This window comes from Stieleria magnilauensis, from assembly GCA_007753675.1.
GTDB classification, from domain to species: Bacteria; Planctomycetota; Planctomycetia; order Pirellulales; family Pirellulaceae; genus Stieleria; species Stieleria magnilauensis.
Map to the genome: position 1 here is coordinate 8,366,205 of CP036432.1, position 115,343 is coordinate 8,481,547.

A 115,343-nucleotide genomic window follows, 5' to 3' on the forward strand; every position below is an offset into this window, starting at 1 on the left:
CTTGACCCCTGCCGATCGCGCGATCCATGCCAACTCTGACCGCAAATCCATGATGTTCCCTGCCTGGCCCCCCCAATGGCCCGAGATTACCGAGTCGATTCTACGGAGCGTCCGCCGCGGCGACTGGGGACGCTACCGGGGGGAAGCGACCGCCGCGCTGCAGGAACAGATCGCCCAACAGGTCGGCTGCCGCCATGTCCGCTTGGTCAGCAGCGGGTCGCTGGGCGTCGAGTTGGCCCTCCGTGCCGTCGGGGTCGCGCCCGGTCAGCAGGTCGCCCTGTGCGGCTACGATTATCCCGGAAATTTTCGGGCGATCGAGCTGCTGGGGGCCAGACCCGTCCTCGTCGACGCGGATCCGACCAGCCATTCGATCGATCCGCAGGCGCTGCAACGCCTTTGGCAAGATGCAGGCACGAAACACGCCGTGAAAGCCGTTGTGGTATCGCACCTTTACGGTGTTCCCGCCCCAATCCGCCGCCTCCGCGAACTTTGCGACCATGCGGACTGGGCGCTGATCGAAGACGCCTGCCAGACGCCCGGCATGCAAATCGATGGCCGCCCTGCCGGGGCCTGGGGCGACGTCGGTGTGTTCAGCTTCGGGGGCAGCAAACCGCTGACCGCCGGCAATGGAGGCGCGGTGCTGACCGATCGGGACCCGATTGCAAGCCGCTTGAACGCCTGGCTGGACCGACCCAGTGACTCGGCGCCGATGAGCGAATTGCAAGCCGCGGCGCTGCTGCCCCAGCTGGATCGTCTGGCCGAATGCAACCAAATTCGATCGGAGACCGTTTCGGCAATCACCGCAGGCGTCGACTGGATCCGACAGGCGACCGCGGATGGCCAGCCGACGCCTCCTGCGACGTTCTACAAGTTCGCGTTCTTATGCGAGCGACGTGATGCAATGCTGGAAACACTCCGCCGCGCCGGACTGCCAGTCGGTCCGGGCTATCGATCGATGCACCGCAGCAGCGACCGACGCTGCGACAAAGTCGGCCCGCTGGACCGCTGCCGACTGCTGGGCGAGCAACTCTGCCTGCTCGACCACTCCGCCTTGCTAGCAACCGGTCCCTTGCGGACGCAGTTGGTGCAACGATTGTCCGAGGCGTCGCCGTACTAGTGATTTTACCGGGCTAACGATCGAAAAGTGAACCCACGGATGGCAGGGCGAACCCACGGATGACAGGGTGCTAAAAATCCGTGGGTTCGCGCTGCCATCCGTGGGCCCCGTTTCCGTGACGACCATAACCCCGAAGAGTCAACTCTGGACGAAGCACTGAGTTGCGTCCTGTCGGGCCGTGAGTATCAAGCGACGACGAAACTCCCGCCGAACAACACGCCTACGACGCGACAAACTCCAGGATTCGAACCGCGTTGCCTTGGCTGGCACCGTTTTTCTTTTTCGAAACCCTCAGCTTCATCTGGTGTGGGCCGTCCTCCAGTCCCGACATCAGCACGACGGTTCTCGGATAGTGCAGTCCCTTGCTGAAGCGGTGGAACAGGTCAGCGGCGTGCCAGTCTCCGTCATCGATGGAGAATTCGACGACGCCGGCATCGGGGCCAGCCAAGACGAACAGTCCGATCGCGGTTCCGGTGAAGGTGACCTGCAGTTCCGCCTCCGGAACCGTGGCGACCGTCAGCGGCCGCCCGGCAAACCGCTCGCGAAACGAGCCCTCAATGTCTTTCCACTTCGGCTCGACAAACGACCATCCGCTGCCCATCGCAATCGCGTCGCGGGGGAGGAACCGGCCGCGCCAAAAGCTGGTCGGGTTGATCGGCGGCGGCAGCGGGTGGGGGGCGAACGTCTGGCGGTTGGCCGACTTCGCTTCGGCCAGCGAGAATCGGGTTTGGCGAAAAACGTCTTCGATCAGATTCGCCGCGATCCGATTGCCTGCCGGTTTCGGGTGGACACCGCCGTAGATCGCCCAGGTGGTTTTTCCTTCGGCGATCTGCTTGGCCAACTCCACCGCCACGTTGCAGGTCGAAACGTTGTAGTGCTTCGCGACCGCCTCGTGGGCGGCAATGCTTGTCGGTACCTCGCCGTTTTGGACCTTTTCCAACATGGATGGATTGACGAAGTAGGTGATGACGATGTCCACCTGGGGCAGACTGGACCGGGCCGAGCGAATCACGCCTTCCATGCCCCGTAGTGCGTCTTCATAGCTGTGGGCGGCATCTTGGTCGTCATTAACGGCGAACTCGACGAACAGCAAATCGGGCTTGTGGCTCAAGACATCCGACGGCAGCCGAAATGCCCCAGTGTGCGAGCAAGTGGATGACATTCCCGCATTGATGAAGTTGAACTCGGTGCCGGGGAAGCGAGCCACTAAGCTATCCATGACCATCGGTCGATAACCGTTCATCTCCGTGATCGATCCGCCGAGAAACGCGACACGTCCTTGCCCGGTCGTGGTGAAGACTTCGCGGCTGCGATGCAGGTCCCCGCGGACATGCACAGCGGTGGGGGGCAATGAACCCGCACGCTCCGCGCTCGAGGGCGGGTCATCGGCCCGGCAAGTCACCGCGGCGATGAAAACGGTCGCGAAACTGCAGGCGATCCGAACGGAGAGTGAAAGATTCATGATGTCCTTGCGGTATTGACGACTTCGGTACTGACGAACCGAGTGAGTTAAAGGAGAGTTAAAGGATTGTCCAGATCGTAATTTCTGAGAACATAGAGTGCCAAACCGGCTTTCTCCGTTTTCCTATTCATCCCCCGTTATGGCAGGTCGCATGGATTCACCATTGATCCTCGTTGACGACAAGCACGTCCCACTCTACCGCATTGTCTGGGTCGCCGACCTTCCCCACTGGTGTGGCGACAAAGATTGCGAGCGCGAGGGCGAATACGAAATTCGACTCGATGTGGAAGAATCGGTCTGGACCAGTCTGCGTGGACGCGACGATGTGCTCGCCAGTTTGAAAAAATGGTGCGGCGATCCCGAAGACGACAACGACCCTCTGTTTTAGCACCGTGGAGTAAGCATCCTGCTTGCTGACGTAGGGCATGCATCCTGCTTCGGTCGCAAGCTGGAAGCGTACGCCACTTTTATTTTCATCACACCAGCCTTCAACGTGTCTATGTCCTCAGCAGATCCCGTCCTTTTCGAATCCCACTCGCACACGCCGCTTTGCAAACACGCCGACGGTTTGCCGACGGAATACGCTGCGGTGGCCGAGTCGCGCGGGTTGTTGGGCATGCACGTCACCTGCCACAACCCGATGCCGAATGGATTTTCGTCCGGCGTCCGAATGGCGGAATCGGAATTCGACCAATACGTTGATTTGGTTGCCCAAGCGACCGACGACTGGAAAGGCCGTGTCGAGGTGCGATTGGGGCTGGAAGCCGATTACTTCGAAGGTCATGAAGCGTATTTGGAAAAGCAACTCGCCGGCGCAGACTTTCACTTCGTGCTCGGCTCGGTGCATCCCCAGATCGGCGAGTTTCGCGAAAGGTATTGGCAGGACGATTTGGTCGAAGTCCAACGGATCTATTTCAACCTGTTGGCCAAGTCGGCCGAAACGGGGTTGTTTGATTCACTGGCCCATCCGGATTTGATCAAGAATTTCACCACCGACGCTTGGGATCCCGATTCGATCTTGGACGTGATCCGCCCGGCGCTGGACCGGATCGCCAAGACCGGTGTGGCGATGGAACTGAACACCAGCGGCGTCAATAAACGCATTTCGGAAATGAACCCCTTTCCCGACATGCTGGCCGAAATGAAGTCCCGTGACATCCCTGTCACGCTCGGCGCCGACGCCCACACGCCCGAACGCGTCGGCGACGGTTATGAAACCGCCATGCGTCTGCTGCAAAGCGTCGGGTACACGCACGTCAATTTCTTTCTCGGCCGCAAACGACAATCGGTTGAAATTAAAACTGCACTGGCATCGATGATCCCGGTCGATGAACCAGCCGCCATCGAACGTTAGCAACGAGCGGGAAAGACGCGTCGCATTGTCGTGGATCGCTCCGCCGATCCACGACACTCATTAATCGACAGGCCGATCACTCGCCGGCGTCCGCCAGCGCCCGTTGCAACGGGCATTGTGCCGCGTCGATTTGTTTTCCGCTTCGGTAACCTTGCAGCAACCGTCGCGATTCGGCGGCCAGCATGCGGCGGACTTCGCGCCGCTTTCCCTTGACGCGTGGGATCGACAGGTTGTCATAGGCGGTCGTCTGGTGACGCATCCAAGCGATCACGGCAGACTCGGCGCGGCGTTCGACCGGGATGCGTTGCGTCCGTGCAACCGTGCCGCTGCCGACGGGCGTCGCATGCGTGGTGACGGCGACGGCCAATCGTTTGGCGATGCTGTCGTGGGACGCATGGAAATTTAGAAATGTGATCACCGCGTTTTCAAACTCGTCGACGTACTCGGCTTGCTTCTTTTCGCGCCGGGCCGCGTCGCTTTTTCGCTTCCGCGCATACGCGTCGGTTGATCGTTCGGCATCCAACTTTGCCTTGGCCGCGGCGATTTGAGCGGCGTCTGCCCAAACGCCCTTCGAAAACACCCGTCGCCCCCGGCGTTCCTTCACCGTCCACGTCGGACCGGCTGCTTTGACGCGACGGGTCAGCCCCGCATCCCCGGGCGGCAGCAATTCCCAGCCGGTCGGAATCGAAAGCTTCGTGCCGTCTTCGTCGACGACCTGTTGGGCGGAGGGGCCGGGAGCAACAACGCGAGTCTTTTCGGGCATCGGGGAGAAGCGGCACGGGGAAAGCGGTCGAGCACAACGCACTCCGTTTTAATCGGCGGGTTGCGCGGGGCATCTTGATACGACGAATCCGGTTTTGCATCAAGCGTTCAGGTCCCCCGTTTTTGAGCCGCTGCGAAAGGCGGGTAAGAAGATTTAGGAGGTAAGAAGACGTTGAGCTGCACCATCCATTCCATTTCACCAATTTTCCTACCTCCAAAATCTTCCTACCTTCCCACCCAGCCACCGTGACCTGTCAAGCCGATGAGAATCAGGGGAGCCATGGCGGAATGATTCGCGGCAGAGTCTCGGGAACACGGTCCGTACGGTCGCGGATGTCTATACTGACACCATGAACGACAACGTCGCGCCCCCATCCGCCACACACAATCCACCTCGCATCAGCCCTGGCAAGCGACTGCTCTTTTCGTTGGTGCTGTGTTTCACATTGTTCGGCATCGCGGAATTGCTGCTGGCTTGCTTTTGGGTTCCTCCGCCGCCGACCGACCCCTTCGTCGGCTTTTCTTCCAGTGTCCCGTTGCTGGTCGCCGATGAACGATCGGATTCAGACGGCGACGCGGCGGAATCTGGTTTGCGAATCAATCCGGCAAAGCTGGTGTGGTTCAACGACCAATCGTTTCCGGCATCCAAACCGGTGGGGACTTACCGGATCGTCTGTCTGGGCGGATCGACAACGTTCGGCCGTCCCTTTGATGACTCGACTTCGTTTTGTGGTTGGCTGAGAACGTTGTTGCCGATGGTCGACCCGGAGCGAAACTGGGAGGTGATCAACGCCGGCGGCGTCAGCTATGCCAGCTATCGCGTCGCGAGCGTGATGCAGGAATTCGCTCGGCACGACGTCGACCTGTTCATCTTGTACACCGGCCAGAACGAGTTTTTGGAATGGCGGACGTACGGCGATCTGATCGAATCGTCAGACACACCCGGTGTGCCGGCCGCCCGTGCACTCTCCACGCTTGCGACGAAAACGCGCGTCGGCCAATCGATTCAATCGTTGGTCGGTCGCCTCCGTTCAACCGGTCGACCGGACTCCAAGCAAATTCTTTCCGGCGAAGTCGACGAGATTTTGAACCACACGATTGGTCCGGCCAGTTACCAGCGGAATCCGTCCTGGTATCGCGGCGTCGAAGAACACTTTCGCATCAACCTGCGGCGGATGGAGCGGATTGCCCAGGGGGCCGGAGCGACGTTGGCGGTCGTCGTGCCCGCGTCCAACCTTCGCGACTGTTCGCCTTTTAAAGCCGACTTCGGCGACGGCATTGATGATGCGGCCCGGCAACGATTGACCCGAGATCTTGAAACCGCTCGCGAGCTGCTCGCCGACGACGCGGCGGCTCAGTCGTTGCAGGTCCTGGAGCTTGTTCTGGAAGAAGACCAGGCCAATGCCGACGTCCATTTCTTGCGCGGTCGCGCGCTGTTGGAAGTCGGTCTCGAAGACGACGCCGCGAAAAGCTTTCAGCGTGCGATCGATGAAGACATTTGTCCCTTGCGGGCGACCACGCCGATCAAGCAGATCCTACGCGAGTTCCTGGCGGAAAGCTCGGTCATTCCGGTCGACTTCGAATCCCATCTGGCGGCTCTGTCGCAGCGCGAACAGGGGCACGTCTGTTTCGGTGCCGAGTCGTTTTTGGATCATGTCCACCCGACGGTGGAGGTGCACGGCGAAATCGCGTTGGCGATCCTTCACTCGCTCGCCGACCAGGCGGTCGTGCCCACGAAGCCGACCGCTCAGCAAATCGTCGCAGCGACGGGAGTCGTGGAGAGCAACATTGATCTGCGGACCCAATCGGTCGCGTTTCGAAATTTGGCCAAACTGACCCATTGGGCGGGGAAATTTGAGGAGGCTCGGAGAAACGCCGACGACGCCCTGCGGCTGCTGCCGTTGGACTTGGAGAGTCGGTACATCGTGGCGGACTGTCTGGTCCACGAGGGACAAATCGACGCCGCGATCGAGCAGTACACGGAATTGTTCAAAATCGGAAACTTCGATCGAGCTTGTCGTCCGTTTGGTGAGCTTTTGGCCATGCAAGGCCACACCGAGGCGGCGAAGGGGTATTTGATGCAAGCCGTCTTCGTCAGTCAGGGGCTGCGGCAAGCGTCGGCCTACGAGTCACTGGGCCGCTTGCACGAGTCCCTCGGCGAGAATGAGCTGGCCGCAGAATGCTTTGAAAAAGCGGCTCAATTGCGTCAGTAGCGAGAGAGGTGGGGTCCGCTTCCAGCCCGTCGGTTTGGTGAGCCGACTGCGCTGCCCCATTGCCGCTTACTTGGACACCACATGGGGTGCTTTTTGTTAGCGGCAGGGCGCGAGCCCTCCGGTCTTTCAAGGTCAAACCCAACGGTTCGCGCCAGCCCGAGCGGCGGCACCACCGGACACTTGGACAGTGATCAAGGCCCCAATCTGGCCGATTTTCCGACGCATTTTCCCGGTAAATCAATGGCGTTTTGCGGCTCCTCGCGGGTCAGCCATTGTGTAGGGGTTGCCGCCACGTCACACTGGACGAGCCGGGACGACTGCGCTTGCAAACGGCTCGATCGCAATTTGCGATTTTGAGCAACGTACTCCCGCCAGCTGGGAAAGGCTCGCCCGCGGTAGCCGCCTTTCCCCGCTTAACTGTTTAACCACCGCCAAACGATTTGGACGACTGCGCCAGCGTGTTCGCTCGGCACAGTGACTCCGAAGCAACTTTTTCGGTTCGCGGATGCGTCCGCAGTCGGAGCGATCCAATCCGATCGCTCACCACCGATCACCCTTTTGTATAGATACAAACAGCCCATGACCGAAGCTTCCATCACCGCGACCCCGTTGCCCGACATCCAATCGACCGGCGACGGACGAAAGGTCGCGATCAATAAAGTCGGCGTGACCAACGTGCGGTACCCCATCTCCTTGCGGACGCCGGGCAAAGGAAAAGGCAACGAGTTCATTCACACCGTCGCGACGATCAACATGTTTGTTTCGCTGCCGCACGATGTGAAGGGAACCCACATGTCGCGGTTCCTGGAGGTGCTCAACGAATACCACGAAGAACTCAGCAGCGACGCGTTGCCGTTGGTGGCCAATCGGATGAAGGAGAAACTGGAATCCCAGGACGCCTACCTGGAACTCAGCTTTCCTTACTTCGTCGACAAAAAAGCCCCCGTCAGCGGCCAGTCCGGAAAGCTGGACTTTGACGTCGCCTTTGAATTGGCCAGCAACGGAACCGATGACTTCGTGATGACGTTGAAGATCCCGGCGACCAGCCTGTGCCCCTGTTCCAAGGAGATCTCAGACTACGGCGCCCACAACCAACGCTGTGACATGACGGTCAAAGTCCGAATGGCCGAAGGCGTCCACTTGTGGATCGAAGAACTGTTCGGGATCGTCGAACAATGTGCTTCGACACAGGTGTTCAGCGTGTTGAAACGACCCGACGAAAAATGGGTCACCGAACGAGCTTACGAGAACCCCAAGTTCGTCGAAGACATCGTGCGTGACTTGGCCGTTGCCCTCAACAACGACGACCGGATCGTCTGGTACCAGTGCAGCAGCGAAAACTACGAATCGATCCACAATCACAATGCGTACGCATTCATCGAATGCGATAAACGCGAAGAGTGATCGTTTCGCGACCCGCCATCGAACACTGCAATCGGCTTCCAGCCTGTCGGTCGCGGGTCGGTTAGAATGGTCGGCTGCTGTCCCTCGCCTCCCGCTCAGCCGACCATGTCCTCCAAACTGATCCTTAGCGAACGAGCGATCGTCGAAACGGTCGCGGCGCTGCACCAACGCATTTCCGATCGCTTTCCCCGCAGTGGACTGTCCGATCTGTGCACCCAGTTGCTTGAGGTCGCCGAAAAGTCAGCCGTTCGGGCACAGGGGATTGGCGAGTCGGTCTGGTGGATTCGTATTTGCGGCTATGTGCTGGCCATCATGGTGATGGTGCTGGTCGGTTCGATGATTTGGTTCGTCACCCACTCGGTCCGATTCAAAGATGAAGCGATCGGCTGGACCGATCTGATCGGAATGTTCGACGCGGGCGGAAACACGCTGATCGTGCTGGGCGCGACGCTCTACTTTCTGACAAGTCTGGAAATTCGCATCAAGCGTCGCCGCGCCTTGGTGGCCGTGCATGAATTGCGATCGATCGCACACGTCGTGGACATGCACCAGTTGACCAAAGATCCCGAACGGATGCTGGAACGTTATCGTCAAACCGACCATTCGCCAGCCGAAGCGATGAGCCCGTTGGAGCTGAACCGCTACCTGGACTACTGCACCGAAATGCTGTCCCTGATCGGCAAGATCGCAGCGCTCTATGTCCAGCGATTCAATGATTCCGCATCCGTCGCCGCAGTCAGCGAAGTCGAACAGCTGACGACGGGACTGTCGCGAAAGATCTGGCAGAAGATCGTGTTGCTGAGCGAAATCACCGAATTCCAGACGCGACACATTCGGATGGATCCGCCTGCAACCAAATCGGCGATTGTCGATCCGGAACCAGATCCGGACCAAGGCGACGACGATTCCCAACGACCGCCGGATGACGGCGGATCGAATCGGTGATTACCAACTGACGTCAGCCGGGTCACGCACGTTCGCGCCCCCCGATCTTTAGCCGTTGCGGAAAGCAGGTAAGAAGATTTCGGAGGTAAGAAAATGATGAAGGACTCCATCAACTCGATCGAGCCAATCTTCCTACCCCAGAAATCTTCCTACCCCAAAATCTTCCTACCCCTCCACCCAGCCACCGTGCCCTGCCGAATCGCACCCCACACCTGGCTGACTCATTCAACGAAATCACAAAAACGCGTCTGCAGGCCACAACCGGCTGCCCTCCAATTCCTCCGCATCCTCGAACACCCCGCGAAAAACAGACGTCCGGCAAACCGACTCGGGTATAATCGTCAGTCCAGCCCTCCCCGCCTGTCCCACCTGATACCGTCATGCTGCGACTGATTCGCTTCTGTTTCCCGATCATCCTCTTGGGTCTGACGATCCAGTGGGCGTCGACCGACACCGCCTTCGCCGACGAGCCGCTTCAGTTCAATCGCGACATCCGCCCGATCCTGTCGGAAAACTGTTACCACTGTCACGGTCCCGATGCTTCCGCTCGACAAGCCGAGTTGCGGTTGGACACCGAAGAAGGGGCGAAGGAATGGGCCGTCGTTGCAGGGGATGCCGAGTCCAGTGAGTTGGTGGCGAGGATCTTGAGCGACGATCCCGAGGCGTTGATGCCTCCGGCGGACAGCGAACGCGCGTTGACGGACAAACAAAAACAATTGATTCGCCGCTGGGTCAATGAAGGCGCCTCCTACCAGGCCCACTGGTCCTTTCAAACGCCGCTCGCCCGCCCCGTGCCCGTGGTGGCCAGCGACCGGGCCGTCAACCCGATCGATCACTTCGTTCATCACCGACTGCAACAACATTCGCTTCCACTCGCACCGGCCGCCGACAAAGAAACGTTGCTGCGCAGAATCACGTTCGACCTGATCGGGCTGCCGCCGACGATTGCCGAACTCGATGACTTCCTGGCCGACACCTCCACCGGAGCCATCGAAACAGTGATCGACCGGCTGTTGGCTGATCCTCGCTACGGCGAACGGATGGCCGCCGATTGGTTGGACGTGGCGCGGTACAGCGACACGTACGGCTACCAGGTCGATCGCGATCGCTTCGTGTGGCCCTACCGTGATTGGGTAGTCGATGCGTTCAATCGCAATCTTGGCTACGACCAATTCCTTCGCCAACAGCTCGCCGGTGATTTGTTGCCCGACGCGTCACGCGATCAGATCCTGGCGACGACCTTCAATCGCCTGCATCCGCAAAAGGTCGAAGGCGGCAGCGTTCCGGAAGAGTTTCGGATCGAGTACGTCGCTGACCGAGCCCAGACCGTCGGAACCGCGTTCCTGGGGTTGACGATGGAGTGCTGTCGATGCCACTCGCACAAGTACGATCCGATCACGCAAACCGAGTACTACCAGCTCTCCGCGTTCTTCGCCAACATCGACGAAGCCGGCTTGTACTCCTTTTTCACGCCGTCGATTCCGACGCCGACACTGCCTCTGCCCAGCGATGCCCAAGCGATTCGTTTGTCACAACTGGAACGGGAGATCGATTCACATCTGGCACGCTATCGCAAAGCCTGTAAAAAAGACATCGACATCCAGGCCTATCGCGATCTGCTGGAAACAAACGCTGCGCCGGCGGATGCGCCCGAAACGGCGGCGTCTGGCGAATCGAACAGCGAGGGCAACGTTGCAACCGATCCGGTCGATCGGCTGTATTCCACGTCCCTGTATGCCACGCCGATCGAATCGCTGGACTTTGAATCGCCACCGTCGGCGCCCAATCAATCGGCGCCCAATCAATCGGTGCCGGGAATCGCAGGCAACGCCGTTCGCTTGACCGGCGATGACGTCGTCAATCTCAAGACTGGGAATTTCCGTCGCGACCAACCGTTCTCGGTTTCGTTGTGGATCAAGACGCCAAATGTCAAAGACCGCGCCGTCATTTTCCATCGTTCCCGCGCTTGGACCGACGCCGCCAGCCGCGGCTATCAGTTGTTGATCGAAGACGGACACCTGAGTTGGTCCTTGATCCATTTCTGGCCCGGCAACGCGATTCGCATCCGCACTCCCGATCCCATTCCCGTCGATCAATGGGTTCACGTCGTCGTCACCAACGACGGCTCCAGTTCGGCGGACGGGTTGTCGATCGCCATCGACGGGCAACGTGTTCCGGCCGTGACGGTGCGTGACCATTTGACCAAACAGATCACCGGAGGCGGTGGCGACCACCTGGCGATCGGGCAACGCTTTCGCGATCGCGGATTCACGTCCGGCGAAGTCGATTCGTTTCACGTGTTCGATTGTGAATTGACCGACCTGGAGATCCAGCGTCTCGCCGAGCCCGACGAAACGTTGACTTGGGTCCACTCGGCATCTCAGGACTGGACGCCAGCGCAACGGCAAATTGTGTCCGACCATCTGCTGCGGCGACACGACACCGAACTGGCACAACACCGCGAGAAACTCGGGCAAGCCAGACGCGCATCTTGCCAGTTGCAGGATCAGATTCAAGAGATCATGGTGATGAAAGAGGCACCGGGGATCCGCACCACGTACCGATTGGAACGCGGAGCCTACGACGCGCCGGCCGAAGCGGTCACGCCCGGCACCCCCAAGGCGATCCTGGGCTTGGACGATTCCACGCGAAAGGACCGATTGGGGCTGGCGGATTGGATGCTGCGCCCCGACCATCCGCTGACCAGTCGCGTCGCCGTCAATCGATTTTGGCAGCTCTGTTTCGGTGTCGGTTTGGTTCGAACTCCCGAAGATTTTGGCAGCCAAGGCGAACCGCCCACGCACCCGGAATTGCTGGATTGGTTGGCGATCGATTTCGTCAACAGCGGGTGGGACATCAAACGCATGATCAAACAAATCATGATGTCGGCGACCTACCAGGCAGCCAGCGAGCACCCGGATCCGGCGGTTTGGAATCACGATCCCGAAAACCGATGGCTGTCCCGCCACAACGCCTACCGGCTTCCCGCCGAGATGTTGCGCGACCAAGCCCTGGCACTCTCGGGACAATTGGTTTCCAAACTCGGCGGCCCGCCTGTCAAACCCTATGAAGTCGAAGCGTCGTTCAAACCTTCCAAACGCGATTCGGGCGAAGGCCTTTATCGCCGCAGCATCTACACCTATTGGAAACGTACGGGACCGGCGCCGGCGATGATGACCCTGGACGCTGCCAAACGTGATGTCTGTCGCGTCCGGCGTGAACGAACCTCGTCGCCGCTGCAAGCGTTCGTGTTGCTCAACGGTCCCCAGTACGTCGAATCGGCACGCGTCTTGGCCTTTCGTTTGATCACCGAACAGGGTGACGATTCCGACGCCGTGCTGTTGGCTGCCTTTCGGACGTTGACCAGCCGTCATCCGACCGATGCGGAAACCCAGGTCGTCAACGAGCTGTACTCCGACCAGCTCGCCTATTTCCGCCGGCATCCCGACCGCGCCAACGAATACTTGTCGGTCGGGGAGATCAAGTTTGACAAACACGACAGCGTCCCGTCATCCGACCAAGCCGCGTTCGCCGCGACCGCTGTTGTCATCGGGACCCTCATGAACTACGACGAAAGCGTGATGAAACGATGAAAGAAAACTCACCCCTCCATCCGAGTCAAACGTCGATGTTGCGCCGCGAGTTCTTTGCCGCAGGCGGACTGGGAATGGGCAGTCTGGCGATGGCGGCGATGGCCAGTCGTGATGCGATTGCCGCTCCCGCGACCGACCCGTCGCATCGCGCGTTGGGGTTGCACCTGCCGCAACGCGCCAAACGGGTCATCTATCTGTTCCAATCGGGTGCGCCGAGCCAATTGGATTTGCTGGACCACAAACCGCTGCTCAACGAACGACATGGAACCGAATTGCCGGCCTCGGTGCGTGGCGGGCAACGATTGACCGGGATGAGCGGCAATCAATCCAGTTTGCCGCTGGTCGGTTCGCCGTGGAAATTTTCGCGTCACGGTCAGTCGGGCGCGCAACTCAGTGAACTGATGCCGCACCTGGCTGGCGTGGCGGACGAATTATGCATCGTGCGGTCGATGCACACCGAAGCGATCAACCATGGCCCTGGCGTCACGTTCGTGCAAACCGGCAGCATGTTCCCCGGGCGTCCCAGCATGGGGGCGTGGCTGGATTATGGACTCGGCCGCGAAAACGACGACCTGCCTTCGTTCGTCGTCATGGTCACCAAAAACAAGGGCGGCCAGCCACTGGTGTCGCGGCTTTGGGGCAGCGGCTTTTTGCCCAGTCGCCATCAAGGCGTCCGTTTTCGCAGCGGTAAAGATCCCGTGTTGTACTTGAACAATCCCGAGGGGATCGATCCAGACAGTCGACGCAGTGCCATCGGTGCCCTTTCCAAGTTGCACCAAATCAAACTGGACCAAACCCACGATCCGTTGGTCCAAGCCAGGATCTCGCAGTACGAACTCGCCTATCGCATGCAATCCAGTATTCCGGATGCGACCAACTTGAGCGACGAACCGGAAAGCACGTTCAAGCTGTACGGCGACGACGCAAAGAACCCCGGCACGTTCGCAGCCAACTGTGTCTTGGCTCGGCGGCTGGCCGAGCGCGGCGTACGGTTCATTCAACTGTATCACCCGGGTTGGGACCACCACGGCGGAATCCAAAACGGCTTGCCCCGGCAATGTCGCGAAACCGATCAACCCTCCGCGGCACTGCTGGCCGATTTGAAACAACGTGGCATGCTGGACGACACGCTGGTGATTTGGGGCGGTGAATTCGGCCGCACCAACTATTGCCAAGGCAAACTTTCGCCCAACAGCTTTGGGCGAGACCACCATCCACGGTGCTTCAGCGTTTGGATGGCCGGCGGAGGAATTCGGCCGGGCATGACCTACGGTGCGACCGACGAGTTCGGATACAACATCGCCGAGAACCCCGTCCATATCCATGACCTGCAGGCAACGATCCTGCATCAACTGGGCATCGACCACGAACGATTGACGTTCAAGTACCAGGGCCGAAACTTCCGCCTGACCGACGTCCACGGCAAGGTCCAACACGCCCTGATCGACCCGATCCCGACCGTGGGATAGGCAATCGTCACGCACAGCGTGACCAACTTCGCTACTTTGTTTCCATCGCTTCACGCAAGGCATCGGCCAACTCGCGCAATTCCGTTTCGGTAAACGCTTTTTTGCCAGCCAGTCGTGCCGCCCGCTTGGTCCATGCGACGTCGATGCCCGGCGGCAGGTCTTCCAGCGCGAACGCCAATGCCCCCGGCACACCTAAAAAATTAAACTCGTCGGCGTCGACATGAATCTGACGTGTTTCGTGTGTGTTCCACTTCGTCACACGGATCGGCTGATTGATGATCGCCATCGGATGCTCGTCGTCGCTCGGCGGGACGAGCAACCAGGTCACCAAGCCGCCTTCGCCGGTGGCTTGATCCAGGTACACCAAATGGCGTGTCAGGTACTTGCGGTGTTGTCCGTTGCGCAGCATCACCGATGGCGCATCGAACATCGCCAACGCCGGGCTGTGGGCGATCAACGACACGTCGGCGAGTTGTCGCTCATTGGTCTTCAGCACTTGGCGAGCGATAAAACCGAGCGGCACGTCCAAATCCGACGCGGTGTCCGAGGAGATGATGATTCGGCCGGCGGGACCTTCGACACTGTAGCCCACACCGATCTGCTTCAGTTCGTACTGACCCTGTGGCGTCGATTTCTCGACCCGCGCCATGATCGTCAGCGCGCACTTGGTTGCCGCGTCACGGATCGATCCGCTCAGCGAATCGATGTCGCCGCTGTTGATCTTCGGCGATGCGACCAAAATCTGCCGATTCCATGACACCGGCTCGGATTCATCCGTCACCCGCGTGCCGGGATCGACCACCGCAATCGGGGTCGGCTGAAACAGCGCGTCGTTCGCCGCCGCGGGACGATGAATTGAAATCAGAGATGATGTGAACCACACCCCGATCAAGGTCCATGTGAAACGCTGCGCCGGCGAGAGGGGGTGTGGGATCATTCGGCGTCGCGGCGCTGGGCCGTACTGCATCGATTCAACATCCGTTAGAGTGTGAGTTTGTTTCATGACCACGTCGATCACTTCCAGATGTCCCAGCACCGTTCCGAATCTCCATCCGCCCGCGTGGATGAAATTCCCTCTCCACAGTCGAATCCATCGGCTCCGGGATCAAGCGTTTCCGCACCAGTGCTGATCGAGGGGCGACAGGTTTGTCGCCATTATGACGAAGGAAAAGTCGATGCGCTCGCCGATGCGACTTTTTCCATCGGCAGGGGACACTATGTCGCCATCGTCGGCAAGAGCGGAAGCGGAAAAACGACGTTGCTCAACCTGATCGGTGGCCTCGATCGTCCCACCTCCGGTGAAATCGATTACGACGGACAGCGTCTCGACGCCCACAGCGACCTCGATCGCCATCGTTCACGCAACGTCGGCTTTGTGTTCCAAAGCTATTATTTATTGCCCAATCTGACGGCTGCTGAGAACATTCAAATCCCGATGTTCGAATCCGACTACGGTCCAGCCGAGCGTGCCGAACGGGCCAAACAATTGCTCGATCAAGTCGGCTTGTCGGGCCGCGAAAACCATCTGCCCTCCCAGCTCTCCGGCGGCGAATCACAGCGGGTGGCCATCGCCCGGGCGCTCGCCAATGCGCCCCAGTTGATTCTGGCCGACGAACCGACCGGCGCCCTCGACAGTGAAACGGGCGACTCGATCTTGCGGCTGCTCGAAGAACTCAATCGCAACGAATCGATCACCTTGATCGTCGTCACGCATGACGAAGCCGTGGCCGCCCGCGCCGATCACCAAATCCGCCTCTCCGACGGCCGTCTCGTCAGCCCCTAACGTCCACGCGCTGGTGTGCAGGCTTCAGCCGCCCGCTTCGCTGCTCCGCAGCGACCCAAGAATCGCCTCAAGGCTGGACACCAACGGCGCTGGTGTGCAGGCTTCAGCCGCCCCGCTTCGCTGCTCCGCAGCGACCCGCATCCCCTCAACGCTGCACGCCAGCACTCCTCACGCCACCTTCTTCCCACACGGCGCCCGCAAATCAAACAGACCGAAAATTTCTTCCCGACTCAGCCCCACGTTTCGCGTCGGCGTTTCGCTGGACGAGAACAGCGTGTCAAACATCTCACGCTTTTGATCCAGCACATCATTGATCCGCTGTTCGATCGTATTCATCGCCATCATCTTCGTCACCGTGACGGCCCCGGCGGCGCCCAATCGGTGGGCACGGTTGATCGCCTGATCTTCGATCGCCGGATTCCACCAGCGGTCGAACAGGAACACGTATTCACAGAACTGCAGATTCAAGCCCACGCTGCCGGCCCCGTAACTCATTAGGATCACGTGACTGTTGGGGTCCGACTTGAATCGGTCGATCACCGTGTTGCGTTTCTTTTGCGGGATCTTGCCGTGGTATTCCAGCGGACCGAAGGGCTCGAGCGCGTCGCGGATTTTATCGAGGCTCTTGACCCACTGGCTGAACACGATCGCTTTCTTACCGCTCGCTGCCACTTCTTCCACGTCGGCGACCAAGCGTTCCAGCTTGCAGCTGCTTCCGGTGACCGGATCGAAGTTGCAGATTTGCTTCAGCCGCAACACCAACTCGAAGACATGCTGAATCGTCAGCGACTGTTCCAGGTTTTCCAGATACAGCACGCCTTCCTTTTCCGCCGCTTCATAAGTCGACCACTGTTCCGGCGTCAGATCCAACTCCGCGTCGCGATACAGTTTCGGAGGCATGTCGTCGAGCACCATGTCTTTGGTGCGACGCAAGATATAGTCACCGGCCTGTTTCGCGATTTGATTCATCGGCATGCCCGGTTTCAGGTAGCCCGGTGAAAGGAACTCGAAAATGCCGACCAAGTCATCGGGGCAGTTTTCCACCGGAGTCCCCGTCAAGGCCCAGGACCGGGTTCGCGGAATGCTGCGGACGACCAGGCTGGTGGTGCTGCTGCGATTTTTGATCCGTTGTGCTTCGTCCAGCACGACCAGATCAAAATGCATCGAATCGTCCGTCAGGATCGATTGGTCGCGCATCAACAATTCATAGTTGGCGACTTTGACCGGAACCTGGGGCGAACGCCACTGGAATTCCCGTTTGGCCGAGTTGCCTTCGATCGCCGCGATCGGGATCTCCGGCGCCCAGACGCTGAATTCACGCAACCAGTTCGTCACCAGCGGTTTCGGACAGACCAACAGCACGCTGCGAACTTCGCCACTGCACAGCAACAATCGGATCGTGCTGATCGCCTGCATCGTTTTCCCCAGTCCCATTTCGTCCGCCAAGATGCCGGCATAACGGGGGAACAGAAACGCCATGCCGTCCAACTGGTACGGAAACGGATCGAAGGGAAAATTCAGTTGCCCGCTGCCGACCAACAGGTCCAACGGGGGTTGCAGCAAGTAGTACAGCCGGTCTTGCAGTTTGACGATGTCCGACGGCGGCTTGATCCGGTTGTGCTTTCGGTGGGCCTTCGACTTTTGTTTCGACTCGCCGGCTGCTGGTGGACGCGCTGATTTGTCCGGGGACGCCGTTTGGGGTGGAATCCAACGCGCCGAATCGGGGAATTGAAAACCCCGTGCCTGGGTCACCAATTTGGGCAGCCGGATCGGGATCGAGACCGGTTCAATCGTCGGCAGTTCCAGGCCACAGACTTCAGTTGGGAACATCGAATCGGCGACCCAGGAATGGACCGGATCGATGGCCGCAACCAATTCCGAAGCGTCGGTGGCCGTGTCGCGTCGTCGGGGAGAAAAGAAACTCATCAGGCCGCTTCCGAACCTTGCCGGGACAGTTGCGAGTGGGCTTCTTTGACCGCTTCGCGAATCCGTTCAAAGGGTTCGACCGCGTCGGGCAGGTCGATGTAGAAATTTGCGATGGCATCCAGTTCGGCGTGGCGTTCCATCGGAACCAGAAACGTCGATCCGGCCAGCTGAACCGCTTCGGAGCCTACGAAATCGTTCGCCACGACCGGCTGCCCGTCCACCGTCGTGGCTTCCAGAACGAGGGCGACCGGTGATTTAGTGAACGATTCCAGTTTCAACCCTTCCGGCAGATCGCAACAGATCAGTGAGAGCGGCGTTCGGCACTTGGAAATCAACAGCTTTCCGATCACCTGGGCGACCAGATGGGAACGCAGTGTGGGGCCGAACAAGATTTCGTGGGCGCGTGTGGGGCGGACCGGCAGGGTGCATTGGAACTCCAGCGGTCGGCCGGCTCGGTCCAAGACCAGCAGTCCGCCGGTCCAGCCGGTCCGCGGGTCATCCACGACGGTAAAATAACCGATCGTCGCGTCATTCTTCTTAGGCAAGTTGTCAGGCATTCGTTCCGAAACCGCGAACAGAAACTGGGAGGTTGGCGGTGTTTCGATCGCGAGAAGGCTCGCGGCCGAATCAGTGGTCACCGCACCGATAGACTTCGGCTTTCTGCTTGGGTTGACTTTAACGGTCACGACGCCGCGGCAGCGACTTGTTGGAAATGAAGAAAACCCGCTTCTGACGATTTTTCCTGGCGTGCGGGGGGAATTTTTCCGGGCTGTTTCCGATTAATCGACAAGCCCATTTTTGTCGGGTTATACTCGGGGCTTCATCGAGACACGCCGGCGGGAAGATTTTTTTTGGCTCCGCTAGCAAAAGCAATGTCGCAGCTCCCCAGGATTTATTTCACATGTCGTCATACGAGCACGAACCGCTTTCGCCCGTTTTCCGCATCGACGTGACCGCCGAGTCCGACAGCGAGCCTCGAAAATCCAAGGATCAGGTCGTGGTCGACTTATTGCGTCATTTGGTTGCCGGTCAGCAGCAACAGAATCAATTGCTGGAGCGATTGATTCAGCAGAACAACGCGATGAACGAGCAGCGTGCCAGTGAACTGCAGCAGTGGAAGGAAGCCAACCCGCGGCTGGCTCGATCGTGTCGCGCGGCGGCGGAGACGCTCAGCCGGGTGCAGACGCAATTTTTGGACAATTTGACCGAAGAGATTTGCGACAGCGAAGAGGGATTGGAGGAGAGCGAATTCATTCTCAACGAGTTTGTGGACCGTTTCGGCCCCCGCTTGGCCCATCTCAACGGCGTCCTGCAAGTCCTCGCGCAACTGGGCAACGGCGAACCCGCCCAAGTCAGCTAAGCCGTGGAAGCATCCTGCTTGCCGCTGCCAAGTCGGATAAGCATCCTGCTTGCCTCTGCAAAGTGGGGTAAGCATCCTGCTTGCCACTCCTGTTCGCTGGCGAACACCCCACCCCACGTCCCCCGCTCCAGGCCCGGACCAACATTTCGGGCGGGCAAGCACGCCCACAGCGGGAGGCGGGCGGAGGTGCAACGAACGTCCCATCGGCGGAGAAAGTCGATGGAAAGGAGTCGGGTGAAAAAAAGCGTCCCGACTGAACCTTTCGCCGGAGCGAGAACTCCGTTATCTTGCCGCCACAATCGCCATCATCGGGGCGTAGCTCAGCCTGGTAGAGCGTCTGGTTTGGGACCAGAAGGTCGCACGTTCGAATCGTGTCGCCCCGACTGTTAAAAAAGACTACTTTTTCTTATAGCCGAAACCGCGATTTTGGGTTCCGCTTGATGGTCAAGCGTGCGGCGTTTCCACCGGAGCCAAAACGGTACATACCGTTTTGGCATTCAGGAGACCAAACGTATGCCCAAGTTGACCACATCGCATCCCAAGTACCGCAAGCATCGAGCGAGCGGACAAGCCATCGTCACACTCGACGGACGTGACTTCTATCTCGGCCCCCACGGCAGCCGAGCCAGCAAGCTGGAGTTTGACCGGCTGATCTTGGAATACTTGGCGAACGACCGTTCGCTCCCGCGCGAAGACCAGGCGTCCCTCACCGTCGCGCAGGTCCTGAACAAATACCGCAAGTTCGCCGAGCGGTACTACAAGAAGAATGGCACTCCGACGAGCGAGGCGTACGCGATCAAAACGATCATCCGCCCGATCCGGCAACTCTACGGGACAAAGCCCGTCGCGGAATTTGGTCCCCTGGCGCTCAAAGCGATTCGGGAATCTTGGATCCAAGCCGGCCACGCGCGAGGAACGATCAACAAGAACGTCCAGCGGATCGTTCGCATGTTCCGCTGGGCAGCCTCCGAAGAACTGATCCCAGTCTCGATCCCGCAAGCGCTCGCAACCGTGGAGGGACTCAAACGGGGCCGCACGGAGGCTCGTGAGACCAGTCCGGTTCTGCCCATCGACCTATCAACGGTCGAAACGACGATGGAGCATCTTTGTGACGTCGTCCGCGACATGATTCGCGTTCAATTGCTGACCGGAATGCGCCCCGCGGAGGTTTGTTCGCTTCGGCCAATCGACATCGAGCGTTCGGGGGATGTCTGGGAGTACCGGCCGGTAGGACACAAGACGGAACACCATGGACGTGAACGCACCGTCTACATCGGCCCCGAAGGCCAAGCCATCCTGACGCCCTACCTTCGCCGATCCGAGGACGCCCACTGTTTCTCGCCACGCGAAGCGGTCAAGCAGCAGCAAGAGACCCAACACGCGGCGAGAGTGACGCCGCTTCACCACGGCAGCCGACCGGGTTTCTGCCACGCGGGTCTGGCCGGAAAAAAGGCGAAACGGCCGCCGGGAACACGTTACACAAGCGACAGTTACCGACGGGCAATTCATCGTGCCTGCGACGTCGCATTCCCTCCCGACACGCCGCTTGAAGGCGACGCACTGAAGATCTGGCAATCAGAACATCGATGGTCGCCGAATCGATTGCGGCACACCCGCGGGACGGAGGTCCGAAAGCAATTTGGCTTGGAGGCGGCTCAGGTCATTCTCGGTCATTCCGTCGCGAATGTGACCGAAATCTACGCGGAGCGTGACGCCGAAAAGGCCCGTGACGTTGCCCGCAAAACGGGATAGATTGAAGGTGTCAACGGCGACGGCTGTTGACGCACAAAACAATCGCCGCGCGACGGTGCGGCCGATTGGGTATCGCGTGCCGGCGGTGGTTTTCTCTTTGCACCGCCGCCGGCCGTGATGCCACTAAAGCAAAGGGACGAGAGAATGGACGAGGATTTTGCGGTTGCCGCGATCGGCATCTACCGCGCGATGGCAACGCTGGAACATTACCAATACGTTGTCGACACTCAGTGTGATGTCAGGCCCCAAGAAATGGGGCATCTGCTTCGGCAATTCGGCGAAATCAGTGAACATGTCGCTGAGCTCAATTATTGGCATCACGATACCAAGCGAATCCTCGAATTTGCCCGTGCGGCAAGACTAGTCGGTCTGCATCACCGATTGCCGACGTACGCAAGTTCAGCGACCTCTTATGCGCTCGAACTTGGCCAACAAACGCTCTCAACTGCTTCTTTCTGGTTTTTCCACAATGAACCAGAAAAGATGGCGCAGGTCTTGGCCTACCCGGTGAAGGGACTGCTCAAACGGACCTCTGAAAACGATCGCGACTGTGTGAGAAAGTATGAGGAGGCGCTCCAGACTGGCTGCAATCAATGGGAACCATTGGCTCAGCGTGCTGAATCCGATCAGCAGTTTGCCAAACAAGTGGAGTTCCACGCTCACTACGCGCTGCAATCCAGTTTGGAAACCAAATTCCCGTACCACGAGTTGGAATCCCACGTGTTGAGTGAATTCGCTGAATTTGCAGAGCAAAACAGGATCGGGGAGCAACGGTTTCGCAGGCTTGTCGATTTCACAGGCAGCGAGCAAGTCACGGCCAGCGAGCAAGTCACGGCCAGCGAGCAAGTCATGGCCAGCGAGCAAGTCATGGCCAGCGAGCGAGCCACGGCCAGCGAGCGAGCCACGGCCAGCGAGCGAGCCACGGCCAGCGAGCAAGTCACGGACAGCGAGCAAGTCACGGACAGCGAGTCAGTCAGGGCCAGCGAGCGCGTCACAGCCAGCGAGCGAGTCACGGACGTCGACCAAGTCACGGACAGCGAGCAATCCGAGTCGCGCTCGATCATCGACGAAGAGTTCAAAACCAGGCCAATGTCGAAGGTGGCAGCCGCACGCTACCTGGGACGCCATGAAGATGACTCAAGATGGATTAGCGCCTGCATCAAAGACGGAACCATCGTCTGCCAAAAGCTCTCCCGGCAAAAATTCGTCTTTGATATCAGGCAGTTTCCTAAGAGATCGCACCCATCCATCGCCCCTCGTCCAGGTGGCAAGCAAAGGAAAAGGTGATGGCGAGTCAAGATAATGGTGGTGGCGAGTCAAGAAAATGGTGGTGGTGAGTCAAGAAAAAGGTGGTGGTGATTCGGTCAACTCATACCAACTCATACCAACTCGAACATATTTTGAGCCAACTCATACCAACTCATGCATATTTTCAACAAAACTCAGGTCAACTCGGAATACCCTGCTGAATCTCTCTTAGCCTGAATCGCGTTGGCAATTCCGTCATCGCGATGAGACGCAAAGACTCGCGCGATGGCACCCACCATTACGCGAGTTTTGTTAGTTATGGAACGAAGAGAGAAGTCAGGCGAAGGTCTGGACGATCCGCTCCGAATGATCCGTGTCTCTGCGGCAGCCAAGGTCGTAGAAAAGATCACCGGGGAGCGACCGCACGTGGCAACCCTGCATCGATGGGCGTCGCGCGGACTCAAGGGCGTCAGGCTTCGCACGGCCTATGCCGGCGGGCACCGTCGGACAACTGAGAAATGGATCCGTGAATTCTTTGAAGCGGTCACCGCATCCGCAAACGGCGGGAGAAAGACAAAGCGTCTCGATCAGGACGCTGCGTCGCGTGCCAATGATGAATTGGCTGCGGCCGGCTACTGACTGCTGACGACGATCTGTGATCGCCCTCGGGCGATCAGTACTCCTTCCCAAAAAGAAAGCCCCGCGCCGCCCAGGATCGGTCGGCGGGGGCACTGGTCGAAAGTTTGGCGACTGGACCAGTATCAACGAGGTTCATTGATGATACAGAATCAGGATGCTGTGACAAGGCAAAACAGCCTTCGCACAGAACCGCGCGAAGTGCGCAAAGCAGCTCCCGGCCAGCCCGGAACACTCGGGGAAATGTTGGCTTGTATCGTTCTGTCGATCCAATACGGCGAACGAACCGAGACTTCCGCAGCACAGCAGTGGGAAAAGGCCAGAAGCGTCGTGTTAGGCAGAGCCGACGCCTGGAACGATGATTCGGGTCGAGGGGCAATCTCGGGGTAACCAATGAATGGATTCATCAAGTTGCATCGCAAGATTCTCCAAAGTGACGTTGCAGCCGACGAAGGAACGTTTCACACGTTTGTCATGATCATCATGACCTGCAATTGGAAACGCGCTCGCTTCAAAGGCAGGGAGATCCTGCCCGGCCAGATGGTGTTTGCCTGGCGCACCCTGCCGGAACGCCTGCAGGGTGCGATGCCGAGACCTGTCGCGATCGGCACGCTACGAAAACGCGTCGGCGAATTGGTCCAGATCGGTGCCGTCGAAGTCGAGTCGACTCCAAAGTACTCCATCCTGACCGTTGTGAACTGGGCAAAGTACCAAGGCAGCGTGTCAAGATTTGATACGCAGGACGCTTTCGGCGTGTCAGAAATTGACACGCAGAGTGACACGCTGGATGACACGCTGATTGACACAGATAGAAGAAGCAAATCTAAGAATGAAAAGAACGTCGACGATCCCATCGCCAACAAGGAGAAGACTCTCGACAAAGAACTTGCAACTTGGATGTTTCGCGAAGTTCAACGTGTCGTGCCCAAGGCGAAAGCACCGAACCTGGAGACGTGGATCAATGACATCCGCTTGATGCGAGAACGTGACGGTCACACTCGCCACGAAATCCGGACCGTCTTTCAGTGGGCCAACGCCGATTCGTTTTGGTCCAAGAACATCCTCTGTCCTGGCAAGCTTCGAAAACAATTTCCACAGCTGCACGCGAGGATGGGCGGTGGAAAAACGTTGCCAACGACACCGAGGAACGACCTCGCAGCCGAGGCCCGTCGCCGTCGAGCTGAGAAGGAAGCGAAGCACGGAACCCGGCGGGAGGCGGTCGCATGAGTCGAATCAAAAAACACTCCGCGGAAATCGAACGCTCGCTCTTTGCAGGCGTGCTGATCGATCCATCAATGCTGGACCGTGTTTGTGAGCTGACCACCGGTGCCCAATTCACCGATTCAGTTCTTGGACAGGCATTCGACCTCGTGGCTGACCGGTATGCGGCTCGCTTGCCGGTCAACGATATCACCGTTCTCGTTCCGGAATTCCGAAAAGCGGGAATCCTGGATGCGTTGGGCGGCAGTGCGGGGCTCGCCAAGTTGGCGGCGGAAGCGCCCACGGCGGCACACGTCATCTACCATGCCGGCGAGGTGAATCGTCTTTTCCGGCTCCGCAGAATTGCAGGACTCGTCAGTGAGATTGATTGCCAGCTCGATGACCCGGCGGCAGATCCCGACGAACTCATTTCCAAGATCGAAGCCAAATCGATCGACGTCACGGCCCAGGGCCGCGACGAGGTTGTCTCGCTATCTGAAATGATGATGCATCTTGCCGACAAGCTGGATGCGGATCGAGCCCAGGGCACGATCTCGGGTGTTCCCACGGGATTCGAGTCGGTGGACGAGACGACCGGGGGAATGTTTGCCGGTGATTCCATTGTCCTGGCGGCGCGAACGTCGATCGGAAAGACGGCGATGGGGATGCAGATTGCGATGAACGCGGCAACTTCGGGACAAGTCGTCTTGGTCTTGTCGCTCGAAATGAAGGAGTTGCAGCTTGCCCAGCGGATCGCCGCGGGCCAGGTGGGCGTTTCCTTGGTTGACCAACGCACCGGAAACCACACCTCGCAAGACAGCGATCGAATTCGTGATTTCGCTCACGTCCACCGCGAAACCCGACTCATGATCAAACCGGCTCGACGGGCCACGGTTGCGCAAATCGGCGGATACGCTCGATCGGTCAAGGCAACGATCGGGTTGGACCTCATCGTCATCGACTACCTGCAACTGATCGCACCACGCGATCGCAGGCCCAACCGGACGGAGCAGGTGACTGAGATCAGCAATGAGATCAAGACGCTGGCGACCGAGTTGGACATCCCGATCCTGTCGCTCGCACAGCTAAACCGGCAGGGCGAAGGCGAGGAGCCAAAGCTGTCCCACCTCCGCGAATCAGGAGCGATCGAACAAGACGCCGACGGTGTGTGGTTCCTTCACCGCCAACGTGATTCGGCCGAAACTCAATTCATCATCGAGAAGAATCGGCAGGGACCGCGCGGCGTCGTCCAAATGGTGTTTGACGCAAATCGGTGCGAATTCCATGAACCGGTTGTGACGGAACATCCCGGTTTCCACACCGAGTTTGAGTCATACGCATCAAGTTAAAAAGTAACCCTCCCGTGTGCGGGAGGGTCGAGCGCAGCGAGGAGCATACGCCACAAGGTAAAGAAGTAACCCTCCCGTGTGCGGGAGGGTCGAGCGCAGCGAGGGGAGGGTTCCCGCGATTGATCATCCATCGTTGCCAACAATGTTGGCATCGCACCAGCCCTCCTCGCTCCGAGCCCAAACACCTCCGCGACCACCCCAGAAGGTGAATCCAACTTCGATGGTGAACGCACAGCTTAACTTGATGCAAAAACTTTACTTGATGCGAAAGGGGGAGCGAGAATCAACACCCCTCTTTCCAGAGTGCCATTTCGTATCGCACGTTTAACGGATCGACGCACCGACACAAACGAAAAAAGTATGGAATGTTGACGTGAAGAAGCCCCGTGCGTTTGCCCGTATGCAATTTGCACCAACCGTCACGCGAAATCACTCGGTCTGAAATCCTGCTACACCGCACCCCTGATAGGGGGCGGATTTTCGGCCCGATTGCGCGCGGATCTTCCCCGCAAAATTCGCGGGAAAGTTTTTCAAGAATCCCGCAAATAGTGGGCGATGCCGGCGAATTGTCCACGTCGATGCGCAGCGGTAGCGCAAGACACGCGGCGGGGGCGATCGGTGCGCGTCGTGGTGGTGATCGGCCGCGGCGGTTTGGCGGTCCGCGCGTTGCTGCAGCTGCAGGCGGGGCGCGTACCGGTGGCGGTCCGCGCAGTGGGGGCAACGCTCGCGCAGAATCGCGAGAATCGGCCGCTAACGGCCGCGGCGATTGTGGGGGCGGATGCATGGGACGCGCATAGAAAAACGGGGGAGCGTAGCCGATACGCTCCCCCGTCAACGAAACGAGGGGGCGCATCGGCAACCGATCCAATCGGACCGGAAACCAACACGCCCCCAAGCGCTTGGGGTCTCCCCTATGGTTTGAAGCTAGCCGCGGCTAGCCGTTATTCCTCTTCGTCGTCACCCTCCCGGTAGTTACCGTTGATGGCATCGTCTACGTCGCGCTCCAGCTCTTCAGCTACTTCACGCGTTTCGGGCATCGTTTCGGGCGCGTCGATGATGTGGCGCAGGAACACCGAAACGCGTTGCAGTAGATCTTTCATTGCTCTCTCTTGATTGCGAAACCGTTGCGACGTGCACGCGACTTTGCCGCGTTGGTCCCTTTCAACCGCAGACCGATGACCACGCCGCGGCCGTCGATTGCTGGAATTCGGATGTCGTGCTTGTCCCCGTCGATCACCGGCCATTGTCGGCCATGAATGCGGACCGATTCGGGTAGGTTTCCGATCCGTCCGGATTGCGGATGATAGTCGATGTCGAACACTTGGGCGACATTCCCACCGCGGCGCAAGTAACTTGCGATGGTGGCGGGATGGTGCTTTTCATGCCGGCTAAACGTCAATGCGTAGTTCGCGGGGAGCTCCCCCGCCAAGTAATCGCGAAACCGGGAGCGTATCTTCGTGTAATCGTAGAATTGAACCGTCGGCCATCGCTCGATGAGGTCAAACCATTCTAGATCACTCGCGACGTTCAACCGGATCGCCGGCGTCACGCGTTTACGCTCCGCCAATCGCACAAGATTGACGATATCGCGGTTCAATTGGTCGATGAAAGATCGACGATGGCCGAACAACCATTGCGTGTCGCGCAGCGCCGCGTGGCGTGACGTCGACGAAACACGCAACCCGGCAAACCAGAGGACACACGACGCGGCGCAACCATTCGATGCGCCCGCGCATACGTTGTGCCCGGACAGATTGTGCGGCGCGAGTGTCAATCCGGCTGACAAGTAGGGCAAACCGTTTAGCTTTTCAAGCTTGGCATTGGTGCGTAATAACATTAGGCCGCCTCCCGAATGCTGGTTGCGCTGTCGGCACCGATCACGAGGTGATCTAGGACGTTGATGCCCAACGTTTTGCCGCATTCGGTCAATCGGTCCGTCACCGCGTGATCTTCGCGGCTAGGCGTGGTGTCGCCGGACGGGTGATTGTGAATCAGGATGATGGCCGAAGCGCTCGCAGCGATGGCCGCGCGGAACACTTCCCGCGGGTGCACGAGCGACGCGTCCAACGTCCCGCGGGTGATGCGTACCACGCCGGTCGGTCGGTGTTTCGTGTCTAACGTGACAATCGCGAATTCTTCGCAATCGCAACGGTCCGCGAAATAGTCGCGCAGCAATGCCGGCAGGGTATCGCATGCGATGCGGGTGGATGTGATCGGCGTTTCATAGCGGCCCGACCCCTCTTGAATCTTGGCCAGACGCGTTTCGAACACGGGGAGCGCGTTGGTTGTCTTGTTGCGCTGTCGACGTAGTTCGACGTTCAATAGCACGTTGCGTCGATCCCACGCGGCATAGCCGCGGATTCGGGACGCGTTGTTGGCCGGGGGCGCTTCGGTGATGGCGGGACGTTTGCCGCATGCGGCCGTGTAGGCTGCGATGAACGCGGCCGCGTCGCAATCCTCTTCAAGGTAGGCGACCGAATCGCGGACGTAGCTGCAATGGCTGATGTCATTTTCCAATCGCAGCGCCACGATATCGGCCATCGGGACGCGTAGCCACGCGTGGGACGGGTCGGACAAAAAACGGTAGCGGCGCTTCAAAAGACGCTTTCGGGTATCATCGTTCACGGTTTGCACTCCTAGTAAGTGCGAGCAAGTCACCCGGCTAGCGTTGGCGCGCTTCCGGGTGGCGTTCTTTACACGCCGCGCGGCGTGTTTCCGCGGGCATCATCGGCCGAATCCGGCCCCCGTCAACAACGCCCCACGCCGCGGCAGACGCGGCGAATCCCAAGCAATGCCGGCCATTCCCACCAAGCACCGGACGGGTCCTTCCGAGGGGGCGGGGGTGGCCATCGCGGGTTCCGCCTCGAACACCTCTCGCTGGCACGTGCAAAAAAGATCATCACCACCACCACCACCTTTTGAAATCCGTGACGGCCTGCCCACCTCATGCGATCAGGCACGTCCCCGGTGACGCGTCGGTGTACGCCACTCCAGCGACCAGGCGGACAGAGAAACTCGCCGCGGTTGCTCCAACCTCCGCAGTTTGTAGCTGATAGAGAAGAGCTTCTTTGCGTCGGCGTCCGTTCCCTTGTTCTGCCCCAATCGAGCGAAAACTGAGTCGCCGAGCCGTGCGTCGCCCGCGGGATGACTGGGCATGTATCTCGCTTCGGTTTGCCCTCCTGGACAGCACGAGGCAGGACCACCTCCGAATCGTGCCAGCTCCGAGCTGAATTCACGATGCTATTCAACGGCAGATCGGCCTGGCTGAGAGAATTCATCGTGATGACATGGGCAAAAATCCCAGGGGCGTTCCGGTGCCTCACGAATAGGAACGCAAATGCCCATCCGCCCCAGATGATTTTCTGTGGATGTGGCTGCTACAGGGCGAGTCACTCAGTCGTGCATCCTCTAAAAAAGGGGGCGACGCGATGCCGCCGCAACGACGGCCATCTGCGCCGGATATATCGAGTCGCCGCCAGGCCAACCGGTGCCACACGTCGAATCCCGCCGCACGAAATTCCGGGCGCAGCGGCCACTCACCTGTACCCGGCTCGTATGCCGGTCGAACGCCTGCAGGACATTCCTGGGCACAACTCGCTTGAGTTAACACAACTCAACATTTTGGAGGACGAAACCGCAATCAACGGATCTCACAGCCCATTCGACCCGCTCATGGGCTAGACTAAATATCCGGCGCTCGCGCCGGAGAATTACTAGTTCTGCCGCCCAAGACAACGAAAATGAGATTCTCACTTCGATCAGTGATGGTTGGCGTTGTTGTCGTGTCTTTAGCGATGGCTTGGGTGCGATACAAACTTCCGGTATGGCAAACTCAACGTAAGATCGATTCCGCGTACTATGCCCTGGACGTGAATAATGACGCCGCCATTCGCGCCGGTTCATCGATCATGCTCAATATATCACAGGCAACGTTCGAGTCGCTTGAGCAAACGAAGTTGGTGGGGGCCTGGGTGAACGAACCAAATCGCACGTTGCACCTTGCAGCGCTTTCCAACGACTTCGACGCATCCGAAATTGAGATTCGAACTTTGGGCGGCGACGTGGTTTTCCTGCCAATTCCCGCTGAGCAACTTGCCGAGAGCGAAAAGCGTGAAAGACACACAATCGATCACCGTGTTTCTGTTGCTTTACCCGAAGGCATGAATGCAACGGATTTGTACGACCGAGCAGCTGTTCGCTACCGTGAGTCAGGATACGTGGTTTCAGGTTGGTTTCCAGTGTTCGCAATCTTCACAGCGAATGGCAGAACCATGCGTTCCTGAAAGAGTTTAGGCCTTTCGATTGATTTTCCATGCTTTTTCAACTTGATCGTGAGTGCGGATTCACGATAGGGGCGACAGCACCATCTTGGTGCCTTCGTTGTGGTTCGACTGACAGATGTTGTTGACGCTTTGAACGTCGATGGTTGGATCTGATTTCGGGCAGTTGCGGGTCGTTCTTTTCAGAGCCCTCAGCGTTGAAGACCCAGCGACCGCACCCCATACATTCCTTCGTGGGTCCCATCAATGCGTTTGCAATGATGCCTTGGCACGATCGGCCAAGCACAGATTTTTCGATGCGATCCGCCCACCGCAATCCAAGGCTCCTAATCAGTGCAACGTTCGACTATCAGGCTGTGAAGTGAATCACAACGAGGTCGGATCTACACATGGTTCCGGGCGAATTGGATAGGGTGAGCAACTCGGGTCCACAAGACTTGTCACGGTTGTGTCAAGCAGCAGAGGCCGAGCCGATGCCATCTCTGTTTCAAAGCTTCATGAGGCAAATTCGTGAGGGTGATGTATGAGTTGGGTTGTGAATTAGATTTAAGCTGCACGCTTGTTTCTTGTCTTCAATTGACTTTTACGGCGAGCGATCATGGCGTCGCGGCATTCGGTGTAGGATTGTTTCTCAACGAGCATGTTCCGGATGATCACCGACATCCGTCGCATTACCGCGGTCCGTGCGATACGACTTCCACGACGTGCACGAATCGGCTTGTACCACTGCTTCATGACAGGGTCGCGACGCAACACGTGTTGCGTGACTTGAGCGAGCAACCAACGCGCCATCGTGCTCCCCGTCTTGGTGATATGTCCGCGTCGCCCTTTGGCGTCCCCGCTGTCGCGAACACCGGGAGTCAATCCCCAGTAGTTTGCAAGGCTCTTGCCACGTGGGAAGCGTTTTGCATCACCGATACGACTGGCCAATGCCAGCGCGGAGTAGTATCCACATCCGGGGATGGTGCGAAGCAATTCGACTTCTTCGATTCCCTGACCACGAGATACAATGGTTTCTTCGAGTGACTTCATTCGCGTCGTTAAGCGTTCGAATTCCCCGAGGTGATAGTCCATTTCAGTTCGATCCCACGAAGGTAGTTTGACCGTTTTTAGCCAGGCGATGGCCTTCAACGTCGGGAAGGTTTTGGTCGGCATAGACCACTGCAGGTTGTGACGTCTGAGGATGTGTTTGATTTGATTGGTCGCACGGGTTCGCTGCCTCCCGGCTTGTTGCCGCAGTAAAGTGATGCGTTGGTTCTCGGCATCAATTGGAGAGGCGGCAATGACCTGTCGAACACCTCGAATCGGAATCCGATTGGCGATGCGCTCGCGATTGATCCACAGCAGTTCGCTGAGTGCGTGAGCGTCGCGGCGGTCTGTTTTTACTTTGGGCTTCTTCTCTGGTTGGATCAGAATGACTTCGGTGCATCCGAAGTTTGGCAGGGCCAGGAGCAGCCAATCGTTGAATCCACAGACTTCGACAATCGCGAAATATCCATCTGCTTCGGCCCTGGATTTCAGTCCGTTAAAGAACTCCTCGAATCGTTTGGGCTCCGTGCTGACTTGGCGATTGAGGATGACGTTTCCGTCGGATCCACGAAGTGAAAGAGTGAGTTGCTTTGCGTGTTGATCGATTCCGAGGTACAACATGGGTTCGGTTCTCCGAGAGGGACTTTGTATCAATTTGGGCTCGTGGGCTTAGCTCCCGATCACCCGACTCCCAGCATCTCGGAGAGCCGTTTTTTTGAACACCCAACTCTTTCATCGAAATCGATGCACCGGAGATCGCGAGCGAGCGTTACTCGAACTTGTTGAGTCTTCTGCGCGATCCCGGTGATCGCTACCTTTCCCCCAATGAATGATGGACACTGAATGGTTTGCATCACGTCTAGCGTCGACTGACCGTCGATCGCAATGGTGGGCTGCCGTTCAACTGATGAACGCTGGGCCGGAAGCCACGACGATCGCACCAAAATTAGGCTGCAAACAGGAGTTTCTCGAGGAATTCGCTGTTCCAGCCAGCGATTTTTCGCTTCCGCCTGAGGCTCTTCTTCCGAGTGTCTCGCTTGAGAAGCGTCGTCACAAACCGACGAGCAAAGCTCATGTTCGATGTCGCGTTCTTGGTTCGGAGCCGACTGGAGTCCTCATGAAACACGACATCGAGGACCCAGTGCATGCTCTCTATACTCCAATGGCTACGAGCACAATTTGAGAATTCATGCACCCGCGCCGGTCGGCTCGAAATGTAGTAGCGAACATCGCTTGATTGCCGGTCACCACGAGTCGTGCAAGTATTCGCTTGGCAGATACTTTTTGCTCCTTTCCACTGGTCGGTCAGTTCGCGAAGTGCTTTTGGAATTGGGCAGGTCGCATAGAAGCGTTCCTCTTCACGCGCGGCCTGCTTTCCTGTGGTCGTCATTGCCCGAACACCGTGGGCTGTGAGCCCATCGTTATGGGCCATCTCAAAGTGATCGGCGATGGCAGCACAGAGCTTGGGATGGTTGTCTTTGACAGCGAACAGATAGTCGCCACCTCCCTCGACGATCTTTTCAGCAATCGACTTTTGGCATCCCATGGCATCGAGCGTCACGATCGAATTGCGTAAGTCGATTAGATCGAGCAATTCGGGAATTGCCGTGATTTCGTTGGACTTTGAGTCGACCTCGGTTTGCCCAAGCGTGACACCATTTGCGGTCGCCCAGGCACTGACGATATGAATCGCATCAGATTTCTCCGCATCGGTATAGGATCCGCGCACCGTCTTGCCATCGATCGCAACGTGAACGGGACGATTGTCGTCCTTGCTGGCGTGATCCCAATTAATCTCGCAGAGATGAGCGTGCCATTGAAGCAGCGCCTTCTGAAACTCGGCTGGTTTGATCAGGGACAACACTCGCGTGATGGTATCGTGAGACGGAATGCCGGCATCAAAGTCGGCGAATTTGGATAGCCAATCCAGTTTCTCACCACCGAAGCTTTCGATCTCATCAGGTCCGTCCGCGCCTGCGATGACCGCCGAGACAACCAAAAACAGAATCGAGTTAAGTGGATGGATTGTCCGGCCTGCGACTCGCGGGTCGCCGACCTGATCAAAACACTCGTGAAACACATCGATTTGGGAAGCCATTGCCATCTCCATAACAGGGCAGTGAAAAACCAGTCTGGCTGAATTTATTGGCAGAGGGGTTCACTGAGGCAAGGCTTCGACGAATACTGAAACCAGATTTTGGTGCGATCGTCGTGGGCCGGAAGCGAGCGTCCACCTTTTTCGCCTTCTAGATATCTGCGATGGAATCGACATCGATGCCGAAGTATCGGAACTTGAGCACTGGATCACGTTCTACGCCGCACGCGCATCTGGACGGATTGTCCAGGCGATAGGCTACGACGCTGGCAACCGCCTCCACAAACGTGTGTTCGAGTGGATTGAACGGCTTGCCTTGCACCGAAACCCTGAGCGTGCAATCGGAGGGATTTGGGGACTTGCTGACCTTGGCACGCCACCTCCCGCAACCATCGATCTCCTTGTCGACCTGATTTTAACCGACACACGACGCGACCCGACCGGCGAGCATTCTGCTCGTTCAGTCGCTTTTCGCATGCTTGCGAGAATCGACCGCACGGCTGCGGTACGCTATGCTGACACAGACGCGGGTCGTGAATTTGTCGCGGACGTGCGACGTTGGTCCGAGGCCAATGCAGAGCGTGCCACGGGACCAAACGGCATACTGACCGAAGCCGGTTGGTTGATTTCGGAAATTGGGGAACAATGACAATCGGGATAGGTGTCCGGATCGCTCCGGAACCCCTCCCACACCACCGGACATGCGGGTCCGCATCCGGCGGCCCGAGCACGAGTTTTAAATCTTCGCGTTGCCGCGAAGACTCGGGGCCATTGAATCACGACCAGCGCCGCAAGTGGTTGACCGCCATACGGCGATTTGTCTCCGAAGAGACAACAGCACGAGCTACCCACGATACGTACTTGCTCGTTCCCTTCGGGCCTTCGCGGGCCACAAGGGTCCGCTACGATGCCCTCTGCTGACTTCCAGTCGGCACCGAGTCACTTTCGAATGCACGGCCCTGGCTTTCGGGCAAGCCCTACTCCCAGGTACGCCAACTGGATCTCCCCAGATAAGAACGCAATCTGTCCCTGGCTAAGCTCCCCATTTACCTACGCCCAGAGTTTTTTTAAGGCATCCGCCGGGCTTCCGGTTCGGCTTCGCGGTCAGCAGCCCGCTGGAACGCTTTGGGTCGCGCTGCGACGGGCCTGGAGTCGTCGGCCTCGTATGAGGTTTCTGTTCGTAACAAACGCAGGTCTTGGCGAGAATGTGGTCAACGGCGTGGTTCAGGCTGACACTTACGCACACATTCCTAGGCTTCCTCTCCACGGTCTGTTGCCTCGCCGCAGTTGCCCTCGCCTCGTACTGTCTTTCGTTAGAATTTCATTTGGTATACTGACTCCAAGAAAGAAACCGGAACTAAGTACAGGGGACTTTCACCCCACAAGATCACGCCCATGCTGGGCGTACTGCAACGGAGCGGCGGAGTTGACCTTTTATGTGATGGCTGAATCGTTCGCCGCCGCCCGCTGAACCGTAACGACTATGAAGTCCGACATATGCAAGTGGCGGGTGCCACAATTTTTGGATTTTTAATTCGACATGGTCAGTGGTTCCTTGGGAGTGTCTTCGTTGGTGAGCGTTGAGGGAGTGGCCGCCTCGCGGTGATTCGTCGTGACGTTTCGACAAGGATGTTGATTAAACGACTATTCGAGGTGTGAACGCAATTGAACTTCTCGTAGATCCGCACTCGGCGGACTGCGTTCCCTCAGTGGTCCTTACACGGTTCAACCATCATTGATCGGTGGTGTGATTCCGCGCTGGATGCAGCTTGCCTGGAGGCTTCTTTGACTGGAGGCGTCATTGAGCAGCAAGCTACCTTCCGTCGGTGTGGCACATTCTTTAGGGCGACGTGTCTGAACCCTCTGCCGATTCGCTGCAGCGAATGGCTCCTATTGCGAAGGTCCAGTGTCAACTTGTCTCGGTACTCACACACTCGGGTAGGTCTTCTCCTTGATCGATCGTCTCGGCGAGTCTCGCGGGGGCTCCCCGTCGGCTCGTGATTGGTCTTTGTGGTTGTTGGTGGAACGGGACATGGTGGGTTTGAAAGCGAGGAGGTCCGATTCGTTACGCCGGCATCAAGTTGCCAGTCAGCCGGTACTGGTTGTCCTCGTCGCTCGGTGATTGATAAAGCGAGCAGGGCTGATTCGTTACGCCGATGTCAAACGCATCAGTCACGCGATACTAGCTTTCCTGCTCGCCGTGGCTTGGAACGCGACTTCGTCGCTGACTTGACGGGAGTGGACTTTTTCTTCGGTTTGGTCGCTTGTGGCGTCGCCTTTTCAGTTCGGCTTGAAGGGTTCGATGACGGACGCGTCTTCTTGTTCGTTGGCTTGGCCTTAGAGGTTTGTTTCGCATCTTTGGCTTGACGGGCCTCACGGCGCAGTCGGGCTTTACGTTGGTCGCTGTTCTCCTTGGGTTTCATGTTGAGCAGGGACTCCTTCAGCTTGTCTGGCATTTCGCCATACGACTCGGTGACCTCGACCATCCGTTTCGGTTCCCAGTCCTTTTCGTCACGCAGCATCGCCCAAGCGATCACGGCGATCTTGCGTGCCAGTGCGATTCCGGCCTTCTTTTTGCGGGTCTTTTGTTTGCCGCAGATTCGTTCGTAGATGCCTTTGGCCCATGGATTGTATCGCAGCGATGCCCACGCACACTCGACAAGGATGGTTCTTGCCAGCGGGTTGCCGCGTTTGGTGATCCGGCCGTTGCGATCGGTCTCGCCGGATTGATACTGACGTGGCACGAGCCCGAAGTAGGCGGACACTTGGCGTCCATTTTTGAATCGATGGGGGGCGTCGATACAGGCGACGAGGATCTCTGCGGTCCGCGGTCCGACCCCTGGAATCGTGCGCAGACGCTTGATGCGTTCATCGTTCTTGCCGAGTTCTTCGAGCCTCTTGACGATCGTGTCGAGTTGCTCGGTCAGTGAGTCGAGGATGGTCAACTCGATGTCGAGCTGGCCTTTCCAGAGTTCATCGGGAGTGCAGTCTTGGATCCCTTTGCGGAACGAATCGATGCGTTTTCGTCCGGTGTGCCAGGCCTTGTCTCCTTTGTCGATTTCGATCCCATGGTTGACGAACCACGCGCGAATGGTGTTCTTGGTTTTGTTGATTCGGCCGTCGAGCGTCTTTCGATACTTGACCAGTGATCGGAATTCTCGGTGCTCGGGCGAAGGCATGTGGACGGACTTGAGTTCCCCCATGGCAGCCATACGGGCCAGCTTCAAGGCGTCGTCCTTGTCGGTCTTTCGTTTGACGTTTGCCCAACGCCAGGCTTCTTCATTGGTCGAACAGACGAGTGTGTTTCGCTCGAAGGACTGCGCCAGATCGTTGATCCATCCGGAAGGCCCGCAAGATTCCATGACGACCAGATCGGCCAGCCGGCCTTCGTTTTGGAAGACACTCTGCAGGTGTTCGCGTTTGGTAGGCGTCGTGAGGAACGTTTTCTTTCGAGTTTTTGAATCGTAAACGCAACAAACAGAGTTGAATTTGCCGAGATCAAGGGCGAGAATTTTCATGGTTACTGTGTCCTTGGTTTTGGTGGGTGGAGCGAATGTGACTGGCAGTCGCAAGCTGCCAGAATCACGGGTCCGAGTCGCCAGTTTACAAACAAATGACTCCCGCCCACCAAGCCTCGGACTTACATGGATTCTTTCTGTCGCTAAGGAGACGTTTTCATCGACGGCAACACTATTCGGCAATTGATCGCCGATTGGAACACACATCGGGATGCGGCTGCGGCATTACTTGTGGACCAACTCAAACTTGAATGTCCACGAGACGTGTTGCGTCGGGAACATCGCGGACGACATGACCTCGCAGGAACGGGATGGTCGTACCGAACGCACGGCATAGGCGTTGACGTTACTCGAACAAACGGACATGGCGGGATCGATTTTGATTTCTCCACATTGGATGGACAACTATTCGCACCGCCTGACTTCTGGCGACTCATGCTGTTTGCAAAACGCTCGGTTCACGACCGGACGATTGATTCTGCAAAATACGAACCGATAATTGACGACGCGGAACGATATCGCGACCTGATTGAAGCCGAACTCAAACGGCAATTTACAACGTAACGAACGCGACAGAACAAAGCGGTGAACGGGAGCCGCCGATGACGTAGGTTTTGAAATCATAGTTTTTTGGCGGCGGCCCCGTTACCGCCGCCGTTCTGCCACGAACGATCTGTTGTGAACCAACAGCAGCGAATCCTACTCGTTATCGCGCTGTTCATGTTTTGTGCATGGCTGATACAGTGACGATACGTTACGTTTCAAAGAGACTCCAGCCAAAACACCGACCAAATGGAACTTGGATACAAACCTCCTTTTTTTGAAGAATGGCAACGCAAACATGACGTCTATCCATTTGAATGCTGGACCGACGACGGCTATGACCCATCGCGCTCCAATGTAGCGCGCGACCTTCAACTTCTTGCCGGAATGGATTGCGGCAAGTCCGACATTGACAACGGCGGGTTTCATCAATTCTTTTACAACGGGACCGGGGTTTTAGCGCCGGAGATGGTTGAATGGTGCGAACGGTCGGGGCTCGACGATGTAGCGGACGTTATTCGTCAGGCCATGTCAACGCTAACGGATGGTGACTATCCACGGTCCCGCGAGGATCGACTCACCGCACTAGCACGTTTTACGGTGGGAGGCGACCGAAAACACTGCGACCTGTTCTATCAAGAACACTGCGACCCGTTCGATCAACTGGATGAGAAGTTCTTCGCTTTGCTTTCGAACAACGGTACAAGGTATCATGACGCTGCCAATAGGTGGTTGTGCGAGACTTGCGGCATCACCGAACTTGCCGATCCGCCGAAGGCAGAACCAAGCGATGGACGCGGAGCCGCCGAGCCGTGATTATTGAGGTGGATGATCGTCCGCGGCGGCCCGGTCATCGCAATCGAAATCCGACTTACATGTTGAGCAAAATGGACCGCATCGCATCTTTTACCCTTGTTGCAGTGTTGCCGCTTTGCGTCATTGCCAATGGCTCAGCCGAAGACTCGATGCCGATCTCGGTTACGCAGTTTGGCCGTGCGAATGTTATTGGCTACCTTGGCCACCCGCTGGGGACTGTCGTACGCGTTACCGGCGTGTGCGTGGACGGGAATGTCACCCATGCACGCATCGACGCAAACAAAATCTTGCTCGAAGTTCGTGCTGTAAATGGGACGGTCCTCAAGCGCCCGGTTCGATTTGACCACCCGTATGTTCGTGATCGCTCATCACTTCCGAAGCCGGACACACGGTTTGATTACTTTGTGCATGAGCATGGCGCGTTTTCCGGCTTGGTTGAAATCCCTGCCAATGTCGATTCCAGTCAGCGGGTCGCTGCAAACGACGGCTTTTACTACCATCCGGCACTGACGATCCATTCCAAGAATGGACACGATCGACCACTTGAACCCGCTAACCCTACGCAACGAGTTCTGGACAAAATCCAAAAAATGGGAATGCCGCCAATCTCCGACTCCCCAACTGACGGATAACCAGGAAATGCTCACGAACGGCGAAGTCGAGTTTGCACTGAGTTCATGTCGCTCGTCGCCGTCATGAGATTCCTACCGTTACCCGACTGAGATCGCCACGAATTGAACCCGAATCCATACGAGCCGAATTTCTCGCGTGTCAGCGATGCACCGTCGCTCGTTTGGCGGCTCATCCGCTGGAGGACGATCCCGACACTGGCATTTGGTATGCTGGGTTGCGTCGGACTCATGGCTGGAGTTTGGTGCTCCGCGTATTTTTACTACTGCACCTTCGCGTACGAGCCGCCACTCATCTACCCCGACAACTACAAGCCTCTTGTTCGCTGGCCCGCCTTGATCGCAATTGCTGTCGTTTGCTTGCGCGGCGCTCTTTGCGTGTGGCGCGGACGCTACGTGCTCGGTTCGTTGCTCGCAATTGGATCGTACTTCGCGGCAACGGGACTGTTCTACGCTATCGACAACTTTTGGAGCTAGCACGGACTCGAAAACGGCGGGTAACCATGCGATAATACGGAGCGACGGTGGTCGCCGTTTTTCCAGTGGTTGATTCTCTCGCCGCCGCCCGCATACCGCCGCTGTTCGCCGAATGAAATTGCTTGGCCGAATCCGCTTCATCGCATGCCGCACAACGAAGAACTCGTCGCCTTTTCGATCTATATTGTTTTTAGCGGGTTGGCCGTTCCGCTGGTCGCAAAACTGAACGTTGCGTATCCCAATGCTTCAGCGATACTTCTCGTCTTAATCGCCACGCCAATGCCTTTCTGGGTTGCAGCAATCCGATACAACATTCACGAGAGGTTGTTTTCCGCGTTGAGATGGCACTTGATGGCATTGGTCGCCGGAGTGCTGATCGCGATCCTCGGCATTGCATTACTGGCACTTTGCAACCACGTGGTCTAAACACTGCGTCCGTGATCAACCAGTTCTTGATTGCATGCGACGGCATGAATTAAGATTGATGTCATCGGGTGGACAGATCGACACGACAAGTCTCGGCGAACAACGGGTGCCACTGAAATCATGACTCCGCTCGACGTCTCAACGATACTTGGCAACAAAACTCGTCCGTGGTTTCACGTTTGCCAATTGAGCATTGACCGACAGGCCGCAGCAGACTTCTTCGATGTCGATGCCGTTGTTGCAGACGAACCCGGATTAGGTGATGGCGACTATTGGGCCGTCAAATTTGACTGCGGACTCAAACTTGCATTCGAGTTTTTTCACTGGGGCAAAGGTGGATCGGTGTTTGCGGACCTTCCCTGTTCCCAACATGCTCGCCGCCATTTACGTCACTGGGACTCTGAACTCGTTGACGTGCCTCGTGACATGCAAGAGCCTGATCGTGGCGCGATGATCGAGCGGTTCGCCGGCGAAATGCCAGAGCTGCTTGAACTTGATGCCTTTCAAGTTTGGCGACAGGGTGACGATGGCAATCAGGTGAAGATTGGTATGCCGACAACCAAGCGCGACGCAGATTGTTGGGTCGCGGAACTTGAATCACACCACCACAAACAGATATACTGGGTTTCCCGTGCGTCAGCGCTTCAACGTGACGCATAAGAGGGCAGAACAATGCCGTGCACACGGAGCACGGCTTGCAAGGTTTCACAAATGGAAAGTCGTCTCCCAGTGCCCGGTGACGGCTGCCGTTCCCGACTGAAGCATTTTCAAACCGCCAACCGAGGCTGAGCCATTCCACGACCATCGCCTTATGCTCGCCAGATGGGCGCGTCGATTCTCAAACTCGTCGTGCTGTTCGACAAGTGTGCTCCTGACCCAGACATTCAATCCGACCTCAAGGCGATTGTTACGGACTACAACCGTTGGCCAACCGCTCATGCATATCGCGACATCGTTCGCGCTCGAATGTTACGCACAAAGGACGACGCAAAACTCGCACACTATTCATTTGCCGAATCGTGCCTCGAATCGGTGTACAACGAAACGAACCCGGTTGATCCGTTTGATTCAGTCGCGCCGTTCTGGGTAGTGCCGTCTGCAGCTTCACTTGCTAGACTCGTAGGTGTCTCGACCGATGCAGTCCTTCGTGCTGTCTAACGCACTACGCTAGGAAATCACGGGGAACCATCGGTTGCAACGGCGGCCGCGAGTTGACGTTCTTGAAGCGGAAAGTCGCTCGCGTGGCCCAGCTGAACCGCACCGTTACCCCTGCGTATTGCGTTCCGGCAAACGCAACCGCTCACCTTCCTCCAATGACAATCATTTGCTGCCAGATTCAGATTGATCGGCTGTCCTTCATGACCGAGAAGGACATCACGGACATCTGCGGCAAAATAGAGGGCAGTTGGCCGGAAACGATTTCGTACGAATCGGGCAATGACGATGGGCGATACGTCAATTTATTCGCAACAACATCTGACCGCGTCATGACATGGGATCGGATTCGTGCGCAAATGATCGAATCAAAACTTCCCGGAGGCGAACTGCGGGACGCGATGATTGTTACAATGACCGGAGATGAGGGTTGGGACGACTACCTTCTCCTGCACCATTTTGACCGAGCTGAACATCTCGACACGCTCGAACAACGATTGGGGTAATAATCGCGTGCACCCGAGTACGCGAGTCGGGCGGTCTTGAGGTTGAAAAACTTTCGCGCATACCGGGTGACGCGGTCGTTATCGCAATTAGAAATCCGGTACTTCCCGGCAAAGCCAATGCTTTCGCAAGATGATCGAGACGAGCTTGACTTCGACAAGATCGGTCCAGTACTCGAATCCTTGGTCGGTTCCGATCGGGTCACCGATGCCGAACGCCGAGCGATTGATCTGTGCGCGCGAGCAGCTGTTGATTTTATGCACGCTAAGCACAGCGTGACGATGGATGCGTTCTACGCACGCAACGACATCCAACAACATGCCGCGAAATCCAAGTCGGATTGGCTGAACCGTCACCAAAATGCGAAGGCAGGTGAAATGGCCTTTATTGCGACGAAATGGTACGTTACTTCCTACGACCCCGACGGACGTCTTCAGCTGACGGAAGTTGCTGACGCTTGGTGGCCCGAAGGGATTGACGAGAGGCGATAAACACGCCATCCACCGAAGCTCGCGAGTCGGCGTTGCCGAAGTGTCGGATCTGCCGCGCGATCTCGGTGACGGGTACAGTTCGCCGACTGAATGCCAGAATTCGATGTTTGTGCCTGATTCGAACAACGCTATGTTGTCGTGGACTGTTTCGGGTATTTTTTTATACGTGGGAGAATCAAATGGCAGGGCGTAGACTTTTGGTTGTTGGCGTCGTTGGCGCGGTTGCGTTGGTATTGGGATCTGTCGGAATTGCTGAACAGTCATCCGATGCCGCAGACCGGCAGGCAGAAACGCTCGTTACGAGATCGTATCGGACGGCTGACCTGCCGATTTGGATGGAGGGTGGTAAAGGATACGACCACTCCATTTTGATCGCGTTGATCAAAGCAAGCATCGACGAAGACGCATGGGATGACTCTCACACCATCGCCCCATACCCCCAGAATGTTTCGCTTGTCGTATCGACGACCAGCGAGAATCATGATGTCATCGCCAAAACGCTCGACCAACTTCGACTCGATCGATTTAAACGAAGTCCAGAATTCAAACGTTCCGCTAGATAGCGGCGAACTAGGCGATGTACGGGAGTTGCGGGCGACGTTGTTTGACTCGTTCCCGACTTCTGGCCACAACTCCGTGATCGCAATTCGTTCTGCTCAGTAGATGAGTTTCAACCGAATGTCGAAATTTTGCGAGGTGGTCATCGACCGAAATGCTGTCACGATCAATGGACGTTCACTTGCTAACGCGGTCCCGATTGACTCGTTCGAAGACTTTTTGGGAAAACCAAATCGAACTGGTTCATCGATTGGGCTCGCATACGTATTTGGTCACTACGGCGAGGCACATCTCTACGACGACATTGGTTTATTGATGCTCGAACATCACGAGACCGCTCTGATCACTTCCATCGAACTGTGCGGCGAGGATCCAGATGGTATTCAAACGACTAAGACGCCGTTCAGCGGTAAACTGACCATCGGTGGCATTCCCATTCGAATTGGAGATCCGGTGGGACTCTTGGACAATTCGGAGATTCACTTCTCAACACGCCTTCCACAGATCCCGTTCGCCGATGTTCGATCGTCTGAGAAAGGTGGATTTACAATTGGAGTGTCGATTCGGCCACGAGGGTCGATTCGACAATCGACCCATCCGCGCTCGGATGGTAGCGTCGCCATTGGAAGCGTCTTGTTGATGCTGCACCATCCATCAAAGCTCGATCGAGCAGGACCAAAGGATGCGCGTGAGTCGCCGAGTTAAGTTTAATACAGTGGAACGTCGTTTGCGGCGACCACGTGATCCCAAGAGTTCGCCGCAGAAAAGCCCACCCCCAACATTCAATGGAACACCAATCGGCAATTCGATCACGAATCGTACGATACAGTCTCAGGACTCTGGTCGTATTAGTTGCCGTTGCGGCCCTGCTATTCGCGATAGCGCAGCCATTTTACGATTGGCTCAATTCGACTCCGCTTTCACAGTCGGTTGCGCTATTCAACGACCAAGTTGCGTCGGGCCAAACGGCAAAGAATCGTCCGCTCACTGAGGAGACGGTTCACGCAGCAATCGAGTCTGAACTTGCTCGTCGTGAAATGCCGGATGATGTTTCCGCGATCCTTGAGAAGATATCGAAACGGCACCGACTTCCACGAAACGTTAGCTTGACGCACGACATTTACTACAAGGGCTCAACTCCTGGAAATCCACCAATTGAGGTACTTGATGTATCCTTGGTGATCTCGAGCGAGCCGAGTGAGCAGTACTCTATCCCCATATGCGAGATTGAGAACGGCATGCTTGGCGAATAACCGGCACGGGGAACCATGGGTCCCGGGATAGGGGTCCGGATCGCTCCGGAACCCCTCCCACACCACCGGACATGCGGGTCCGCATCCGGCGGCCCGAGCACGAGTTATAAATCTCCGCGTTGCCGCGAAGACTGGTCAGCAGCCCGCTGGAACGCATTGGGCCGCTCTGCGACGGGCCTGGAGTCGTCGGCCTCACATGAGGTTTCTGTTCGTAACAAACGCAGGTCTTGGCGAGAATGTGGTCAGCGGCGTGATTCAGGTTGACACTTGGGCACACATTCCTAGGCTTCCTCTCCACGGTCTGTTGCCTCGCCGCAGTTGCCCTCGCCTCGTACTGTCTTTCGTTAGAATTTCATTTGGTATACTGACTCCAAGAAAGAAACCGGAACTAAGTACAGGGGACTTTCACCCCACAAGATCACGCCCATGTTGGGCGTACTGCACAACGAGTCGCCGAGTCGGCGAGTCGTGGTTGTTGAAGTGGAGGATTGCGCGCGGCGACCGCCTGATCCGCACCGTTACGCCTACGATCGTTGCTCTCCGCTATGGCTGAGTCGATAGCCAGTCCATCACGAATATTGATCGCCGGGTGTTCCGAATCGGAGGTCGAGTTTGTTGCCGATGCCACGTCATCTCGTAACCGAATCATCGAGACTGCCAAATCCGGTGCTGAGTGCCTATCGCAATTACAACGTTTCCAACCGCATCTCGTACTGATAGACACCGCCATCACTGGACCGGACGCTTTTCAACTCTGTCATCACATCAAATGCGACCACACTGCGATGGTTGTAATCGTAACGACGGTGACCGCACTTGGGGACATCGAGCGCGGAATCGATGCAGGGACGGACGACTTTCTATCGAAACCGCTGAAGAGAACGGAACTGCTGCCGCGTGTGGAAGGTCTTCTCACGCTGCGTGGAAATGAACGTTGACGCACACGTGCAACCAAACGAAAATTCGGCGTAACCATGCGATGATACCGAGCGGCGGTGGTCACCGTTTTCGCAATGGTCGAGTCGCTCGCCGCCGCCCGCATATCGCTACCGTTCGCCGACAGACCGTCATGCCCAGCTCTATCACGATGCAGAACAGCGCGGACAACATGGACGTGGTCGCCCATGACCAAACGTTTGTTGATTGCATTGCCGAGGGATCGCACTTCGAGAGTGCAACGCTTACTCGTATCACGTTCACCCGCTGTGACTTGTACTGGGCATCATTCTTCATGGCACAACTCACTGATGTGACATTCGACCGTTGCGATCTTCGCGGGTCCGACTTCAAAGACGCCACGATGCGTGACTGCCGATTTCTCAACTGCGACGTTGGGACTGATGCACTTGGGGGGCATACGGAATTTGGCGACACCGACCTCTCTACGGTAAAATTTGTGAATTGCCGTGGGCGTTGATCCAGAGAGAATGCGTCAATGCAGACCGGAGTCGAGCGGGGAACCATCCCGTGCACCGGAGCCGGGCTTGCAAGTTTTTACGAATGGACACTCAGCTTTCCCGGCCCGGTGACGGGCACCGTTCCCATTGGAGTGTTTCCGCTGAATGAATGAATCGGACGTCAAACGAATCGAGGGTCAGTTCGAGTTTTCATTGCCGTCTGACTATCGCCACTTGCTTCTACATTTCCCCGTTCGCTTTAGCGCGGGAACAACGGATCAACCGCTGTGGGACAATGCTGATGCACTCATAGCGCGTAATCAGGAACTCCGCACCGAACGAAAAAGCCTGGGTGTCACCTGCCAGCCGCTTCCCGAAAACTACTTCTTGATCGGCGAGGATGGCGCTGGGTGGCAGTTTTTGATCGACGTTTGCGATGATCGATGCGTGGTCCACATCATGGAGTTTGAGCGTGTCGACCAAATCGGACCATCACTTGGAGACGACGGCCAACCTGAACGCATCGCTGATTGGCTACACAAATACCTGCTTGATCTGAAGAATGACGGGATTGACATCACATCATCAACGGCTCCTGAATACAAAATGGGTTGGGGGTGTATACTTGGGGGACTGGGATTCTGCCTTCTCTTGGCTCTCGTGATCTCGCTAATGGCAGCCGGTATCGAGTCGCTCACAGGTCGATAGGAGGGAGGGCAATCGGATGCACGACGAGTCGCCGAGTCGTAGTTATCGAAGTGGAGAATCGCGCCGACCGCGCGATCCGTGCCGTTACCCGACCGGAGAAAAACAACTGCGACGCTGGCTGATCGATTACATTGCACACGCTTTTCGCGAGGTCCAGCTTGGCGATGGCATGACGATTTATACTGGTGAATCGCACGACCGCTATGGTGACGTGGGCGAGGATCGCAAGTCATTGTCAGCTGAACGCGCTGACTGGCGACGGGTCCCAACCTCTGATCTTCTCGAACGTCACTGTGCGCTTAGCTTTCTCGATGCCGAGGGGCTTCGCTTCTACACCCCGGCGATCATGACGATCATCATCGGTGACGCCGATCCAAAGGGTCTATTGACTGAAGCATTCCTGTTTCATCTACACGACGTCCGTGCTTCTTGCAAAGTCCGTGAGGTTCTTTTCTGCGTGCTCTACAATCAAGCTCAACGCTCCGCGATTATTCGGTTCGTCAAATACTCGGTACACAACACGCCCGGCGGCGGAATCGACCCCGCGATGCGAAAGACACTCGACAAGTTACCGCGTTGTTGTTCCGAGCGTCACGATCGCGGGTAACCATCACGTGAACCGAAGGACGGCTTGCGCGATTACTCGAATGGAAAATCAACCGACCGCCCTCGGCGACGGCTACCGTTCTCCGACCTATTCACTATGGAGCTTGAATTGCCTGCCAACCCGTACGCACCGAGCGCAACTTGCGATTCTGTGGTTGCGAGTATGGCAATCTGGCATCGTTTCCTCATCACGACCTCATGTCTCATCGGTTGCATCGCGTGCCTGATCGCGTGCTATTATGTTCCGCTTATCTGGGATGCAGTTGTCAACGGCACTCCTGTGTATGGACCCAGTGGAATCACCCGTTTGTCTCCAATGGAGTTCCTTGCACCTCCAGCAGGTTGGTTGGGACTTGGGCTCTCATGGGTTGGTGCCGCGAAGCTCTATCAGGAAAAACGATGGGTGCTGGCTATCGCGTTCAACACTGGGGGCTTACTCTTGCCAATTATGATGGGATCAGTTCGATGACCGGTCAAAACGAGGTGGAATCTGGCCATCGCGGATAACCAGTAAGGATTTAGGGCGAAATTTGGTGCCGCCCACCAAACCGGGACGGCAACGAAGACCAACGCTCCCGCTAGCAAGTCAGCAGGCGGGCCCTACAGATGACACGTGGTGGGTAGTGTCTTGGAAACGGCGGCTCGACTTCGCTGTCCACGATTGAATTCGTTTTCAAGCTGGGCTTACGCGTGAGCCATGATTCGAAAAGTGCCTGCCGGTTAGCTGCCGGCAGGCACGCGGACTCGGTAGATCGTTGTGGGTAGACACCCGATGTCGTGTGCCATCTAGATCGCCGGTCCGTTTCGTTCTCAGCCCGAACAGCCGAGGGAGCCACCGACAAGTGTGAGCTCGCACTACTATCCAGGGACCAAACGATGACGACAGTTTACAAAAGATTCATTGGGGTTGACGTCGCAAGCCGCAAACTTGATCTCTTCGATTCGGTGGCAAAAGTACATCAAACGATCGATAACACACCGGAAGCAATCAACGCGTGGATCAAACTTCTCCGCCGCAAGCGTGCCAAGACAATCGTGGTGATGGAAGCCACCGGAGGCTACGAAAGCAATCTGGTGGACGCTTTGCACGAAGCCGACACGGATTGTTGCGTGTGCAACCCCGCGCAGGTGCGATCGTTCGCCAAAGGGATCGGACTGATCGAAAAGAACGATCCGATCGACGCCAGAATGATCGCCCGGTTTGGTGAGGTCGTCACGCCAAAGTTGCGTGAGAAACCTTCTCCCGAAGAACGCAAGCTCAAGGCGCTGGTGCATCGACGTGATCAAATTCTCTCGCAACAGTCGGCCGAACGGAACCGCCTTGCCCAAGCCCGCGACGAGGAAGTGCGTGAAGTCATCCAGGAAGCGTTGGACTTCTATAAACGGCAAATCGCGGGGATTGAGAAGAAAATTGCCGCGTTGATCGATGCCAGCCAACCCCTGTCAGAGCGAGCAGCGCTACTCGCTTCGTGCCCCGGTGTCGGCACCGCAACGGTCGCGATGTTTCTGGCCGAGCTCCCCGAACTAGGCTCGCTCAACCGCGGCCAAATTGCCAAGCTCGTTGGCGTCGCGCCGATCGTCCGTGATAGCGGCCAAAAGGAAGGCAAACGCAGCACGTTTGCCGGTCGCTCCCTGGTCCGCAAAGTGCTTTACATGGCCGCTTTGGTTGCCACGCGACACAATTCGATCATGAAAGCGTTCTACCAACGCCTGCTGGCCAAAGGCAAGCCGCCGAAGGTGGCGATCGTGGCGGTGATGCGAAAGCTCTTGGTAACGCTGAATGTCATGGTGCGCGAAGGAACGCCTTGGCGTGAATCCACTCTCGCGCCTGCGGGGTAGGCCTCTGGGGCAACACTGGCATCGGTCCGACATGGCAAAGTCCCACATGCATACGTGTCGCATCTGAAGTCACTCATCCCCTTCATACAACAAGACGTTTGGTGAGCCCCTTTCGCGTCGCCGTCACATTGGCCTGCGCAAGCAGATGAGGCCGATGTGACGGCGATGCGGAATGGGGCGGCCCATTTCGTTGAGTCCCGAACGAGCGTCAGCCCCCCTCAATACCACCCTGAGCTGAATCTCACCAACCAGAGCCAAAGATGCAAAACCAAGAAAACTTCCGGGCGAGCCATCACTCGCCATTGACAGAAACTAAGACAGCCGATGGCACGATTCATCCGGCCAAAGCCGGGCCACCGGTCCGCCACGATTTTCCGCCGCAAAACGGACAGAATCTCAATCAACGATCGCTTGATTGAGGTCTAGTACTTTTTCGATCAGAGTGGTCATTTGGTATACTGAGCTCCTTGAGATCCCCAGTCTCGTACAGGGGACTTGCACCCCATTTCAATCACGCCCATGTCGGGCGTACCCATGCGGTGAACGGGAGCCGCCGATGACGCGGGACTTAAAATCATAGTTTTTTGGCGGCGGTCCCGTTACCGCTGCCGTTCTGCGATTGAAAGTGAGCCACGATTGAACAACGCACCACGTGGCATCAGCCGAGCTGAAAACGTTCTTGCGTTGCTGGCTTATGGTAGCTCGTCACCTCCATTTGCTCGCCTGATGTTTGCCGCATTTGATGATGGCACGATCATTTGGGCCCGCAACAGGATTTCGGGTGGGGCACCGTATTTCACTGCGAACCTTGGCTGTGGGCCCCTTGCTCGTGTACTTGATCGACTTGAGAGTGACGGCCTGTTTTCCGATCTTCACCTCGTAGGCGGTGCCGTCCCCGGTTCTGAATGCTCTTGTTTCGTCGTTCACAAAGACGGAAACTCGTTTGAGTTCGAGTCGTGCCACGAACAATTTGAGGAGTCAGGGGTTTGTCTCGCGGAACACGATGCAATCACTCCGGTTGGGAACCGTCAGCGTTTCGACGTCCTGGCTCGGCAGCCACACGGTTACATCTTTTCGCGCATGATTTGGCTTGAGCTACGCCGCATCATCGAATCATTGATTCCTGATACTGGTCATCGTTGCGATGGAGGACTTGAGATGCTCGGCGGCGAGTTTTGCTGGTCGCCCCATAAACAAGAGAACGCAGAGCCATGAATTGCACGGGAACACGAGAGTCGTGCTCAATGGTCTGCCGGTGTGTCTTTCGCCCGTTCCCCGTGAATTCTACCGTTCCCAGACTGAATCAATGTCGCTTCAGCCATACGCACCACCGAACTTGATGGTTGCTGATCCGTCGCCACCCAAGAAGCGTTCAGCCAAAATCGGTAAGGTGCTGACTTTGGTGTCGGCTGCTGCCTACCTTCTAGGTGCGGCTACGTTTGTCGCGGTATTGCTTCGGCATTCAGGTGGCGGGATTGCATCGCTTGGGCCGGCCATCACCGCATGGCTATTTGCACTAGCCTGCTTGGCTCTGTCATTCACGTTATCGCTAGTTGCAACGTACTGGTTTCGCCCATCTATACTGATGCTGGTTTTTCAGCTTCCCGCTGCATACATTCTGCTGTTCATTGATTGATTGCTTTTGCAGGCTTTCGTTGCCCTCAGTATGGTGGTGTTGATGTCGATCATCGTGGTCGGCGTTTCTCCCCTGGGCATGATTTAATGCCACCCACCAAGCCGGGCAGGCAACGAAGACCAACGCTCCCTCCAGCAACTCAGCAGGCGGGACGCACAGATCACACGTGGTGGGTGGCACAATTCATTCATTGGCTGATGCAGACGTGATCCGTCGCTCACGCCAGCTCCTGTGCCAAATCCTTGTGGCCTACTTGAACGCTTCGGACGAGGTTCCGCAGAAGATCAAGGCATCGCTGCACCAGGCGGCCGAGATCGCATGCGGCAACGTGCCGGATTTGCCGGGTCCGGTGGTGATCGGTCTCGACACGTCGGGTTCGATGGGATGCCCGGCAACGGGAAACCGTGGTCGGGGCGGAACGACGAAGATGCGTTGCGTCGACGTCGCGGCACTGTTCGCGGCAGCGATCCTGCGTCGCAACCCGGGCATCGTCGTGATTCCATTCGATACTCGATCCTACCAGGCCAAGATCGATCCGAGTGATTCGATCCTGAGTCTGTCGGCGCGGTTGTCGAAGTACGGGGGCGATGGAACGGACTGTTCGTTGCCGGTAATTGAAGCCAACAGGCGTTACACCAAGCGTGCGTTTGCCGGCATCGTCCTGGTCAGCGACAACCAGAGTTGGATCAACTCGGGCCGCGCCTTTGGCTACGGCCAGGGCGGATCGCCGGGCGTGATGACGGAGTGGGAGAAGTTCAAGAAGGCGCAGCAAAAGAACGGCATCGCCGATCCAAAGCTGGTCTGCATCGACATCGTCCCCTACGGCAACACTCGATCCCCCGACCGCCTGGGCACCCTGAATGTCGGAGGCTTCAGCGACGCCGCGTTCAACATGGTCAACTCGTACCTGTCAAACGACCAGATACGCTTCGTCCGCGAAATGGAAAGCAGCGAACTGTAAGACCTGTGCCATCCCCAAGGCGAACCAAATGAGACGCCCGCGGCGGAGCAATCGATCGCGGGCGAGTTCGATAGTATTCATCGAAGAATGCCCAGCCTGCCGGTCATCTGTTAGCGCTGTGACTTCAGCGATGGAGCAACCTTCTAGCTTCTGTGACAAACCCGATTGAAGGACCAGCGAAGAACGTGCGACACGGTGCACGGAGGACGCTCCGGCGTCGGCCACCGGAGCACGGAAACAGCCTCCTCCCTAAAGAAGCAGCAGTCGCCGGCAAATTTCGAGCAGCCGATTTCTTTCCAGATCTGCGTATTCGGTAGCGCACAACCGTCGCGGCGAGCTGGCAATCTTGAAAAACCGCGTTAACAGTGTCGACCCGCGATGAGAGTAGGCTGGTCGCAGTTACGTGGCGATATTCGTGTTGGCTCGCGGCCGGATCTTCGTTCCTCGGCCACGAGCTTCAAATCCCTAAGCCTCCTTCAGCCTCGCTACTTCTGCCTATACAAATCTGAATTCCTCATCGGACAATGTCAGGCTCCGAGATGCCGTATTTCAGTCGGCGAAGTGCGAGTGCTCTTTCGCCGCCATCAAGAATATCGACAACATGTGAGGTAATTTTAGATTCCTCTCCGGAGAGAAACCCACGTTCGAGAACTCCACCTTGATCGCCTTTTCCCTCAAAGGTGACAATGTGATCCGCATCACTCAAAACAACAAGATTTGCGTTGTGCGACGTCAGTACGATTTGCCTACTTCTTTTGTCCTCGAGCAATACAGGGGATATAGAGGAAGCTATGTGCCGGTTATCCAAGTTGTCCTCTGGCTGATCTACAACCAAGGGGCCCTCACGCAATTTTAGCAAAACCGGGAAGAACGCTGTACAGCGTTGACCTGCGGATAGCTGGTCGATCGGTTTCTCTGCACCATCAGGGCCGTTCGCCCGAAAGAAAATGTGCAAATCGTCATCTTCGACATTGTCAATGAAGTAGCTGAATTATGGCGACTGAAGAAACACGGGATAGTCGTTCGCAAGGTCGTCAAGTAGCAGTTCGTAACGGCCTTTCATTTTGCGGTACAACAGTCGTTCGGTCGAATCCGTCGCTAATTCAGTAAATGCCTTCCATCCATCAGGATGCGTGCTCTGGAAGGTCGAGTACGGCGATTGTGAATATTGCGACAAGGATAACCTTACTCCAAATTCTTGCAGCCGGTCTGAAAACTCCGCTACTCGCTTTCCGCGAAGCTCGCTTCGTGCCTCAACTTTTGCTGCCGCCGAGTCGCAAAGGCCGATCAGCTCTCGAACGAGCTGCTCAGTCTCGATTTTCAGCGTCGCCAACTGTGCTTCGAGAACTGGAAGTTGCTTTGTCTCTTCCATTACTCGGCGGTGAGACTCCAGCAGATTTTGTTGTTCCGGGGTGAGCTTTCCAATCTCCGATCTGTAATGCTGAGCAAACTGCTCGAATGCAGTCAAGGCTGGGTGCTTAGCCTGTTCTAGACCTCAATCAAGCGAACGCTTGATGGTGAAAAATTGAAAAAACTCGAAACCCTCGGCGTTTTGCGGGTGTATTGGAGATAACGACAACTTCAACGCACTCACTCAACGGAGGATTTCGAGTGAACGACAACTTACGCCGTCGGTTGCTGCGCCGCAAGCGAGTTCTTCTACAACGTATCGACAAGAAGAAGGGTAAGACACATACGCCCATGATTCGCCCCTTGCGGGCAAAGTACGAACTGGCCGAGAAAGTTGAGGCGGTTTCCTGTGGCGGTATCGGCATGGTCATGCAGCTTGTCGAGCAACTCGGATTGCGAAAGCACATCAACCAGTCCGCACCGGTGTTCAAGCTTCACGCGCCGTACGACGAAGCCGATCACGTGCTCAACATTGCCCTGAATCTATTGGCCGGTGGGACCTGCCTCGAACATTTGGAGCATCGCCGCACCGACGAGGCGTATCTGGACGCACTGGGCGCTGAACGGATTCCCGATCCGACAACTGCTGGTGACTTTTGCCGTCGTTTTGATGGCTTCAAGCTACTGCTATTGATGCAGGGAATCAACGTGGCACGCAAGAAGGTTTGGAAACAACAATCCGATGCGTTCTTCGAGCAGGCCACCATTGAAGCCGATGGCACGATGGTCGAGACTTGCGGTGAAAAGAAAGAGGGCATCGGAATCAACTACAAAGGACAATGGGGCTACCATCCACTGGTCGTTACGCTCGCGGAAACCAACGAGTTACTGTACCTGGCCAACCGCAGCGGCAATCGCCCGAGCGGTGAAGGCTCATCGTTCTACTTTGACAGGGCGATCGAACTATGTCGCAATGCTGGGTTTCGAAAGATCCTGTTGCGTGGCGACACGGACTTTTCGTCAACCCAACATCTCGATCGATGGGACGCGCAGGATGTCCGTTTCGTGTTTGGCTATGACGCCAACAAAACACTGACCGCAATTGCCGACTCCCTCGACGAATCAGCATGGAATCCGCTTCGGCGGCAGAAAAAGACTTCTGAGAATCCGCGTGCAAAACGACCCAACTACAAAGAGGAAATCGTCGTAGAAAACGGCTACGAGAACAAGAAGCTGCGTGCTGAAAGCTATGCCGAGTTCCCGTATCAGCCTGGCAATTGCAAGCGTCCCTACCGGATGGTTGCCGTTCGCAAAGACATCGACGTCACGAGTGGGCAGCAATTCTTGTTCAGCACCGAAAAGTACTTCTTCTACATCAGCAACGAACCAAAGGAAGAAAAACAGTCGCGTGAACTGATCGGAGACGGCAACAATCGCTGTGATCAGGAAAACACGATTAGCCAGCTCAAGGCGAGTCACGCATTGACCGCGCCGCTGGATTCGCTGGAAAGCAACTGGGCGTACATGTTGATTGCTTCTCTTGCCTGGACGCTGAAGCTTTGGAGTGGAATGATGGTCCGCGTCAAAGGGAATCCCGGGCAGAGAAAGACGCGAAAACGCCTTCGTGATCGTGTGATCAAAATGGAGTTCTCGACGTTCTTGACTTCGTTGATCCAGATTCCGGCCCAAGTCATCCGCTCATCGCGTCAACTGAAGCTGCGGATTTTGACATACCGTCTCGGCGTCGAAAACTTGTTCACACTCAGTGACCATATTGCGATGCCGCTTCGAACGTGACACGTCGAAACCAACGAAGCCGAAGTCCGGATGCTTCGGTACCGCCGCTAACGCCTAACCCGAGAGAAGCGAATTTATGAGCACGATACCATGCGAATTTCCAATAAGGAGCAGTGCTCCCAAGCGTGCTGCTGCGCCTCAAAAATCCGAAAGCGTCACGCAAAATCCACGCTAGCGTTCGCTTGATTGAGGTCTAGAGCGTTTATCGCGGTTTGCATTCCATCGTCGAGTTCTTGGCGAGCCGATTCAGTTGACGTGACCAAGCCACGTATTGCTTCTGCTGCTGGCAGAAGCGCTTGCTTAAGTGGTGACGCGAGGTCGAATTCGGGAGCATTTATACCTGCCAACACCTGCGCAAACCGTGTTGGGAGCTGTGACTTTAAGAGCGCGAGTTGAGCTTGCGTTGTTGCAACGAGGTCACGATGCCGAATCGCTGTCTCATATTCTTCTTTCAGCGCTACGAGACTCGCATCTTTTAGCTTTTGAAGCCCTTCGCGACGCTCACGCAACCGCGACACCTGCGATTGAGAGTCTCGAAAGGTCTTGAGCTTGCTTGATGCTGTGTCGTGCGTTGCGTGAATCCGCTGCGAGTAGCTTTTGAGTTCTACATCATGCTGGCGAATAGCTTCGCGACCAGAGATCGCGTCAAGATAGACTTTCCGGATCCGAGAATCCGTGGCAGCTTGCTCGATTTCGTGCCACCCCAAAATAGCTGCAGGAAACTGAATCGGGTCTGACGAACTTACCACCTGTTGACGATCGTCCTCAAACGTAAGGGCGTATTGATTGGATCCAAGCGTACGTTGAACAAGCACCCTCGCCCCGTCTGCACGCTTCACGAGTGCTTTTACCGATCCTCCCGGACCGAGAATTGCGTTCAGATGACCGTTGACTTCCTCAGTTCGACTCTCAGGAACTTCAACGCCCAGCACAAAACGCAGGCACTCTAACACCGAAGTTTTCCCGGAACCTTTCACTCCCATAAAAACGTTGCAATTCGGTGAAAGCGAGAGCCAAAGATCAGAAAAGAACTTCCCTGTGATCTGCAACCCTACGATGTACGCTGATGGTAGGTCCGGACGCTTCAGCTTGACCCGAAACGGCAATTCGAGGGCGTGCTTCAGTTCTGCAAACGTCACTTGCTCCATTTGAGCATAGCACGGCCGTACCCCAAGTTGCTCCGGACTGTGACTGTCACTCGATCGTATGCAGGCAAGTTCTAGATTGTTCGTCTCTTGATGTTTGCCGTCAAAAAATTCGGCTGTCTTGGGATCAGTCACTTCAAGACACGTGAAGCATTTTTTGGCGGCCTTCAGGAACTCTGGGTCTGCGTATATGTCATCGACACTTCGTGATGCAAATGCGTTATGGTCCGAATGCAAGTGAGCTGGAATCACGATAGCGTTTGATCCCTGCAGTTCTTCGCAGATCCGATCAATCGAATCTGTCACGCCCTTGATGGCCGTGCCACCCGACTGTCGTTCCTCAGTGTGGCATCGCTTGTAGAGATGGGTGATCCAGTAATCCGGTGTTTCGGTTGCATCCGGATCAAAACCAATGAGCAGATGAAAATAGAGATTCTTTGTGATCTTGCTGAGCGGCTTCGTCCAAGCGTCGACAAAAACGTTCAACTCGACACCGCGTAGTATCAGTCTCCCAGTGCGCCGCTGCAACTCATCAACAAAACCAGCATCCGGGAGTCGAACATGGTCCGTAAACATGACCGCGGCCAGGTCACGGGCAAGGATCTGCTGAGCAGACCGTTCCAACACGTTTTCGCCGCCTGCCTCATAGTCAAAACTGGCCGGGGAATGGTTGTGCAAGTCAATCGAGTGCCAAGTCGCAAAAGTCGGTGGCGATTTTCGATACAGCTCGCGTTCAAACTCTGCAATGATAGCCATATTTGGTTGCCCCAATTCATTCGCGGTTAGAGTCAATCTAGTTTACCAGTTGACAGCTACTTGCGCTTCAGGGTTCAACCGGTGCACAAATTTTATTCCGTCAGAGGCGGTTCGCCTTCATGCCGACGCGAGTTAGCCATTCGCTCAATCACATTTTCTCGCTCCGGTGGCCGACACCGGCGTGTCGTTTGAATTGCATGATTTGGTGTTGGTTTCATCAGGCTGCGTTCTGCTCACAATCAATGAAGCGTTGAGACGTGTTCGGCGAACCAGCCAAAGCATGATCACGGGTTCAACGCTTGCCAATCACCCGCATTCTGGAGTGTGCTTGCGCATCGCAATGGTGGTGAGTGACGGTGGTTGCTGCCACCGTCCCAACCGGTCGCTATCATTCAGCCTTGGATGATTCAGCCTTCCATTTTTGTGAGGATGATCGGTCGCGATCGCGTCGTTTAGGGGAAAGCCGATCATGGCAGCAGTTGCCTGCTGTTGAGACAAGAAGCTTTTGATCGATGCGTGCATAGCGTTTCGCGCCGAGTCCTGCATGAGTAAATGACGTTCAGCGGTGCTGAAGACGCATCAGGCAATTGCCATCAAGCTCCGCTTGGGATCGCCGAGCCGGATGCGACGAAGAGGCTGCCGTCACGGTTTTCGATGGCCTGCATTTCTACGAGGCGTTTGATTTGCTCTCGAACGTGGGCGTGCAGGGACTTGCTCTTGCTGATCCCCAGCAATTTTGCCACCGACGATGCAGTCTGATCTTCGTCGGTGCCGATCTGGTGTTCGACAACCGCAAAGATGGCTCCGCGCAGCTCCTCCGGTGAAATGAAATCGACGTTTCGAAGTTTTGCGTTGTCGAGGTGTTTGCGATAGCGGACAGGAAACATCTGTTGGCCGGCGGTGTAGACAAAGGCGTCGCGATGTTCCACGGTTCCCGCTTCACGAAGCAACCGGATGGAATCGGAAATGCGTGATTTCAGCGAGGAAACAAGACGCCCCTGACCACAAATCCGAATCATTCGACGCCCGATCTCGTCGATGTGAATGGGCGATTCGATTTCGATAATCTGCTTTGCAAGGGCAGTCAGCAGCGCATCCGAAAGATCAGCTGGGCCCCCTTCGAAATGCTGATTCGGCATTCTCGTTTCTAAATAGTCTTCGCCTTTCAGTTCGCGCTCGGTCACCGCTTCAGGTGAATCTTCTCGGGAAATCGGCGGATGAATGTCTGCTTCAGTGGGTTCCCCCGGCGTCGCGGAATTGAATGCACCCTTTTCGTCGTCGGCGTCGATTCGCTCCCAATGCCGTTTGGCTTCATCAAGTGCCTTGAGCGTCTTTTCGATTTGTTCCTCAGGACGCTGGAACCAATCGGTGCTCCAAATCCGATGGATGATCCAGCCTCGAGCCTCTAGAACTTGCTGCCGAATCCGATCGCGGTCACGAACCCACCGGGCGCTATGGTATTGTGCGCCGTCACATTCAATCCCCAGCAGGTAACGCCCTCGCCGCTCCGGATCTCGGATCGCGAGATCAATGAAGAATCCTCCGACTCCGATCTGGTGATCGACCTCCAGCCCGCGGTTGCGGAGTGCTTTTGCGACCTGTTCTTCGAAAATGCTGTCCGCTCCGCCGTGGGACTGCGTCGCATCCAGTCGCCCGTGTTCGGCGTAGTTCAAATACATCTTCAATGCGGCAACGCCTTCACTCTGCGTATGTGCGAGGTCGATATCATCTGCCTTCAATGACGTGAAAACCTCGCAGGCAGACGCCGCACGGCTGATCAAGACATTGAGTCGACGCTCTCCACCTTTGCGGTTAAGCGGACCAAAACTATGGGCGAAATAGCCGTCTTTGTCCTTGCCGTATCCAATCGAGATGAAAATCACGTCTCGCTGGTCACCCTGCACATTTTCCAGGCTTTTCACAAAGAACGGTTCGGCACCGCCGCTGTTAAAAAATTCTTCGACAGACGCGTCTTCCTTTCTTCGCAGCTCAATCTCATTCCGAATCGCGTCGCGCTGGGCAGCACTGAAAGTGGCAACACCCAGCGAAAGATGTGGTCGTTGTCGAGCATGCTCGAGCACGGCCTCTGCTACTGCGATCGCTTCGTTGCGATTTGCGCGTGATCCTCCCCGGTCGTAGCACCCATTAGCGATGTACCGAAGCTTTAACCCAAGAGCTCCGCCGCTGAGGACCGGGCTTGGCACGATGAACAATCGATCGTCATAGAACTGGCGATTGCTGACGGCGATCAACGACTCATGCCGGCTTCGATAGTGCCAGCTCAGCATGCGGCTGGGCAGACCTTGAGCCTCGCATAGTCCCAAGATGCTTTCCAAGTCGCTTGCATTGGTTACCGCGTCGTCATCGTCTTCGGGCTTGTCATCGGACATTCGGCCGAAGAAATCGGTCGGCGGAAGCTGCCGCTGGTCACCGACAACAACGATCTGCTTGCTGCGGGCGATCGCGCCCAACGCGTCGACTGGCTGGACCTGACTGGCTTCGTCGATGACCAGCAAGTCAAATTCGACTGCACCCGGCTCCAGATACTGGGCGACCGAAAGAGGACTCATCATGAAGACGGGCTTAATCTTTTGGATGGCGTGCCCCGCTTCCTTGATCAGCCGTCGGATCGGCATGTGCCTTCGTTTCTTGTTGGTTTCCCGCATAACCACGCTGACCTGGCCACCGTCCGCAGATCTGGCTGGCAGGTTTTCGTGATGCTTCTTCGCGACATCGACGCGGCTTTGTGCGATACGTGCCGTATCCAATTCGGCAAACCGGCTTCGGAGCTTTTCGTACGTGTCACCGTGAAACTCCGCCAAGTCGCGACGGTCGCTCCACGCCTCTGCAAGAATCGCCTCGCTGCGAATCAACTCAAGTTGCTCAGCCACATCGCCGGCGGCCAACGCGCCACTTTCAATCTCACCGGCTAATTCACGAAGACCTGCATTTTTTAACGTTGTTACGCGAGCCATCGTCGCGAGATAATGACTCAATTGCTCGGCAGACTCTTGCCACGCGCCCATGCGAGCCCGCCAATCAGCCAAGGTGGTGGTTCGAGCATCCGGGGAATTGAACGCTCGTGGGAAATCAATCTTCAAAACAGAACCGACCTTGCCCAATTCACCATCGACGGTCTTCAGCAGTTTCGCGATTCGGTTCAGGGGCTCTGCTATTGCAGGTGCCTTCGCCGCATCCCCGGCGAGGCGACGGCCGTGCTGCTTGAGCAGTTCCGTCTTAAGCCCATCTCTTACCCAGCCCACGATCGCGTCGAGATCCTCAACCGGCGAACCAGCTCCAGACCAAACCCGCCCAAAAACCGAGCGACACATCGCGTCTTCGGCATCGATTGTTTTGGAGGACTTTTGCAGTGAAAGAATACTGTCGACCAAGGCCACTCGTTCGTCGGCGTCCTTGGGCAAACCATTGACGCAAACGCCGCGCAGCGTGGCGACAGCGTTTCGGAATGATGAATTAAAAATGCGAAGCCAACTCTTGCCATGACCTGCCAGAGCAACGCGGGTCGCTGACCAATCGAGGTTCCAGGCAGTGTCGCTGATACGTCCATCGAGAGACCGACGCGATTCCTGCAGTGCTCGGACTTCGCCAATAAGGGCTTCAAGCCCTGCGATTTCCGTCTGCCAAGACGCATGGTTGATTGCCTGCCTGTCGACCATGGCAGGACATCGCCGGACGTAAGCTGCAAGCTGAGCCAGTTCTGCGGTTTCCTTAATGTTCTTCGCCGCTGGCAATTCTAGGATCTCAGCCAGAGCACCATTTGCGGCATCAAGCTTCTCAACAGCAGCCTGAACGGCCTTCAGGGTGCCAAGCAGCCGCTCGACGTTGGCTGGTGTCATCGGCTTGCACTGCACACCGCGCCACGGGTTCGACGCTGGCGTCCCCGACGCCAGCAACAATTGGTCTAGCTCCTTAGCGACGTACTGGCATTGTTGGTAGATTTCTGGTGTCCATTGACTCAATTCGGCAACGCGATACGCGGGAGCCGGCCGCCCCTGCTGCCGAATGTTCAGTAGACTGCCCATGGCCTGGAAAGGCGAACAGCCCGACTCACCGACTTGACTGTGCAAAGTCACATCATGGTGACGCAAACGCTGGGCCGTTTGGCGGAGTTCGTCAATGGGAACGTGGTTGGCAGCGGTTGGGGCCCCCAGGTTCATGGTCGCTTTCAGATCCTCCAAAACTTCGCTTTTGCGCGCCTTGTGACTGTGCAACTCTAGCGACATGGGGCCAAGTCCGACGGCATCCAGTCGACGTTTCACCACATCCAACGCGGCCATTTTTTCTGCAACGAACAACACCCGCTTTCCGGCATGAACAGCGGCGGCGATCGCGTTTGTAATGGTTTGCGATTTCCCGGTTCCCGGCGGTCCCTGTACAACCAGATTACGGCCGCGAACAATCTCCTCGATGACCACCGCTTGGGATGAATCAGCGTCCGTCACGTGCACAACATTCGCAGGGTTTACAATCTCGTCGATCGGTTCGTGGTCACCGCAAATGGGAGGCAAGGCACTACCGGAGGCAAATGCATCGCCGAGCAGTCCTGCGATCAGACCATTCTCCGTCAATCCGGAACCTTCCGGCCACGCTGCTGGGGAAAGATCTCTGAACATCAGAAACTTGGTGAAGGAAAAGAACCACAGGAGGATCTCGTTATCCAGGACCTGCCAGCCCTCGCGACCCTCGATCAACTTACGAATTTCGTCAAAGTAAGCCGTCGGCGTCCACTCTGCTTCATCCTGGATGTCTTCAGGCAGATCAGGCAGTCGGATGCCAAAATCCTGTTGCAATCTTGCTTGAATCGACAAATTGGTCACGATTTCGTCATCGCGAAAATTCACGCGAAACTTGCTGCGCACGGAATTGCGAGACAATTCCACCGGGATCAACAACAGCGGCGCATAACGGTCCACTGCGGAGTTCCCCGATTCACGCCATTTCAAGAATCCGCAGGCAAGATAAAGGATACTGACGCCCTGTTCTTCCTCTGCCGTGCGAGCTTCGTAGTAAAGCTTCAGCAAGCGATCATTCAGGGCGTCCTGAGAGAACATTGTCTGCAGAAACAGATCCGTGTAACGTTCGGGAATCTCACCCTCGTCACCGGAGCACTCCGCATCCTCATCAAGCTGTCCGTCACTCGCTTCGTCGAATTCGCGGAGAAACTGTTCGCGATCATCCTCGTTCACTTCGGGTGCAATCGGCAGAAAGGACATCGTCTTGCCTTGCCGCACAAGCAGATCAAAGACGTTGTCGGTGCGTTCGTCGTGAACCTGAATCCAGCTTTTTCGCTTGCCATCAAGTGGCGTATGAACCAACCGATTCCGCGCCGTCAGTTCCAACAAGTCACGTCGCGTCTTCTCAATTATCGCTTCAAGATCCAAGATCCGGTCCCCCAATTTTCAAGTTCATCGCACCGAAGAACATACTATCAAACCACCCCCTCTGCGTGTTGGGGAGTCTCTAGGTCCGTTCGAAGATCATGAAGGTGTAACGGTTAGAACGACTTGGCGGAGTATCAAGATTATTCGCACAAAGGGTGGGAAGCCAGAATGCCTGTCCCCAGCGTCGCTAATGGAAGTTTGGTGCCACCCACCAAACCGGGACGGGAGCGAAGACCAACGCTCCCGCTAGCAAGTCAGCAGGCGGGCCCTACAGATGACACGTGGTGGGTAGTGTCTTGGAAACGGCGGCTCGACTTCGCTGTCCACGATTGAATTCGTTTTCAAGCTGGGCTTACGCGTGAGCCATGATTCGAAAAGTGCCTGCCGGTTAGCTGCCGGCAGGCACGCGGACTCGGTAGATCGTTGTGGGTAGACACCCGATGTCGTGTGCCATCTAGATCGCCGGTCCGTTTCGTTCTCAGCCCGAACAGCCGAGGGAGCCACCGACAAGTGTGAGCTCGCACTACTATCCAGGGACCAAACGATGACGACAGTTTACAAAAGATTCATTGGGGTTGACGTCGCAAGCCGCAAACTTGATCTCTTCGATTCGGTTGCAAAAGTACATCAAACGATCGATAACACACCGGAAGCAATCAACGCATGGATCAAACTTCTCCGCCGCAAGCGTGCCAAGACAATCGTGGTGATGGAAGCCACCGGAGGCTACGAAAGCAATCTGGTGGACGCTTTGCACGAAGCCGATACGGATTGTTGCGTGTGCAACCCCGCGCAGGTGCGATCGTTCGCCAAAGGGATCGGACTGATCGAAAAGAACGATCCGATCGACGCCAGAATGATCGCCCGGTTTGGTGAGGTCGTCACGCCAAAGTTGCGTGAGAAACCTTCTCCCGAAGAACGCAAGCTCAAGGCGCTGGTGCATCGACGTGATCAAATTCTCTCGCAACAGTCGGCCGAACGGAACCGCCTTGCCCAAGCCCGCGACGAGGAAGTGCGTGAAGTCATCCAGGAAGCGTTGGACTTCTATAAACGGCAAATCGCGGGGATTGAGAAGAAAATTGCCGCGTTGATCGATGCCAGCCAACCCCTGTCAGAGCGAGCAGCGCTACTCGCTTCGTGCCCCGGTGTCGGCACCGCAACGGTCGCGATGTTTCTGGCCGAGCTCCCCGAACTAGGCTCGCTCAACCGCGGCCAAATTGCCAAGCTCGTTGGCGTCGCGCCGATCGTCCGTGATAGCGGCCAAAAGGAAGGCAAACGCAGCACGTTTGCCGGTCGCTCCCTGGTCCGCAAAGTGCTTTACATGGCCGCTTTGGTTGCCACGCGACACAATTCGATCATGAAAGCGTTCTACCAACGCCTGCTGGCCAAAGGCAAGCCGCCGAAGGTGGCGATCGTGGCGGTGATGCGAAAGCTCTTGGTAACGCTGAATGTCATGGTGCGCGAAGGAACGCCTTGGCGTGAATCCACTCTCGCGCCTGCGGGGTAGGCCTCTGGGGCAACACTGGCATCGGTCCGACATGGCAAAGTCCCACATGCATACGTGTCGCATCGGAAGTCACCCCCCCCCTTCATACAACAAGACGTTTGGTAAGCCCCTTTCGCGTCGCCGTCACATTGGCCTGCGCAAGCAGATGAGGCCGATGTGACGGCGATGCGGAATGGGGCGGCCCATTTCGTTGAGTCCCGAACGAGCGTCAGCCCCCCTCAGTACCACCCTGAGCTGAATCTCACCAACCAGAGCCAAAGATGCAAAACCAAGAAAACTTCCGGGCGAGCCATCACTCGCCATTGACAGAAACTAAGACAGCCGATGGCACCATTCATTCGTGCCAGCGACGGAAAAAGCGAACTCACTTAGACGTAAGCACAGCAGCGTGCAAGGACTGATCAGATTGCAGAAGTTACCGGCCAACTTTGGCAGACGGCCAATCGAAACGGTGCACGCCGTTATAGTAGTTTCGTTTCAGCCATTCAAGATCATCCCGCCAATCCTCGATCGCTTCTTGATAGCTCATTGAATTCGCGCGTTTAGCGCAGTTATTAATGTTCGACGCAAGCAACTGAGCGATTCGTCGGAGGCGTTTACTTGTGCGTGGACCGCCCCACTCTTTCATATACGAATCTGACTTGATAAATGGAATCTCTCCTGTGAAAGCATTTGAGAGAATAGTTCGCCGAGTCGATGTGCTGACCCCTTGCTTGCCCACACGGTAACCCAATTTGTGAATAGGGCTCGCTGCAACGCGATCAATTTCACTTTCCTTCGCGTTGCTCGAACGTAGATTGCGGGTATCGAGATCGGTTTGAACCCACCCTTCCCATCCTTGAGAAACGTATTCAAGACCGGGATGTCCAACCCGAAAGGGCTCAAGATACAACTTTCGCTGCCGAACGTTTGGGCATTGGAACGGATCCGATTGCCCACGAAGTATTGAGACAAGCATTTCCTGAGAATAGAAACGCAAGAACCGTCCGGACGCCGATTCGATTATCTCGTCAATGTCGGACGGCGACCAGTCATCACGTCCTAGGACTACGATTTCTGTCTTGCAATCAAGTTCACAAATCCCAATCCCGTTCTCCGACAGAATCCGGCCCAAGCGACTCGGATGGTGTGGTGTACATCCTATGAGAGCTACTGGGCCGATAAAGTCGAACGCGGGCACTGGTGCAGCAGTGTCTTTGTGTGCCTTACTAAAGCTTTTCTTTACATTCTCGGATTGTTTCCGGATCGCGTCGTCGGGAGACCGATTTGATGCAATGGGTCGCTTCACAACCGTCTTGCCACGCCGTTGGGTTTCTGCATTGGGGCTGTCGCTTCGCCGTTGAGTGCCATACCAGTTGACGGAAAATGACTTGCGTTGAAAGCAGTCTGCACACGCACGACGATCGCACCAAAATTAGGCTGCAAACAGGAGTTTCTCGAGGAATTCGCTGTTCCAGCCAGCGATTTTTCGCTTCCGCCTGAGGCTCTTCTTCCGAGTGTCTCGCTTGAGAAGCGTCGTCACAAACCGACGAGCAAAGCTCATGTTCGATGTCGCGTTCTTGGTTCGGAGCCGACTGGAGTCCTCATGAAACACGACATCGAGGACCCAGTGCATGCTCTCTATACTCCAATGGCTACGAGCACAATTTGAGAATTCATGCACCCGCGCCGGTCGGCTCGAAATGTAGTAGCGAACATCGCTTGATTGCCGGTCACCACGAGTCGTGCAAGTATTCGCTTGGCAGATACTTTTTGCTCCTTTCCACTGGTCGGTCAGTTCGCGAAGTGCTTTTGGAATTGGGCAGGTCGCATAGAAGCGTTCCTCTTCACGCGCGGCCTGCTTTCCTGTGGTCGTCATTGCCCGAACACCGTGGGCTGTGAGCCCATCGTTATGGGCCATCTCAAAGTGATCGGCGATGGCAGCACAGAGCTTGGGATGGTTGTCTTTGACAGCGAACAGATAGTCGCCACCTCCCTCGACGATCTTTTCAGCAATCGACTTTTGGCATCCCATGGCATCGAGCGTCACGATCGAATTGCGTAAGTCGATTAGATCGAGCAATTCGGGAATTGCCGTGATTTCGTTGGACTTTGAGTCGACCTCGGTTTGCCCAAGCGTGACACCATTTGCGGTCGCCCAGGCACTGACGATATGAATCGCATCAGATTTCTCCGCATCGGTATAGGATCCGCGCACCGTCTTGCCATCGATCGCAACGTGAACGGGACGATTGTCGTCCTTGCTGGCGTGATCCCAATTAATCTCGCAGAGATGAGCGTGCCATTGAAGCAGCGCCTTCTGAAACTCGGCTGGTTTGATCAGGGACAACACTCGCGTGATGGTATCGTGAGACGGAATGCCGGCATCAAAGTCGGCGAATTTGGATAGCCAATCCAGTTTCTCACCACCGAAGCTTTCGATCTCATCAGGTCCGTCCGCGCCTGCGATGACCGCCGAGACAACCAAAAACAGAATCGAGTTAAGTGGATGGATTGTCCGGCCTGCGACTCGCGGGTCGCCGACCTGATCAAAACACTCGTGAAACACATCGATTTGGGAAGCCATTGCCATCTCCATAACAGGGCAGTGAAAAACCAGTCTGGCTGAATTTATTGGCAGAGGGGTTCACTGAGGCAAGGCTTCGACGAATACTGAAACCAGATTTTGGTGCGATCGTCGTGCCTGCCCAAGGCCCCGTCTGACCGCATCCGACTACGGCATGGAGTGATTGAAAATCGGGCCCATGCATGCTTCTACCTGGCGGTGACCGCTGAGGACGGTGCCACACTCCGCTGCGTCGATGTCGTTGATGACGCGATCCCCGACCCTTCGCTGATCGCGATCGCTCAGACAGTTCCTGACTTTCTCAAGCTTGCTCAAGTAGTTCCGCCGCGTCGGGAACAGCCGCCAGAATGGCAAAGTCCCCCACGGAAGTCGATCAGCCTCGCTAACGCAATCGATCGACTGAGTGACGCCATTGAACCGTTTGTTCCTAAAGCCTCTCCGCCCCCGAGGAATACGGGCGAGTCGTGATCACAGCCCTGGCTGAATACTGCCGCTGACCACCGACTCGGCCAACGTGCCCTAACTCGTGCTTCTCGCGGCCAAAATACTCGGTAGCGACACATCCTACGTTGAGGTGTCGCTCTCTCGACAAGCCGACCGTCTTAACCAGGTCGCTGAGATCTAAATGCCTACGCGCAAGCTCGGAAACGCTCGATTGCCTTGCGCTCATGGGCGTTACGCGCGTCCAGCGACTTGGTAAATGTCTTCAGCGCGGAACCTGCTGCAGAACCTAAGCTGAGATCTGCTACAGACCTGGTCCAGACCACTCGCGTCCCCACACATCTGATCCAGTGAGCGAGCCGCATATGCCGGCCCGACTTAAGACACTCGCTGGCGGTCAAACGATCAATAAACGAGGCGCTGTTGACTTCTGACGCCGGGGCCCATCATCGTGACTTGCAAGTTGATTCCCCGCCTTGTCTGTTACCGCGAGATCCATGCCATGATCGTCAGTGACTCCTACATCGCCAATGCCTTCGTCGGCTTCCACTACGGGCGTATCTACCAACTCGGAGACGGAACCGTTTGGAAGATCGTTGATGTCCGGTGCCGACTGGGCAGCCAAATCAAACCCAAGGCCACCGTTCGGAAGCGACGCAACGACTACGTGCTCAAGGTGAGTGGGATCGGGCTGGCAGTTGAGGTGGTCCCCGTTGAAACGCCGTACTTTCAGGACCCGATCGAACAACTGCCTGAGAACCCTGCTGGCTTTCAGCAATGGCTCGCCAACGCGATTCAGACCGAAGTCGCCATGCTCAAGCGAGCACGGGCCAGACGGTCACACCGTTAGCATGCGACGGCAACCTCCAGTGCCAGGCCGGCTGCTCGAATTTGGTCGATTGACCAAGAAATTGTGTAATGCAGATGTAGTTTTTTTTCCGGCCAACCACACCACGCATACGACACAACAAACATGACCTGCATGGCGACGAACCGAGGTACCAGGCGACGCTACACGGCAACCAACGGCCTCCGCGATCCGGACTGGCGTTGGCAGCTCGCGGTGGACTCTGCGCCTTTTACCGCTGCCACACGGCGGCCTGACGCGATCTGCTGGCATCTCATTGATTATCTCCTGCACGGCGACGAGTGGATCACTTCGTTGGATTGCACCCGTCGTTTCTCAATCAGGCCGCTGCTCGTGATCTATCACGATCGGCTGCAGCGTCTGACGCTTGAGAGCAGAATCCTTGGATTACGCGACATCACACTTGCCGCCGAGGCATCGCGTGTCCCAGTGCAGGTCGCCCACGACTACTGCAGCATCTTTTTCGATGTCGGCGATCGTCTGCACGCGGTCCGGGCGATCGACGGCAAGATCATTCACGCGGACAGCCAACGCGATGACATCGTCCGCCGCGAACTGTATTGGCACGCGTACTTCGGTGGCCCCTTGGTTGCCGAACACTGGCTGTTGCACCTGCCCTTCGTCGGGTGTGAAGCCGAGCACGACTTGGAGACCCCGGAAGGACGACAGCGGGAGCAGCTTGAGCTGACGATGGCGTCACGCGAACCGGGCCCTGAGTTCTACGACAGCAAGCTCTTGCCCGTCTACCAGCAATTGCTCGACCGGCAGCCAAAAGCTCGTCCCTACGCCGAATGCGTCCAGGATCACGTCACAGACGCCCTGGTGGCCCACTGGCGACGTACGCCAACCGAGGCCGCTCGCAGAATCCTTGACCCACAAATCGCCGCCTAGCCATCGACAGAGAGCTCGCATGTCCATCAACCTCCGCCGGATCGGGGTCAACACGTTTGTGACGGAAACCTCACGCCAACAGGGAAAGGTCGTCACGCGTCACCTGGGGAGCTACAAGAACCCGTTCGTACGCTTCCTCTACCGGAAATCACAGCTGACAAAGACGCTCGCCAGGGGGCTCCGAAATGAAACAGCAGCGATCCGCCAAGAGTGCCGCCTGATCGAGCAAACCATGTCGCTGCTTGAATCGCTGGCAAAGCACTTCTTTGTGTTTCTCCGACTCGCCGATACTCGTTTTCATGAACCGTCCTCGATGTCGAAGCCAGATTCACCGGGCCAAGCAACGCAGCCCGCCGCAACTAAGCCCGAACGGGAACGTATCGACGAAGCCCTGAAGGTCCTTCCCGCCAAATACGCGTTCGGCAAGCTGTGCCGGCGGGCCGACGCGGGAGATCCCGAGGCAATACGGCGGCTCGATGAGCTGATCGAGCAAGCGCCCGAGATTCTCGAATCGACGGCGGACCTGATTCGGTTTGCCAAGCAGGCAGTTTTGCGTGGGATCTCGCGCGACAGCGTCGTATTTACCAAAGCGATGATGGCCCGACTCCAGGGGATCGAAGACAAGATCAAGGCGGATCACAGCGAAGATCCCATCCTGGGCCTGATGGCAGAGGTCGTGGCGATCAGCCAACTGGACGCGATGCGCTGCGCGATGCTGGCCCTCAACGGGCAGGAAAAGAAAACCGACGCCGATCACATCCAAAAACTTGCCGACCGATCGGTGCGACGCTTCGTCGGAATTCAGCAGACGTACCAGCGTCTCGCCCGGCAAAGCAAAAGCAGGCGGGCTGTTTCCTACTCGCGCAAAACCAAATAGTCAGTCTTCCGTCGGCCCGAACTGCACTCAATCCCATCACGACCACTTCGTCTCAACCGGCAGGCCCACGCATGCATTCTCCAAACACAGAATCCCAAAACCATCTTGCGGCGATAACCGACGCCGTTGTTGTCGTCGAGAAGTCGCTCGCGGCGATGCCGGGGAGCCGTCACAGCAGCTGCGTGTACGAACTGGGGGAACACGCCGCCTATTTTCGCGACGATCCCTCGGACCGCGTGTGCCTGAGGTTTGGCAGGATAAGAAACCACGCTGGCGAATGCCTGCACGTCGAGGTCTCCGACGAGCATGGTGAGCCGTTCTATACCGTCTGGATCGGCGACGAGGCTCTCCCCGCTGGCATACGGGTTGCTTTGGCCGGCAGGGCCCCCACGCTGATCAGGCTGGCCACTAATGACGGGGACGACGTGAACGCCGAATTACTCAAGAAGACTGCCAGAGCGGTCATGCAAGCGTCTAAGGACGTATCCGGGTCAGCTCACAAACGTCACTTCCTATGGTAATGACCGAGTAGATCTCACTGGTTCAGTACGCCGGCTTCAATGACACCGATCGAGCGAACACTTACAGTAGCTCAGCGTGCCGGGCGTTTCGAAATCGCTCGACAAGAGACTCCCTGGCCAACATGATGGCCGATACGACCGCCACGCAAATTGACGCACCCCAGTTGTCGAGCACTTCGGCGAGCCAGGATCACCACGACGTTCAACTCGGCGTCTCACTCGTGCGGCGGCGCCTTGATCGCTGTTGTGTCTATAAAGAACGCCCGCGACCGGCCGACCCGACGCCTGGGGCAAAGGCGTCAGGAAGGTGAGCCCAGTCGCGAGCGTTGGGCTGCATCATAGCGTAAACGGTTGAGTGCTCCAAAGTTTTGATTCACTGAAGTCGGATCCTTTGAAGCCTGGCTCACCCAAAAAACACAGGCGACACACCAATCGCCGAGTACTTGAGGTCAAGGTCGCCGAGCCGAGATCTCGCTGCGCAGCCGTCATCTTAGCGCGGCGTAAAGGCCACAACGCGGAAAACGCCAACTCTAACTGATCTCTGAATCGCTCGGATATCGTCGTGCTTGTTCCGTCACCAGATGCCGAATTTGGTGCTGTCAACGGGATCCTGTCAACTTGAGATGCAGCAGATGCATTAGGCGACAGGGTAACGGCCAGTCGTTTCGATATTGACCGTCCGGGCACGCCTGAGACTAACGTCTTCAGCACAACGAACAAACGATTTCAGCAAGCTTTCGACGGAGGGCATTGATCTTCGCACGGGATCCTCAAGGCAGCGGCCGCTGGTATTTGACGCGGGTGGATCAAGATCAGCGTCCGCGTTGAGCGGGCGGGGCCAGTCGCGACCGCTTTCCCAAGCATCAACGGGCCGACGGACGTGCCGATTTTTTGGTGATTTGGACGTTGCGATGTCAATTGGATTTGACGTTTTTTGACATCCAGAACTTCGAATCAGGACCTAGCATGTTTTTCCTCAATCAGCTCGTCGACCACAAACGCTACGTCGACCACGAACGCTACCTCGACAACGATTCCCATGACGACGACGAGCACTACGTCGTGAGCAAGTCCCATATCGTAGGCCAGTTCTACGGGTATATCAGCGGAGAGGACTATTGCCTCAGCGATGGAACCATCTGGCAGATCACAACGCCGATCTACAGAATTCGGAAGAAGCAGTCGCCGCGTGCCACCGTTTTCCGCAAGGGAGAGCAATACTACATGTCCGTCCGTGGAATGGGGCACGAAGTTGAGGTCGAAGCAGTTTATCTGCCCCCCTGTGTACTTGAGACGCCGATCGGACACTTCGAAAACCATGAACTGCAGGAGCAGTTATCGATCCCTACGCTGACCAAGAGAGCCCTGGCAAAGTGGAAGTGGTACACGGCGGTTAGGGATAGTTAGCGTCTGATGTCGTTCCGGAGAGCGCTTCGCGGATCGAAACAAGACTTATCACCGCAGACGAATCGGCGGACCGCAAAGACGGACTCACTGACGTTGAAAGAACTGTGCTTTCTTGCGTTCAACCAATGGGTTGGACTGATCGTCCGTACGAGGGCCATTCGCCTTGGATACGTCTGACACGCGTCACTGCGGGTTCGCAATTGCAGCCCAGTATTTCCGGAATCAGGTGTGCAGTTTGGCGAAATTGTAGCGAATTGGCTTACGAACGCGCGGGCGATGCAACTGCCCGCGCGGACCAGTACCGAGTGGTGACCGTATCAGGAGCTGGTGCGATGCCCCTGGATTTCGCCAATCACGACTCGGGAACGCGCTGTCAAGAATCCGCCCAAGCAGGTCCCGGATCGGACTCGGTCGATCGTCGAACTCTGAACCAAGCACGCTATTTGCCGCTGCCGCTGCGTTCCATTATTCAACTACCAATTTTTTCTTGATCGGCCACGGCTGAACCCCTACGCGCTCGGCCCAAGCTTTCCACTTCGTTTTCAGTTCCAAAGTCTGGTCGGGATGCTGTTCGGAGACGTCAGCGAGTTCTGTTCGATCCGCTTCCAGGTTGTATAGCGTCCACGGCTGGCGATGTGCGCGGACGAGCTTCCAATTACCTAGACGTACGGCAGAGTTGCCTTGATGCTCAAAGTACAAACCTTCTGGACGCTCCAGGCTGTTGCCGTTGAACGCTGGCTTCAGACTCCGACCTGCAACTGGCGTTACAGCTCTGCCTTCAAAGACCTGCGGATAGATCGCTCCGGCAACATCCGCACAGGTTGGCAGCAAGTCGATGACGTGCCCCACTTCGTGTGAAAAGCGTCCATTGAGTTTGGCGGGGATTCCGTTCGGCCAATGCGCGATCAGTGGCGTGGCGATGCCGCCTTCATGCACGAACATTTTGTACTTGCGAAACGGGGTATCACACATGTTCGCGCCGGCTATTCCGAAACTGTTGTACGAATTCGGCGTGCCAGTGCGGGCCTTGGGATCCCCTCCCCGGGCGCCGGTAAAACCGGTTGGGCCGGACTCGGCGCTGGCACCATTGTCGGATAGAAACAGGATCAATGTATTGTCTAGCTGCTCTAACTCGTTCAGCTTCGAGACGATGCGTCCAACACCGCGGTCAACCAAATGGACCATTGCGGCGTGCGTCGCCATTCGCAAGTCCATCTCTTCGGGGTTTTCGACTTCGTGCCAGGCAGGGACGTTTGGATCCTGATCGGATAGCCTTGTGTGGCTGGGAAACATCCCCATTTTCAACTGACGCTCGAAGCGGGCTTCCCGCACCGGTTGCCAGCCTTTAGTGTAGCGTCCACGGAACTTAGCGATCTCTTCGTCGGGGGCGTGCAACGCCCAGTGCGGCGCGGTGTACGCGACATACAGAAATACGGGGCGGTTCGATTTCACGCCTTCGTCGATGAATTGCACCGCATGATCAGTGAATGCCGTGGTGGAATACCATTCCTTAGGCATGGGAATGATCTTGTCGTCCAGCACCAGGTCACGCCCGGGCAAGTTGCGGTAGTGGTGTCCGCCACCTTGAGGTGTCCCGTAGAAGCGGTCGAATCCACGCCTGAGCGGCCAATGCTCCGGGGCGGAACCGACGTGCCATTTGCCACAGATTGCAGAAAAATAATCCGATGTGCCGAGAACTTCGGCGATCGTGACACATCGAGCGTTTAAGAAACCACGGTACGAGGGGTGTCCGTCGTCACCAGTCATGTGGCCGACGCCAGCCTGATGTTGGTACAACCCGGTCAGCAACGCGGCGCGCGTCGGACAGCATCTCCCTGCATTGTAAAACTGCGTGAAACGAAGTCCGTTCTTCGCTAACTGGTCCAGGTGGGGCGTCTCAGTCTCAGCACCATAGCATCCGATGTCGCTGAAGCCCATGTCATCGACCATGATCAGCACGATGTTGGGCCGCGATTGCGAAGCAGCAACCAACGTCGTGCCGCCGGCCGCCAACAACACAACAGCGAACGAAAACGGCCAAAGACGGGGATTTGGATTCATGTCAGTTTTCGCGATCTGTTTTGAGAGCGTCGGATATAGTCTGGACTTTCAGCAATCGTGAAGCCCGTCAGCCCCGTATTCTCGTCTACCTTGATTTCCTGTCGGCTTTCTTGCGTTTGCCACCAGCTGCCCTGGCTGGCTCCGCATTGGTATCGGGAAAGAACTCTGCCAGTTCAGCCTTCAGGTTGGCGAGCGATTCGTCACCGGCAAGATTATTCCACTCGTTGGGATCGATTCGCAGGTCGTAGAGTTCCTCGCTGCCGTCGCTGTATCGGATGTATCGATGGGTTTCACTGCGGACAGCGTGGTTGTTTTTGCCGAAGGTCGTCAATGCCACGTTCGGCCACGGTGCGGAGGGGTTTTTCAGCAACGGCGTCAAGCTGACTCCTTCCAGTCCCTCCCGGGGCGGCAAGCCACACAACTCGATCAGAGTCGGATAAATCGACAACAATTCAACGGGGCGCTTGCACGGTTTGCCCTGATCCATTCCCGGGACACTGATCATGAAAGGAACGCGAGTCGCTTGTTCCCAAAGCGATTGCTTCGCCCAGCGTTCCTTCTCACCAAGAAAAAAGCCATGGTCCGAGTACAGCACGACGATCGTGTCGTTTGCGTGCGCACTCGTTGCAAGGGCATCGAGGACTCGACCAACCTGTTCATCGGTCCAACGGATGCAGGCCAGGTACGACTGCACGGCCTCTTTCCAGCGTCCGCTTTCGACAAACCACGAGTGAGCTGGCGCGGCGGGAGCCTTTGTCAGAGTCGTGGCAATGCCTGGCAGGTCGTCACGGTCACCGACTTTCACCTCTGGCAGTTCGATCGTGTCTGCCGGAATCTCATCGAATACGCGGGTCGGAGAATAGAACGGAACATGGGGCCGATAGAACCCAACCGCAAGAAAAAATGGTTGCTCGGATCGTTTGCTGATGACATCGATCGCCCACGAAGCATCGACATAATCCTGGAACAATTGTTCGTCATAGGACTGGCCGCCAAAATCCCACAGCCCTTTTGCCCCGTCGGGCGTCTCAGGGATCAGACGTTGATCGATTCTCTGTCGCTGCCCAGGTCGCGGTCCGACTTCGTCAATGTCACCAGGAGGCAATCCAGAACCGTGGTAGATCTTGCCCGTGGTGTAGGTCCTGTATCCGCTCGCCGCGAAATGGCGAGGTAGCGTGACACGGGACTTCAGGGCGTCAACGGTCCAGGGCTTGGGCGAATTCATGTAAACGCCGCTGCTCGATGGCCGCATTCCATACATAATGCTGGTTCGGGACGGATTGCAGATCGGTGCCTGGCAATGAGCATTGCTGAACAACGTCTCTTGCTCAGCAAGCCGATCGATGTTGGGCGAACGAGCTTGCGGATGCCCACCCAAACAGCCAACCCAGTTGTTCAAATCGTCAATCGCAATCAGTAACACGTTCGGCGGTTCCGCCTGTACGGCCACAGATGGCCAGGACAAGATCAACAGCGCGAGTAAGAACAGTATCGATTGAGCACGAGTCACGTGAATTCGCCTCAGCGGGATCGAGGTTGTGGAGAATACGAGAGTGTAGCCAAAAATGCGGACGAGCAGGCTTTGACCGACGTAATCGCAGGTAGCCAGCAGTAGAAATCTCGGCGTGATAAAGTACGCTCACGCAACCGATACAGGCCGTAACAGCTTTAGGCCTGGTTCGATCGGCGGCTCAAAGCATGACACGAATGGATTGGCTACATTCACTCATGTCGAATTTGAACTCCGCCTCACGGAACGAACGAAATGGTGTCAAGTGAAACAAACGGACGTCCCGTTACAGAGACTGTTCCGCGGGCATTGTGCCTCCTGATCGTCGCATCTTGTTTGACCCTCGGTCGTCCCGTGTCGGCGAAAGACCGGTTGATATGCTGCGGTGGCGCGGAGGTCTTTATTCTTGAGATCGATCCAGACCAAACCAAGGCTCCGGAGCTCGTTTGGTCGTGGAAGGCAGAAGATTCTCCCGAAATTCCGGAGGCGGGTAAAAGATCGTTCGCGACGACCGACGAGTGCAAACCGATTGGAGGGTCTCTTCTGATCACATCGTCCAGCGGCGGTGTCGCATTGATTCGAAGGAGTGACAAACGTTGCCAATTCTACACGGAGGCGAAGAACGCCCACAGCGCCTGTCTACTGCCGGGTGATCGGGTTGCAGTGGCGTCAAGCTTTGGTGGCGACGAACTTCTCGTTTACAAGCTGGCCAGACCCAGCGGCAGCCCGGCAAAACCGGTCGCCAGAATTCTCCTTCGAGGTGCTCATGGAGCGATTTGGGACGAGGAGTCGAAACGACTGTGGGCCCTGGGATCCGATGAACTCCTGTTGGTCGATCTTGGAGACGAACCGACGGGTTCGACACTCAGCGTTGACCAACGAATCGAGCTTCCGACGCCCGGCGGCCACGACCTCTCGCAATCACGCGAAACGTTTGTTTTCTTCGTGACGACGAACGAGCACGTCTACCGTTTCGATGCCAGAGACGCCCGCTTTACGCCACACCCGATTCTTGCCGACCGGCCCAAGGGGAAATCGGTCAGCGAACATCCTCAGACCAGTGAGATCGTTTATCACCAGGGAACGCCAGAAAATTGGTGGAGCGACAGAATTCGATTTCTCGGCGACCGAGAGGACATCCAGATACCAGGGCGACGACTATACAAGGTTCGGTGGGACAGGTAGGTGAATGACTCTCGTCCCACTCATGTTGGGTGGACCAACCTCTGCTTCAATTCAGCTTTTTTCTGGCGAGCGTCTGTGTCTTAGGCTATAGCGGCGACGGCAGAAGAAGGTGCCCGTCTGTTGGGTTCGCCTGAAAGCTCGCGCTGATCGCCAACCTCGCACGAAGATTCGCGAACGAAAACGGAATTTGACGCCACCACTTCCAGGTCCAAGGCGACACCGACAACGCGGGTCACTTTTAGGCCCACATAGCTGCCAACCAGACTGTGACCCTATCGCGTGCCGACCGGTCGGCACGGGCAATGACCGGGCCTCATTCGAATTGGCCTCGCCACCTAATCCCTGGCTCCCACTTCGGTATCCAGGAGTGCCTTAAACAAATGGTGCCATTTGTTTTGCACCTCCAGGAATACCGAGGTGCGAGGTCTGGATTGGGCGGTGTGGCTTGCTTGAAGAATGCCCAGTTTGTCGTGTGTGCCGACCGGTCGGCAAATCAAATTTTGTCGGCCTGGCTTCCGATTGCGGCGCCCAACCCATACCGATCGAGCACCTTCGCTCTGTATCCGGATTCCATGGAGCCCACCCCTTTTTCGTCCGCGACTTTCCCAGCCAGGCCGCCAAACGGTGGATCTTTTGTCTTCCCTGGCGCCAGCGTTCGCAACGTCGTCACACCCGGGTAAATACGTTGGGGTTTGCAGGGTCACGGGAACGTTCACCATGCCCGGCTTAAACGGGACAGAGAGAGCGAGCGTGGTATTGGCTGGGTGCGTTGGGCGACAGCGTTCCCGCCGATTACATACAATCTCCCGGCGAGTTCTTGATTCTGGAACTGCGGTGAGACCAGAGGGGCGTACGAGCGCGTCGTCGGTCATGTTCGCATTCTGTGCGGCAAGAGCTTCGGACCGTCAATCCACTGTCATCGGCTGGCTTCGTCAATTCCAATGCTGCCCCCGATTCTGACGAGTTGGGGTGATCGTCGACCATGTGGAAATCCGCGTGCGAGTGGAGTAACCTCGCCTTCGTCTGATTAAATGCACAAAATCGAGATTGCTGGAGACTGTTTGGCTGATGAATACTTGCGGGAGAGGATCGATGAGATGGCTGCTTGCCGTTGGGCTGATGACGGCCGCCGTGACCATGCGGGCCGCCGAACCGCGACCGAACTTTCTGGTAATTGCCATCGATGATCTGAATGACTACGTCGGCTGTCTCGGCGGGCACCCGAATGCGATCACGCCGAACATCGACCGATTGGCTGCCCGCGGTGTGCTCTTCACGCGGGCGTATTGCAACTCGCCGGTTTGCCAGCCGTCACGGACGAGCCTCTGGACCGGGTTGCGCCCCACGACGATCGGTATCACCGCGAACCGGTCCAAATGGTTCCGCGAGCAGTCGCGGCGGCCTGACGCTGTCTCGCTGCCGCAGGCTCTGGGGTCGGCCGGGTACAGCACGTTTGGGTTCGGCAAACTGTTCCATGTCGGCCGGCCCGACGAATCGGCCGTCGAGTGGCAGCGATCCAACGTCTTCAGCTACGGTCCCCGCCAGAAGCCGATGCTGAACTATGACCAGGGCGATGCAATCACCGATTGGGGTGTTCCGCCAAAGGACAGCGACCACGCCGCCAGCTTCGACCCGATTATCGCCGATCGCACGATCGCGGCGCTAAGTGATCGCCACAGCCGGCCGCTGCTGCTGGGGGGCGGATTCTACCGACCCCATACGCCGCTCTATGCGGCTGGCGAGTGGTTCGACATGCATCCAAAGGCGACGATCGCACTGCCCGAGACGCCGCCGAACGACAATGACGACTTGGTGTACTTCGGCCGACGCCCCCGGCGGCCGCAGGACGTCGAAGCACCTGGGCTCTTCACACAGGACTGGGCCGAGAAGACTGGCAAGTGGAAGGACGTGCTGCAAGCCTACTTGGCATGCACCAAGGCGATGGATTTCCAGCTGGGTCGCGTATTGGAGGCGTTAGATCGCGGGCCGCATGCCGACAACACGTACGTGATTCTCTTTTCCGACCACGGTTGGCACCTGGGCGAGAAACGGCACTGGGGCAAAGCCGCGTTGTGGGAGCAGACGACGCGGGTGCCGATGATTGTGGCCGGGCCGGGAATCCCCAGCGGCGTCCGTTACGATCAACCGGTTGATCTGCTAACGATCGCCCCAACCATCCTCGATTACGCGGGCGTCCAGCCGCCGGGCAAGTTGGACGGGAATTCTCTGCGGCCGGTGCTGGAAAACCCAAAACACGACTGGCCGCACCCGGTGCTGACGACGTTCGTCGATCACCACGCTTTGCGTACGCCCCGCTGGCGATACATCCGTTATGCGTCCGGCGAGGAGGAACTCTACGACCACTCCCGTGACTCGGATGAGCTGGAGAACCTGGCCGTCACTCAGCGTGACTCCGACGAGGTCCAGTCCGTCCTGGCCGACCTACGCAAACAAATGTCGGCGTTGTTGCCGCGCTGAAACGAGTTGCCCATCGCGACCAGGCTTCGGTACACGACAGCTGCCCATTTGACGCGTTTCTACTGATTTTGCGTCGATTTTTCGGTGCCAAGACGAGAGGAAATGTTTCCCCATAGACATGCATCGCAGTTTTTTGCCTACCTCGCGGCGGTCCGAATTGCCTCGGCGCGACCGAGGAAATCCGCCAGCGCGTCGGTCGGAGTCATGTCCGCTTCATTGCCGTAGCGCGCGGCGGTGTCCGCCACCGCCGCGGCGAAACGGAACCGATTCGTGCGTTCGGTTTGTCCAACCGATGCAGTTTCAAGCCGGTTGGTAGCAATCGCCAAGGGTAAGTTCGTCGCCATTGCGAATGGTGAACATTCCACGGCAAGATCGAAGTTGAACCACGAAATGACATCTCCATTCGAACGCACCAGACGCTGGTCCACGCGGCATTGAGCTCGATGTGTCGGGTGATCGAGTGGTCAAACCGATCGCTACTTCAGGGTTGTCGTTGTGAACAAGCATTCTAAATGCTAGCCCCGTATCTGTCTTGGTGACACGTCGCGTGCCATACCTCTTCTTCTTGCCAGGGCTACCCCGACCAATCCGATCAATGCGATCACCGCCGTGGAGGGTTCGGGCACGACCGTAGACGCCGCCGATGAGATGCGGGTCGGGTCTGCGGCAAGCGTCTCGTTTACGATGGAATCGTACTCTGTTACGGACGACAAACTGAAATCTGACAGGTTGAGTGTGTCCAAGAACAGCCCATTGAGATCGACGGATATTTCCAACTCGCCCGCGAAATTTGCGGCCGTCATGATCTGGACGTTCGCGATCTGGCCGTTGACGCCGGAAACAATATCAGTCCCCAAGACGTCGTCAATGTCGGAAATCGTCATCCGAGAAAGCGATGGCGAATCGATGACGGTGGTGTCCGCAAAATTGGTGGTGGCTGCGAACAAGTAGTTGGACGATGCGGGACTGGCATCTGCGAAGTAGTAATCGACTCCCGCCGTACCGACGTTGCTGGTGAGATGAAGACTAATTTCGTATGCAAATAGACTGATGATGTCGGGCATCTCGACCGTAAAGTCAAACGCTTGGCCCGCGGTGTACTCTGTCTCGAGAGTATTGATCGTAATCAGACCAGCTTCGGCCGGCGTGGATTGAATCGCTGAAGCGATCAAGATCAGCGATACGACAATCGTCGCGGGACTGCACATTATTGGGAATCTCAAACGACTCTCCTTTCAAATTGAAAAAATTGCAAATCGAAGTACGAATAGGTCTCAACGTGGACTGCTCGGTTCATCAACCATGCAGGACTAAAACAGTCCTTGAAGTCGCCCACTTGCCAAGACCTCCAGTGTTTCATCGGTGATTGTTCCGTCGCGTTCATCCGAGAGCAGATCCACCTGCCCGATCGCCACATCGATGTCTGCGTTCTCTCCCTCGGCGAATGCGGAGCTCGAATTCAGGCTCTGAACATAGGCCAAGTGATTGATGATATGGAGCGCATCCAACGGGCTTGTCTTGCCATCGCGGTTGACGTCGTAAGGATCGGGCGTGGTATCAAGGACCGACTCACCCTCGCCAGATAACGATGCAAGACGATTGATGACACGGAGTGCGTCAAGCGGACTGACTTCGCCATTGTTGCTGGTGTCGAATCGATTCACGACACCACCGCCTTGAGCGACCGTTAGCAATTCGTTCCCGAGACCGCGTAGCACCATGAAGCGATCGCGAACGCTGACACGCCCATCACCATCGACATCGGCGTTGGGATCCCAGTTGCCAGACGACGGCGTCGATCCCTGAGCAGCGATCACGATACTCATGTCCTCGGACGTTACTTGTCGGTCGCCGTTGGCATCACCGGCGAGCCGATGGAAGGCAAACTGGTACGGCCCTCCAGCCCCGTCGCCATCAAGCGGGGCACCACCAGCGGCGACGAGGCTTGAATCGATGGTCAACTGATAGTTGCCATCGACGAGGACCCCGCGCGAATCGACCCTGGCGCCGGGAAGGAACGTGACGTCAATGTTGGTCGCGTCATTGGCCTGCCGGATGTCAAACGCCGCATCCACCACCTGCCCGGAAACCAGATGCACGATCTGAACGACATCGGACGGCGAGGCATCAAACTGAACGATTTGGTCAAACTGGATTGTCAGTTGATCGACAGCGGACCGCTGGTCCAATTCGCCAAGTACCAATGACTCCACGACCGTTGGTGCGTTACCGGTAACCTCCACCGCATGATTTGCCTTGGCACCCACTGCACCGTCCTTGTCCGTTGCAGTCACAGCAATGGTATAGATGCCGTGTAAATCGAATACGTGTTCGACCTCCGTGGTGCTGAGGCCAGTAGTCGATTCGTCGTCGACCCCGTCCCCATCCCAGTCGATCGCATAGGTGAATTCGCCGGCCTGATCGACTGATGACGGATCGCTTGCGGAAAGTGTCAAGACAAGTTGCTGACCTTGCACTGCGGTCGACGGACCCGCAAGTGACACGCCTGGCGCCAGGTTGTCGACCGCCAGCGTCGTTGTGGTCAGATCGCTGAGCCCTTGACTATCACTGACACGAAGTGCGATGACGCGTGTTGCAAAATCGTCGGTAAAGGTATCGGTTGGACTTAGGCCGATGGCGTCCACGTCGAAATTCGATCCGTCGTAGTCAAGATCCCATTGGAACAACAAACTTTCGGTCAATTGATCTGCGTCACTAGATCCAGAAGCGTCTAAGCTAACCAAAGAGCCTTCGGTGGCTACGTAAGGTCCACCAGCATCGGCAATTGGTGGCGTGTTAGAGCGTTCGACCACGGTCAGCACCGTGCTAGCAGTGTAGGAATTGTGTCCATTGTCGATTAGTAATGCGATCGGATACGTTCCTGGTGAAGTCAATCCCAGCAGCTGCATGTGTTGCCATCGAAGCGTGAAGGTTTCCCCATGCAAATCATCAAAATCACCATCATTCGTCAGATCCCACTTCACACTTTCTACATAGTCTGGCGTCTCAGAACCGGTCGCGTTCAACACAACATCATCTCCTTGAATGACGGTGTAGGGTCCGCCTGCATCTGCGACGACGGGCAGATTCGGATATCCATCGCCGATACAATACAGTCGAGCAAGTTCGTTCGATGGTATAGCGTTGCTAGCTAGCCATCTTCCATCAGTCGCTCGCGGGTCACCGATCGTTCCGTAACTTCTGTATGACGTCCAATTTTCGGCAGTGGATCCGATGTCCCCCAGGCTCGTTGTGCCTGTCCAGGCACGGAAACCGAATGTTATGGCTTCACCGAACTCATTGTAGAGAATTGGATTATCCAGAGTCTCATACAAATCAGATTCCGAGAGGGCAACAAGTTCACCTCGCGTATTGATGATCTGTGAACGCAAGCCGCCGATTCTTGCCACAGCACGCTCTGTATCGCTGGATAGAAACGCTTTGTAGTGAATTTCTAATCCATCCCAGTCGGAGTAAGGATCGTAAACCAACCCTCCTTGTACTGCATGTTGCGTACAGTGCCAATCGGCGTCTTCCGGGCCTTCAAACGCACTTGGTGGCGGAGGGTAAAAAACATCTTTTGTGGGCGTTATTCCGCCAGATGTGACAAACATAACCTGAGGCCGAATAGCAAAATATGCGTTGAATCGGAAAGGGCTATTTTCTGCGATCGTCGCATTGCCTTCCGCGTCGTACGCCGTGACGATGACAGCAAAAGTCCCGTTGCTCAGTCCACCCACTTCGTACTCGCTGTCCGTTAAACCTGTTTTTGTGACAAAGCGACCTGAGCCGTCTTCATTTCCGCCAACTGTCAAGTCGTACGACACCGCTCCTTCGGCGTCGGTCCAGTCGACAATCGTATTAGTCGTATCAACCGAAATCGGCCCGGTTATAGAAAATGACCCTGGTCCCGCGAGGGGGCGGCGCGGTTCAAGCGATTCAATTCCCAACCGTCGACGTGCGGTCCTTGACGGACTGCCATGGGTTTTGTTCTTCGAGACGATACTTTGTGGTGACATCAATAACTTCCGTAAGTATATGGAAATGGGCAGGTGTGGCTACAGGTTCTGCCAACTGCTAGGATTTGCGTTTCCGTCCAGCGACTAAATCTTGGCGGCTACGGCGACCGAATCGCTTGGACTAACCAAACCACGTCGTCGCCGGATCTCGTTTGCGTGGTCGGACTTCCCCCGTTCCCTCGGTCTAGTAAAACTGTCGCCACGGCATTTGTCCTATACCAGCGTTCTCAGTAAAGGCTTTCTCTGGCCTTGTATCGCCCGTGCGGAAGTAATCGCGAGGCGAGGGTTCTGTTTGCGGATGAATGCCGCTGACAGTACTTTTGTCCGAGAGCATATTGTTCCCAATGCTTAATGAACTATCGTTCAATACGCTGTTGCCACGGTCCGTGCTGCCCACGGAAAAAGACCGAGATGGTTCGCCTTAGTGCTGGAAATCGTACGATCGTTGATACTTGGCAGTCGACCGTTTAAGCAGCCCCCGCCGTTCTCAGAACCACGGGTACAACCTTCGTCAATCGTGAGGTCCTGTGCGGCAAGCGTCGCTTCGGGATAAACAGGGTCAACGCGGATCAGCGTTGCTGACAGCAGTTCCAGACGCTCGAGAGTCTGGAGACGCAGCTTTCTGGGGTTTTCGCGTTGGCCTGTCGATGAATTACTAAAAAGAGTTCGCCTTGGGCGACGCGCGGGCTTGGTGACCATGGAAACCGATTTGACGTTGTCGAATTCGAATCGAAGGCGGAGGTTCATCCTTCCGCACAGCATCAATGCGTGGTTTTGCCGTTCCTTTTTTCACAAGTTTTCGATTTCTAAATGAATTTCTGTTGTCGACCTTGCCAGCGATCAGAGATCAGCCGCAGGGCGGATCTGCCACGGCCGGCGAATACGCTTTCCATCGCGCAACAAACGTTCGCTTCGTTTACAATGATGCAGGCGGATTTGCTACTTTTACTCCCGGTGTTCGTGGATCGATCATGTCCGAAGCCCCACCTCCCCTCCCATCCAAAGACGGAGAACCGGCGTGGGAAGCGGCCTACTTGCATCCTCCGCAAGGCAGTTGGTCCGAAGAAGATTTCCTGAAATTTCACACCAACCGAATGGCTGAACTCGCCGACGGAAGGCTGGAGATCCTGCCACTGCCGAACCTGAAACATCAGCGGATGCTGCGGTTGTTGCTGGGGTTGCTCGAAGACGCGATGCCCAAAGGCGGTACCGCCCTGTTCGCTCCGCTGCCGATTCGATTGTTCCCCGGCACGATTCGTGAACCGGACCTGCTGTACATCGCCCCTGAAAATCGTCCAGCCGCCGATGTCGACTATCCCGATCATCTTGATCTGGTGATGGAGATCGTCAGCCCCGGTAGTGAAGCGAGGCAGCGCGATTACACTGACAAACGCCGTGACTATGCCAAGGCGGGGGTAGCCGAATACTGGATCGTCGATCCAGTCGAGCAGCTGGTTACCGTGCTATCGTTGAACTCGGACCGATATACGGAAATCGGCACCTTCGCGCTCGGACAAGTCGCCTCGGGGGAGTTGCTGACGGGACTGCGGGTCGACGTTTCGGCACTTATGAAGGCATGATCGGTATCAATCGAAACTCATGACGAGTTCCGCTAACCGAAAAGTGAGCTGACATAGACTACTAGATAATGCACGCGACTTCACCGGAATTGTTGATTTCGCCAATGTCAACTTGATAGACACCGACCAGGTTTTCCCGGTCAAACTCACCGATCCGACCCTCGTCGATCAGCTGCTGCTGAAAACCCAACATTTGGCCCGCATCGAGTCCGGTTGACCAGCTGATAAAGGGGCGGCTGGTGAACGCCGGCTCGCTGACTCCGCTTGGCACGGTACTTCGCCCCCACATGTCGCCACTTTCGTTGATACCGGAGGTTGAGGTGAAAGGTCCACCGAGAGAACCTAACCAAGTAAAGGTAAAGGTGGGTTGTGAATCGCCCTTTCCACCGCTGCCTCCCTTACCGCCTTTGCCACCTTTCTGAGCGAAGGCCATCGGGGTCAAGGCGACTGAGAGGGTCAACGTAAGCATCAGGATTGAGCTGACGCGTCTTCGAAGCATTTCTTCTCAGTGCTTTGGTTCGTAATAGAAATCAATTCAAATAGACCCATGGTTGCTAAGCCCGCGATCACTTTTGGTTGCGAAAAAAAGAGACCCAGACACTCAGCCAACGCCGATATACTCGAAGTTTTAAACAAGAATTCAGTCTGAACCCTTTTGACGTGCCCTTCTTGCTCAGGGACTAGGACGCGAATATGGCACCCACATTAATGCGTTTTATGGCGATCCATTCTTCAGAGATTAAGGTCTTTCACCAACTTAATTTTTCAGACGCATTCGGATCCATTTGGTCTGAAACTCGCGATCCAGTCCGATCAGGGTCGAATCGTCGGCTGACAAATAGGTCCGGAAATACCCTTCCGCCGAAGGCATGACCGGAAACAGCTTCTGCATCGCCCCGGTGTGCCACAACCAAACCTGCGGGCCACGTCCGCTGGAGAATAATGTCTCGCCATCGCGGCTGATTGACAGAAACTTCGGCAGGTCGCTGGGTTGGACGCCAACCAACTCGGGAATCTCTGCACTTCGATAGTCCCAACGCTTGATGCGGCGGTCATTGCTGACACTGTAAAGCCACCGTTCATCGGGACTGAACCGCAGGTCGTTGGTGGTTTCGCTGTGGTGCTTAGAGGACGAGGCCAGCAGTCGACCGCCGTCGACCTCGTTGACAAACAATTCGCCGATATGACTGGTTGCGAGATATCGGCCGCTCGACGAGAGGTCGGCCGTGTACGCGTTAGGGACTTCCTTGCGGAACAGCAGTTCGAATCGTGGAAGGGCGACGACAATGACCACGGAATCTTTCCGCGAAAAAAGCATCATCCGATCACCGCCGTGAGAAAAACGCAGTTCGGCGTAATCCGCCGTGACGGGTGCGTCAAAGACCCGCACCGCTGCGGCAATGGAGCGGACCGTCTCATCGACGTTGTCATCCACTTCGGAATCCGGAAGGGTCAACTGTGCAATCCGGCCGTCTTTGGCTGCGAGGAACAAATCGCCCTGCGGTGAGAAGTTCAGTCCCGCGTATTCGGCTCTCGGCAACTCCGCGTCCAACGCATAGGATCTTCCGGTCGCCGTTTCGACCAACTCGACTCGGACGTAATCGTGTGCCGCAATCCAGTCGCCGTCCGGTGAAACCGCGATGCGATCGTTTTTCGATTTCAAATCGGTTGTCTCGACGGTATTCGATCGAAAACTTGACTCGACCAATCGACCGTCTCTTCCGACGGAGAAAACCGATTCGGGTGTCAGGCAAAGACAAGATTCGACACGAGTATCATGTGACTGGTGTTGTGACTTCCCAATCAGCGTCGACGCATACTCCTTGTCATTCGCGGACCGCTTAAAGTCTTCTCGGGTCAGGCAATAGACCATTCCCGTTCGACATCCTGCGACGACCGTCTTTCCATCCGCTGAGATGTCGACCGAAGAAACCGCACTGGGCACCCGAATCGTCATGGAGGACTTTCCAGTTTCGACGTCGACCAGGCGGACTTCTCCATCAACAGAACCGTCGACGAGCGTCTTGCCGGCTGAATCCAAGGCGATATCGACCAGACGGTAATCCGAACGTGAAGTTTGGTTTAGGATCTCGCCCTCAGGCCACTGCCAAACCACGGACGTTTGGTCCTTCGACGCCGTTGCGATTCGAGAGCCGTCATCCGAAATGGAAATTCCATAAATGCCTTCTTCGTGTTGCCGCAATTGTCGAACCACCTGACCAGATTCGACCTCTACGACGCTGACATCAGCGCTGCCGTCACAAACAAATAGATAGTCACCATTCCGACTCACACAGAAGTCGAGCGGTGCTGATTGGAATTCGCAAATCTTTCGCCAACTCGCTCTTTGGACCACGCTCATTGCTTTGATGGACCCGTCGCTTCCTCCGGCAAACAAATCTCCCGTGACGGTCGAAAACGTCAGTGAGCCAATGGAAGGCTGTCCGCTTGGTGGAAGTTCATGGATGCCATCTCCCTCCAGATCTAACACGCGGACAACACCTTCTTCACCGCCAAACATGATCGTTCGTCGCTTCGGATCGTAAGCCATCGTATGAAGCGAAAGAGGCGCCTGGTACCGAGAGCGTCCGAATTCTTCGAGCTTTTTTTGCAGGTACGTGTGCGCCAAGCTGTTCTTCGTCGTTCGATTCATTAGCGCAGCAGAATTCACTTCGTTTTGCCGATCCAGCATCTCCGCAGCTTCCAAAAAATCGCCATCGGAGATGGCTTTGGCGGCCAGTCGCAAATCAGCTGCTTCGACGATCTGTTGGGTCTGTTTCTGTGCAGCGACCATGCCCAACCTGAGTTGCTCGGAACGACGATGGGCTTCTCTCGTGATGCCGACCTGGTAGAGGCTGATGCCAAAACCCAGCAAAACGGAACTGATTGTCGACAAAGTCAGCAGTGAAGTCACTTTGTGACGAAGCAGGAATTTCTTCACCAAATACATCGGCGTTTGACGTCTTGCCTGCACCGGCAATCCGGCGGTCAGATTCGACAGATCATTCGCCAATGCTTCGACCGACCCGTACCGCTCTGCCGGCGTTTTTCCAATCGCCTTCATCAAGATCCAATCCAAATCGCCCGTGACGAGTTGCTGCAGGACGGGAACTGTCGTTTGGCGATCGTCAGCAATTCGCGAGCGTGCTGGGTCATCTAAAGAACAAAAAAACTTGCTCGGACGCGTGATCAAATCCGAATGGGACTCTGCCGAGCCAGCTGAGCAATAGACATGGTCAAGATCGGGCGCGGCACCGACGATTAGCTCGTGCAAGACGACTCCCAGTGAAAACACGTCCGATCGGGTATCAATTCTTGATTGGTCTCCCGAAACCTGCTCCGGACTAACGTACGGCCGCGTACCAAGCACGCGTAGCACTCGAGTCAAACGCTCGCCGCCATCGTCCATGAGTCTGGCGATTCCGAAATCAATGACTTTGGCCGCAGTTTGCTTTCCGTCATCGGTCACCAACAAATTCCCGGGTTTCAAATCCCTGTGCAAGACTCCGTGTTGGTGCGCAAAGCGGATTGCCGAACAAACGGTTCCGAAGAGCAGAAACCGCTCTTGGATGGTCAATCGCTTCCGGTTGCAATACTCGATCAAAGGTTCTCCTTTGACGAACTCCATCACAAAGTACGGCCTTCCATCATCGGCCTGCCCTGCGTCCAGCAGTCTGGCAATGTTTGGATGTTCTAGACGAGCGAGTACGGCCTGCTCCCATTGGAATCGGCGGAGCATTTCCCGGCTATCCATTCCGGGCTTGACCATCTTGATTGCCACGGTTCGCTCGATCGGATCGCGCTGCCGTGCCCGGTAGACGACCCCCATTCCACCTTCTCCGAGAAGCGTTTCGATCTGGTAAGAACCGAGCCATTGGCCGGCCGCTAAGTTCACCCGATCGCTTTCACCAAGCCTCGGTTGGTCGACTAAATCGCAGAGTGGATCTTCCACTGTGGATGCCCGCAACAAGGCTTCGACGCCGGCTCGAAGCGCGACGTCTGACCCACATCGCTCGCTTAGCCGGTCAGCCAGTCGCTGTCCGACGAGTCCGGATTCGATTGCTTCCAGAAAAATGCGTTTGGTCAGATGGTGCCGAGATTCGGGTATTTCGTTCATGCATACAATGCGAGATTTCCATCGCGTTCTTCTCACGATTCGTGAAGATTTGCCACCAAATAGGCGCGGGCAAACTTCCATTCTCGGTGCATGGTGGCGACGGAACTGTCCAATACCTCCGCACATTCCACCAACGTTAGGCCGCAAAACAAACGCAATTCACCGACCTTCGCCGCCATCGCGTCTTGCACGGCGAGCACCTCCAGGCAATCGCTCAACTCGATCAAACGCTCGTGATCGGAAATCCGGCCGACGGCAAACTCGTGCAAGGGAACAATGTTGACTTGACCTCCGCGCTTCTGGGTTCGCTTTTCACGAGCATATTCGACGATAATCCTTCGGATCGAAGTTGCTGCAGCTACGAAGAAATGACCTTCATTATCCCAGCGGGAGTCGCATTTCTGCAGACGAAGGTAGGCCTCATGAACGAGCGCGGTGGCCTGTAAAGTCTCGCGGGAGCCCTCCTCTCCCAAATAGTGCGCAGCAAGTTTCCGCAATTCCTGATACACACTGACCAGCATCGATTCGGTCGACTCACGCGGTGGCGGGCCGGGCATCTGAGATTCTTCGTGGAGGAGAGCGGACATGCACACCATATTAGCTGGTTTCAGGCCCGGATGGGGGCCCCACGGTCAAACAAACTCGACCGAGTTTCGGTCGAGGATTTGCGTTTGGTGTGAAAGCACGGGAGTTATTCACGCACCCTGTCACGGCTTCAAGACAGAGTTAATGACCCACCTCTGCCAAGGGAATGTTTGACGGGTTTTAGCCGTATCACCATATCGGACGGCGATTTGGCTCGAACTTACGGTACAAGCTAGGCCTTTAGCAATCTCCCTATTTACCTACTTTCCACGCGGAAGCTTCATCGACCGATCGGAGTTCGGTCGGAGTAAAACTCGCGCGGGTGTCTTCAGAATCCGGGCACCGACTCGCCGAAACGGCCCTCACCGAAAGTGCTCCGGTTTCATCGACCAGTGCAGCGAATTGGCAAGCTCGCTTTGCCAATCTTGGACAAGCTGCCAAGTCATCAAGATTCTGGTTCCGATCGGATTTTCTCCGGCGTGATGGTGACGGGCACTGGTCATTCGGACTTCTGGCACAACGGTCGACGCTGAAGCAATAGTGGTGGGCGAATTCCCATTGGCATCCAGCACATTTCATTGCCCAACTCGTTTCGGTCTACATGGTCTCTGCATCCAATCAAATCTGTTTCGGCGCTGCGGTCAGATTCACCGCCGCGGCGAAACGAACGACTGAAAATGGATCCCTCGCGCCAGAAGTTCCCTTTCAGTGCCGCTTTCACCGGTGCCCAACACGCCAAGCACCTGGCCTCCGTAAACCAACAGAGGTGAGCGGGATTTACTGATCGGGCGCGTGGCAAGAATGACGACATTTCGTTTCTTGCGCAACGGATTTTCGTGGTTTCCGAAATATCGTGCCGTCGGCCGCCACCGTGGAAATGGCCGTAACTCCTTTTGCACAAGTCACTTAAGAAAGACTGCCTCAACTGGCATTGAACGTGCCTTTTGGAATGTCAACGATCGGCGAACGTCGCTGACCAACCGAACCACTTTCAGAAGTCGAGTTGAACGATGTCCAGAATCCCAACCATCGATCTCAAACAAGCAACGGGCAACATGTTGAGTCTATCAAGACCAGTTCTTTCCCCTGTCGAAATGTTCGGGCACAGGATACGCAACCGGTTGGCAGTCGCTCCGATGACCCGCGTAAGTGCCAGCGGCGATGGGTTCGCGACGGATCGCATGAAAGATTACTACCGCGAGTATGCTCGCGGTGGTTTTGCGATCGTCATCACGGAGGGGGTCTACACGGACGAGGATGCCAGCCAGGGCTACGACCGTCAGCCTGGTATTGCGAATCGGCGGCAAGCCAACTCCTGGGCGCCGATCGCCACTGCGATCTCCGATCACGGGAGCTTGGCCATCATGCAACTGATGCACGCTGGCGCATTGTCGCAAAGGCAAGAAGCAGCTCGCATCATCGCACCGTCCGCTGTTCCGCCGCTCGGCGAAATGATGCCAGCATACGGAGGCAGCGATCCCTATCGCTTGCCTTCGGCCATGACGAAGACGGACCTCGCTCAGGTTCGCAAGGGTTTTGTCACAGCGGCAAGACGCGCACGAGACGCCGGATTCCACGGCGTCGAAATCCACGCCGCGAACGGTTACCTGCTTGACCAGTTCATCACCGAATACACGAATCGCCGCGACGACGAGTACGGCGGGCCGGTGTCGGCGCGAATTCGGTATCCGGCAGAGATCGTTGCCGCTGTTCGCGATTCATCACCCGATGACTTCGTGGTCGGAGTCCGTGTTTCTGAGGCCAAGGTCAATGACTTCGACCACCGCTGGGGCGGAAAGTCCGAAGCCGAGACGACGTTCGCAGCACTCGCTGAGGCTGGAGCAAGCTATATCCACGTGGCCGGCGAAGGCCGCGGTTTCCGCGAGTCGAGTACGGACAAGCGAGAGCCGCTTACGACGATGGCTCGCCGCATGACCGGACTGCCAGTGATCGCCAACGGCGGATTGCATGATCCGGATCTCGCCGACGACGTGATCCGAGACGAACATGCTGACTTGATTGCGATTGGACGCGCTGCACTGGCGACACCAGATTGGCCTCGAAGGATTGCCAATGGTGAACGGATCGTCCCATTCGAAAATGGGATGATTTCGCCAAGTGCATCGATCCAAAACACCGACGCGTGGTTCGCTCGGCAACGCGCACACGGCGTGCATGGCGATCGGTAGACTCAGCTGAAAGCGAACGGTGACGTCCGACGATGTGCGTGGATGTGTACTGTCCGCAAAATGCGAAGCTCGAGATTGTTCGTATCGCAAAAGATCTCTTCTTCTCTGGCATTCGAGACCAGCGACACCCCGATTCCGAAGCCCCCGATGGAATCACCAATGTAGCCACTGTATTATCTTGCTGAGTGCTAGCCCTTGAGACTAAAACACGGGGAGACAACGGCGAGTGATGACCACGATCCTGATGCTACTCACAGTGATTGCGATTGCCGGCAGTGGGCTGATGGCTGGCTTATTCTTTGTCTTCTCCGTTTCGGTGATGAATGCTCTGGCACAGATGCCTGCACGGGAAGGCATGAAAGCGATGCAGCTGATCAATCGCACAATCCTAAACCCGATGTTCCTCAGCGCGTTCTTTGGATCGGCGCTGGCCTGCTTGCTCCTCGCAGCCATCTCCGCATGGCAGCGGCAGCCCGACTTTGGCTGGGCGATCGCTGGAGCATGCCTGTATTTGCTGGGCGGTTTCATGGTCACTGCATTCTTCAATGTCCCGCTCAACAATTCCCTCGACAAACTGCCAGCGGACGATCCGGCGAGCCACGAAGAGTGGACGCGTTACCTTGCGATATGGACGCGTTGGAATCATTTTCGCGCAGCGGCATGCATTTTGGCGTGCGTTCTTCTCGCGATTGGGCTGCCGTAGCAGCGTCTGAAAGCAAGTCTAAACCTCAACGAAACGAAATGGAAAAGACGAAAACGGTGCTCGTGCTTGGTGCCACAGGCGCAACCGGACGACTGCTGACGAAGCAACTGCTTGACCAAGACCTGAGGGTCAAAGCAATTGTCCGATCCCCCGGGGGATTGCCGGAGTCGCTCAGGCGACACGAGAACCTGTCGGTCATTCATGCGAGCGTTCTTGATCTAAGCGATTTCGAAATGGCGGAGCACACGGCAGGCTGCGATGCGGTTGCTTCTTGCTTGGGCCACAATCTCACATTCAAGGGTATCTTTGGTCAGCCACGCAGACTCGTGACGGGTGCTGTCAAGCGTTTCTGCCAAGCCATTGGGGCGAACGGCTCCGACAAGCCAAGCAAGTTCGTACTCATGAATACGGCCGGAAACAGCAATCGCGATCTGAACGAGCCGATTTCGCGCGCCCAGAGCTGCGTGGTCGGACTTCTTCGTCTGCTAGTGCCGCCACATCGGGATAACGAGAATGCCGCGGACTACCTGCGAACGGAGGTTGGTCACACTGACACCGGACTCAAGTGGGCGGTCGTACGTCCCGACAGTCTGTTCGACGAGGACGACGTGAGCGACTACGAATTATATCCGTCGCCAACCAGGAGCGCGATCTTCAATCCGGGGCGAACCAGTCGCATCAACGTCGCACATTTCATGGCTGACCTGATCACGAACGATGATGCCTGGAAGAAATGGAACGGTCAGATGCCGGTGATCTACAACAAGGAATCCTGAGCACAGAGTGCTGGATATCCGCATTGGGTCGTAAGGTGTGAGGACGCAATCCCGATTGCACCGATGGGCCCCCACCATCTGCAAGCGGACCTTGCAGCAAGGGTGTCTCCCAGGCCCATAGTGAATTATTGATTGGTCACCGTTCGAAACAGAGGTTGCGTCGATTGCGCCAAGCAAGCTTGGGAAAGGGGGATAAGAAGATGTGAGACTTAACTTTGAAACCTTTCATCGGAGCCTTGCGGGTGAAAACCCCGTCCAGCAGAGCTTGACCAACAGTTGGAAGCGAGTCTTGCGTGGTGTCGGGTGACCGGCCCTGCGAAGCGTAGACAGCAAGTCCGAAAGCCATGCTATTGAGCGTCGAAAGACCCAATCGCGGGAGCCTCTGCCTTTCGATGACCAGGGGCCACGCTGCTGCACTTGATGGTCTGGTGCAAGCAGTCCTGCCGGCGTCGGTTTGGAACATGGCAAACGGATCATCGAGGTTCCCCAGGAACTTGGGAGATCCTGTTGTTTCCTCAGCGAGATCCCGGCCGGAGATACCGGGTCAACAACTCCAGGCCTTGGCGGTTCACTCGTCCGCCGGGGAGCGAAAACAACGAGTGAACGCCTGAGGTATCGCCAAGCGAAGGAAACGAAGTGCGGCGAGATGGGCAACAGGAAGTCATAGCGTCTTGATAGTACCGATGAAGCTGGCGAACTTCACCCTGTCGGAGCCAGTGGAGGGAAGCGAGGCGTCGAATCATGGAACCGTTACTGAGAAACACGACGAATGCATCGAAATTCGACAACCGTGTCCACGAAACAGGAACGGATAGCAACGTTGGCGAAACAGTCACCTCAGATGGCTTTCACGTCGCTCGCTTATCTGATGGACATCGACTGGTTGAAGGAAGCGTATCGACGCACCCGCAAGGACGGAGCTGTCGGCGTGGACGGAATGACCGCGGAACAATATGAACAGGACTTGGAGGGCAACCTTCAAAGCCTGCTCGACCGTGTCAAGTCCGGCACGTACAAGGCACCTCCTGTGCGGCGTGTGCATATTCCCAAAGGCGGCTCCACCACGGAGACCCGTCCGCTCGGAATTCCCACTCTGGAGGATAAACTCCTTCAGCGTGCGGTGGTCATGCTGTTGGAATCAATTTACGAGCAGGACTTCTTGGACTGCTCCTACGGTTTCCGACCCGGCCGCTCGGCACACCTGCGCTGAAGTCCTTCCGCGATCAGACGATGAACAGTCGGCCAAGAGGCGGCACCGTGCTCGAGGTTGATATTCGAAAATTCTTCGACAATCTAGATCACTCCCATCTGCGACAGTTTCTCCGATTGAGGGTGCGTGACGGCGTGTTGCTACGCCTGATCGACAAGTGGCTCAAAGCGGGCGTGATGGAGGATGGTAACGTCAGTTACCCTGATTCCGGGTCGCCCCAGGGTGGCGTGATTTCACCCCTGATTTCGAACGTGTTCTTGCACTACGTGCTCGACCTGTGGTTCGAACAGGACGTGAAACCACGACTCAAAGGGAATGCCTTCCTCATCCGCTATGCGGATGATTTCGTGATCGGGTTTCGCCATCATGGCGATGCCGATCGCGTGATGGAAGTCCTCCCGAAACGCTTTGGCAAGTATGGACTGACCGTCCACCCGACCAAGACGAAACTGGTTCGTTTTCGTCCTCCCTCGTCGCGGACGAAGGCTGACGATCGTTCCGGTGATCGTCCTGGGACGTTCGACCTTCTTGGTTTCACCCATTACTGGGGCGTCTCCTTGAAGGGTTACTGGGTGGTTAAGCTCAAGACCGCTGCCGATCGCTTCACCCGTGCCGTGCGCAGCATTGACCATTGGTGCCACGACAATCGTCACTTGTCGCTGCCGGAACAGCAACACAAGCTCAATCAGAAGCTGCGTGGACACTACGCGTACTATGGGGTCACGGGCAACTCAGAGGCAATGAACAGGTTCCGTCAGGAAGTCGAAAATCGATGGCGTAAGTGGCTCAATCGCCGCAACAACATCCGCTCGATGCACTGGGCGAAATTCTGCGCACTGCTCCGCCGTTACCCGCTCGCTCCTGCTCGCGCGGTGCGTTCCACGCTCCGTCAAGCAGCGAACCCGTGATTTGAGGAGCCGGATGCGGTAATGTCCGCACGTCCGGATCTGTGGGAGCCGTGGGTGAGCAATCACCCACGGCCACCCGGTTCTACGCGTCTTAGCCAGATCGCTTCGCCGCAGTTTGCCACAAATTCCCGACTATTCTGGACCAAATGTGCAGCGAATCAGCTGCGGTAACCATTCCCAAACATGACCGGAGGTCCAGCAGGAAGCCAATTCCCCGGCCATCGGCTGGCGAAGGAGCGGAACAATGATGTGGCTGGTCGACGGCCTTGGAGTCGTCACCATGTCCAACAGCGTTGAAGCAATCGCGGCCAAGTACCTGACTGCGAAAAAACTTTCCGGCGGGACCCGCAAGGAATACAAATCGACCGTCACCAAGTGGACCACCTGGGGCAACGGCGTCGATGTCGAACAAATCAACCGATCCCACATTCGCGATTTCCTGGATTGGGTTCACCACCAAGCTGAAGCCAATGGCGGGTCCAATCCCGGTCGGACGGCAAACAAGGCTCGTGAAAACCTTCGGGCGATCTTGGCATGGGCTTGGGAACAGGAATTTCTCGCCAAGTTACCTCCGTTCCCGAAGTCGAAGCCACAGCGGGATGTCGCCGGTCGTCACTACCTGACGAAACCGGATCTCAACGGTCTCTACTTCGCCACTTACCAGCTTCCGCGGCTGCGAGGTTGGCGGCAGCCATATACGGTGGGGTACTAATCGGAGTTGAGCCTGTCAGCAACTCGTAAAAAACCACTCCGAGCGAATAGACATCGGTTCGAGTGTCGATATCCAACGTGTTCATCTCGGCTTGCTCGGGGCTCATGTAGGCGAGCGTGCCGACGACTTGACCGTACTGCGTGAACAGCGTGCGATCGTTCAACTGATTGGTCTCGTGCAACGCCTTGGCTAAGCCGAAATCGATCACCTTGACGGTCGGCGTTCCGTCGTTCAGCGTGACTAGGATGTTCGAGGGCTTGATGTCTCGATGGACGATACCTTTCGTGTGGGCGTGTTGAATGGCGCGGCACGTCTGTACAAATAGTTCCAGCCGCTCATCAGGCGATAGTTTTTTCGTGTCGCAGTAGTTCGTGATCGGGACGCCCCTGACGAGTTCCATCACAAAGTAGGGACGGCCAGTGTCGGTGACTCCGGCATCAAACACTTTGGCGATGTTGTGATGGTCCATCATCGCCAGGGCTTGCCGCTCCGCCTCGAATCTGGCGAGGATCATCATTCCACGACGCCTCAAAACGATCGCAGAGGTGTTCTAGTCTTGAATCATTCACTTTGCAAATTCAGGATTTCCGAGGCCTACGAGACTGCCGACAAAAAGGTATGAATGGTGATCGTTCCCTGGGCGGAGTCTGGTGAACTGCTTACTTGCTTTGGGGCAGAGGATTTAAGAGCCACATCCCCGGTTCCGTTCCACAAACGGCGATCGCTTCGTCGTCAGGACTAATGGCGAGATCTGTGATTCCGCCAACAGGGCTGTCGATGGCCATCAGTTCGGCTCCCGAATCGGAATCGATGATCTTGAGTTGTTCATCGCCGCCAACCGCGATTCGATTGGAAAAGGGAAAGAATTTAATCGCCTGAACCGGCCCATTGAAGAGCTCTGTCGCACCGCCAGGTAGCCTGATGATCTGAATCGCGGAATCCTGTTTCTCAATTCGATAGATTTCGACGAATCCGTCGATCGTGCCAGCGACAAGTCGAGTTTGAGTCGCATCGGTTTCCAGCACAGCACCAGTGAGCGGTACCCAAGATTCGAGCTCACCCGAATCGATGTTCCAGATCGGGCACTGAGCTTGGCCTCCGTCGTCTGTTTTTCGAAACGCTGTCGTGCTCACGATGCGTCGGTCGTCGATCCATACGGCGTCACCATTAGGATGAAATGCTACGGCGTCATGAGACAACGCAATGGGACGAAAAGCTCCAGCCTTGAATCTCCAAGCGACCAACTTACCCTCTTCATCCAAGGTCAGGAAATCATTTGCTTTAGGGCGAAATCGCAGCGCACGTACCGGTGTTCTGGAATGACCGCTTTGTTCCGTTAGCAGGATTTTCTCGAGTTTGGATGTGCTTTCTGGACTGAAAAAAGCCGCCGTCTTACCACGAGTGATCATCAACTCGCCGTCGTCAGAGATGATGACCTCGGTCAGCAGACCATTCTTTTTCTCTGAGGTAAGTGGCTGCAGTTGGTATTTACCGCTTTGCTTCTTCAGCCAATTGCGCAGGTATCCATCCTGGTCCAGTGCTGTTAGAGATTGGGTGGAGAACGCAGCAGAACGAAAACGTCGCTTTGGTTGGAGATCCTCTTCGTTGGAAGGGAGAGCAAATAACTCGGCACGATTGTTGTTGATGAGAAGCACTGTCGCGTCTTCGCCTTCTCCTCCAAGAAAGGAAATCTCCTCCGCAGGTCCGATCGTTGCGAGACGATCTCCCGAAGACGCGTCAAACACACAGGCGTTGCCGGACAGGATCGCGGCAACATATTTTCCGTCGTAACTCAGACAGAATTTACCCGCGGGATCTGGTTCTCCCACATTGACTTTCACATCAAAATTGGTGGTCGTCGCTTCGCGATTTCTCGAAGCGACAACTAACTGTAGCCGGGAATCTTTTTCAACCATCGCCAGCACAGATTGACGGTCACCGGAAAGTTCGACGTACTTGCAGACAAGAATCTTTCGCGACTTTTCCGTAGCGCGTCTCGCCTTGCAGAATTCCTCCCCTAGTTGTACGCGTTCTCTATCTCTCGCCTGATCGACGGGGGGAAATTCGACATGCCCAGGCAGATTGTAGCGGAGCGAGAAATGACGAATTTGCTCCACCGGTCCTGGGAAAGGTTTGATGAAAAGCGGCGCGAGCCTCCAAGTAGCGGTGTTAAAAGCCTCGAATGCTCCATTCGCCGCAATCCCCACCAAACGATCTGCGCCGGTGAAAACGATCTCTTGGAAACTATCATTGGTGGGAATCTGCTCACGTGTCTCCAAGTCCCAAGTTATTACGCGATGCCCACCATTTTGCTCCTGAGTGGTCAGTGAGAGGAACTTGTTTTCCGGGTCCGTTTTGAGAGGGTTCCAGCGAACACTCGGCGGTGTCAGCAGGAAGTCGGGCTGCGCTACGCCAAGGATTGGCAATTGAGTAGAAAGCAGCGTTCCGTCCTGGACGGTCACTCCCGTTGTACCGTCCATGATTTCAACACCGTTCTCGGTCAATAAGGCAACTTGCGACACCTGATTCCCTTTCCTCCGATTAAGACAAAGGTGGCCCAGCACGTCACCATCGAATTGGCGTGTCCAGATCCGTGGGGAACTCTTAGACTTCAGATATCGCCACTCCCAACGCCTCAGTTCCTCATCGCACTGTTCCAACGCCTTTTGTGCCAACGGATAGTTTTTCGTCTTGATATTTTTCGATGCCAGTTGTAAGCGGCTTTGATATTGAACCAAGCCGAGTTCCCTCTTCGCCAATTTGAGCTTCGATGTTTCTGCTGTCAGTTCTTGCGACAATGCGTCAAGTGACGACTGAACTGCATTGAGTTCGTTGGCCGATTTGATCTTTTCTTTCTCAGCGCCAATCTTGAGTTGCTCAGCTTCTGTTTTTTCCCGGGCAAGCTTCAGACTTTCTTGTACGAGCCCTTCGTTCTTTCGCTCAAGATTATCTCTGTCTTTAGACAATTGGCTATTTTCATTTCTCTTTTGCTCGATGTCTTGCTCTAGGTCTTGCTTTGTTCCGACCAGGACTTCGTATTGCCTGACCAATTGAGCGTTCTTCAGATAGAAGCCGACGCTGATCGCAAAGGCGATGGCGAGTGATGCCGTCAAGGTGCTGACGGCCGGGTTGCGTCGGCAAAATCGATAGGTACGTTCGAGCACCGTGGACCTGCGGGCGGTGATCGGGAGATCATTTCTCCATCGTCGTAAATCATCTGCCAAGGCCTCGCAGTTCTGATACCGATCGCCCACTTGGTTGGCCATCGCTTTGAGACAAATGACCTCCAGATCTTGGGGCACCGATGACCGCCGGCTTCTCGGTGGAGTTGGTTCCGTTTGTGGATCCGCCACCTTTGTCAGAATGACATGCGACGCACCGTCATAAGGTTTCGCTTGGCACAACATTTCGTACAGGATGGCGCCCAGGCTGTACTGGTCGCTCGTCGCGGTAACCTGAACATCGTCTCCTCGTGCTTGCTCCGGAGACATATAGTAAATGGTGCCCACGATCGCGCCGTCCTGCGTCACACCCTTCCGACCTTCCTGTTTCGCAAGACCGAAATCCATAATCTGGGGATCGCCTGACGAGTCGATCAGAATGTTGTCTGGTTTGATATCGCGGTGAACGATTCCATGCTCATGCGCGTAGTGCAGGGCCCGAGCAATGGATTCCACCCAAATGGAAGTTTGGATAAAGCCTGGCTCCCCCTTCGCCAGGTGCTCCGTAAGCGGGGCTCCCTCTATGAACTGCGAGACGATGTAAAGGGTGCCTTGGGACTCTCCGGATTCAAAGGTTTGGACGATGTTCGGATGTCGAAGCATCGCGGCCGTCCTAGCTTCGGAGCGGAATCGGGTCACGCGCCGGCGATCTTTGCTGGAGAATGTCGGAACTTTGATCGCAACTTCTCGTTCCAATCGGGGGTCATAGGCGAGAAAGACTTTTCCGAAACCACCTTGGCCGATCATCCGCTTGAGCTCAAACCGGTCTAACGTCCTCCCCGACGTCACTCTGGTATTCTCGCCAACTTTTGTCTCGTTCTTGCTAGGTGCGGTCCGTTTCTCCGTTGACCTCGAAGTCATTCGATACGAGACGCTGCAAGCCGTGCAATGCAGATGTGTCTTCGATTTGCCGTCTCTCGTGGACAATCGCTCTCCGCATTTGGGACACTTCTTTATTTTCCTTGCGTTCATATTTCATTCAGCGATTGGCTGGTGGCTTCTAAGGTCGCTGCAACTTCCGTCACGATGGACGTTTGGTGTTTCTGTTCTGTTGCCAAATGGACGAGCTTATTCCGAGTACCCACTTTCGAGTTTTGCAGGTTTGAAATGGTCCTGTCATCCTTCAGATCACTTCTGCGGGGCTCTGGGACTCTTGCTACTGGGGCTGACGACCGGAGGGGGCGCCGTTAGCTGATTTTCAAGTTGGAGGAGCAAATGATAGACGTTTGATGCGGATTGGGGTCGGTCCCGCGGATCTTTCATCAGCAGCCTGTGGATCAAATTTGCGAAATCAACGTGGAACTCAGGGCAAACTTTTGAAATCGGTACGGGATCATCCTTGGCAATGGAAAGCAACGTTGAGGTCACATTCTTCTCATCAAATGCATGCTTGCCGGTCGCAAGACGGTAGAGGATGCTTCCCATGCTAAAAAGGTCGCTCGGAGCACCAACCTTCTCTCCTCGCACTTGTTCCGGTGACATGTACTTTGGCGAGCCTACCACAACTCCGGTATCAGTTAGCGAGACATGATCAAGGGATACATCACGGACGAGACCGAAATCAAGAATCTTGATGGAACCAGGGGGCGAGACAATCCATAGATTGCTGGGCTTGATATCTCGATGGACCAAGTCGCGTGAATGAGCGAACGCAAGTCCGGATGCGATCTCTTTTGCAAACTGAATGATCTTGGTCTGAGCGAATGTTTTATATTGACGCATCGCCGATTGAAGTGATTGACCCCGCAGGTATTCCATGGTGATGTAGGGAGTACCATTGATATCGCCCGACTGCATAAGTTTCACAATGTTCGGGTGCCGCAATTGTTTCGCTGCTTGGCCTTCTCTGAGAAAACGGCGCACGGCATTGGGCTGTTGTGCGATAGCCGGGTTCATGACCTTCAGGGCAATCGGATCCTTGGATTCAGGTGTCGTCGCAAGAAAGACAAACCCCATACCGCCAGCGCCCAAGACTTGTTCAATTCGGAAGTTGCCCAGTCGTCCGATTTCGTCGGGCTCCTGAGGCGGAGAGAGGATGCCATGCAAGGATTCAGGGTCACAGCTGAGATCTGCATGCCTTTCCAAGGCATCATCCGCCTGCGTGATCGTAGCGGCGCCGCATTCCTCTGTATCAGAATTCCTAAGTTGAGATGACCGGCGAGCGCGTCTAGATCGAACGGGCTCGGCGGCCAGAAATCGTCTGATATCGTCGGCAAGTTCGCCGGCGTCGCCGTATCTGCGTTCGGGCTTTTTCTGCAACGCCTTGATTGCAATCCTATCCAGGTCGCCTCGCAGCAATCGGATGAGTTTTTTCAATTCGCATCTGCGATTATCAGCGACCTCTGCCGCTGAGTTTCCAAGGTTTTTTAGGCGAAGGCTTGGCCGCGGAGTTTCCTCGTGCTGGATAGCAGTCAAGTATTTGCCAAGGGTCTTCTCGTTTGGAGTTACCTTGTGGATCGGTGTTGTTCCAGTGATCAATTCGTAAAGCAAGGCGCCCAGAGAGTACACATCGCTTCGCGAGTCGATGGCCGATGCGTTCATTCTCAAGTGTTCAGGACTTACATACTGAAATTCGACGAATGCTTGATCGAATCGGGTGAAGCGAGTTTCTTCGGTAAACAGTTGACTCCGCCGCAGCGCTCTCGCCAGACCGAAATTAATGACCCTTGCCGTTGGAAGCCGGCCGTGTTGTTCAATCAATACGTTGTCTGGTCGTAGATCACGATGGAGGACTCCTTTTTGATTGCCGTGCTGAACAGCGTCGCAAGACTGGATGAAGAGCTGCAGGCGTTTCTTCATATTCAATCTGAACTGGTCACAGAATCGGGTGATCGGATCCCCGTCAATGAATTCGGTGACGAAATACGAGCGACCGGAATCGGTTGTATCCGCATCCAGCACCTTGGCAATGTGGGGATGAACCAACATGGAAAGTAATTGTCTTTCCTCATTAAACCGGCTCACCACTTCGGCGTGGTCCAGGTCTGCTTGAACGATATTGAGAGCGATCGTTCGCAGCATTGGTTTTTGCTGTTCGGCCATATACACCGTGACCAGCTCGTCTTCACCGATCTTTTTCAGCAGCTTGAACGGCCCGATTCGTCGTCCAGGCAACCCTAGTGCTTCCTGCGTGGCATCGGTTTGTTTCGAAGGAGTGAGATCGCTTACAGTTGATTTGATGCGGCGACGAGTTTCGGCGAAAGCGAGCGCGACGATGGCGTCTAGCCCGGGGAACGGATAGTCCTTGGGCGTTGGCTGCTCCTCCGCTTGAAACCGATATTCCAGCTCGATTTCAAGCAGTGCCTTCAGCAGATGCGTTCGCTGGCTTGATGGAATCTTTTTGAGCAACCGGCGAATGGACAGCGGCTGTCCAGCTTGCCACGACGCCTCAAACTGATCACAAAGGTCTTCAAAGGTTGAATCACTCACTGTTGAACCTTGGGAGTCGCTCCCACCGCTACACGCGTTCTGTTGACAGCCTTAGAAAACAGTCACCAATCCAAATTCGGGTGTTGCATGGTCTGACGATGGGATGCCTGCCGGGAAACCGCTTCAGTTCATCTTTCCTGCGTTGATACGTGCCGCCGAATGCTGCAGATGTATCGGTTTGTAACTTTCGCGGTCCATGCGGCAAAGTTGGGCAGCATTCGACCTCAGTCAATTACCGCAATCCTGATTGCCGGAGCTCGGCTGCTCCATCGATTGGTCGAAATCGGCAATAAAATTATAGTTAGGTTTTGTACAGCTGGAATGCGATTTTCTTGGCCTCCCCGCCTCATAGTCAAATTTCCTTCCGCTGCCTGGGCCTGGCGGTTTCGAGATTCAAAATAGGTTGTTGTTTTTGGACGATTCAGGGGTGTTCATTGCGAGTCCACGTGCTCAGCAACTCATTGCCACTGTCGCCCATGTGAAGTGGCTCCGGTCTGCCGGTGTTTGGCGTCGCCTATAAGGCATCGGCACACTGGCCGACGCGGAGACGGTACGGGGAGATTACTCTCCATTGTCGCAAGACCAAATTTGCAGTCCAATTCGCGTCGGTCTGTTCACCGCTGCGATTTGCCCATAAACCTCCGCCGCGGCGGTGGGATTCACCGCCGCGCCGAATCGAATGACTGGACATGCGTGGACCAAATCAGCCGTGCGCTGTTCTGCCGGACGCGAATTCGCCTTATCGCGGTCAGAACGCAGGCAAATCGCCAACGACGAAATCACGATGCGGCGGGCGACCGTAGATGGCATCAGAACAGGACTTCGCACTGAATCTCGGTTGCGTTCATGGGAGCGTGATCTTTCGCGAGCCGAAGTCGGGCTCCCCCGCGCCCGTCTGATCAGTCGGACGACCGTGCTTGATGACTCGATCATTCGCGCCCCGGTTTGGTTCGCTCTCGTCGACTGGTCTGACGGCAACCTCCCCCATTTCTGCAACACTCATGTCGGTGATGGGGCGCTACAGACGGTCTACTGTTTCGCTTGGCGGTTCGGATTTGCGGTATCATGTGTCGATTCTTTCCGTAAGCTCACAGAGACTGTCGTATGCGTTTGCTATTTGGTGCGTTGATTGTCGTCGCGGGCTTGTCGTCTAATTCCGACTCGCTACGCGGTGAAGATTGGACTCGCTTCCGGGGTCCAAACGGTCAGGGAATATCGGCTGAACGAGGCCTGCCGCTCAAGTGGTCCGAAGAAAGCAACGTCGCTTGGAAAACGACGATACCGGGCCAAGGCTGGTCGTCTCCGATTGTGTCTGGTGAACACATCTTCGTGACGACCGCGACGGAAGAGGGGGCTTCGTGTCGAGTGATCGGAATCGATCGCACCAGTGGCGACCTACTTTGGAACACTGAAGTCCACCGACAAATTCCTGGCCCCAAGCGAGCCCAGAATTCCTACGCCACGCCTACGCCGGTGTCCGATGGCGCACGAGTGTACGCCGCGTTTTACGATGGAACGATCGTTGCCGTCGACTTCGATGGCAAATTGGTCTGGAAGAACGAAGACGTGGACTTTCACAGCTTGCATGGACTCGGTGCATCGCCGATTCTTGCCGGCGGACTGATCGTCATGCCGTTTGACGGCAGCAGTCGGGTGGATCAGCGTGTCGGTTGGAAAGAGCCGTGGGACCAAGCCGTCCTGCTGGCCGTGGACAAGGAAACCGGCAACACAAAGTGGCGGGGAAAACGCGGACTGTCTCGGGTTGGACACGTGACCGCCATCGCAATCGAAAATGGGCGGACGGTGGTCAGTGCTGGTGGCGACCGAGTCCAAGCGCACGACGTCGAAACGGGCAAGCGAATCTGGTCGGTCTACAGCCAAGGTGAGGGCGTGACACCCTCGCCCGTGCTTGGTGAAGGTCTGATCTTCACTTCATCCGGTTTCGAGGAACCGACGATTCGAGCAATTCGTCCAGGTGGTCACGGGGATGTGACCGAATCGCACATCGTTTGGGAACAGAAACGCGGTGTCCCTGCCTTACCATCGCCGCTGTATGTCGAGCCGTTCCTCTACACGGTCACTCGCGACAACATCCTGCACTGCATCGAAGCGAAAACTGGCGAAGTCGTCTGGCTGGAGCGACTCAAGGGCAACTACTCCGCGTCGCCGTTGCTGGCCGACGGCCGGATCTATATCACTTCGGAAGACGGTATCACCACGGTGCTGGAGCCAGGGACGCGATACAAGGTGATCGCCCAAAATAGGCTCGACGGTAAGACGATGGCATCGATCGCAGTTTCCCGAGGCAACTTCTTCATTCGAACTGGCGACAGCCTCTATTGCATCGGCAATCAATCGCGCTGATCAAACCTCCACGATGGCACGGGGATCGTCACCAACGCGGTACGAACTGATCATCGAATCGCGTAAAGCATTTTGGGCAGACTGATGGTCGTTCGTGCCCCTTGACCGCGCTCGCCGAAATCACGTGCGTGACCGTCCATTGCCGCGACAACGACATGTTCAAAACCGCGTGTGCGCAGGCTCTCTGCCAGTGGAGCGACGTGTGACAGATTTGCCGGAGCAATCTCCATCACCAGCTGTTTGACGCGGGCCCAATCGGATTCAATCAAACCACCCAGCACGTCAAGCTCCGCACCTTCGACATCGATCTTAAGCAAGTCAACCCGATCCACTCTTTCTTCCGCCAAGACGTCACTTAAACGGCGCAGGTGAGTGCGGCAACGCTGCCCACTTTGGAACCGATGTTTCAGAACGATTTTCAGCAATTGTCGTCGAAGGGGGAACAGCAAGAGCATTGCAGCAAACGCCAACTTATCAAGCCTCCAGACCTCTTCCATCCGAAACGCCTTTGCGATTGCCGCCGCCTCTTTCGCCTTTTCCGCAGGATGAAGTGTCGAATTACCCGGCATGTTCGGATAGAACGTCATTTCAGGCGTCTGTTCGATACTCGACAACCCAGCGTTAATGAGCGTCAACGTGTGACCTCGCCTACGGCAGTCGACCTCGATGGCGTTCACGTTCGCTTGAAGGGCTTCAAAGATGGGCCGGAGTGGTTCGAAGGCGACAATCCGCAGGTTGCAAGCTTGGTCGAGCGCAAAGAGTGAAAAGAGACCGACGTTTGCTCCGACATCCACAATGCAATCGCCATCACGGATCGTGACTCCGTGACTTGTGTAAGTATTGTCGATGAAAATCTCGCGATGGATAAAACGCAGCTCCGGCAGCGACCCGGGCAAGCCGACAAGCACCATTCCGTCAGGCATCGAGTATCGCGTTAGCTTCGGATGTCTCATGTGGACGTCGGTCACATATCAATCGAAACGAAACAACACACTCTCGACAATCTATGTGCCTGCTGGAAATGAGGCTTGGACTTTCGTAATCGGGCACCCCACACAGTTTAGCCAATGGATCACTCAGGCCGCCGATAAAGGACCTGGGGATGGTTCTGAGGCGGCCGTCATGATTTGTCCAGGTCGATTATTCCTGCGTTTCAAATCGATTCCGTGTGGGGGTCCTCGCGACGTTCGTCGGCGCAGCGATCAATTTCACCGACGCGCCGAAACGCACCATGCCAATTGCCGGCAGGATTCGGACTATTCTGAGACGGTAGTGCAGCGAAACAGCTGCTTCCACAATCCCATCCGCGACGGGAGGTCCTGCATGGAGCGAACTCGATGGCTATCGGCGGGCAATGGAAATCGGCAATGAAGGGACACGTCGATGGCCTTGGAAGTATCACCATGTCAATCAGCTTAGAAACCGTTTCAGTGAAATATCTGGCCGCCAAGAAGCTCTCAGCGGGAAGCCGAAAGGAATATCGATCTACTGTTTCCAAGTGGACTACCTGGGGCAATGGTGTCGATAATTGTCGCTGGCAGAAATGAAGCCAACGCGAGATCGTCTCAACCCAGGAATGCTAATTGTCGATGTCCGGGAAAACCAATCGTCGCTAGACAGTTGTTGCCCAACAAACCCCTTCGCCAAAAACGAATGCAGTCGAGGCCGCCCCCGATTTGGTGAAGGTCGCCGCTGTGCAGATCAGTGGCTATGACAAGGGCGAACTTCCACGCGATGAATTCGACCCGTCGGGCAAGTTGGTGCCCTGTATCGATCGCGCCGGTCGCGATGGAGCTCAGTTGGTCGTTTTCCCTGAGTATGTGCTTGGACACATCGAAGTGCCTGGGCCGGCGACCAAGCCGATCTCTGAGGCAGCTCGCGCCAATTCCATCTATGTGATCGTCGGTTGCTGGGAGGAGTCTGGCGACGGCACGTTTGCCAATGTGGCCTTGGTCTTCGGTCGAAATGGAGAGATCATTGGCCGCTATCGAAAGACACATCCGGCCATCGACCACTTCGAAGGCCACGATCCGTGGAAGCGACCGCCCCTTGGCAAGAGCCGCCGGTGGATGCTTGAGCACGATCCAGAATGGACCATGCAAGCGGGGGACGACTTGCCGGTATTCGAGCTGGACTTCGGCCGAGTCGGAATCATGACCTGTTACGACGGCTGGTTTCCCGAACTGCCGCGTGTACTCTCACTGCGTGGTGCCGAGTTGATCGTTTGGATCAACGGCCGACGTGGTACCGTGGAGGACTTCAACCGCTGTCCAATGCGTCACTTCACCTGGGCAGTCGTCGCTCTACCACTTGATTTGTCATCGCCGATTTTCCTCAATCGCGCCGCAGCGGCTTCCAGGGAACATGAAAGCTCCACTCTTCCGGGTCTGCTAGGCCTCAATCAAGCGAACGCTAGCGTGGATTTTGCGTGACGCTTTCGGATTTTTGAGGCGCAGCAGCACGCTTGGGAGCACTGCTCCTTATTGGAAATTCGCATGGTATCGTGCTCATAAATTCGCTTCTCTCGGGTTAGGCGTTAGCGGCGGTACCGAAGCATCCGGACTTCGGCTTCGTTGGTTTCGACGTGTCACGTTCGAAGCGGCATCGCAATATGGTCACTGAGTGTGAACAAGTTTTCGACGCCGAGACGGTATGTCAAAATCCGCAGCTTCAGTTGACGCGATGAGCGGATGACTTGGGCCGGAATCTGGATCAACGAAGTCAAGAACGTCGAGAACTCCATTTTGATCACACGATCACGAAGGCGTTTTCGCGTCTTTCTCTGCCCGGGATTCCCTTTGACGCGGACCATCATTCCACTCCAAAGCTTCAGCGTCCAGGCAAGAGAAGCAATCAACATGTACGCCCAGTTGCTTTCCAGCGAATCCAGCGGCGCGGTCAATGCGTGACTCGCCTTGAGCTGGCTAATCGTGTTTTCCTGATCACAGCGATTGTTGCCGTCTCCGATCAGTTCACGCGACTGTTTTTCTTCCTTTGGTTCGTTGCTGATGTAGAAGAAGTACTTTTCGGTGCTGAACAAGAATTGCTGCCCACTCGTGACGTCGATGTCTTTGCGAACGGCAACCATCCGGTAGGGACGCTTGCAATTGCCAGGCTGATACGGGAACTCTGCATAGCTTTCAGCACGCAGCTTCTTGTTCTCGTAGCCGTTTTCTACGACGATTTCCTCTTTGTAGTTGGGTCGTTTTGCACGCGGATTCTCAGAAGTCTTTTTCTGCCGCAGAAGCGGTTTCCATGCTGATTCGTCGAGGGAGTCGGCAATTGCGGTCAGTGTTTTGTTGGCGTCATAGCCAAACACGAAACGGACATCCTGCGCGTCCCATCGATCGAGATGTTGGGTTGACGAAAAGTCCGTGTCGCCACGCAACAGGATCTTTCGAAACCCAGCATTGCGACATAGTTCGATCGCCCTGTCAAAGTAGAACGATGAGCCTTCACCGCTCGGGCGATTGCCGCTGCGGTTGGCCAGGTACAGTAACTCGTTGGTTTCCGCGAGCGTAACGACCAGTGGATGGTAGCCCCATTGTCCTTTGTAGTTGATTCCGATGCCCTCTTTCTTTTCACCGCAAGTCTCGACCATCGTGCCATCGGCTTCAATGGTGGCCTGCTCGAAGAACGCATCGGATTGTTGTTTCCAAACCTTCTTGCGTGCCACGTTGATTCCCTGCATCAATAGCAGTAGCTTGAAGCCATCAAAACGACGGCAAAAGTCACCAGCAGTTGTCGGATCGGGAATCCGTTCAGCGCCCAGTGCGTCCAGATACGCCTCGTCGGTGCGGCGATGCTCCAAATGTTCGAGGCAGGTCCCACCGGCCAATAGATTCAGGGCAATGTTGAGCACGTGATCGGCTTCGTCGTACGGCGCGTGAAGCTTGAACACCGGTGCGGACTGGTTGATGTGCTTTCGCAATCCGAGTTGCTCGACAAGCTGCATGACCATGCCGATACCGCCACAGGAAACCGCCTCAACTTTCTCGGCCAGTTCGTACTTTGCCCGCAAGGGGCGAATCATGGGCGTATGTGTCTTACCCTTCTTCTTGTCGATACGTTGTAGAAGAACTCGCTTGCGGCGCAGCAACCGACGGCGTAAGTTGTCGTTCACTCGAAATCCTCCGTTGAGTGAGTGCGTTGAAGTTGTCGTTATCTCCAATACACCCGCAAAACGCCGAGGGTTTCGAGTTTTTTCAATTTTTCACCATCAAGCGTTCGCTTGATTGAGGGCTAGTTCTGACTTTTCCCGTCATTACGGAGATATCGCACTGGCCGATTCATCTTCACGACCCGCGATTCCGAAACGGCTCGGCTCAGCCAATCCTGAACCTGATTCTGTTTCGCTTGTATACGTTCGGCCACTTCAGCGAGGGTCAAAGGTTCCGCGAGGGAGTGCAGCAGCAATTCAAGCACAGCGTCATACGCCGTCTTTGGAACCGCAACTGATTCGTCAGCATGTGACGTTTCGGTCCTTACTTCGTCTTTTCCGTTCGCATTGGCTTCGCTTGTTTTGTCGTCAGCGCATGTGTCGTCGATCGGGAACAGCGGCGTCTTCTGAGCTAGCGAGTGAGACCGGGCTTTGTCAATGATCTCGTGGAGGGATGATGGATCAAGGTCTTTCCAGTGGTCAGGAAATGCAACAGCGCCCAACTCTTGTAGCCTTGCGTTCCCCACTGGCGAGCCGGGACCGTTTCGCACGAATACGGGCTGCGGCGTCTTGCGCTTCAATTCCTCTTCGGCACCAGCCCACGTGCCACCTTTCTTGTATTCGGAACTGACGACGAGCCCCGCATCTGCCATGGCGTAGATCAGTTTGTTACGCCCCATCGCTGTGCCGACTGTGAACCGAGCCTTGGGATGACAATGTGAGATCAACAGCAATTGGTTTTCCGCAATCGCTTCTCGTGCATTGCGACTTACGCTGGTTTTCAGCAAGCTGTCGGCAAGCACACCAATGACGGTCCCTCCCGCTCGCAATGCGCCTTCCATCGCAGTCTTGTCTACCCCCCTCGCTCCGCCTGAAACAACGGGATAGCTTCCTCTGGCACACCATGCTGCTACTTCTCGTGCGAATTCTTCACCCGCAGCATCAACGTTCCGAGAGCCAACAATCGCCACACCGCCTCCTGCCAATAGAGACTTGTCGCCGATTCCGTAGAGAATTGGTGGTGCCAGCGACTTTAGTCTCTTTCGATAGCGAGTTGGGTAGTCATCGTCGCTACGGCACACGATCCAAATCCCATTTCGGTTCCATTCTTCGACCGCAAAACCAAGCTGCACTCCGCGACTGAGTAGCCTCTCGAATCTTTGCTTGTCGACACCTGCTGCGTTCGCTGCGTCATGCAAGTCATCTAGTTCAAGTACGTCCGCCGGACGCATTTGATTCTTGACCAACCAACTCACAAGTGAGCTGTACGCAGTCTGACTTAACGGATCACAGCCAGCGTTCTTCTCTCCGAACCAACCTGCAAGCAGCATGATTGCCTTTGCGTCTTCGCTAAGCGGTTGAGCGGTAGTGCTCATTTCAAATTCCCTCAATCCATTCGCGGCGAGCTGAGCGCCAACGCCATCGGAAACACGGCTTCACACCCACGCTGCCGAAGCAACGCAGCGATAATGGTGAAAGTCCACTTTGAATCAACAATGTCATCCACCAAGAGGCATGCTCCGGTTGGCATCTTTTGATGCGAAATCTGAAACGCACCGTCCAAATTGCTTGCTTGTTTGAAACTGTTTCGCATTTCTTTTTGCGGCGGCGTAGAACGAATCTTCTGAACGCAGTGAACGAATGGTACTCCTAGTTTAGCAGCTAATCGCTCCGCGAAATCCGGAACAATTGTCGGATTGTTTAGAGAGGGCACGCATGCAACCCACGTGGGGTATGGCTCGGGACTCCATTGTTCGATCATTGACGCACACGCATCAACCAACGAATCGTCAAAGCGCTTCGTTTCATATTTGTCGTGAGCGACCTGCTCCCCCCAACCGGCATCCCTCCACAGACAGAGCGCCCTTCCTTCCGATGCTCGCAAATCATCAGTGATTTTCCCAGAAAATCCGTAGGCCGGAAGCGGATTGTGAGCTGGCCACGACTTTCTTGGTTCGAGTTCTTGAAAGCTACGGCGCAGGAAATGGACGGCTTTCATCGCGAGAGTTTTATCGTAGTTAACAGCGACGAGAGGCCGGCCAACGCAATTCGCACACTGACCGCACTTGGCTGCATTTGGGTCGTCGAGCGAATTGCTCAAAAAGTGCATCAGACATTCGACGCTGTCCACATACCGCTGCATCTCCGCTTGTTCGTCCTGTCGTATCTTTGTGATTGCGGCGATCATCTCAGAATCGACCCTGTAGGTTGCTGCGAATGCTGTCACGTTCCAGCTTGAACCAATTTTCGCGATCGGTGAGGGCGACTCGACAGAGAGGTACTTGATCGCGCTGGTTATCTGGCCGTTCGTGAGATTCAACGAGGACTGGAGCCTTGGAACCGAGAGTCCATCGGGGCTTTCGTCAAGTGCCTGAATAATCTTGTCAACGTGTGCCTGCGGTGGAAATGCATTGCGTATAAAGAAGTCTGCGATATCATCATCTTCCGAACCGTGGAGTAGGACGCCCAGAGCATTCTCGACTGCACGACCAGCACGTCCGACTTGCTGGTAGTAGTGATAGCTTTCGCAAGGTAATCAATGAAAAAAAGTTCTCAGGTCCAAAAACTTCGTCAAGGACTGCGCGTATTCGATGTAAGTTTTCGTCTCCAATCTGTACGAAGATCGAGCCAGTTTCATGCAACAACTCTCTTGATACCTCAAGCCTGTCCTTTAAGTATGTGAGGTAGGAGTTGATGCCGTCTTTCCATGTGTCGCGAAACGCTTTTACCTGTTCCGGTTCACGGGTGATCTGGTCGCGCTTGCCAGGCAATTAGCATCGCCATCACGGTCGTCTTTCCGGCACCGGTGGCAAGCTTCAGCGCCAACCGCATGATTTCCGGGTTGGCTTCGGCGTTCGCGTTGGCAAGGTGCGCGAGAAACTTTTTTCCAGTCACTGACTTTGGGGCGACTTCTGTTAACCAGATGGCGACTTCAACAGCTTCGACTTGGCAAAAGAAAGGCCGGATACCCTGGAAATCATGGTGCCGCCAATGCTGGAGGAGTCTCGCAGTCTCAGGAGTGACTTGCCACTCACTCGAGTTGGGCCATTTTCGCCACTCGTCTACATGGCTTCGCAATTCATTGATGATGGGAATCTCATCGTATCTTTGATTCTCGGTCGACAGGCCGTCATCGTGACCAAGACTGAGTTCTTGCTGCCGTTTGGACTGTTTTTGCTTTTTCGTCTTGGGGATTGGTGTAATAAATTCAGCACGACGACGATTCCCGATGATTTTCTCGGTCGGTTGGCCATTCACTAGTTCCCAATGCATATCGGGATAGTCGTAGGGCGAATTGAGTATCGGATCGTCAAAGAACTTGGACATTGGGAATTCAGAGCGAGCATTTCTTGACCGTATAGTGACGGAAGCATACACTCTGCAGGGGGCCCCCACAATCAGCGGAGTGCCGAGAAATGCAGTTCAGCGAAAAGGTGCGAGTACTACGCGTTTCGCGTCACCTAACCCAACAACAGTTGGCGGAGCAAATGGGCGTAAGCGTTTCGTACATTTGCAAAGTCGAAAACGACGGTTTGCAGTTCGGTGACTATCCGTCGGAGACCTTTATCCAAAGGTTGGCAGCAACACTCAATGCGGACGAATATGATTTGATGATGCTTGCTGACAAGATCCCCGAATCAATCAGGATCAGGATTCGTGAGCGCCCAACCCTCTTCAAAGCGATCGCCAAACTCGATGACCAGGGCTTGGATCGATTGACGCTGCAACTCACCAATTAGACTTTGAATTCAACCGTGATGAACGCGGCCATTTTGCTCGAATGCATGTGGCTAAGCTAATTCGGTCTCCAGGCCATGGACACATGGTTCGTCACGAATGGATACCTGCCTCTCAGCAAACCGTTCCTCAAATGCGTTATCAGAGAGAAATCTCAACGTTGTTTTATGACCTCGCTAAATTTCTTCGACCTTCGTCAGATCGTCCCTGATTCATGGTTTTTCGACCACGACTTCTGTGAGTGCCTTCGCACTCGTTGCCCCTCCTAATTACTGCTTCGTAGATCTCTTGGCAGAGCAGGTTTTAACAGCCTAGTGCCGTCGTGGCATCAAGTGGTTCAGCCGCTGGACTCCCCGGAGGACATAAAAACGCATTACAATTCTGACTCACAGCGAGTTGACATCTATGAGAATATTTCGACAGGGCACAGATGACTCAGTGGATTTTCGCACAATTGTCCGGCGCGGCGGTGCGCCGCGATCCGAACGAAACGGAACTCTTCAAAACCGAACAGGCGGGCGAAGACGAATACGCCGGGACTGATGCGTTGGTCCGTGAAGTGCTGCAAAACTCGATCGACGCGGGGAGCGACGATGGGCCGGTTCGTGTCTGTTTTGCCCTGCATCCGCATTCTTCCCTTCCCGACGACGACCGTCTTGCGACCTACTTTGCGCGACTGAAACCAGGCTTGGTGTATCGCGACGTGGAGTTCAACGGATCGGGGGTTCCTCAGCTGAATCATGGCTACCTGGTTTGCGAAGACTTTGGGACACGGGGACTGGACGGTGATCCGCTGCTGGCAACTGATCCGCAGGAAGGCAGCCATGACTGCCAGGATTTTTTTTGGTTCTGGCGAAACATCGGACGCAGTGGCAAGACTGGTGATGATCTTGGGCGATGGGGACTGGGGAAAACGGTCTATCGCGCCGCGAGTCGCGTCGGATGCATGCTCGGTTTAACGGTCCGCAAGTCGGACGGTGCACGTCTGCTGATGGGGCAAGCTGTGCTGCGCATTCACAAATACAACGGAACGGAATTTGCGCCGGAGGGTTTCTGGTGCAGCGGAAACAACCAAGCGGAAACACCGTTGCCCATCAGTCACGAAAAGGACTTGGTGCAATTCGCAAGCGAATGGAATTTGACGCGTACCGACGAGCCCGGTTTGTCGGTCGTTGTTCCCTATGTCGCCGATGAGCTGAAGGCGGAAAGCATCTTGCGACTGGTTGCGGTCAACTTCTTCGTACCGATTCTGAAACAAGAGCTGATCGTCGATGTCGCTGGGCCCGGACTTCCTGGCCGGAACTCCGAATTCCGGCTCGATCATACCTCCATCGATCACGTTTGCAGCAAGCTTAGCTGGACTGGCAAATCGAGACAAAAACTAAGCAATCCGCCACCGCTTGATTTCGCGCGCGACTGCTTGGCGAACGCCGGTCAAGCGGTGCCAACAAATGTGCTGGGCGAGTCACGCGTGCCGGTCATGGATGAGAATGCATTCTCGGCCGCGACACTGGCGGAGCTTCGCAAGCGATTTGCTCTTGAGCAGTTGGTCGCGATCCGAGTTCGTGCTGCCTTGCCCAAAAAGGTGGGTAAAGCTGACATCGGGGAGCTAACGGTTTTTCTGCAACGCACGCCTGTGGCCGACCGTTACGAGAGCTACTACGTCCGCGAAGGGATGACGATCACTCGGCTCAATTCCAAGCCATCCATGCGCGGCACAAAGGGGCTGGTTGTTGTCGATCCTGGGCCGCTCGCGTCTCTGCTGGGTGACACTGAAGGTCCGTCGCACGTCAGTTGGGATACCTCGAATGATGAACGTCCCAATCGGGTTTGGAAGACGTGGAAAGGACGAGTGAAGTTTTTCGTCAAGATCATCGATGGATTGGCTGAGTTGCTTACACCACCTCCAGACAAAGTAGACTTTGACTTACTCAGTGACTTCTTTTCGATTGAGCAGGTTACGGCACCCCAGCCGAAACGAAAGCCAAAGGAGGGCGGTGAAAGGACGAGGGATTTTGACCCGCCTGATCCAACGCCTCACTGGTACCGAATGCAGGGAAAAACGGGCGGCTTTACGATTTGCGACTCATCTAGTCTGCCAACTCCCGAGGGAGCGATTCTGCGGGTCACGGTCGCATACGATCTGCCAAGCGGAAATCCAATGAAGCACTGGAGCAAATTCGACTTTGATTTTCGAAAGCCAAAAGCTTCAAGCCTGAATTTTAAGCTCACGAACGTGAAAGCTACCGCGAAGGCAGGGAATGTCATCGAAATGGAAATCACGGATCCGGACTTCAGCCTGACCGTGTCAGGGTTCGATATCCATCGCGATTTGTTTGTGCGAATCGACGAAGTCGAACTGGAGGAATCGCAATTGGATGAATATGCAAACTCAGGAGAGGTCGCCACATGATCAAGCGAGTCAATTCTCTTGGCAGAAAACGTGTTTCACGAGACTGCGTCGCGATCGCGGTTGATGACGGTGACCCTAGATCATTTAGCGCGAACATCGATTTCGGCGAACACGCATGGGATCCAAATGCTTCAGTCGTCATGGAGGTAACTTGCGCTGGATCTTCGCTGGTTCGCAGATATCCCTGCGGCACCGTTGGACAATTGAAGCAACCAAAGCAATTACCGCTCAGCGATCTTCATGGCCAAAATGTCTTTTTCTCACTGAAAATCATCGACAGAAGCGAGCACATCGGCCGCCTACTTGGTGTCGCGGAGAATATCAAACCGCTCACAACCGGCAAGCAAACCGTTAGCGGCCGCAAGGGGATCCTGCCTGTCGAGAGAGCGCCGCTGGGTCAGGAATTATGGAAGCTGGAATTCCGCGACCACGATGTTTACCTGCTTGTAAACGAGAATGTGCCCGGACTGTCCGAGAGTATCCGATCCGATCCGGTATTCTTTTCGCTGATCTATCCACAAGTCATGCGTCAAGTTCTGACTCGAGCGATCAATGAGGGAGCCGAACCGGACGAAAACGACGACCGTTGGCCGGTACTCTGGCTGGCGTTCGGACGCAAGCTTCACCCCGACCACGAAGATCCGCCACCGCCCGATGACACGGAAGCCGCCGAGGAATGGACCGAAATTGTTGTGCAATCATTTTGCGAATTGCACGAATTGCGATCAAAGTTTGTGAGCTCAGGGTACGCGTCGGGATACGGAGACGAGTGAGCGATGCATGTACGGAGATTCAACCCATCTGGAATTGAAGCATTTCGCAAGTTCCTCAGGACATGTCGAGACGCACCGTCAACGCCAACGCCGTGGGAAGTGCTTGAAAGTGATGAATTCACGTCGCTGACAACGGAGACCATTGAGATCGAATCGAGATCGTTTGATTCGAGGCGAGAAGCAGCTGAATACCTTCACGCAAAACTTGACTGCATTTCAGCGGAGACATTGCGAAAAGACGATGGTTTATGGACTTGGCTTTCGCTTTTTTTCTTCGACCAAATTTGCCCTGCAGTTGCTGGAAATCGCAAAGTCAGAAACGACTACACGTACGTCTACATGCCTCACGAGTCACGCTACTTCTATCGGCACCTGCTGTTCGTCGCGTGGTACGTACAACACATCGCTCCCAGCCACAATCGTCTATTTTTAGATACGAGCGTCCACAATCTGGACAAATATACAAGTGACGTATTTAAGCGTTTGTACATTACTCGTATACCGTGCGTCTTTGAGGTTCTTGATCGACTCTACTGGGACGATTCTACAGGCCGTCCAAGGAAGGGTCTTACGAACCCAGGAAAAGTAGTAGCCGGCAATCTGATGCATCGATTTCCGATTAGAATTCGACAACTCGAAAAGACATACGATCTTCAAAGCCTTACAGCCGATCAGCTAATCGAATTGCTTGGTAGTGAGTTTCAGCAGTTTCGCTAATCCGTGTAAACGGTAGCGGCCAAGGTGCCTGGCTACGCCACTCTGAGAGTTCGTGTATTGGCAACATTGGGATGGTAAGCAGCGTAATTGCTTGAGTCCAAACGTCTGCATCTTGCGATTCAGCCCATCACAAATGCGTTATCGCATTCGAATTCAACATGACCACGCCGATCAAGAAAGCGCGCAAACCTGAAATCATCACCGTCAGTGACCACATCGCATGGTCGTACGCGAATCTTGCCCGCGCCGACGCGGCACTTCAGGGCGGGTGCAGGAGCTACCAACGAACCCATCACATCATTCGAAGCAGGCTTTTTAACGGACTGAAAAATGGCACCATGGCAATTCGATCGTTGTACGATGACGAACGCCTCAAAATGACTATGCCACAAGCTTGCTGCTACTGCGGTGCGACGGACAACTTATCGATTGACCACCTAATCCCTCGGGTCCGCGGTGGCGCTGACGATGCAG

87 protein-coding genes, 1 tRNA gene and 2 pseudogenes (1 of these 90 only partly in view) are annotated in these 115,343 nt (G+C 56.0%); 56 read left to right on the forward strand and 34 right to left on the reverse strand.

The window, feature by feature from the left end; translation table 11 throughout:
• Positions 1 to 49 precede the first annotated feature (49 nt).
• Positions 50 to 1,117 carry a DegT/DnrJ/EryC1/StrS family aminotransferase gene (locus tag TBK1r_RS30160; protein WP_145218912.1) on the forward strand — a complete coding sequence of 356 codons (1,068 nt, stop codon included), beginning with the start codon at positions 50 to 52 and terminating at the stop codon, positions 1,115 to 1,117.
• A 220-nt stretch (positions 1,118 to 1,337) separates the two neighbouring features.
• Here the strand turns inward: TBK1r_RS30160 and TBK1r_RS30165 are convergent, their stop codons facing one another.
• A complete protein-coding gene (locus TBK1r_RS30165; RefSeq protein ID WP_145218914.1) occupies positions 1,338 to 2,579 on the reverse strand; it encodes an SGNH/GDSL hydrolase family protein in 1,242 nt (413 codons plus the stop codon).
• A 151-nt stretch (positions 2,580 to 2,730) separates the two neighbouring features.
• On the opposite strand from TBK1r_RS30165, the gene TBK1r_RS30170 reads away from it, so the two are divergent.
• Both TBK1r_RS30170 and TBK1r_RS30175 read left to right on the forward strand, forming a co-directional pair.
• Entirely contained in the window at positions 2,731 to 2,967 is a 237-nt protein-coding gene (locus TBK1r_RS30170; protein ID WP_145218917.1) for a hypothetical protein, read from the forward strand.
• A gap of 111 nt (positions 2,968 to 3,078) precedes the next feature.
• Positions 3,079 to 3,933, forward strand: coding sequence for a histidinol-phosphatase HisJ family protein (locus TBK1r_RS30175; protein ID WP_145218919.1), 855 nt, complete (start codon positions 3,079 to 3,081; stop codon positions 3,931 to 3,933).
• Positions 3,934 to 4,009: 76 nt separating this feature from the next.
• Here the strand turns inward: TBK1r_RS30175 and TBK1r_RS30180 are convergent, their stop codons facing one another.
• A complete protein-coding gene (locus tag TBK1r_RS30180) occupies positions 4,010 to 4,696 on the reverse strand; it encodes a DUF2293 domain-containing protein (RefSeq protein ID WP_145218921.1) in 687 nt (228 codons plus the stop codon).
• Positions 4,697 to 5,045: 349 nt separating this feature from the next.
• Here TBK1r_RS30180 and TBK1r_RS30185 point away from each other — a divergent pair, with 349 nt between their 5' ends.
• The 5 genes from TBK1r_RS30185 (at position 5,046) to TBK1r_RS30205 (ending at position 14,319) form a co-directional block, all read left to right on the forward strand.
• Positions 5,046 to 6,908 carry a tetratricopeptide repeat protein gene (locus tag TBK1r_RS30185; protein ID WP_145218923.1) on the forward strand — a complete coding sequence of 621 codons (1,863 nt, stop codon included), beginning with the start codon at positions 5,046 to 5,048 and terminating at the stop codon, positions 6,906 to 6,908.
• 579 nt (positions 6,909 to 7,487) lie between these two features.
• Positions 7,488 to 8,312, forward strand: coding sequence for a GTP cyclohydrolase FolE2 (folE2, locus tag TBK1r_RS30190; protein WP_095742528.1), 825 nt, complete (start codon positions 7,488 to 7,490; stop codon positions 8,310 to 8,312).
• Positions 8,313 to 8,417: 105 nt separating this feature from the next.
• The gene (locus TBK1r_RS30195; protein WP_419580536.1) at positions 8,418 to 9,257 is read left to right on the forward strand and encodes a hypothetical protein; all 840 of its coding nucleotides are present in this window, start codon (positions 8,418 to 8,420) and stop codon (positions 9,255 to 9,257) included.
• A gap of 380 nt (positions 9,258 to 9,637) precedes the next feature.
• On the forward strand, positions 9,638 to 12,850 hold the full coding sequence (locus TBK1r_RS30200) for a DUF1553 domain-containing protein (RefSeq protein WP_145218925.1): 3,213 nt from the start codon (positions 9,638 to 9,640) through the stop codon (positions 12,848 to 12,850).
• Complete coding sequence (locus TBK1r_RS30205) at positions 12,847 to 14,319, forward strand: DUF1501 domain-containing protein (RefSeq protein WP_419580537.1); 1,473 nt, start codon at positions 12,847 to 12,849, stop codon at positions 14,317 to 14,319. The genes TBK1r_RS30200 and TBK1r_RS30205 overlap by 4 nt, the downstream gene beginning before the upstream one ends.
• 31 nt (positions 14,320 to 14,350) lie before the next feature.
• Here TBK1r_RS30205 and TBK1r_RS30210 read toward each other — a convergent pair whose 3' ends face one another.
• A complete protein-coding gene (locus TBK1r_RS30210) occupies positions 14,351 to 15,286 on the reverse strand; it encodes a hypothetical protein (protein WP_145218927.1) in 936 nt (311 codons plus the stop codon).
• Between the two features lie 57 nt (positions 15,287 to 15,343).
• On the opposite strand from TBK1r_RS30210, the gene TBK1r_RS30215 reads away from it, so the two are divergent.
• Complete coding sequence (locus tag TBK1r_RS30215) at positions 15,344 to 16,102, forward strand: ABC transporter ATP-binding protein (protein WP_145218929.1); 759 nt, start codon at positions 15,344 to 15,346, stop codon at positions 16,100 to 16,102.
• A 168-nt stretch (positions 16,103 to 16,270) separates the two neighbouring features.
• Here the strand turns inward: TBK1r_RS30215 and TBK1r_RS30220 are convergent, their stop codons facing one another.
• Positions 16,271 to 18,028, reverse strand: a complete 1,758-nt coding sequence (locus tag TBK1r_RS30220; protein ID WP_145218931.1) for a DEAD/DEAH box helicase — start codon at positions 18,026 to 18,028, stop codon at positions 16,271 to 16,273.
• Positions 18,028 to 18,585, reverse strand: a complete 558-nt coding sequence (locus TBK1r_RS30225) for a hypothetical protein (protein ID WP_145218933.1) — start codon at positions 18,583 to 18,585, stop codon at positions 18,028 to 18,030. Before TBK1r_RS30225 ends, TBK1r_RS30220 begins: the two co-directional genes overlap by 1 nt.
• A gap of 344 nt (positions 18,586 to 18,929) precedes the next feature.
• Here TBK1r_RS30225 and TBK1r_RS30230 point away from each other — a divergent pair, with 344 nt between their 5' ends.
• From TBK1r_RS30230 to TBK1r_RS30260, 7 genes are all read left to right on the forward strand, one after another.
• Positions 18,930 to 19,388, forward strand: a complete 459-nt coding sequence (locus TBK1r_RS30230; protein WP_095741023.1) for a hypothetical protein — start codon at positions 18,930 to 18,932, stop codon at positions 19,386 to 19,388.
• Between the two features lie 309 nt (positions 19,389 to 19,697).
• Positions 19,698 to 19,771: transfer RNA gene (locus TBK1r_RS30235), tRNA-Pro, on the forward strand.
• A 130-nt stretch (positions 19,772 to 19,901) separates the two neighbouring features.
• Complete coding sequence (locus tag TBK1r_RS30240) at positions 19,902 to 21,140, forward strand: tyrosine-type recombinase/integrase (RefSeq protein WP_145218935.1); 1,239 nt, start codon at positions 19,902 to 19,904, stop codon at positions 21,138 to 21,140.
• A gap of 144 nt (positions 21,141 to 21,284) precedes the next feature.
• The gene (locus TBK1r_RS30245) at positions 21,285 to 22,427 is read left to right on the forward strand and encodes a hypothetical protein (RefSeq protein WP_145218937.1); all 1,143 of its coding nucleotides are present in this window, start codon (positions 21,285 to 21,287) and stop codon (positions 22,425 to 22,427) included.
• A 279-nt stretch (positions 22,428 to 22,706) separates the two neighbouring features.
• The gene (locus TBK1r_RS30250) at positions 22,707 to 23,027 is read left to right on the forward strand and encodes a DUF1580 domain-containing protein (protein ID WP_419580538.1); all 321 of its coding nucleotides are present in this window, start codon (positions 22,707 to 22,709) and stop codon (positions 23,025 to 23,027) included.
• A 390-nt stretch (positions 23,028 to 23,417) separates the two neighbouring features.
• On the forward strand, positions 23,418 to 24,251 hold the full coding sequence (locus tag TBK1r_RS30255) for a hypothetical protein (RefSeq protein ID WP_145218940.1): 834 nt from the start codon (positions 23,418 to 23,420) through the stop codon (positions 24,249 to 24,251).
• On the forward strand, positions 24,248 to 25,573 hold the full coding sequence (locus TBK1r_RS30260; protein WP_145218943.1) for a replicative DNA helicase: 1,326 nt from the start codon (positions 24,248 to 24,250) through the stop codon (positions 25,571 to 25,573). Before TBK1r_RS30255 ends, TBK1r_RS30260 begins: the two co-directional genes overlap by 4 nt.
• Positions 25,574 to 26,514: 941 nt before the next feature.
• Here TBK1r_RS30260 and TBK1r_RS39210 read toward each other — a convergent pair.
• Genes TBK1r_RS39210 through TBK1r_RS30270 form a run of 3 tightly spaced genes read right to left on the reverse strand, consistent with a single transcriptional unit; the run spans position 26,515 to position 28,198 of the window.
• Entirely contained in the window at positions 26,515 to 26,673 is a 159-nt protein-coding gene (locus tag TBK1r_RS39210) for a hypothetical protein (RefSeq protein WP_197455382.1), read from the reverse strand.
• Positions 26,670 to 27,410, reverse strand: coding sequence for a GP88 family protein (locus tag TBK1r_RS30265; protein WP_145218945.1), 741 nt, complete (start codon positions 27,408 to 27,410; stop codon positions 26,670 to 26,672). The genes TBK1r_RS39210 and TBK1r_RS30265 overlap by 4 nt, the downstream gene beginning before the upstream one ends.
• Positions 27,410 to 28,198: a JAB domain-containing protein gene (locus TBK1r_RS30270; RefSeq protein WP_419580539.1), complete on the reverse strand. Its 789-nt coding sequence runs from the start codon at positions 28,196 to 28,198 to the stop codon at positions 27,410 to 27,412. The genes TBK1r_RS30265 and TBK1r_RS30270 overlap by 1 nt, the downstream gene beginning before the upstream one ends.
• A gap of 1,115 nt (positions 28,199 to 29,313) precedes the next feature.
• On the opposite strand from TBK1r_RS30270, the gene TBK1r_RS30280 reads away from it, so the two are divergent.
• Positions 29,314 to 29,856 (forward strand): hypothetical protein, encoded by a 543-nt coding sequence (locus TBK1r_RS30280; protein WP_145218949.1) that lies wholly within the window; start codon positions 29,314 to 29,316, stop codon positions 29,854 to 29,856.
• Between the two features lie 543 nt (positions 29,857 to 30,399).
• Here TBK1r_RS30280 and TBK1r_RS30285 read toward each other — a convergent pair.
• The 3 genes from TBK1r_RS30285 to TBK1r_RS30295 all read right to left on the reverse strand — a co-directional run bounded on the left by TBK1r_RS30285 (position 30,400) and on the right by TBK1r_RS30295 (position 36,495).
• On the reverse strand, positions 30,400 to 31,503 hold the full coding sequence (locus TBK1r_RS30285; RefSeq protein WP_145207616.1) for an IS110 family RNA-guided transposase: 1,104 nt from the start codon (positions 31,501 to 31,503) through the stop codon (positions 30,400 to 30,402).
• Positions 31,504 to 31,828: 325 nt separating this feature from the next.
• Complete coding sequence (locus tag TBK1r_RS30290; protein ID WP_145207505.1) at positions 31,829 to 32,992, reverse strand: ISAs1 family transposase; 1,164 nt, start codon at positions 32,990 to 32,992, stop codon at positions 31,829 to 31,831.
• A gap of 2,153 nt (positions 32,993 to 35,145) precedes the next feature.
• Entirely contained in the window at positions 35,146 to 36,495 is a 1,350-nt protein-coding gene (locus TBK1r_RS30295; protein ID WP_419580540.1) for an IS110 family RNA-guided transposase, read from the reverse strand.
• A gap of 183 nt (positions 36,496 to 36,678) precedes the next feature.
• Between TBK1r_RS30295 and TBK1r_RS39215 the strand changes: the two genes are divergently transcribed.
• The 16 genes from TBK1r_RS39215 (at position 36,679) to TBK1r_RS30375 (ending at position 50,494) form a co-directional block, all read left to right on the forward strand.
• A complete protein-coding gene (locus TBK1r_RS39215; RefSeq protein ID WP_419580541.1) occupies positions 36,679 to 37,059 on the forward strand; it encodes a DUF6896 domain-containing protein in 381 nt (126 codons plus the stop codon).
• Positions 37,060 to 37,287: 228 nt separating this feature from the next.
• Complete coding sequence (locus TBK1r_RS30300; RefSeq protein WP_145218951.1) at positions 37,288 to 37,854, forward strand: DMP19 family protein; 567 nt, start codon at positions 37,288 to 37,290, stop codon at positions 37,852 to 37,854.
• A gap of 71 nt (positions 37,855 to 37,925) precedes the next feature.
• Entirely contained in the window at positions 37,926 to 38,486 is a 561-nt protein-coding gene (locus tag TBK1r_RS30305) for a hypothetical protein (protein ID WP_145218953.1), read from the forward strand.
• A 618-nt stretch (positions 38,487 to 39,104) separates the two neighbouring features.
• The gene (locus TBK1r_RS30310) at positions 39,105 to 39,386 is read left to right on the forward strand and encodes a hypothetical protein (RefSeq protein WP_145218955.1); all 282 of its coding nucleotides are present in this window, start codon (positions 39,105 to 39,107) and stop codon (positions 39,384 to 39,386) included.
• Between the two features lie 120 nt (positions 39,387 to 39,506).
• Positions 39,507 to 40,046, forward strand: coding sequence for a hypothetical protein (locus tag TBK1r_RS30315; RefSeq protein WP_145218957.1), 540 nt, complete (start codon positions 39,507 to 39,509; stop codon positions 40,044 to 40,046).
• Positions 40,047 to 40,699: 653 nt separating this feature from the next.
• Positions 40,700 to 41,047: a hypothetical protein gene (locus TBK1r_RS30320; RefSeq protein WP_145218959.1), complete on the forward strand. Its 348-nt coding sequence runs from the start codon at positions 40,700 to 40,702 to the stop codon at positions 41,045 to 41,047.
• Between the two features lie 117 nt (positions 41,048 to 41,164).
• The gene (locus tag TBK1r_RS30325; protein WP_145218961.1) at positions 41,165 to 41,536 is read left to right on the forward strand and encodes a hypothetical protein; all 372 of its coding nucleotides are present in this window, start codon (positions 41,165 to 41,167) and stop codon (positions 41,534 to 41,536) included.
• Between the two features lie 678 nt (positions 41,537 to 42,214).
• Entirely contained in the window at positions 42,215 to 42,799 is a 585-nt protein-coding gene (locus TBK1r_RS30330) for a DUF7738 domain-containing protein (protein ID WP_419580542.1), read from the forward strand.
• A 1,093-nt stretch (positions 42,800 to 43,892) separates the two neighbouring features.
• Entirely contained in the window at positions 43,893 to 44,285 is a 393-nt protein-coding gene (locus TBK1r_RS30340; protein WP_145218967.1) for a response regulator, read from the forward strand.
• A 293-nt stretch (positions 44,286 to 44,578) separates the two neighbouring features.
• Positions 44,579 to 44,764, forward strand: a complete 186-nt coding sequence (locus tag TBK1r_RS39220; protein WP_419581603.1) for a pentapeptide repeat-containing protein — start codon at positions 44,579 to 44,581, stop codon at positions 44,762 to 44,764.
• A 145-nt stretch (positions 44,765 to 44,909) separates the two neighbouring features.
• A complete protein-coding gene (locus TBK1r_RS30350; RefSeq protein ID WP_145218971.1) occupies positions 44,910 to 45,452 on the forward strand; it encodes an SMI1/KNR4 family protein in 543 nt (180 codons plus the stop codon).
• 16 nt (positions 45,453 to 45,468) lie between these two features.
• A complete protein-coding gene (locus tag TBK1r_RS30355; protein WP_145218973.1) occupies positions 45,469 to 46,059 on the forward strand; it encodes a DUF6714 family protein in 591 nt (196 codons plus the stop codon).
• A gap of 875 nt (positions 46,060 to 46,934) precedes the next feature.
• A complete protein-coding gene (locus tag TBK1r_RS30360; RefSeq protein ID WP_145210543.1) occupies positions 46,935 to 47,897 on the forward strand; it encodes an IS110 family RNA-guided transposase in 963 nt (320 codons plus the stop codon).
• A 636-nt stretch (positions 47,898 to 48,533) separates the two neighbouring features.
• Positions 48,534 to 49,112 (forward strand): hypothetical protein, encoded by a 579-nt coding sequence (locus TBK1r_RS30365; RefSeq protein ID WP_145218975.1) that lies wholly within the window; start codon positions 48,534 to 48,536, stop codon positions 49,110 to 49,112.
• A gap of 124 nt (positions 49,113 to 49,236) precedes the next feature.
• Positions 49,237 to 49,533: a hypothetical protein gene (locus TBK1r_RS30370; protein WP_419580543.1), complete on the forward strand. Its 297-nt coding sequence runs from the start codon at positions 49,237 to 49,239 to the stop codon at positions 49,531 to 49,533.
• Positions 49,534 to 49,723: 190 nt separating this feature from the next.
• Positions 49,724 to 50,494, forward strand: coding sequence for a vWA domain-containing protein (locus TBK1r_RS30375; protein WP_419580544.1), 771 nt, complete (start codon positions 49,724 to 49,726; stop codon positions 50,492 to 50,494).
• A gap of 514 nt (positions 50,495 to 51,008) precedes the next feature.
• Here TBK1r_RS30375 and TBK1r_RS30380 read toward each other — a convergent pair.
• Together TBK1r_RS30380 and TBK1r_RS30385 are read right to left on the reverse strand one after the other, a co-directional pair.
• On the reverse strand, positions 51,009 to 51,449 hold the full coding sequence (locus TBK1r_RS30380; RefSeq protein WP_145218979.1) for a hypothetical protein: 441 nt from the start codon (positions 51,447 to 51,449) through the stop codon (positions 51,009 to 51,011).
• Positions 51,450 to 51,485: 36 nt separating this feature from the next.
• Positions 51,486 to 51,962: a hypothetical protein gene (locus TBK1r_RS30385; RefSeq protein ID WP_145218981.1), complete on the reverse strand. Its 477-nt coding sequence runs from the start codon at positions 51,960 to 51,962 to the stop codon at positions 51,486 to 51,488.
• Between the two features lie 143 nt (positions 51,963 to 52,105).
• On the opposite strand from TBK1r_RS30385, the gene TBK1r_RS30390 reads away from it, so the two are divergent.
• Positions 52,106 to 53,641 carry an IS1380 family transposase gene (locus TBK1r_RS30390; protein WP_145218983.1) on the forward strand — a complete coding sequence of 512 codons (1,536 nt, stop codon included), beginning with the start codon at positions 52,106 to 52,108 and terminating at the stop codon, positions 53,639 to 53,641.
• A 155-nt stretch (positions 53,642 to 53,796) separates the two neighbouring features.
• Here TBK1r_RS30390 and TBK1r_RS30395 read toward each other — a convergent pair whose 3' ends face one another.
• Together TBK1r_RS30395 and TBK1r_RS30400 are read right to left on the reverse strand one after the other, a co-directional pair.
• Positions 53,797 to 55,542, reverse strand: coding sequence for an AAA family ATPase (locus tag TBK1r_RS30395; protein ID WP_145218985.1), 1,746 nt, complete (start codon positions 55,540 to 55,542; stop codon positions 53,797 to 53,799).
• 593 nt (positions 55,543 to 56,135) lie between these two features.
• Positions 56,136 to 60,944, reverse strand: a complete 4,809-nt coding sequence (locus tag TBK1r_RS30400) for a DUF3320 domain-containing protein (RefSeq protein WP_419580545.1) — start codon at positions 60,942 to 60,944, stop codon at positions 56,136 to 56,138.
• A 544-nt stretch (positions 60,945 to 61,488) separates the two neighbouring features.
• Here TBK1r_RS30400 and TBK1r_RS30405 point away from each other — a divergent pair.
• A complete protein-coding gene (locus TBK1r_RS30405) occupies positions 61,489 to 62,451 on the forward strand; it encodes an IS110 family RNA-guided transposase (RefSeq protein ID WP_145210543.1) in 963 nt (320 codons plus the stop codon).
• Between the two features lie 415 nt (positions 62,452 to 62,866).
• Here TBK1r_RS30405 and TBK1r_RS30410 read toward each other — a convergent pair whose 3' ends face one another.
• Both TBK1r_RS30410 and TBK1r_RS30415 read right to left on the reverse strand, forming a co-directional pair.
• Positions 62,867 to 63,343 carry a hypothetical protein gene (locus TBK1r_RS30410; protein ID WP_145218989.1) on the reverse strand — a complete coding sequence of 159 codons (477 nt, stop codon included), beginning with the start codon at positions 63,341 to 63,343 and terminating at the stop codon, positions 62,867 to 62,869.
• 522 nt (positions 63,344 to 63,865) lie between these two features.
• The gene (locus TBK1r_RS30415) at positions 63,866 to 65,029 is read right to left on the reverse strand and encodes an ISAs1 family transposase (RefSeq protein WP_145207505.1); all 1,164 of its coding nucleotides are present in this window, start codon (positions 65,027 to 65,029) and stop codon (positions 63,866 to 63,868) included.
• Positions 65,030 to 65,909: 880 nt separating this feature from the next.
• On the opposite strand from TBK1r_RS30415, the gene TBK1r_RS30420 reads away from it, so the two are divergent.
• The 5 genes from TBK1r_RS30420 (at position 65,910) to TBK1r_RS30440 (ending at position 70,022) form a co-directional block, all read left to right on the forward strand.
• Entirely contained in the window at positions 65,910 to 66,308 is a 399-nt protein-coding gene (locus tag TBK1r_RS30420) for a hypothetical protein (protein WP_145218991.1), read from the forward strand.
• Positions 66,309 to 66,440: 132 nt separating this feature from the next.
• Entirely contained in the window at positions 66,441 to 67,217 is a 777-nt protein-coding gene (locus TBK1r_RS30425; RefSeq protein WP_145218993.1) for a hypothetical protein, read from the forward strand.
• A gap of 19 nt (positions 67,218 to 67,236) precedes the next feature.
• Positions 67,237 to 68,094 (forward strand): hypothetical protein, encoded by an 858-nt coding sequence (locus tag TBK1r_RS30430; protein ID WP_145218995.1) that lies wholly within the window; start codon positions 67,237 to 67,239, stop codon positions 68,092 to 68,094.
• Between the two features lie 71 nt (positions 68,095 to 68,165).
• A complete protein-coding gene (locus TBK1r_RS30435; RefSeq protein WP_145218997.1) occupies positions 68,166 to 68,615 on the forward strand; it encodes a hypothetical protein in 450 nt (149 codons plus the stop codon).
• A 966-nt stretch (positions 68,616 to 69,581) separates the two neighbouring features.
• Positions 69,582 to 70,022: a hypothetical protein gene (locus tag TBK1r_RS30440; RefSeq protein WP_145218999.1), complete on the forward strand. Its 441-nt coding sequence runs from the start codon at positions 69,582 to 69,584 to the stop codon at positions 70,020 to 70,022.
• Between the two features lie 465 nt (positions 70,023 to 70,487).
• Here the strand turns inward: TBK1r_RS30440 and TBK1r_RS30445 are convergent, their stop codons facing one another.
• A complete protein-coding gene (locus tag TBK1r_RS30445; protein WP_419580546.1) occupies positions 70,488 to 72,041 on the reverse strand; it encodes an arylsulfatase in 1,554 nt (517 codons plus the stop codon).
• A gap of 127 nt (positions 72,042 to 72,168) precedes the next feature.
• Entirely contained in the window at positions 72,169 to 73,593 is a 1,425-nt protein-coding gene (locus TBK1r_RS30450; protein ID WP_419580547.1) for a sulfatase, read from the reverse strand.
• Between the two features lie 354 nt (positions 73,594 to 73,947).
• Here TBK1r_RS30450 and TBK1r_RS30455 point away from each other — a divergent pair, with 354 nt between their 5' ends.
• Complete coding sequence (locus TBK1r_RS30455) at positions 73,948 to 74,778, forward strand: DUF6528 family protein (RefSeq protein WP_145219005.1); 831 nt, start codon at positions 73,948 to 73,950, stop codon at positions 74,776 to 74,778.
• A 1,092-nt stretch (positions 74,779 to 75,870) separates the two neighbouring features.
• Entirely contained in the window at positions 75,871 to 77,256 is a 1,386-nt protein-coding gene (locus TBK1r_RS30460) for a sulfatase (RefSeq protein WP_419580548.1), read from the forward strand.
• Positions 77,257 to 77,393: 137 nt separating this feature from the next.
• Here the strand turns inward: TBK1r_RS30460 and TBK1r_RS30465 are convergent, their stop codons facing one another.
• The 3 genes from TBK1r_RS30465 to TBK1r_RS30475 form a co-directional block, all read right to left on the reverse strand.
• Positions 77,394 to 77,600 carry a hypothetical protein gene (locus TBK1r_RS30465; protein WP_145219009.1) on the reverse strand — a complete coding sequence of 69 codons (207 nt, stop codon included), beginning with the start codon at positions 77,598 to 77,600 and terminating at the stop codon, positions 77,394 to 77,396.
• Positions 77,601 to 77,771: 171 nt separating this feature from the next.
• Positions 77,772 to 78,479, reverse strand: coding sequence for a PEP-CTERM sorting domain-containing protein (locus tag TBK1r_RS30470; protein WP_145219011.1), 708 nt, complete (start codon positions 78,477 to 78,479; stop codon positions 77,772 to 77,774).
• 87 nt (positions 78,480 to 78,566) lie between these two features.
• Positions 78,567 to 81,275 (reverse strand): dockerin type I domain-containing protein, encoded by a 2,709-nt coding sequence (locus TBK1r_RS30475; protein ID WP_145219013.1) that lies wholly within the window; start codon positions 81,273 to 81,275, stop codon positions 78,567 to 78,569.
• Between the two features lie 971 nt (positions 81,276 to 82,246).
• On the opposite strand from TBK1r_RS30475, the gene TBK1r_RS30480 reads away from it, so the two are divergent.
• The gene (locus TBK1r_RS30480) at positions 82,247 to 82,855 is read left to right on the forward strand and encodes a Uma2 family endonuclease (RefSeq protein WP_419580549.1); all 609 of its coding nucleotides are present in this window, start codon (positions 82,247 to 82,249) and stop codon (positions 82,853 to 82,855) included.
• Between the two features lie 61 nt (positions 82,856 to 82,916).
• Here TBK1r_RS30480 and TBK1r_RS30485 read toward each other — a convergent pair whose 3' ends face one another.
• From TBK1r_RS30485 to TBK1r_RS30495, 3 genes are all read right to left on the reverse strand, one after another.
• Positions 82,917 to 83,354, reverse strand: a complete 438-nt coding sequence (locus TBK1r_RS30485; RefSeq protein ID WP_419580550.1) for a hypothetical protein — start codon at positions 83,352 to 83,354, stop codon at positions 82,917 to 82,919.
• Positions 83,355 to 83,612: 258 nt separating this feature from the next.
• Entirely contained in the window at positions 83,613 to 86,972 is a 3,360-nt protein-coding gene (locus TBK1r_RS30490) for a serine/threonine-protein kinase (protein WP_419580551.1), read from the reverse strand.
• A gap of 32 nt (positions 86,973 to 87,004) precedes the next feature.
• The gene (locus TBK1r_RS30495; protein ID WP_419580552.1) at positions 87,005 to 87,559 is read right to left on the reverse strand and encodes an ECF-type sigma factor; all 555 of its coding nucleotides are present in this window, start codon (positions 87,557 to 87,559) and stop codon (positions 87,005 to 87,007) included.
• A gap of 1,092 nt (positions 87,560 to 88,651) precedes the next feature.
• On the opposite strand from TBK1r_RS30495, the gene TBK1r_RS30500 reads away from it, so the two are divergent.
• The 6 genes from TBK1r_RS30500 (at position 88,652) to TBK1r_RS30520 (ending at position 94,055) form a co-directional block, all read left to right on the forward strand.
• Positions 88,652 to 89,746 (forward strand): oxidoreductase, encoded by a 1,095-nt coding sequence (locus tag TBK1r_RS30500; RefSeq protein WP_419581604.1) that lies wholly within the window; start codon positions 88,652 to 88,654, stop codon positions 89,744 to 89,746.
• Between the two features lie 229 nt (positions 89,747 to 89,975).
• Complete coding sequence (locus TBK1r_RS30505; protein ID WP_145219023.1) at positions 89,976 to 90,449, forward strand: anthrone oxygenase family protein; 474 nt, start codon at positions 89,976 to 89,978, stop codon at positions 90,447 to 90,449.
• A gap of 38 nt (positions 90,450 to 90,487) precedes the next feature.
• Positions 90,488 to 91,225, forward strand: coding sequence for an NAD(P)-dependent oxidoreductase (locus tag TBK1r_RS30510; RefSeq protein WP_145219025.1), 738 nt, complete (start codon positions 90,488 to 90,490; stop codon positions 91,223 to 91,225).
• An 820-nt stretch (positions 91,226 to 92,045) separates the two neighbouring features.
• Positions 92,046 to 92,435 (forward strand): hypothetical protein, encoded by a 390-nt coding sequence (locus tag TBK1r_RS39225; protein ID WP_419580553.1) that lies wholly within the window; start codon positions 92,046 to 92,048, stop codon positions 92,433 to 92,435.
• Positions 92,432 to 93,343 (forward strand): reverse transcriptase domain-containing protein, encoded by a 912-nt coding sequence (locus TBK1r_RS30515; RefSeq protein ID WP_473772526.1) that lies wholly within the window; start codon positions 92,432 to 92,434, stop codon positions 93,341 to 93,343. Before TBK1r_RS39225 ends, TBK1r_RS30515 begins: the two co-directional genes overlap by 4 nt.
• A gap of 280 nt (positions 93,344 to 93,623) precedes the next feature.
• Complete coding sequence (locus TBK1r_RS30520) at positions 93,624 to 94,055, forward strand: site-specific integrase (protein ID WP_419580555.1); 432 nt, start codon at positions 93,624 to 93,626, stop codon at positions 94,053 to 94,055.
• Here TBK1r_RS30520 and TBK1r_RS30525 read toward each other — a convergent pair.
• From TBK1r_RS30525 to TBK1r_RS30535, 3 genes and pseudogenes are all read right to left on the reverse strand, one after another.
• Positions 94,054 to 94,566, reverse strand: a pseudogene (locus TBK1r_RS30525) (serine/threonine protein kinase); the annotation flags it as partial. The gene TBK1r_RS30520 and the pseudogene TBK1r_RS30525 sit on opposite strands and share 2 nt — an antisense overlap.
• Positions 94,567 to 94,714: 148 nt before the next feature.
• Positions 94,715 to 98,248 (reverse strand): serine/threonine-protein kinase, encoded by a 3,534-nt coding sequence (locus TBK1r_RS30530; protein WP_145219031.1) that lies wholly within the window; start codon positions 98,246 to 98,248, stop codon positions 94,715 to 94,717.
• Between the two features lie 156 nt (positions 98,249 to 98,404).
• Complete coding sequence (locus tag TBK1r_RS30535; RefSeq protein WP_145219033.1) at positions 98,405 to 100,705, reverse strand: serine/threonine protein kinase; 2,301 nt, start codon at positions 100,703 to 100,705, stop codon at positions 98,405 to 98,407.
• Positions 100,706 to 101,809: 1,104 nt separating this feature from the next.
• On the opposite strand from TBK1r_RS30535, the gene TBK1r_RS30540 reads away from it, so the two are divergent.
• Positions 101,810 to 103,069 (forward strand): outer membrane protein assembly factor BamB family protein, encoded by a 1,260-nt coding sequence (locus TBK1r_RS30540; protein ID WP_145219035.1) that lies wholly within the window; start codon positions 101,810 to 101,812, stop codon positions 103,067 to 103,069.
• A 50-nt stretch (positions 103,070 to 103,119) separates the two neighbouring features.
• Here TBK1r_RS30540 and TBK1r_RS30545 read toward each other — a convergent pair whose 3' ends face one another.
• A complete protein-coding gene (locus TBK1r_RS30545; RefSeq protein ID WP_419580556.1) occupies positions 103,120 to 103,992 on the reverse strand; it encodes an FkbM family methyltransferase in 873 nt (290 codons plus the stop codon).
• 414 nt (positions 103,993 to 104,406) lie between these two features.
• Between TBK1r_RS30545 and TBK1r_RS39230 the strand changes: the two genes are divergently transcribed.
• On the forward strand, positions 104,407 to 104,616 hold the full coding sequence (locus TBK1r_RS39230; protein WP_419580557.1) for a hypothetical protein: 210 nt from the start codon (positions 104,407 to 104,409) through the stop codon (positions 104,614 to 104,616).
• Between the two features lie 132 nt (positions 104,617 to 104,748).
• Positions 104,749 to 105,501 (forward strand): carbon-nitrogen hydrolase family protein, encoded by a 753-nt coding sequence (locus TBK1r_RS30550; RefSeq protein ID WP_419580558.1) that lies wholly within the window; start codon positions 104,749 to 104,751, stop codon positions 105,499 to 105,501.
• A gap of 155 nt (positions 105,502 to 105,656) precedes the next feature.
• On the opposite strand, the gene TBK1r_RS30555 is transcribed toward TBK1r_RS30550, so the two are convergent.
• The 5 genes and pseudogenes from TBK1r_RS30555 to TBK1r_RS30575 all read right to left on the reverse strand — a co-directional run.
• The gene (locus tag TBK1r_RS30555) at positions 105,657 to 107,192 is read right to left on the reverse strand and encodes an IS1380 family transposase (protein ID WP_145219041.1); all 1,536 of its coding nucleotides are present in this window, start codon (positions 107,190 to 107,192) and stop codon (positions 105,657 to 105,659) included.
• 119 nt (positions 107,193 to 107,311) lie between these two features.
• The gene (locus TBK1r_RS30560) at positions 107,312 to 108,604 is read right to left on the reverse strand and encodes a DNA-processing protein DprA (protein ID WP_145219043.1); all 1,293 of its coding nucleotides are present in this window, start codon (positions 108,602 to 108,604) and stop codon (positions 107,312 to 107,314) included.
• A gap of 11 nt (positions 108,605 to 108,615) precedes the next feature.
• Complete coding sequence (locus TBK1r_RS30565) at positions 108,616 to 109,548, reverse strand: ComF family protein (RefSeq protein ID WP_145219045.1); 933 nt, start codon at positions 109,546 to 109,548, stop codon at positions 108,616 to 108,618.
• A gap of 118 nt (positions 109,549 to 109,666) precedes the next feature.
• On the reverse strand, positions 109,667 to 109,999 hold the full coding sequence (locus TBK1r_RS30570) for a DNA methyltransferase (protein ID WP_473772468.1): 333 nt from the start codon (positions 109,997 to 109,999) through the stop codon (positions 109,667 to 109,669).
• Positions 109,989 to 110,555, reverse strand: a pseudogene (locus TBK1r_RS30575) (BPTD_3080 family restriction endonuclease); the annotation flags it as partial. The pseudogene TBK1r_RS30575 and the gene TBK1r_RS30570, both read right to left, overlap by 11 nt.
• A gap of 89 nt (positions 110,556 to 110,644) precedes the next feature.
• On the opposite strand from TBK1r_RS30575, the gene TBK1r_RS30580 reads away from it, so the two are divergent.
• The 4 genes from TBK1r_RS30580 to TBK1r_RS30595 all read left to right on the forward strand — a co-directional run.
• Complete coding sequence (locus tag TBK1r_RS30580; RefSeq protein ID WP_145219046.1) at positions 110,645 to 110,968, forward strand: helix-turn-helix domain-containing protein; 324 nt, start codon at positions 110,645 to 110,647, stop codon at positions 110,966 to 110,968.
• Positions 110,969 to 111,396: 428 nt separating this feature from the next.
• Positions 111,397 to 113,379, forward strand: a complete 1,983-nt coding sequence (locus TBK1r_RS30585) for a hypothetical protein (protein ID WP_145219048.1) — start codon at positions 111,397 to 111,399, stop codon at positions 113,377 to 113,379.
• Positions 113,380 to 113,582: 203 nt separating this feature from the next.
• Positions 113,583 to 114,152 (forward strand): hypothetical protein, encoded by a 570-nt coding sequence (locus TBK1r_RS30590; protein WP_145219050.1) that lies wholly within the window; start codon positions 113,583 to 113,585, stop codon positions 114,150 to 114,152.
• A gap of 875 nt (positions 114,153 to 115,027) precedes the next feature.
• Positions 115,028 to 115,343, forward strand: the beginning of a protein-coding gene (locus tag TBK1r_RS30595) for an HNH endonuclease (RefSeq protein ID WP_145219052.1). It continues 335 nt past the right edge of the window; the window shows 316 of its 651 coding nt (coding positions 1–316); it begins with the start codon at positions 115,028 to 115,030; its stop codon lies beyond the right edge, outside the window.

Coding starts and splice junctions, on each gene's coding strand:
- TBK1r_RS30160 (WP_145218912.1), top strand. CDS start 50: ATGATGTTCCCTGCCTGGCCCCCCCAATGGCCCGAGATTACCGAGTCG.
- TBK1r_RS30165 (WP_145218914.1), bottom strand. CDS start 2,579: ATGAATCTTTCACTCTCCGTTCGGATCGCCTGCAGTTTCGCGACCGTT.
- TBK1r_RS30170 (WP_145218917.1), top strand. CDS start 2,731: ATGGATTCACCATTGATCCTCGTTGACGACAAGCACGTCCCACTCTAC.
- TBK1r_RS30175 (WP_145218919.1), top strand. CDS start 3,079: ATGTCCTCAGCAGATCCCGTCCTTTTCGAATCCCACTCGCACACGCCG.
- TBK1r_RS30180 (WP_145218921.1), bottom strand. CDS start 4,696: ATGCCCGAAAAGACTCGCGTTGTTGCTCCCGGCCCCTCCGCCCAACAG.
- TBK1r_RS30185 (WP_145218923.1), top strand. CDS start 5,046: ATGAACGACAACGTCGCGCCCCCATCCGCCACACACAATCCACCTCGC.
- folE2 (WP_095742528.1), top strand. CDS start 7,488: ATGACCGAAGCTTCCATCACCGCGACCCCGTTGCCCGACATCCAATCG.
- TBK1r_RS30195 (WP_419580536.1), top strand. CDS start 8,418: ATGTCCTCCAAACTGATCCTTAGCGAACGAGCGATCGTCGAAACGGTC.
- TBK1r_RS30200 (WP_145218925.1), top strand. CDS start 9,638: ATGCTGCGACTGATTCGCTTCTGTTTCCCGATCATCCTCTTGGGTCTG.
- TBK1r_RS30205 (WP_419580537.1), top strand. CDS start 12,847: ATGAAAGAAAACTCACCCCTCCATCCGAGTCAAACGTCGATGTTGCGC.
- TBK1r_RS30210 (WP_145218927.1), bottom strand. CDS start 15,286: ATGCAGTACGGCCCAGCGCCGCGACGCCGAATGATCCCACACCCCCTC.
- TBK1r_RS30215 (WP_145218929.1), top strand. CDS start 15,344: ATGTCCCAGCACCGTTCCGAATCTCCATCCGCCCGCGTGGATGAAATT.
- TBK1r_RS30220 (WP_145218931.1), bottom strand. CDS start 18,028: ATGAGTTTCTTTTCTCCCCGACGACGCGACACGGCCACCGACGCTTCG.
- TBK1r_RS30225 (WP_145218933.1), bottom strand. CDS start 18,585: ATGCCTGACAACTTGCCTAAGAAGAATGACGCGACGATCGGTTATTTT.
- TBK1r_RS30230 (WP_095741023.1), top strand. CDS start 18,930: ATGTCGTCATACGAGCACGAACCGCTTTCGCCCGTTTTCCGCATCGAC.
- TBK1r_RS30240 (WP_145218935.1), top strand. CDS start 19,902: ATGCCCAAGTTGACCACATCGCATCCCAAGTACCGCAAGCATCGAGCG.
- TBK1r_RS30245 (WP_145218937.1), top strand. CDS start 21,285: ATGGACGAGGATTTTGCGGTTGCCGCGATCGGCATCTACCGCGCGATG.
- TBK1r_RS30250 (WP_419580538.1), top strand. CDS start 22,707: ATGGAACGAAGAGAGAAGTCAGGCGAAGGTCTGGACGATCCGCTCCGA.
- TBK1r_RS30255 (WP_145218940.1), top strand. CDS start 23,418: ATGAATGGATTCATCAAGTTGCATCGCAAGATTCTCCAAAGTGACGTT.
- TBK1r_RS30260 (WP_145218943.1), top strand. CDS start 24,248: ATGAGTCGAATCAAAAAACACTCCGCGGAAATCGAACGCTCGCTCTTT.
- TBK1r_RS39210 (WP_197455382.1), bottom strand. CDS start 26,673: ATGAAAGATCTACTGCAACGCGTTTCGGTGTTCCTGCGCCACATCATC.
- TBK1r_RS30265 (WP_145218945.1), bottom strand. CDS start 27,410: ATGTTATTACGCACCAATGCCAAGCTTGAAAAGCTAAACGGTTTGCCC.
- TBK1r_RS30280 (WP_145218949.1), top strand. CDS start 29,314: ATGAGATTCTCACTTCGATCAGTGATGGTTGGCGTTGTTGTCGTGTCT.
- TBK1r_RS30285 (WP_145207616.1), bottom strand. CDS start 31,503: ATGTTGTACCTCGGAATCGATCAACACGCAAAGCAACTCACTCTTTCA.
- TBK1r_RS30290 (WP_145207505.1), bottom strand. CDS start 32,992: ATGGAGATGGCAATGGCTTCCCAAATCGATGTGTTTCACGAGTGTTTT.
- TBK1r_RS30295 (WP_419580540.1), bottom strand. CDS start 36,495: ATGAAAATTCTCGCCCTTGATCTCGGCAAATTCAACTCTGTTTGTTGC.
- TBK1r_RS30300 (WP_145218951.1), top strand. CDS start 37,288: ATGGAACTTGGATACAAACCTCCTTTTTTTGAAGAATGGCAACGCAAA.
- TBK1r_RS30305 (WP_145218953.1), top strand. CDS start 37,926: ATGGACCGCATCGCATCTTTTACCCTTGTTGCAGTGTTGCCGCTTTGC.
- TBK1r_RS30310 (WP_145218955.1), top strand. CDS start 39,105: ATGCCGCACAACGAAGAACTCGTCGCCTTTTCGATCTATATTGTTTTT.
- TBK1r_RS30315 (WP_145218957.1), top strand. CDS start 39,507: ATGACTCCGCTCGACGTCTCAACGATACTTGGCAACAAAACTCGTCCG.
- TBK1r_RS30320 (WP_145218959.1), top strand. CDS start 40,700: ATGACAATCATTTGCTGCCAGATTCAGATTGATCGGCTGTCCTTCATG.
- TBK1r_RS30325 (WP_145218961.1), top strand. CDS start 41,165: ATGCTTTCGCAAGATGATCGAGACGAGCTTGACTTCGACAAGATCGGT.
- TBK1r_RS30330 (WP_419580542.1), top strand. CDS start 42,215: ATGTCGAAATTTTGCGAGGTGGTCATCGACCGAAATGCTGTCACGATC.
- TBK1r_RS30340 (WP_145218967.1), top strand. CDS start 43,893: ATGGCTGAGTCGATAGCCAGTCCATCACGAATATTGATCGCCGGGTGT.
- TBK1r_RS39220 (WP_419581603.1), top strand. CDS start 44,579: ATGGCACAACTCACTGATGTGACATTCGACCGTTGCGATCTTCGCGGG.
- TBK1r_RS30350 (WP_145218971.1), top strand. CDS start 44,910: ATGAATGAATCGGACGTCAAACGAATCGAGGGTCAGTTCGAGTTTTCA.
- TBK1r_RS30355 (WP_145218973.1), top strand. CDS start 45,469: ATGCACGACGAGTCGCCGAGTCGTAGTTATCGAAGTGGAGAATCGCGC.
- TBK1r_RS30360 (WP_145210543.1), top strand. CDS start 46,935: ATGACGACAGTTTACAAAAGATTCATTGGGGTTGACGTCGCAAGCCGC.
- TBK1r_RS30370 (WP_419580543.1), top strand. CDS start 49,237: ATGGTTGCTGATCCGTCGCCACCCAAGAAGCGTTCAGCCAAAATCGGT.
- TBK1r_RS30395 (WP_145218985.1), bottom strand. CDS start 55,542: ATGGCTATCATTGCAGAGTTTGAACGCGAGCTGTATCGAAAATCGCCA.
- TBK1r_RS30405 (WP_145210543.1), top strand. CDS start 61,489: ATGACGACAGTTTACAAAAGATTCATTGGGGTTGACGTCGCAAGCCGC.
- TBK1r_RS30415 (WP_145207505.1), bottom strand. CDS start 65,029: ATGGAGATGGCAATGGCTTCCCAAATCGATGTGTTTCACGAGTGTTTT.
- TBK1r_RS30425 (WP_145218993.1), top strand. CDS start 66,441: ATGGCGACGAACCGAGGTACCAGGCGACGCTACACGGCAACCAACGGC.
- TBK1r_RS30430 (WP_145218995.1), top strand. CDS start 67,237: ATGTCCATCAACCTCCGCCGGATCGGGGTCAACACGTTTGTGACGGAA.
- TBK1r_RS30435 (WP_145218997.1), top strand. CDS start 68,166: ATGCATTCTCCAAACACAGAATCCCAAAACCATCTTGCGGCGATAACC.
- TBK1r_RS30440 (WP_145218999.1), top strand. CDS start 69,582: ATGTTTTTCCTCAATCAGCTCGTCGACCACAAACGCTACGTCGACCAC.
- TBK1r_RS30460 (WP_419580548.1), top strand. CDS start 75,871: ATGAGATGGCTGCTTGCCGTTGGGCTGATGACGGCCGCCGTGACCATG.
- TBK1r_RS30465 (WP_145219009.1), bottom strand. CDS start 77,600: ATGGCGACGAACTTACCCTTGGCGATTGCTACCAACCGGCTTGAAACT.
- TBK1r_RS30475 (WP_145219013.1), bottom strand. CDS start 81,275: ATGTCACCACAAAGTATCGTCTCGAAGAACAAAACCCATGGCAGTCCG.
- TBK1r_RS30480 (WP_419580549.1), top strand. CDS start 82,247: ATGTCCGAAGCCCCACCTCCCCTCCCATCCAAAGACGGAGAACCGGCG.
- TBK1r_RS30485 (WP_419580550.1), bottom strand. CDS start 83,354: ATGCTTCGAAGACGCGTCAGCTCAATCCTGATGCTTACGTTGACCCTC.
- TBK1r_RS30490 (WP_419580551.1), bottom strand. CDS start 86,972: ATGAACGAAATACCCGAATCTCGGCACCATCTGACCAAACGCATTTTT.
- TBK1r_RS30495 (WP_419580552.1), bottom strand. CDS start 87,559: ATGTCCGCTCTCCTCCACGAAGAATCTCAGATGCCCGGCCCGCCACCG.
- TBK1r_RS30500 (WP_419581604.1), top strand. CDS start 88,652: ATGTTCGGGCACAGGATACGCAACCGGTTGGCAGTCGCTCCGATGACC.
- TBK1r_RS30505 (WP_145219023.1), top strand. CDS start 89,976: ATGACCACGATCCTGATGCTACTCACAGTGATTGCGATTGCCGGCAGT.
- TBK1r_RS30510 (WP_145219025.1), top strand. CDS start 90,488: ATGGAAAAGACGAAAACGGTGCTCGTGCTTGGTGCCACAGGCGCAACC.
- TBK1r_RS30520 (WP_419580555.1), top strand. CDS start 93,624: ATGTCCAACAGCGTTGAAGCAATCGCGGCCAAGTACCTGACTGCGAAA.
- TBK1r_RS30530 (WP_145219031.1), bottom strand. CDS start 98,248: ATGAACGCAAGGAAAATAAAGAAGTGTCCCAAATGCGGAGAGCGATTG.
- TBK1r_RS30540 (WP_145219035.1), top strand. CDS start 101,810: ATGCGTTTGCTATTTGGTGCGTTGATTGTCGTCGCGGGCTTGTCGTCT.
- TBK1r_RS30545 (WP_419580556.1), bottom strand. CDS start 103,992: ATGCCTGACGGAATGGTGCTTGTCGGCTTGCCCGGGTCGCTGCCGGAG.
- TBK1r_RS39230 (WP_419580557.1), top strand. CDS start 104,407: ATGGCTATCGGCGGGCAATGGAAATCGGCAATGAAGGGACACGTCGAT.
- TBK1r_RS30560 (WP_145219043.1), bottom strand. CDS start 108,604: ATGAGCACTACCGCTCAACCGCTTAGCGAAGACGCAAAGGCAATCATG.
- TBK1r_RS30580 (WP_145219046.1), top strand. CDS start 110,645: ATGCAGTTCAGCGAAAAGGTGCGAGTACTACGCGTTTCGCGTCACCTA.
- TBK1r_RS30585 (WP_145219048.1), top strand. CDS start 111,397: ATGACTCAGTGGATTTTCGCACAATTGTCCGGCGCGGCGGTGCGCCGC.